Genomic DNA, 101,936 nt, shown 5'->3' with positions numbered 1-101,936 from the left:
TTGAAGCAGCTCTGCAGTTGTATAAAGTAGATTAATCGTATTAAGTTTTTAAATTTTATAGTGTTCAGCCTTAAGAGGTCACTCTCTTTTTCACTTGCACTGCCCATTATTTTCTTATGGGTGCAAGCTATACCAGTAATGAATTTACATTGACTTTTTGCTGAAAATTTTTTGCAACACTAATGAGTTAAGCCACATAAAAATATTTTACACATACGCCTTTTTTAATGAGGAGTGGTTTTTAATGCTCGGGTTGGACTTGCTAAAAAACAGAAATAAGTTTTCTATTGATTCAATAATTGAAATAATAGGCAGTATTCGAAAAGGGGACTTGCAGCTTAGAGACAGGTTTATAAGTGAAAGTATGCCTTTTATTATGAAATCACTATATAAAATTTTAAAAAGACATATTGATATTAAAAACGATGAAGAATTCAGTATAGGCTTGTCTGCTTTTAATGAAGCAATAGATCATTATGACCTGTATAGAAAAGGTAACTTTTATAGGTACTCGTATATTATGATCAATCATAGGATCATTGATTATTTAAGAAGCACAAAAAGAAACGATAAAACTATACCATTTTCAAGTATTGAGGATAAGGAATACTTTGAACAAAGATACCTTACTTCTAATACACATAATCAATACGAAATAGTGGAACTAAAAGAAGACATACTGATTTTACAGCAGAATTTAATGACGTTTGGCATAACATGGGATGATTTAATAGGCAATTCGCCCACACACAGGGATACAAGATGTCTATGCATAAGAATAGCGAAAGAGATATTGGAAAACGAGGATTTATATACAAAATTTATAAATACCAAGAGAATTCCTCGATCTCAATTGGTAGAACGGTTGAAGATTCATCGGAGAACTATAGAAAATCACAGGATATTTATTATTGCAATTTGTCTGGTTTTAAGAAGTAATCAGGATGAATTAAGAGCATTTCCCATTCACTTTGAAGAAAGGGGTGGATCATTATGAAATACATTGGGTTAATAATTGGTTTGGAAGAAAATAGAGCAGTTGTGTTGACTGCTGAAAGCAAGGTCATGGGGATTAAAAAAAGTGAAGGAATGTTTTTAGGGCAAAAAGTATTTTTTTCCCATAATGATATGCTGACTGTCAAACGCAGGAGAATAAATTTTTATATGCCAGCTATTGCTGGAGTTGCAGCTTTGCTGATGCTTGTCTTCGGCTATTTTAAATTCTTTTATAGCAGTGAAACATTGGTCTTTATTGACGTCGATATAAATCCAAGTATTGAATTTGCTGTTGATGGTAAGAGTGTTGTAAAGGACGTACATCCAATAAATAAAGATGCCGATGCATTGACACAGAATTTAGATTTGGAAAACATTCCTTTTGCAGAAGCGTTAAAAAAATATATAGATAAAGCTATTGAAGAAGGCTATTTGAATGAAAGAAAAGAAAACTCAAATTATCTTCTTGTGTCGGCAGCCCTCAATCCCAAATCCAGCGAATTTAAAAAAAGCCGGGTAAATACTGAGAAAAGACTGGATTCTGAGTTGGAAAGTTTAAAATATGATCTCCATGAAGCTTATAGCCGGAAATTCAATTTTGAGATTGTTAAAGTTCCTGAATATTATAAGGAAAAGTCTATGGAAAAAAATATTTCCTTGGGGAAATACATGGTTTATGAAAGGATAAGAGAAAAGGGGACTTCCATAACAATTGAAGAAGTAAAGTCGGGTAATTTGTATAATTTATTGCACAAAAATGGATTATACCCTTTGGACGAAAAAAGTATTAATATTTCGCAAGAAACCACACCTGTTAAAGTCCGTGACACAATTATTGATTATAGTCCCGTTATTCCGACTCCTTCAGTAGCTACAAACACACAGGTTATTATGAGCACACATGCTGTTTCCAATACGCCACAATCCAAATTTACTCCTGAAGTTACTGGAAAAGTAAAAGGTACTCCTGGCATATATAAAGCACCTGCATATTATATAACTCCTTCTTTTACATTAAAGCCGACGCACAAAATAATTCCTTCTGATATACCGAAAGAGGCTGATATAGCACAGTACAATTTTGAAAACGGTTTGCAGGATTTTAAAATTACAAATGCAATTGAGTTTTATAACAGTTCTGATAATGCATTTGCAGGAACTAAGAGTTTAAAAATCAGTATGCGATCTGGGGAAGACGAATATATAGATACTTCAAAAGTTGATCCGAGTATAAAGCATGGAACAACAATTACATTTCATGTGTGGATTCCTGATACCACCGAAATAACAGCAGTTGAGGCATTTTATCAAGATGCCAACTGGGAGTGGACTGGAAACTGGAATTTTTACTCCCAACTTACACCAAACAAATGGAATACAATTAAGTTAAAAGTACTGGATGATGAAATATTACCTATTCGAAGAATAGGAGTAAAAATTGCTGCAAAAGACAAAAGATTTTCAGGGGATATTTATATTGACAGTATTTCATGGAATTAGATAGATATTATAGGTTTGAATTACTAAGTTGTAAGACGATAACAATATAGCACTTTAAATTAGAGATATAGTTAATATAAGTTTTTGTCCAGAAAGGAGGGTAAGTTTTCGAGGATAGAAACAATTAACTAAACTATATATTATAGGAGGCTTTTATGAAAATAAAACGTTTGTTAGTTTTTTGTGTTTTTATCGCAGTAGTATGTACCACTGCAACCGGACCTATGATGGTAGTCAACGCAAGTGCTCCTGCCGGGTGGAGAAACCTTCCAGATTTTTATGTATTCAAAGATAAGGTCAGTGGGTGGTCCGGAAGTGGTGCAGGCGAATTGGAAACTGTAAATGGCAATTTGCCTGTTGACACTCAAGTTACATATCAAAATCTACCTTCTTTGAGATTTAATCTTAAAACGACGCTATCATCATATTGGATGTCGGTTATACTTTGTATGGCTGAATGGAACTGCCATGATGTATCAAGATATGTTCCGAACGGATACCTGGAATTTAATGTGAAAGGTAAAAATGGCGGGGAGAAATTTGTAATCGGTGCAGTTGATCATGTAACAGAGCGTCCATCAGGTGTTGAGAAGACAATAACAAAACCGATAACAGATTACTGCACGATTACTACTGAGTGGCAACACGTAAAGATACCCTTAAAGGATATTTTAGATCCATCACTTGGCATGGACCCATATAATGCAAAGGCTATTGTTCTGGACAAAGTGAATCTGGATCCGTTTTGTGTTTGGATAAACCAACTTAAACTAACTTCTCCTGATAAAGAAAATGCATTTCCGGCTATTAAAGTAAATCAGGTTGGATTTCTGGAGTCTTCTGAAAAATATGCCTTTGTTAGCGGATTTGAAGATGATTTTAAGGCTACTACCGGAACCCAGTTTCAGGTAAAGAGTGTTTCTGACAACTCGGTTGTTTATAGCGGACAATTGGTTCTGGTTGCGGATTATGACGCAAATGATTCTGGAGAAAGGGTTTTTAAAGCTATATTTACCGACCTCAAACAACCTGGTGAGTATTACATTACGGTTAATGTAGAAGGTATAGATAAGTCTCCCAGGTTTAAGATAGGAAATGACATTTATAAATCTTTATTGGTTGACGCGTCAAGATACCTGTTTTATCAACGTGCCAATATAGACCTTGCGGCTCCGTATTGTACCGATTATCCAAGGAAAGATAAATCACCGCAGGATTTTAATTGTGCCTTAGCCTCCAATTCATCGATTACAAAAGATGTGTCAAAAGGATGGTACGATGCCGGCGATCCTAATAAGTATGTAATTACCGGGGCACAGACAGCATCAAATCTATTGAGTGCTTATGAGATGTACCCAGAGGTATTTTATGATAAGCAGAATAATATTCCTGAAAGCGGCAACGGCGTTCCTGATATACTTGATGAGGTTAGATGGGAACTTGAGTGGATTTTGAAAATGCAAGAGGCTGCAAGCGGTGGTTTTTATTGCTGTGTCGCTTTTACAGAGAACTTTTCAAGTGGTCAAAGGGTTATAGTGGATAAAAAAGACAATGTTGGAAATATAAAATCAACAAATGATACTGCTGCTGCAGTCGGGGTTTTAGCTCAGGCTTCAATGATATATTCGAAGTATGATCCGGCCTTTGCTAAAAAGTGTTTAGATGCTTCTAAAAGCGGATGGGCGTTTCTTCTCCAGAATCCAAATAATATTAAAGCACCAGGTGGAGCTTATCCTGCAGACAACGATGAATCTTCAAGGTTCTTCGCTGCAGCATCTTTGTATAGGGCTACAGGCGATTCAAGTTGTAATGATTATGTTAAGTCAAACTATAAGAAAGTTTATTCAAGTGAATCTGGAGATGGTTCATTTGGTTGGGAAAATGGATTTTACAATTACATGAAAGCTACAAATCGTGACAGTAATGTTGAAAGCGGGTTTAAAGATAGTTTTACCAAATGGGCAAATAACAAACTAAATAGATCAAAAAACAATCCTTGGGGTAATGTAATTGAAAACGGTAATTATTACTGGGGTAGTAACAGCGTAATACTTGGTTGTCCCAGGGAAGTTTTACTTGGAACCGCTATTTTGGGGACAAATTCTGATGATATTAATATGATGGGTCGTTCTTCATTAAACTGGATTCTGGGAGCTAATCCTATGAGAAAGAGCTTGGTAACTGGATATGGCGATGATTGCATTAAAGAAATATTCGGTACATGGAGCGAGGACGGATTAGCAGGAATTCCCAAGGGAATTATGCCGGGAGGCCCTAATAAATATAATGGTGCAAACATATCGATATTTCCTGCCAAATGCTATATGGAAAGTGCCGCTGAATTTACAACAAATGAGCACACTCTTGGATGGAATTCCCTTCTTGTGTTTATGGCAGCATTTGTTAACAGTACATCAGCACCAACACATCAAAATAGTCCTGACTTGAACAAAGACGGAGTTGTTAATATGGCAGATGTTATTTTATTAGCAAAGGTATTTAATTCAGTACGCGGAGACAACCAGTATATTGCATCTTACGACTTAAACGGTGATGGTCCAATAAATATGTTAGATGTAATAATTATTGCTAAAGCATTTAATACTATCATCACCTGATGTTTATAAAATAAATTATTAATTATCACGAGAAATAAAATATTTGTTTTGGCCAGAGAAAGTATACGATAAGAATTTCTATCGTGTACTTTCTCTGGCTTGTCTCTGCAAGAACGCTGCTAGCAGCTTTTCAGTTGCTTAAAAGATGCTAAAGCATTGCTTCGCCAGCCTTTCTAAAGTGTGGGGGGAATTGGTTTTCCTAAGACTCGCTTCGTCAGTGTCTACTAAGTCAGCGTAGAGTCCATTCTTAAAACTCTATAAATCAACTGGAAAAAATCATTACAATTTCTCTGCTTTATTATGCTATTATTTTGCATCAACTTATATAGCACCGTGAATTATTGTATAAAAATCTGATATGGCAATTGTGTCATAGTTTTTCAGCATAAATTCGCCCGGCTAACTTTTTTGCAATTGGGAAATTATACAAATATTTATTTTCGTGTTAAATGGAAATCCAGTTTGACATTTTTTATCTAGCAACCAGTTATCTCTTTAAAAATTATTCCTTCATTGTCTTGTACTGATTATATTATGAAGGTTAAAGCAGTAGTTTTTAGCTGCAAATTTTTCAATCACTCTTTAGAATCTCCAGGATGCCTTTCTTGAAAATCAATCTATATATATCCATCTAATGGTTTATGATAAAATAAAGTCGTAAACATATCTTTTTGATATGAATAAGCACCTTGATATTTCTCATTTGAATCATAGCTGAATATTGATAAATCATCTTTTTTCCAAGTACTTGTAAATAGATTTTTAAATTCACTTTCCGGAACTTTAAATGTAATATAAATTGATGGATCTTTAAAAGCATTACCATCTACTCCTGAGGTGTTTTTGCCTTTATTAGAAGTAACTTTATAAACAGCGTATAATTTAGTACTTAGAGAATGTGTTAATAAATACTGGAGTCTTTTAGCTTTGTTTTTATCTCCCTTTACTACAGCCTTAGCAATTCTAGTTTGTAACCTATTAATATCTGAATGCACTTTGATCCAGTCAATAGTTTCCCATTGAGAAGTCAGTGCTTTAGTATCTTTTAGCTTCTCGGTTTTATCCGTCGTTGAATTACTAAAATTCATAAGTTTACAATCCTTTGCTGCCAAGAAATACCATGGGATAAGTCAGCACTCTTTTAAGTTGAGGCAAATTTTGAACCTCTATCATCTTTCATTGCAAAAGTTGCATTCGCTTTTTATCCTTATCTTCTGCCCTCTATGCCATTTCTTTCCCTTACGGTTAGATACCTCACATGAGAGGAGCATATAGGGTTTACCAAGTTCCGCACCATATATAATTGTGAAAGCCTTAGGAGCCATCTTTAAACCGGGAGTTCTTTATCCATTCGCATTGGCTACACAGTTCACCTTTGCTTGACTCCTTACCTTTTTGGTCGAAGCGTATCAGCCTATTTCGCTTACTCCAGCGTAACGATTCCTACGATGATTCACTTTACGTTCTCCATAGCTTTCTTACCCTAGCAGTTCTCCCAGTTTTAGGCTGCTCGGAGTTCCACATTGTCTTGTGAGCTTTCTAACCCAGACGTTACTATCCACGCTAGTCACAATAGGGTTATCCCAAATGGATGGGATAGCCTTTCAGCAATATATTATGCGACTTCTTGTCGCACCTGCGACCCTCTATCAGAATGTAATAACAATCCTTTTGATGGCTTGAATCTTGCAATAGCTTGATTAAGAGCATCAATAACAAGTTCTTTTCTCATATGATCTTCCATCGACCAGCCAACAATGGCTCTATCATATAAATCAAGTATCCCTCCCAAGTATAGAAATCCCTCATCTGTATTAATATACGTTATATCTGATACCCATTTCTCACACGGTTTATCTGCTACAAACTGTCGACTTAATACATTTTCAGCTACTGGAAGGTTGTGATTAGAATCTGTTGTTTGTGGTTTGAATTTTTTAGCAGTTTTTGATTTGAGACCATTAGCTTTCATTAGTCTATAAACCCTGCCTTTACTTACTTTCATATCACAAGGTAGTGATTCTGCTATACGTGGATATCCATAAATATGCTTTTTCTTTTCATATATTTCTTTAATCTTTTCAATTAGTATTTCATTTTCTTCCTGACGCTTACTCTTTGGCCTTTTACGCCAAGCATAATACCCGCTTCTGGAAACTTTCAAAACACTGCATATCTTCGCCACCCGAAACTCGAAGCGGTGATCTTCAATAAACTTAAATCTCTTTATTTCTGGTTCTTTGCAAAGTATGCTGCCGCCTTTTTTAGTATTTCAATTTCTTCTTTCAAATCTGCATTCTCTTTTTTCAGCTCCCTAATTTCTTCATCTTCAGGCTTTAACTTTCCACTTCCAGGAAATGCATTAACGCTATCTTTCTCGTATTCTTTTACCCATTCATTTAATGTAGAGTAATGCAGACCAAGTTCCTGAGCTAAATGGCTTTTTTTCCTACCATCTTCAATTACTAATTTCACAGCACGTTCTTTAAAATTTTTATCAAATCTCTTATGTGACATTTTTTTGACCTCCTATTGACTTTATTATATAGTCATTTTGGATGTCTATCAATTCGGGATAAGGTCAGTGTCTTACCCAAACATTACACAATATCAGCTTAGGGCATATATTAGTAGTATAGAAAATCGGAGGAAGGAAAAAATCTTAATTTTATAATTGTGAAAGGAAAATTATTATGAGTAATGGTGGAAATAGCTGTGGAAGCCCATGTAATAATTCTTGTAGTGACAGTAACTGTATTAATCCACTAGCAGCATGCTTTTTTTCATTACCGCCAAAGCAGTTCTCATTACTGTCTTCATTGCTTGGTATTCTTTTGGTAGATAATCTTGATTTGAATCAGCAGAATTCGCTAGGCAATTTTATAGTTAGTATTGGGCAGGCAATTCTAACAGCGGCTGCTCAAGGTCAGTCCCTGCAAAGTAACAATTCTCAAAACGATCATATTCGCCAGCAAATTCTAGCTCTAAAGCAGCAGCTATATACTCTTGAGAAGGAGATGGACAATCAAAATTAATGCCTTTGACAAATAAATATAGGTTCAATTCACCAAATGAATCAACCTCTGGATATGGTACAAATGGACTGTAAGTGATCTGTAATTTATTCCTAAAAGTATGCTGTGAGGTGTTTTAATGATTGTATCTGAAGAAAAAGATAAATATCTCAATCATTATTGGTTACTGCACAGGCATTCCCATTTATGGGGGTGCCTGTGTTAATTTCTAAACATGCTCTTTGACCCCACGCCTAATAGTGTAACTGAAACAACAAGAACAGCATAGTTTATATTATGTCTATCTGTTTTGTTTTATTTAAACGAATATTTATTCAATTGAAATAATAGATTTATAGGAGTGAGTTTCATGTATCACTATGATAATGCAATATGCCATAGAATAAAAACATTAGCTGCAGAATCAGAAAACTATATCAATTTAATATATGCAACACCCTGTATATACACCAGAAATATGCTTTTGTATCAACTTAGGGTTAAAATTAATGAGATAGATTTTATAAGTGGCACGATATGCTGCCAGATGAATCAGATGCAGGTAAGCCCTACAGCATTGCAACAACAGAACCAACAGAACCAGCATAGCCAAAGAGACCTTACACTTCAGGAATTATCAAAGTTTAACGGAAAAGATGGAAATCCTGCTTATGTGGCAGTAAATGGAACAGTATATGATATAACAAATAATGCTGCTTGGGCTGCAGCTTCCCACTTTGGCCTAACTGCAGGAAAAGATCTGACAAGTGAATTTGCATCATGCCATGCAGGTCAGCCAATATTAAGCAAATTAAAAGTAGTTGGGAAGTTGATATGATGAATACAGTAAAAACTTGTCCCGAGTATGCTGCACGTCTCCAGACAGCATCGGATTTATTTAATAAAGTGAAGGATGAAATCAAAAATGGCACCCTGTTTAAGAAGAATCTGGTATGGCTAGAATTAACAGGCTGTTCTGGCAATATAATTTCACTTTTGGATGGAGCGAATCCTGATTTTAAATATTTAATCTCACAGATGACAGATTTCATATATAATAACAGTTTGATGGCAGCTGAAGGTGAAACCGCTATGGGAAAATTGATGGGCATTACTGATAAAGAGTATATTCTTGCTGTTGAGGGAGCGGTGGCAACTAAAAACAATGGGCTATATAATGTTATCGGCCACTGGAAAGGTGAGCCAGTGACTGCCTTTAAGGCAGTCAAGATGCTGGGTGAAAAGGCTTCTTATGTTATAGCACTAGGAGCCTGTGCCACTCATGGCGGTGTTTCTGCAGCAAAACCTAATCCAGCTGGATGTGTAAGTGTCCAAAGTGTATTAAACAGAAAAGTTATAAAGCTTCCAGGTTGCCCTTGCCATCCCGACTGGTTTTTAGGAACACTGGCACATATTCTCCTATATGGTGAGCCAGATCTTGATAAAAGGGATAGGCCGTTATTGTTTTACAACAGCTTGATCCACGACCGCTGTCCAAGAAGGTCATTTTTTGATAAAGGGATTTTTGCAAAAAAGCTGGGAGAAAGCACCTGTATGTTTAAGTTAGGGTGCAGAGGGCCTGTTACCCGTATTGACTGCCCAATACGAAAGTGGAACCAGTATGTGAACTGGCCTATCGAGGATGACACACCGTGTATTGGCTGTGCCCAGTTCGGATTTCCAGATCAAATGGAGCCGTTCATCACCTACAATACAACAAGAGAGGTGGAGGAATGACTAAGAGACTTGTTATTAACCCAGTCACAAGAATCAGTGGCTTTATGGAGATTGATGCAACCATTGATAACAATACAGTAGTAGATGTTAAAACTGAGGGACTGCTTTTCCGTGGGTTTGAAAAGATGCTTGTGGGAAGGAATCCTCTTGATGCGGTATATTTTACGCAGCGGATCTGCGGAATATGTTCCACTGCACACTCCATGGCATCAACCCTTGCACTTGAGGCTGCGATGGGCATTGTTCCAACTGAACAAGGAAGGTATCTTCGGGATATTCTTCATGGATGTGAGTTCCTACAAAATCATATAAGGCATTTTTATCAGTACACTATACCTGATTTCGTAAGACTGCCCGATAAATATCCGCTATATGAGACTGATCATAATGATTTCAGACTACCGAAAGGCAAAAATGATGAAATAGCTGAACATTATTTTGAATCCCTCGATATTAGCAGGAGTGCTCATGAAATGCTGGCAGTACTCGGAGGCAAGGCACCACATAACCATGGGATTTTTGTGGGTGGTATTACTACTCAGGCAACTACGGATAAGATTATTAAGATCAAATCCATATTACATACCATACAGCAATTTATAATCGGCAGAATGGTAACGGATGCATACGCCATTGCCCAATATTATAGTGATTATTACAAAATCGGTGGAGGCTATGGAAACCTATTAAGCTTTGGCTGCTTTAACGGATATAAGGAGCTGGGAACTCTTTATGTGAACCCTTTGGTCTACTCTCAGGGGAAGGTAGATGTATTTAATCCGGGAGAAATAACCGAGGAAATTGATTATTCATGGTATCAGGATAAAATGGATGAATACAAGCCAATGGATACAGTGCCGGAAGCAGATATGTGTAAAAGGCAGGCGTATTCCTGGGTAAAGGCTCCCCGGTATAATGGTATACCCTATGAAGTAGGACCGTTGGCAAGACAGTGGCTCTCCGGCGAATATAGAAATGGAATATCCACTATGGATAGAACTATTGCGAGGGTTCTAGAAGCAAAGAAAATCTCAGAAATTTTAAACACACTTATAGAAAATCTAATTCCAGGAGTATCTGTACAGAAAGAATATACTATTCCGAACTCCTCATCAGGAGCTGGGCTTATTGACACAACGAGGGGTGCTCTTGGGCATTGGCTTAAGATTGAAAAGGAAAAACTTTCCTTTTATCAGATAATTACTCCTTCTGCATGGAACCTTTCAACAAGAGGGAATAACACCATGAGGGGAACTGCAGAACAAGCATTAATGGGGACAACAATACAAAATCTTCAAACTCCGGTTGAACTGGGAAGAATCATCCGTTCCTTTGATCCATGTGTATCATGTGCAACCCATGTGTATTCACAGGGTGAGTGCATTAAAGCCATACAGGTGATACCATGAAAGAGATACTTGTACTTGGAATCGGAAACCTGTTAATGATGGATGATGGAATTGGTGTGAATGTCGTAGAAACGTTGAAAAAAAGAAACACAAATCCCGGCATCCGTTACGTCATTGGAGAAACCGATATTTACTTCTGTCTGAATCATATCCAAAAGGCATCATATACAGTCATTGTGGATGCAGCTTGTCTTGATAAAGAGCCAGGAGCTATAAGAGCCATTCCTTTAGGGCAAGTCTTTAAAAATCCCATACGTCCAATATCAGCTCATGATTTTCATTTATTCAGCCAAATTGAGATGACAGATAAAATCATTGAAGGACTGTTTATTGGTGTTGAACCATATAAGATTGATTATTCCTTTGGCTTGTCGGCAATTCTTCAGGAACAGTATTTTAAAATTGTTGAGAGAATAGAAAACATAATTACTTCCTGTATTCGATAAGGACATCTATAATCCTTTCATAAGAACCTTTATTATCTGCCCTGCATAGAATATTATGTAAAGTTATAAGGAGGATTTTTTATGCAGAGTTATAGCTGTATTTCCTATATGTCGCCTTGCATGATGCGAAATCAATATATGATGCAGCAAATTGCACCGGAGATGATGGCACCTGTACAATATCAAATGACGAATAATCCCCAAAACATGGCTGGATTAGAAGAATACACTTATCCCCAAAACGTTCCCGGAGCATTAGAGCTAATCCAGGCAGCTGTTGCAGGGGAGACAGAAGACAGAATGTTTTACCAGTACCTGATTGAAAACGCACCTTCTGAAGAGGACAAAGAAATAATCATGGGGATTCGCGATGATGAAATCCGACATTTTAGCCTTTTCAGACAGGTTTATTTTCAATTGACAGGACAGATGCTGCCGCCGCCACAGGATGTAACCTTTGAGAAGCCTGCTTCCTACTGCGAAGGTATAAAAAGGGCACTTAAAGGAGAACAAAATGCTGTGAGAAAATACAGGCGAATACTCTATGCATTGCAGGACAGGGTGCAAATCAATATCCTTACTGGAATTATTACTGATGAAATAAGGCACGGAATCTTATACAGTTACTTATATTCCAAAAACGGATGCAGGGTATAAGCTAAAATTATCTTAAGTTTGGGCGATTCATTACAGCTATTTTATGAGGGAAAAAGTTATGGTCCGGCTATAGGATATACTGGATGTCAATGGGCAGCTTCAAACATAATTCCAACCATGCAAAAGGTAATTAACAGCTGCTAAGTGGTTGGTACTAGAGCCATATAGCAGCTGGGTAAATTCGTTTATAAAATTGGGTATCTCTACAATTTTCTATTTATATTTTTAATTTTGTGCTTCCGGAATGTTGCATTGGCCATAACTGTTATCTCCCCATACAGTAATGAGTCCATCTTCCTTTATAACCACTGTATGATTAATACCTATATCTATATAATTAATATCGTTTAATCCATTTGGGATTTCACATTTACCAAGAGAATTATCTCCCCATGCAACCACATTCCCATCTTCCATAACTGCTATGGTAAACCATTCGCCGGCATCAATAGCCTTCACATTACTCAGGCCTTCAGGGATTGTAAGAATATCTCTTCTTCCATTACCTCCCCATACAACTACAGTTCCATCCTCCTTTAATGCGATTGAATGCTGAGCCCCTGCTGCAATAGCCTTTACATTTTTTAACCCTGCAGGAACATCACATTGGCCTTCATAATTGTTCCCCCATGCAGCAACCGTGCCATCCTCTTTTAGTGCAAGGCTATGATATGCCCCAGCTGAAATAGCCTTAACATTATTAAGTCCTTCCGGCATAAGACGATAAAACTCTTCATTTCCTCCCCACGAAACAACTGTCCCATCCTTTTTCAATGCCACTGTATGCAACATTCCTGATGAGATGGCAGTTATATTTTTGAGTACCTCGGGCATATTCAATTGCCCAGCTGAATTATCCCCCCACAAAGCAATAGTACCATCTTCCCTAAGAGCTGCAATATGGCGTTCACCAGCAGCAACCGCCTTAATTGGACCTATTCCTTTTGGTACATTACAAAGGCCATCACCTTCATGTCCCCAGACCTTAATAGTTCCATCCTCCTGTAGAGCAACAGTTGTGCTATGACCCGCAGATACCGATTTTGCTTTAAATGAAGAATTTACTGGCGTTGACCAAATATCAGGAGTAAATTCCTGCGAGACAGTATCCAAGCCGGTTTCTACTGAAAATATATACTTGGTATTACTATTCCCCTGTTTTATAGTAATACCATATCTTACTTCAATTTTAGTTGGCACATTATCATTTATACCAGCCCATTTTATTATAGTGGGTTCAATCAAAGGCTTAAATACTATCCTCCCAGTTCCATCCTGCTGCGTAGACGCAACTGCACCTGCATAGTACAAATAATCGGGATGGATAACTCTATATCCGCTATTAGGAAAATTATACTCTACATTTACAATATATAAGCCTTCACTATGAAATTCACCAGTTGCTTTGGATACCGATATATTTATCCAGTCACTTGAAGGCTGGCACTGTATCCAATCTTCCTTAGGATCATTACAATAAGTTAACAACGGAATTTCAAAATCCGGGTCAAATCGGATTGATATTCTGTCATCCAAATTATATTTAAATGTGAAAACTTCTTCATCCAAGTTATCAATTATTGTCTCTTCAGGCAATTTATAAACCAATGTTTTCTTTGTCATTATCGTAGGATCATTACCTGTCCATCTTTCCACTTTTGGCCCTGTATCATTAGCCATATCCACTACTTTACCTGTATTGAAATCAGTATATCTAACTACATCATCATAATAAAAGACTCTATATCCGCTATCGGGGAAAGTCATATTAACAACTCCATATAATAGGCCATCCTGACCTTTCATTACAGACACATTTATCTGATCTTTCGCCAGTTGGCATGGTACCCACATATCATTAGGTGTTGGGGTCTGTGTTGGGGTAACCGAACTTGAAGTCCATGGTGTAACTGTTGGTGTGGGCATTGGGTTACGGGTTTCTGTAGGTATTGGCATATGAATTTCGGGATAGTCTGATACAGTCTTTCCAAATGATTTGGCAGTAATAACAATATCAGCCATGTTGATGATGTCATCCTTATTCAAATCACTTATTTCGTCAAATGCTGCATCTGCCTTTATTTTACCAAAGGATTTAGCCATTACTATTAGATCGCCCATATTAATAACGCCATCCTGTTTTCCGTTTATTGGCATATCACCTGCTAGCAGACTGATTGGATTGCTTAAAAAAAATATTTCAGAATAATATGAAAAGATATTTTCCAGAGTTCTTGTTAAATAACCAGGTTTACTAATTATCTGTATCAGCAGGTAATATGATTTCAAAATACCCGCTTTCATCAGTTAAATCATTATATTTACCTCCGCATATCTCAATTTTAAAGCCTGACTTTACATAAGGTGAAGCAGTTTTTGAATATGAAAAATCTGAATCTACATAACCGGAGATCTTAAATCCAGGATTTTTGGTTTCTCCAGCAAAACTAAAATTCCCAACAAGAATATTTACCAAAGCCAACGATATAACTAATGCGTAAACCTTCTTTAACATTTGCAACTCCCCTTTCCATATTTATGACAATATTTTATAATTGGTAAAACTATAAGTAAATGTTGGAGTTGGCTTTTATTAGTCAAATTCATACTGCCTGACACTATAGAATTACATTAGGTTCAAAATCCATAATACAGATAATTATTTCGTTGATTTAATCTGTTTTTTTTTGTAATACAAAATTTACATATTATCTGTGGTAGCAGAAATTGATGCAAGATAATAGAGCATCATGATAAAACATAAAAATTATTATGATTTTTTCCAGCTGAGTTATTGAGTTTTATGAATAGCTTTAACGATGCCATTGTAGGCTTGTAGGGTCGGACTAGAGAAAGTATACAATAGAAGTATTATCGCATACTTTCTCTGGCCTTGTATATGAATTCACGCTGCTTTGCAAAATTTCAGTCTTGCTATATTATTATTGTTTTGCAGAAAATTACAAGCAAATAGTGTTGAACTTAACAGCACACATAATTACATCACTCATGTTTATTACACCATCGTTATTTAAATCTAAAGTTGTTTTATAATTAGGATTTCCCCTAACTGAATTAAAAGCAATAGCTATCTGCAATACGTCAGCCATATTTACAACACCATCCATATTAATGTCTTGGACAACCCTGCTAGATGTATTAGTAGGCACATTAGTAGGTGTATTAGTAGGAGTATTAGTAGGCGTACTTGTTGAACTTGTTTTCTTTATAGCATTTTTATATGCAGATAGAGCCGATTCACTTGAGTTGATTCTCCAATCAGTTTCTTTATTGTGGCTAAACCAAACTTGTGCGAAAATTTTATCATATGATGATTTAATCGTATTAAAAGAATCGGTAATCCACTGTGCCTTGTTTCCTCCTATTTCTGTGGAAGCCCATTCAGCTATAAAAATTTGCTTATTATAGTTTTTCAAGCTGTTATATGCACTTGAAAAAATCTGATCAAAAGTTTGCCAAGTGCTTCCCCATGATTGTGTAGTTCCCCAATTATAACCATCTATGGAATTGTAATCTACATAATTATCACCAGGATAAATTCCTGTAAAAGAGGTATTTGGTCCTACATTACTACAGTTTACATTGAATATGAATTTTACATTATTTGTGCCTTCATTCCTGAAAATATCTACAATATGCCTGAATGCAGATATATATGTGCTGTTTGTATTTTTACCGCTTTTATAGCCTATAGCCCATGGATACCAATCACCATTGGCTTCATGCAAAGGTCTTAACCAAATTTCTTTTCCATACGACTTCATATCTTGAGCCATTTTTTTAATATAGTTGTCAGCGTTACCATTCATAATCTGAACTGTATCGTATTCCCAAGGTTCCCATGTAAATAATAAAATTGCATTGTTTGCAGATGCAGAATTTACATTATTTCTTATGGAATCAAAATTAGTGCTCCAGTCCACAAACATATGAACTATATCTAGATTTCTGTTTTGCAACTGATTAAATGCTTTGACTCCTTGATCAGTAGGTTGTTCACCTATCCAAGCACCAACTTTTAGGTCACTAACAGCATAGCTTCCAGCAGTCGGGAATAAAGTTACACTTGTTAACAATATTATTATTGTCAGAATAGAAAGTTTTTTTTGCTTAAACATGAAATATCCCCCTAAATTATTCTTTAAATTTTAAAATTTATACAAATTACGAAAAATCTATTAAATTCCGTTTTCGCAAGTATCCTTGAATCGTTGGCTACATGCATAACGTAATGTAAGATTTTTGTCGTAATTTATTTAGACCTCTTACAATAATTTTATATTAAGCATGCCAATAGTATCCATTAGCATTATTTTCAATTCATTATATTTTTTTTTGATAAAAATTTAAAATTTGAATATTTGAAATGTACTTTACTTTTTTTCATTTATTTTAAGGTTGGAATAATATTGTCCAGGGGACATGCCTTCGTATTTTCTAAACATACGAATAAAAGTCACAGAACCATTACATCCCACTTTTGATGCAATTTCATTGATTTTTAAGCTGCTATTTTTTTTCATTAGCTCTTTAGATGCTTTAACCCTGCATAAATTTAAATAATCCTTGAAATTCTGACCTGTATAGTATTTAAACATTGTACTAAGATATGAAGTAGACATATTGAAATATTCAGATATTTCATTAAGGGAAATATCTTTTTCATAATTTTCATTTATATAATTAATCATTTTGTTTGCCATTGTTCTATCATATTTGTTATCATCCAAAGCATATCCTATCGCATGTTCAAGGCTCATACTATGTCCTTCATTCCATGAAGTTTCAAATGCACTTGCATCCATCTTGGAGTGAAGAGCATTAAGCCTGTTATTGAATGAATTTATGTCATTAATAGCAAGCAGATTTCCTACTGTCTGGAATAACTTGTTTGCTGCTGAATAAAGACAAGCAGCTCGATTGTAATCCTCAAGCATTGCTGAAACAGTAGCAAGACCCTCAAATACCAGAAAAATATAACTAAGAGTGTTTTGCTTTATCTCAATATAAAACTTTAATCCTATTAAAAATAACTCCTCAGCTTTTAAATAATTTCCCCTTGCTAATTCCAACTCAGCCATATTACGATATACCCAAGGCACATCTCCCTTATAACCTGTTTCTTCTAGTATTGTTAAGCTTTCGTCAAATAACTTAGATGCTTTATTGATATTCCCCTTATAATGATATATTTCGCCCAAGTCTTTTTTTATAGATGCTATTATAGCTATATATCCCAGTTCATATCCAAGATTTAACCCTCTCAAATAATAACTCTCTGCTACTACATAGTCACATTGGGATCGTGCCAATTCTGCAATATTAATTAACGCAAATGCCATTTCAACTCTATCATCTATTTCTTCACAAGCTAAAAGATATCTATGAAGCATTTGCATTGCCTGCTCAAACTCACCCTTACCCCTTAAAACCAGGCCCATCCTTCCATATGTCCTTAATATACCGTATCTGTCGTTATATTCTTTGTATATATCAAGACTTTCATTTAAATACATCTCTGCTGCATCATATGATCCTTTAAAGTAATAAACCTGCCCAAGCTCTTGAAGGACCTCTGCAATACCACGCTTGTAACAAGCTTCTCGGTATACACTTAAACTTTGATTCAATAATTCCACTTCATATTTTAAATTGCCTGATATATTATACGTCAAAGCTAAATTATACCTAATTGAAGCTTCGCCTATAAGATCATTTCTTTCCATTGCTAATCTCAAACCTTGTTCGAAAATATTTACTGCTTCCTCATAATTGCCATTTAAAAAAACAAATCTGCCAAACCATTGGTATGCTTTAATATAACAATTGGCATTTAAAGAATTATCCTGTTTTTGAATTAATGATTTGAATATGCTTTGACCTTTTTTCCAATAGCCTCGTGCCTCCCAGTAATAACCCATTGCTACAGCCAGTTCTAACTCTTTTTCCAGACAATCTGTTATCCTATAATACTCCAAGGCACAAATAATGTCTAAATATGCTTGATCCACCATAATGAGACTTGTTTGATGGTTTGAATAATAAAAATTGTTTTCAGCATCAATAACATAAGAAAAAAAATAATCTGCATGGCATTCTTTTATTATTTTTTCATCACTATCTGTTGATAATAACAAAACCGCATATTCCCTGAGTATTTCAAGCATATTGAAGCATATTTTATCCCTTTCCTCAAATTCTGAATCTAGCGTCAAGATGCTTTTATTTGTTAATGACAATAGATCCTCATATAAATTTTCAATATCATTATTTTTGTTTATTACAGCTGATACAGCCTTTATATTAAACTTTCCTTTAAAAACACCAAGCCTTATGAAAATTCTTTTTTGATTAGTGCTAAGCAGATTATATCCCCATTCAATAGTGTTTTTCATGGTACGCTGACGATCGGACAAACTATTAGATTCTGATATAAGCCAGCTTAAGCGATTTTGACTTTGGTTAAGCATTGTTTGTATGGAGATTTGTGCAATATTTGCTGCTGCAAGTTCAATGGCCAGAGGTATTCCCTCAAGGAATTGGCATAGATCTGCTATCTGTGAAGCATTTTCCTGTGTAATACTAAAATCGTTTTTAATGGCTTGGGCACGTGCTAAAAATAATCTGACGGCCGGTTGTTTTTCCAGTAACTCAACAGTAACGCAACTGTGCGGATCAGGAATTTCAAGGGGCGGAACATTAAATAAATGTTCTCCATAAACTTTCAATGGTTGACGACTTGTTACCAGTAATGATAAATTAGCTGCTGTGGATAGAAGGTCTGATAATACCGGGGCAGAGTCAATAATTTGCTCAAAATTGTCAAGAATAATTAGAAGTCTTCTATTTTTCAAAGTGCTTTTAATGTAGTCTAATGTGTTATGTCCTTCTATTTCAACTATATTTAAGATTTTTGCAATGTTGGATATCAATAGTTCTGTTCTCGTGATTTGGGATAAAGAAATCCAAAAAACCCCATCTGTAAATTTGGAAAGACATAATAAAGCAACCTTAAGCGATAACCTACTTTTTCCTATGCCTCCAGGGCCAATAAGTGTTACAAGTCGGGCTTTTTCAAGCAAACTGCAAATTTCCCTGATCTCATCTTTACGCCCAACAAATTCGGTTGTCTCAGCTGGTAAATTGTTTTTTGGAAAATAATTATTTCTATTTATCTTATTTACTAAAGTTGACAAATACTCTTCATTTACACTCCAGCCATTATTATTGTCATGAAATAGTATTTCTTCTTTAATCAGAAATTCAATTTCACTCATTATATATTTAGGCATTCCTTTTGTCTTGTTATAAAGGTACTCAAGTAAAATATTAGGAGGTTTGTCCCAAACAAGTACATTATTTAGCAATTGATGGAGTCCTTTTGGTGACAACGGCTCCAAAAATATGGTCTTATAAATTGGGATATCAATATAATCAACATTTGTTGTTAGATTGGAAATTGTTGAATAAATCAGAGCTAAAACAAAATTTGTTTCACTAGATAATAGCTTATTCAGATTACTTAGAATATCTTTATCAATTTGATCAATATTATCAATTATTATGATTTGTCCATCTTTTTTACTATTAATTACTCTTTCATATAAGGGACTTTTGAAATATTGGAGATTATTTGTATTACAAGTTTTTAATTTATCTATTGTCTTATCATTATTATATTCATTTATATTGATAATTTCATAATTAAGCTTTAGAGCACTAATAGAAGCTATATTAAGAAAGCTTGTTGCCCCGGAACCATGATTTGCAACAATTCTTAATATCCCACGCTTTTCAGTATGCAACTGTTTTAGAAAATCTGAAAGGATACGAATATGTCTATCTCGCTCTATTAACTTAGAGATATTATTGAATTCAAAGTCGTTATTTTTCATACATATCATCTCAATCTATATTATATAATTCCTCCAAAAAGTTTGTTTTTTAAGAAACTTTTTTAGGAATTTTTCCTTGAAAACCTACCGCGTTGACCCAGGTTGCATGGGCGAGCAATGGAGCGTAGCGGAATGACCAACCAGCCAAGCTTTGCTGCTTGGCAGCGGTATGCAATATCAAGCTACTTTCTTTTAATCATATTATATCATACCTCTTCATTCCAAAAAACAAAAGAAAGAGAGTCCTAGATATGGTGAAAGTCTAAAACGTTTAATTAAAATTTGCTAAACCTCCAGCTATGCTGGAGTGAGTAGAAAAGGCTATACCGAAGTATAGGAGAAAGGTTATATATGGTAAATTGAGAAAAGAAATAGGTATGATACTCAGAAAGTTATGCGAATACAACGGTGTGGAAATTATAGAAGTACATAAAACCAACAGTTTCCGAAATGGAAAATGCATAATGGTATATATATAGGCCTTGTTTTTACAGGACTTTTATATATGTTGTCATGAAAATATATAAAATTCAAGGTTCTTAAATGGAGGGCTTATGAAAATAATCGCAGCTAAATTAGTTGAGAATTAGGGCCACGGTGGTGTAACGGCATTAATCAGTGGTAATGGAGAAGTAGTAAATCGGTATCAGTATGATACGTTTGGTAATACAGTTGAAGCTGTTGAGAAGGTGCAGAATAGATTCAGGCATGCAGGTGAACAGTACGATCAGGTTACAGGCCAGTATTATTTGAGAGCAAGATTCTATAATCCAGTGGTGGGAAGGTCTACACAAGAAGGCACTTATCGTGGTGATGGATTAAATCTCTACAGTTATGTTAATAACAATCCTAACAAGTATTATGACCCAAGCGGATATTGTGCTGAAAAGAGCAACCCATATAGAGATAACTTAAGTGTTTTTGATGCTAGAGGATATGATAAGTTTTTGGTTAAAAAAAAGCATGTTCCTTCTGAAGTAGATGCACGAAAGGCTTTCCAACAATTATTAGACAGAGATTTCGAAGCATATGCTAAAAACTTTGATTTTTTATCAAAACCTAATAAAGCACATTTTTGGAGTGGTGATAAAGAAATTGCACGTGAGGTTGCAAAACGCAATAAAGGTACCATAATGGAAGATACCCCAGGTGGAAAAGTTATTGATGGTTGTGATTGGTTGAATGAAAAATATCCAGCAACACCGAATTGGAGAACTGGGAATAATCTAGGGCCGCAGCCGTTATGGAAAGTAGTATCTAAAGAATATACCGGAATTCCTATACTCAAATAAAAATTAACTATAATTAACCTTTAATTATAATCCGATAATTTAATTAATACAGATACATTAATGTATATAATCTGTAAAAATTATAATAGGAGAATGATATAATGAGAAGGTATATTTACTTTGTGATTATCTTAGCACTTATTTTTGCATTTTCAGGTTGTGGAAGCAGTGAAGTTGTTAGTAGTGACGAAAAAAACAATGAGTCACTAGCTAGTCCCGTAGCAAAAGTAAATAATGAACCCCAAAGCAGTGCTGCAAATAGTGATAAGCAAAAGGAAGTTGTAAAAGGTGAAAAAGCAATTAATGAAATTGAAGTCTCCTGGTTTGATAATCCTCCGCACATTTATATGGACAAACAAACTGGCAAATTGACAGGTGCTGCTTACAAACTACTTGAAGAACAAATTGCTCCAAAAATGAATATCAAATTTGTATGGGACAAAGAATCTTCAGCAATTCCAAGACAGACTTCCAATTTTGAAGCAAATACAAAAGCTTTTGCCTCTGCCCTTTTAACAAGAAATCCTGACAGAGAGAAAATTTCAATATGTTCTAGCAAAACATATTTTCAGAGTCAAACTGCAATGGTGGTAAAAAAAGACAATCCTCTCAATGAAATAAAGAAAGTTGATGAAATTATTAATTTAAAAATTGGTTATGCTGAAAAAAGTTTTGTCAGTCCTTTTATGAAAGATAGCAGAATTAAATTTGATAATACAACTGCAAGCAACTATCATGAAACAAATCTGAAAAAACTTGTTGCCGGACGTATTGATGCTGTCTATGCTCCAGATAAAGCAGCTCTTTTGGGTGTTGTAAAACAGTTAGGTATGGAGAATGATGTGAAGATACTGAATCTTCCAGAAGAGAAAGCTCCATTTTTTGTAGTGTTTTCTAAAGCAGCCAGTGATATTGCCAATAAATACAATGAAGTTACAAACGGCATGGATCTGGAAAAAGAATATAATAGTTTGCTATCCCAATTTATTGATACTTCTAAATTGTAACCATAATTGTTATTCATTCCCCAAAGTGAATATTTTATATTCTGATAGTCCAATGATGAGATATTATTGTGATCCTTAACAATAATATCTCAGATCACTTTTATTAGTCCCGATCTAATACTTAAAGAATCATTTACTGGAGGAGGAATAACATTGAGTTTTTTTAAGCTTAAAAAGATTTCCTTAGAGTTCTCAATTCCGATTGTTATTTCAGTTATAACAGTTTTAGTATTATCAAATTTAATAAATGGATTCATAAGTTTTAACTCTCAAACTAACAACCTACAAAAAAGAACACAAGGCCTTATAAGAATAGCAGAAATGTCATTGATTGATCCGCTATGGCAATTCAATACACTTGGCATTGAAGCTTTTGGTAATGCCTTGATGGAAAATAATGAAGTAGGAAGTGCTGAGATTTTTGATAACAAAGGCAAATCTATTTTTAAAAAATCCAAGACAGGTACTCCGTATAAAGGTTCAAATCTAATGCCTGTATTGAGCAGTGATATTTCCAAGGATGGAGAAAAGATTGGGAAAATAGAATTAACTGCAACAAAATTCTATGTGATTCAGGACATAACCAATTCGATTATAGCTGCATTGGGTCAGACATTGTTCATTGTTCTTATATTGTGGATTATTATTATATTCACATCAAGAAGAATTGTTCGGTCAATTAAAAGGCTTGGCGATTTTGTTAATAAGATTTCTCAAGGAGACTTTACTTCTTCCTTGCAAATTGAATCAAAAGATGAGTTAGGCTATCTAGGAGCAAAAATACTTGAGATGTCTTCCAATTTATCACAATTAATAAATAAAATAAACGAAACAGCCAACCTATTAACAAATTCATCTGTTGAGCTTTCAGAAGCAACAAATACAAACTACAGATTGAACAAAGAAATAGTAAGTGCTATTGAACAAATTGCCCAAGGTACTTCACAGCAAGTAAAGGATGTAAGTGATGGTGCAAGTCAGGTTAGGGAGCTTGCTTCAATAATTGAGAGTGTTATAAATTCGGCAAATCTTCTTGATAAAGAGATAAAAATTACTGAAGATTTAGAGGCTAAAGGTCTAGAAACAGTTAATGATCTTAAAGTGAAGACAATACAAAATAGTAATTTTTCAGCAAAAATTAATGAGATCGTATTAGATTCTCACCTGGGGGTAGAAAAAATAAGCAAAGTTTCTGAAACAATATCTCAGATTGCAGAACAAACCAATTTGCTTGCTTTAAATGCTGCCATTGAAGCAGCAAGAGCAGGAGATATGGGAAAAGGTTTTGCCGTTGTTGCTGATGAAGTAAGAAAATTAGCAGAGCAGTCTTCATCATCAGTAAATGAAATTAATATAATTGTAAATGAAATAAAGAAAAATTCAGAAAATATTAGTAAAATGATAATTGAGATTAATGAGGTTTTGAAAGAACAAACGGTTTCTTCAACCGATGCGGATAAGATCTTTAACAACATTTCCAATGCAATGCAAAATACTAAGGCAAGGGTTGAGGAAGTGTTTCTTCATAGTAAGAATATGGAATCAAAGAAAATTAAAATTGTTGAGATGATTGATGAACTATCTGCAATAATGGAAGAAACAGCAGCAAGCAGCCAGGAAGTTGCCGCTTCAGCAGAATCCCATTCAAAAATGACAGAACATTTAAATACATCAAGTTTTCAAATGAAGGATACAGCCAATGAGCTTTCGCAATTTGTTAGTAAGTTTACAATTAAAAAATAGTTACTGCTTAGGCATTCCCAATACGGGAGTGCCTTTGTTAATATCTAGTGCAATGTTTCTCGTAATTTGTATTTTTTGATTTGAATGATAAAGTATTTCATATAGATTTGACGCAAACGCAGCAAAAAATAAGGAGTATGCAATCATGACAAGGGGAGGGTGAAAAACCATACCGATGCTTTGCAGGGAAGGATTTAGACCAAATCCATTACTGCTAGCACCAACAACCTTAAAAGGATTATTTATAAAAATCAAAACAATTAAAAACTACTTACACCAATAAAATTCGAGTCTATTTTAACCTTTGTGTCTTCGATGTAAAATATAGTAAAAAATTGACGACTTGTGTAATTGGATATAGAACTTAATGCTATAGATTATCTCTACAATGTATGCTGTGCCGGTATTTCCAGCAGTGCCTTACAATGTTGCATTTATCAAGCATTTAGTATAGAATAAGTAATAAATTATACAGGAGACAAGGGTTTATGTTATTGAAAAATGTTAATAAAAAGCTTGCACTAGCTTTATATATTATATTCGGTGCTTTCCTGCTTGCTGATTTTGTGATAATTATTAAGGAAAGGCCACTGGGAAGCTTTTTTTCACCAAATTCAAACACTGCCACAATCCAATGGGCTATCTTTATTATTTCGGTCTTTATTGGTGTTGGACTTTTAATTTACTTAACATCAAAGGTAGTAAAGAAAATCAATATATTCGGGACAAAGCTATCTGTTTTTATTCTGATGATACTGACCGTGATTCCAAGGGCTATATGGATTAGTTTGGTCAATGTATTACCTCAATCCGATTTTTTAGCATACCACAGTTTTGCCGACTTGGTCATAAAAGGAAAAGTTGCCGGGAATACATACATATCGTTATTTCCTCACTATTTAGGATATTCCAGTTTCCTATCTGTATTCTATAAAATTTTCGGTTCAGAAGTTATAGTTGCACAAATTTTAAACGTTTTAATATGCTGCGGTATTACAGTGCTAATATATATAATAGGAAAAAGAATTTTTGGAAATGAGGTAGGGATTTTTGCAGCCCTGATAATGGTATTTTGGCCGTCTCAGATTTTTTATGTAGTTTTAATATCTACAGAGGCATTATATACATTCCTGCTGCTGCTTTCTGTTTACCTGTTCATAAGAATTCTGGATTCAAAAAGCAGCATTGGTATTACAATTATAATGTTTATTATACTTGGAATGGAATGTGCCGTAACAAATTCAATAAGACCTTTTGGGATTATTATGTTAGCTGCTATGGCGATTTATTACTTAGTTTTTTACAAACAGAATTTTGTCATATTGAAATCAGCACTTTTATCAAAAGCAGCATGTTTAGCTGCCTTGTTTATAGGTTATACATTATTTAGCTCCGGAGTAACCGGACTAATAAATTCAGCTGTAAAAAAAGATATACCTAAGTTTCCGGCCGGATTTAACATATATGTTGGAGTTAATTACAAATCTGAGGGATCATGGAATATTGAAGATGCAAATACATTGATGGAGCTGATTAAAAAGCCTGGAAGTACGCCTCAAGAAACCCATAATGAATTAATAGGTATGGCAATAGATAGAGTAAAACAGTACTCAATTAAAACCGATATAAATTTGATTTACAATAAATTTAAGACCATGTGGGTGGTTGATCACGACAGTTTGGTCTATATAAAAGCAGGGCTGAACAAAAGTGAACCTTCACGTATGAGCTATGAAAAGTATGAAAGGCTATTGGTAAAGGTGTCCAATTATTATTATTATGCAATGCTTATACTAAGTGCAATCGGGGTAGCATGTTTGTTAAAGAGAAAAGAAGTTAGCAAATCTCTTTTGCTTATCCTGTTAGCTCTAGGTATAGCATCAGCACATATAATTCTTGAAGTGGCCGGCAGATATCATTACCCTGCAATATCTATCTTTTCTTTAATAGCAAGCTTTGGGCTGGTAAGCATAACACAAATTAAAAGAGCGTCGCTATGAGATTCTATTTGTCAAGCAAATATTGTTTACCGTTAATTATATCGTATTCAATCATCTTGTAATCTTTAAAATACTGATTGGTTGTATCAATATTGGTGCTTAGTGTTTGATGCAGATATAGATTTTTTTCTTCTAGGCCCTTTAGAACATTAAAATAGCTAGGGTACTTGACTCCTGAGTCTTTCAATATTTCAAAAGCTATATGTGACGGAGAAAAGGGCTTATCGAATTTTCTTGTTTCCTTTATATTAGACCATGAAGCATATGGAGCCAAATAATTTCTGAATTCTTTTTGTAATGGGTCACTTTCCGGGTTTAAACGATTGTAGATATTTTTCATGTCATTAACTGTGCCAAACCTTGGCAAATGATCTCCGAAGAAATAAACAATAGTTGGTATTCCCGAGGCTTTTATAGATTGAATCAGCTCGTCTAGAGCATTGGCACTGTCTTTTATACCTTCTGCATAAGTGCTTATGATGTGCTTTTCATCTTCATTAAGTTTATCTGATTTTGCGGTTACTGTTAACTTATTATATTTATTTACGTAAGGGTCATGATTCTGCATTGTAAGTCCGAATATAAATTTTGGTTTGCCTTCAGTAGATAAAAGTTCCAAGATTTTATCCTTGAATTTTTCATCTGATACATAGGGACCTTTGACGTCTTTTTTTATATCAAAATCTACTGAAGTTAGAAATTTGTCGAACTGCAAAAACTTGTAAACCTTGTTTCTGTTATACATTTCAGCTAAAAATGGGTGAACTGCAATTGTTTCATAGCCATTGTCCTTAAATACCGAAGCAAGCCCTGGCGTATTTCTTCTTATATACACGTTATAGGTAAGTATTCCAGGCTGAAAGAAGTAGTTTGATAAGCCTGTCAATGCTTCAAACTCAACATTTGCTGTTCCGCCTCCGATTGCAGGCGAAACAATATCCCCTTTTTTATATTTTGAAAATCCTTTCATTATATCTTCATTAAAGCTAATATTTTTAAGCCTGGTCGGGTCCCAAAAGCTTTCAGACATTATCAAAACAACATTGGGCTTTACTTGTGTATTGTTATTCTGGGGAAACTCTTCTGAAAGCCTTGTTGTAATTTCGTTGAGTTTTTCTTTTGAATACCCTTCAGGCTTGGAAAATGTATAATGTTTATAATTTTTTATATACATGTAGCTTTGAACAAGCAAGCCGTTATCTTGCATTTCCTGTTTACCTATATACCAGGATTTTGCAATACCCAGCTTTACAAGCTGCTTTGGCGAATTTATTATTAATCCGTTTACAACAAGCAATATAAGAGCAAAGGGTAAAATATTTAGAAGTAATTTTGGTTTGAAACGATTGCGAATGTTTTTTTTGAGTATTAAAAGAATAATAAATCCTACAACCAATATAAATAATATTGAAAATATTAGCGGAAGATTAACATATTCTTTGGAAATTCTTATTCCCTCGTTTATTAAATACATATCCCATGGGTAAAAAGGCTCATCAAAATATATGAATTTAATAAAGTTGGCTATAATCAGGATTGTCATTACAACAACAACCAGGATTTTTGATAAAAACTTTCCTAAAGTTCCAGTAAGAAACAGCGTGATAGTTGACAAAACTATAAAATTAAACATTATTGACGGGGTAGTAATAGCAGCTAGGGTAGCCTTTATATTTTGTCTGGTAACAAGTTCGGCAATAAATATAAAAGACCCAACAAATATAAAAAATTTTACAAACTGCAAAGTAATATTCGAAAATTTCTTGAATAATTGATGAGAATCATTTTCTTCCGGACTTTTCTTTATAAAATTTTGAAAAATATAAATATATAGAAAACCAACACTTCCTGCCAGCCAAATCAGTAACATTATATAGAAAGGCTGATATATAGCCATTTTGTATTGGCCAACAGAAAAATCAATCAGCTTTATATTTTGACTATTTAAATGTTGCTTAATTCTCAAAATAAATAGAGATACACCAAGAGTTGACGATAATATATTTAGAATTATTATTACCAATGACCTCTTTATCTCTCTCAATTGCATTCCATTTACCATATATCCTAAAAGATAAATGGGATATAATAATATTGGAAAAAGCGGTATTCGCAGATTAAATAAGGGAACTATATATGATGATAAAATTGCAACAGGAAAAGCAACGCTTAAGAGTACTTTGTATCTTACAATGTATGGTGTTATAAGATGCCACAACATGAATGACAGTATAAAAACGTTTAATAAATAGATTTGTGTATTATATGTTAATAGCAATATTATTAAGTTGTAACCTAGATTTATAAATATAGACTTAAAGCTGATTTTAATATCTAGATGACCAATTAAGAATACACTTATTGAGCACATAGCCATTGCAAGAATAGCAATTTTCTTATCTGAAGCAAATAATACATCCAATAAACAACCTAAAGCTAAAAAAACTGCTAGAATTATATATTGGCTATATTTAGTTAAAACATTTTTAAACAATTTCATTACTTCCTTTGCAAATTATTAGGGTTGTAGATTAATTATAACCTACAACCCTAATAATTATAATAATAAAAACTATATAATGCAATACATTAATACCGAAGCATATTGATGCACACCGATCCGTATTAAGCGAATAGGATTCCTTGAAATTACAGCTTATGACCATATTTTTTTGCCAGCATTTCAACTTCAACGGCTTCCACCATGTCATAACTGTAACGTGCCTTGTTATAGGCGGAAGTAAGCCATGAAGCATCCTCCTTGTAAAGCCCCTCTAAATCATAGCCCAGCTCATTTGGCGTTAGCTTGTCATTAAATTTATAACCTCTTTTTTACAAAGCTCCAAACTTTATGCTTGTATATAGACCTTACTTTATCCCTGTTTGTATTAAGATCTTTCCATGACAATTCTTTTTTGTTTATAAGATGAAATATATACTTGAAATTTGGCCAATGTCGTAAATTAGACTTTAATAATGTCTCTTTTTCATCTACATAACCGAGTGTATTTTCTTTAGTCCTATTCTTTTGAGACTTGTTTGAAAACCAATGGGCTATATTCCGTATCAGCTTAATGACAACGTATATTGTAAAAACTATAAATCCCAGGCTTATAACTACTGTTAGGGAATATAAATTTTATTTTCTGATTTGAAAAAAGCAGCCTTTAGCTGGTCAAAGCTGCAGATTGGAAGAAATACAGCTATCATTGCAAACCCCGATATATTTAGTAAACCTTTATGGCGATAAAGGTTGTCAGACGTGAGAAACAGTGCGTTGAAAATAAAATATAATGTAAAGAGTAAAGTAAAGACAGGTACAGGGGATTGTTTTATCCAATTGCTGCTGCTAATACGGATACCCCTGAAAATTGAGACTGTTATCATAATAGTATATAAGATTGAAAATGGGTTTAAAAAACCGATTATGAAATAGGTGATTAGTCCTATTATAGAACTAATACCTATATATAGAGCATTTGATTTATCTTTAAGAAAATAGCCTACAAGTATACCTGTTAAGTAGAAAACAGACAACCCTGATATAACCGGAAAAATTCCCGTAATGGGAAGTTCAATTACCGTTATAAGGAGCAGTATAGGAAATATAAATAAAATCTTGATAGCAGATTGTATAAACTTAATCGCAATATGTTTTAGAAAAGCAGTCATACAAACCATCCTTTAGCACAAGTTTAGTATTTCAACCTTACAGCCTAAATCTTTTATTCTTTGAATGCTTTTTTTCATATGATTATTAACATAAGACGTTATAGCCAAGAAATCAGCATTTTTTGCAAAGCTATCAGATAAGTCGTCTAACAGCGAGTGAAATGGTATTGTTTTCTTTAGCTCCATAACGGCTATTGATTCCAGCAGCAGGTTCACATGGCCGCAGCCGGCACCCGCCGGTATAAGAACAGGTTTTTTTATATCTTGCGATGAATAGCAGTTACAACAAAACCCCGTATCAATGCCTTGCGATATCATGTGGTTGGTGATTGAGGCACAATAAGATACTGCCTTTTCCATAAGACCCATATCGGTGTTATCGTCCCAGCTATTTTTCATTGATTGAATGTTTAACAGTATTATGATCTTAATGTTTGATGTGCAGTCTGTGTTATGAACTTTAATATTACTGGTTCGGGCAGTTGATTTCCAGTTTATTCGGTTCATTGAATCACCATACTGATAATCCCTGTTAAAGGCATCATTGCATGAAAGAACTGCGGATTTTAGGGTATAGAAGCCTCGTTTGCTGCACTTGACAGTATGTTTACGGGTAATTTTGGTAAAGGGTAAGAGGCTGAAATAACTTCTGTGGAATTGTTGGTGCCTTATATCAAGGTTTGCTTGATTTTTAAATTGGAGATAGGGAGTAATTTCCGACTCAAGTTGAAGCCATACTATTGGTATTAGCTTATGGTTGGATATTACTTCAATCATTTGAACATTTTCACCTTCGAAGACATGGGATAAACTAAATGACCTTGAGTATATAAGATTCTTCAGCCCCCAACTTTTGTAAATAAACGCCTGGATATATACAATAATCAATGTTGATATTATTAACAAACCGGCACTCATAATTATCTGGATGCTTTCAATATATTATCCTCAGATGGTACCGGAGTACCTGAAATAATTTGATTCAAAATACTTTGCATATTATCGATGCCTCTTCCCAGAATAGAGTTTTTCAGTATCAATCTATGGCCTAGAACAGGGTTCGCAAGATGTTTTATATCATCAGGAAGTACATAGCTTCGGCCCTAGAGGATTGCATATACCTGGCAAGCTTTTAATAGGGCCTGGCTGGCTCTGGGGCTTGCACCAAGAGCTATATCGGGGTGGTTTCTTGTTTTTTCTATAATTTGCAGAATGTATTTTAAAATATCATCATTTACATGAACTCTGCAATAGGACTTTTGAGCATTAAGAATCTCATCGGATGATGCAACAGGTTCAATACAATCTATTGGATTGTTTGCAATAAACCGTTTCAAAATTTCCAACCCTTCTCCACTTGAAGGATAGCCTATTGAAACTTTAAATAAGAATCTATCAAGCTGTGCTTCGGGTAAAGGGAAAGTTCCGTATGTTTCAACAGGGTTTTGGGTTGCAATGGCCATAAAAGTTTTGTCAAGAGGCCTGGTTTCACCGTCTATAGTTACCTGTCTTTCCTCCATACATTCCAAAAGGCTTGATTGAGTTCTGGGAGTAGCTCTATTGATCTCATCTGCCAGGAGAATATTTGAAAAAACAGGCAGTTTAAGGATTTGGCAAGGGTTTTAGCCAGTAAGGTTTTACCCATGCCAGGGACATCTTCTAAAAGAATATGTCCGGAAGTGATTAGTGCAATTAGTGAAAGGTCAATTATTTCATCTTTTCCTACAATTACTTTGCTAATGTTCTGTTTAATCTTTAATGCCATTTCTTTTATTTTCATAGTTTCCATATCGGCACAGCTCTTTGCAACTGGCACCATAATTGACCAAATTCCTATTTACTCAGGCACAATAAAGTGGTATAATTGTATTAGAGATATGCTGTTTGTATAAATTTTATTTTATTGGGATTATTTCACTTCAAAAACATCAAAGAGAAAATTTCCTTTGAATTACATCAAAAATAACTTTCCTTGCGTTTTCCAATGGTTATTTTTAGCTTGCTCCTAAGGGTCAATGCTGTTTGTTCTTTACTTTGCCAAATTCAAGATTTTAACATTTTTACATATCAATCGAGTTTCAACATAATTTTTAAATATATTTAATTTTTTTTATTTATTTAATTTGAATTCCTATTTTCTATTAGTCGGTTAAGCCTAAAAAAATAAGTTCTTAGGAGGAATTAATTATGTCCAAGAGAAGATTGTTTACATGGCTTATATGCTTTGTTTTCTTCTTTGTACAATTCGGAGGCTTCTTCAACATGGCTCCTTTTTTTGACAGCAAGGTTCACGCTGCCACAAATTCACTTCAGGTACAGTTTTTCAACAATAATAAATCTGGACCTTCCATAGTTGTGTATCCTCAGTTCAAAATAACCAATACCGGTACAAACTCAATAAGCTTTTCCGATATTAAATTGAGGTATTACTATACTATAGATGGTGAATTCCAACAGCAATTTTATTGTGACTGGTCAACATTGTCAATAAGTAATATTACCGGAAAATTTGTTAAAATGCCCAACCCTCAATCGGATGCCGATTATTATTTTGAACTGGGATTTAACTCTTCAGCAAGCTTTGAAGCAGGAAGCTCAATAGTTATCCAGACAAGGTTTACAAAAATGGATAATAATTCCTATAATCAAAATAATGATTATTCTTTTAATAATTATGCAACGAATTATGTTGACTGGACAAAAGTAACAGCACATATTGGAGGCAATCTGGTTTGGGGGCAAATACCGGGAGGTTCATCAAATATTGTTTCAACTCCTGTGCCTTCATATACAAAAACCCCAACTCCTACCCCAACTCCAACACCATATACATGGATAACCCAGAGGAGTGCTTTTTCGAGAATAGAAGCAGAAAACTATAATATCCTTAACTCTGGAACCATGCAGTCAATAAGTTTAGGTAATGGTCAATACAGTATGGGATATATTTTTGGCGGGGACCATATGATATACAATTCAGTGGACTTTGGAAGCACTGGGGCAATCTCGTTTAAGGTAAATGCTGCATTTAACTACCAGGCAATAGCTACAATAGACATAAGATTATATAATCTAAACGGTCCGAAATTGGGAACAGTTACAATAGGGCCTACAGGTAACTGGAATATTTACCGTGTGAGTTCCTGTAATATATCTCGAGTTACGGGAATAAACGATATTTGTTTGGTATTCTCGGGAGGTGTGGATATTGACTGGTTTACTTTTTCAACAGATGTAGCACCAACGCCAACCCCGACTCCCATTCCTACTAAAACGCCAACTCCCACTCAGACCCAAACACCTACACCAACTAACGTACCAAATGCTACTCCAACAACAGCACCAAGCTATTCACCAACTCCTACTAAAACACCAACGCCAACTCCGACCAATACACCAACTCCGACCAATACACCAACATCAACCCCGACCCCAACTCCAACTGCTACACCAACACCAACTATATCGGCAACCCAGAATAGTGCTTTTTCAAGGTTGGAGGCCGAAGACTACAGTAGTTTTAATGGTGCAAGCATTCAAAAGATAACCACTACAAATGGAGGAAGCGGTGTCGGGTATATTAATAACGGCAACTATCTTGTTTATAGAAATATCAACTTCGGAAGCGGAGCAACATCATTCAAGGCTTTTATTGCAACAGCAAATTCTATGAATATTCAGATAAGACTAAACAGTGTATCAGGTACACTTTTAGGCACCTTGAATTTAACATCAACAGGGGGCTGGAATACATATGCAGAGAAAACATGCAGCGTTACCAGTGTAGGAGGAACCTACGACCTATATCTCGTGTTCTCAGGCTCTGTAAATATTGACTGGTTTATGTTCTCAGGGGGAAGTACTACTGCTCCGACTTATACTCCAACTACATTTCCGGTAAGTACTCCAACAAAGGCGTCTACATATAGCCCAACAAATACATCTTTACATACTCCTACAAAAACGCCGACAAACACACCTACAAGTGTACCTACAAGTACTCCAACACCAACTAAAGTCTTACCAACACCAACCATGCAAAATATTGCATTGAATAAAATGGCAATATCAGATTCACAATATTATAATTACAGTACAGGAAACAATAACGGTTTCTATCCCGGATATAATCCTTATCAAGGATTTGGATACGGGTATAACCCAAATCCACCAGCAAATAGTTTCTTTGCAGGCTATGCAGTTGATGGAAATGCTTCGACAAGATGGTGTGCTGCCAATGATGACGCAGGTCACTATCTGCAAGTAGACCTGGGTGGATTTTATAATATAGCAGGTACTGAAGTTTTTTGGAAGAAGGATTTAGGAAAGATATACAGGTACAAAATAGATGTATCATCAAACAGCATTAATTGGATTATGAAGGTTGATAGATCAAATAATACAGAATCTGATGATGTTCAATCAGATTATTTCCTGGCAAATGGCGTGCGCTATGTGCGTATTACGGTAACTGGAATGCCAAATGGAGCTTGGGCAAGCATATACGAATTTAAAGTGTTTAAAAATAACAACACTATTGCAACAGTTGCACCCCCCCAGAAAGTTTCTACACCGACAAAAACTCCTACACCTGCACCAACAAATACTCCTAGTGCATCCAACAGCCATACTCCACAACCTACCGGTACATTGGCAAGTGCTCCAACAACTTCCGGTATTACTCCTACTCCCACAGCTACACGCACAACGACACCCGCAGCTACCCCCACACCTGCAGTTATAGATGATGAGCTGCCTTCTCCTGAACCACCGGATAGTGTAGTGGCTAACTTAGTACCTGCGGTTCCTGAGGATGTAAAAATTTTGGACATTTCACGCGTGATAACTACAAATGTGATTCCGTCATTGAAGCCATTTGATACTCAAAACCTTCAGTATTCACTGGGAAGTGATGTAGAAATTCAAGCCCAGGAAAAAAACAAGGAAATTATATTGGCACTGGATACCTCTGCAAGTATGGGAGCATCCAATGGCTCGGAACCATTCAATGATGACATTTTCAAATATACACTTTTTGCCGGGGAAACTGATACTTCATTAGATAAGAGAAAACAACTATACTTTGAATCTTCAGGTATAAAAGTAAAAGGCAGTGTCCATTCCAATAGCAAAATAAATATTGAAACTTCATGGGACTCATCAACTTTTGAGGGCGATATTGAAGCTGTTTCATCGTTATTTGCAACATATGGCAGTTCTAAATTTATAGGCGGAACCCTTTCAGGAAGTTCTGTTTCTGCCGAAGGTTGTGCATTGAATAACGGAGCATCTACTAAAGTCCCAGGCAATGTATCTGTAATAAAGGGTATGGCTTCTATTCCTCTTGATTCACTAAAGCAGAATGCTCAGGAACGTGGTGTGTATTATCCATCTCCCACAGTGGCACCAACTGGACAAACATTAAACTTTGACTCTCCGGTCTATGCCGAAAAATCACTGATAATCTCAGTTGACTCATATAAAGGAACTGGGTTAGTTGCAGCAAAGGAGAAGATTACCATTCAAGGAACTAATGTATCTCAAGATGCAGGCTCGTCAATGTGTATATATTCAGGTGGTGACGTAGAAATACAATGTAACAACGGAAGTATGAACGGAATCATATATGCTCCTAACGGCAATGTATATCTAAGTGGCTCAAACTTTACAATAAATGGAAAAATTATTGCAAAGTCTATCACATCCTGTACATATGGAATTAATATAATAGACCAAGGATATTCTAATATAGTTGCAGAACTTAAAGAGTACTTTGACTCTAGCCTCCTAGAGGAAAAAGAGGCAGCAAAAGCGTTCATCGATAGATTTGCCGGAACCGATACTAGAATTGGTATTATCAGTTACGCAAAAACTGCAGTTGTAGCTATGGACTCATATAATAATGCATTGTTCTCTTTATCACGACCGGCTAATGTTGCATTTCTGAAGGCATATATTGATAGGTTGAAACCTCAGAGTGAATTTTTAGAAGGAACAAGTACTCCGATGAGAAATATTGGAGATGGAATGCGAAGGGCTTATTATATACTTGACAATTCACCTGATATTAACGCATCAAAGTTTGTTGTAGTTTTTGCAGATGGAGCAGCAAATGTAAGAACAATAGATGATCCTTATACCAATAACCCATTTATTATTGACGGTGATGCACAGTATGTAGCAGTTGACCTTCCACCGCCTGCACCAATGCTGGGAACTGCAGGAGGTTATGCATCATACATTGGCGGTATGATGAGAAGTAACTATCATAAAATATACTTTGTCAGCATGTCGGGTGCAGTTACGCAATTGGAAAACATAGCTGTGGAGAGCGGATCAAGCATAACATCAGGTTCTAACCATTGCTATATTAATATAGCACCTCAAACTATATTAAGTGTTACACTTGCAGCTGCTACGAGCGTTGATAATGATGTGCAGTATTTAGAATATGCTGATGATTTGCAGTTTTCTATGGCCTCATTCAACGAAATCTTTCCTGCAGGAGTTACAGTAGTGTCAGTTGCTGCACCATATGATTATTTCACGATTACCAAGATAGATTCGGGCCCTAACAAAGGTAGGTATCAGGTCAGTGCAAATATTAACGGGCTGGTACTGCATAAGATTAGCCAAGGAAGTAATGGTTTTGCCAAATATAAGCTTATGGCTCAGAAAATAAGTATAAATGAAAACGGTAATATATCTATTTCCCTTCAACCTGTTGACAAAATCGTTATTAAAGTGAAATATTCATCAAAATCAGGACCCGTTAAAAAGGTTTCAAATAAACTATTCTACTCGGAAGTAAATTTCAACAACAACCAGGTTGAGTACACTGACTATTTCGGTAATAGCGGGTCGGCCGGTGCAGAGAATTACCAGCAAAGACTATACATATCACCGGATGTAATGTGATTATGATAAATACAAAAAGGTAATAGGTTATCTGAGAACAAAATCAAATAATCAAGTAAAACCCCGGTATTTACCGGGGTTTTACTATGTATGGAAGTAATTTTATTTCCTGTTTGCTTGATTTATAATGCAGGGTAACTTTCAGCAGTTGCACTGAAGTGTTTGGCCACTATCAAAACGTCTGCCATGTTGACAGCATTATCTTTGTTTAAATCGGCCACGGCATTGTAATTAGTGTCTTGTGATGTGCTGCCGAAATATTTGCCTATTTGGAGAACATCTGCCATATTTATTACACCATCCTGAGAGATATCTCCAGCCCAGACTTCTACAGGAGCTGCAGCACTTCCCAGTCCCGTGCCGGAAATCTTTACATTGTTGATTTCTCTGGTAAGATATCCAGGTTTACTGATTTTTACAGATACCTCAGTTGCAGTCTCAGGTATATTTGTTAATTCAAAATAACCATTATTGTCAGTTAAGGCAGATGTACCTTCAGTTTCTACTGTGAAATTTGCTTTCATATCTGGTGATGCACTTTCAAAACCTGGCTTTACGTATCCGATAAGTTTTTTTGTGGGCTTTGCCCCAACAAATGTAGTTACTGATTTTGCAGGCAAATTGCCTGTAAAACTTGATCCGCTTACTGCTATATTTGAACCTTCAGCTAAATTTTGAGTTGCAGAAGTTGTGTATGGTGTAACTGATGAAGCAGAAAAACCTTTCATATCAAATGTTACTGATTGATTTGATGAGCCGTTATTTATGGCAACTACTGCAAACTCACCGGTAGCCGGATCTTTGTATGCAGTTACATATACACCTGATACAGGATTTGCTGTAGCGGAAAATCTTTGCCACCCGGGCCTTATAAATCTTGCATACTGTCCAATGGTATAAAGTCTTTTGGCAACGGTATAAGTCTTTGAACTCATGTTCATTTGAATCAAGCCTTCCCCATTATGGGTTTTGTAGCATGCACCCCACCAGTAACTCCATGAATTTCCCTGGGTTATAGTCATAAAATCATGAACTTCTTTTGACCATTTCAAGCCATCATCGATTGTAATATCATTACCATTCATATCTGACACTTCTGTCATCCAAATACCTTTTCCCTTTGACTTTGTAGTAGGGAATGCTACATATGTAGAACCATAATTATGACAGCCAACGATATCGGTTCTTTTAGATGCAGTAGCATCATTGAGGCTGTCTATAGCAAAGGATTCGGTACATGCCATGGGTTCTCCCATAATAACTTTTGCAGTTATATTTTCTTTATCAAAAGTTGGTACCAGATAATCCTTCATAAATGTTTTAAATTGAGCTGATGACCATGTGCATGAAGAATAGTTGGTTTCCAGGTTAGGCTCATTTGAGATTCCTATATGCGTAATTTCAACTCCGAATTTAGACTTGTAGTTTTTTATATGTTCAGCTAAATAGGTTGCATAAGCTTGATATTTATCTGCTTTAATAGTTCCCCTTGATGTAGAACCGTTTGATTTCATCCAGGCTGGAGGACTCCACACTGTATAAAGCAATTTATTAACTCCATACTCATCCCGGATGGTCCTATACATAGCTATCTGGTCATCGTTTGATTCTTTCCAGTCCCATGTTGTTTCAGAAGGCTGCATTGTCTTATTGGGTCCATCTTCTGCATTTCCCCAAGTTCCGCCATCACCAAGTATTGAACGGAAGATGGAGAAACCTGCACCTTTAGTTGTTGAGAATAATAAATCGTAGATCTCTTTTTGTTTAGTAGATCCTAAAAGGGCAATATTATTTGATTGATGAAAGGCTTCAGAAACACCAAATCCGTCAATAGTCTGATTATTGACCCCCCAGTCAAGAGTAACTGTAGATGCAGCATACAGGTTAGCAGGTAGAGACATGACCAGTACAAGCACCAATATCGTTGCAATACTTGTAAAACGAATCACTTTTTTCATACAAAAATCCCCCTCAGTATTTTTTATTTATATATAGTTTTTGTTTATACGGGGTATGGATGAAGGAATTGTACATGAATATACTATAGAAAATTATTCCTTCATTACAAAATTCGCATTAAATAACTTTTTAGGTACAAAATTTCTAAGCTGTTTTGTAAACAAAAATAAACAAGGCTTCACTGTTGATTATAATAAAAATACAGCAGAAAAGAAAGGCTTTTCTATCATACCAATATAAAGCATAAAATGATCAAATTATTCAATTTATTTCTTTAATGTATTGAAGTACAATAAAAATATATGGCAAAATAAGTGTAAAAAACTGGTATGAGTATTAACGACATATCTATTCTATAGGGGGGACGAAATGAAAAGAATAATCGTATTTATCCTGCTTGCCATTTTTATGGCTGGCATTATACCGCAGCCGGTTTTGGCTGCAGAATCCAATTTCAACTATGTCGATGCATTTGCAAAATCAATTCTATTCTATGAGGCAAACTGGTGCGGACCTGATGCCGGAAACAACAGAATTAAGTGGCGGGGACCGTGTCATGTGGAAGACGGAAAAGATGTAGGACTCGATTTGACGGGAGGTTTTCACGATTGCGGAGACCATGTAAAATTCGGCCTTCCGCAGTGTGCATCTGCTTCTACACTAGCATGGGCTTACTATGAATTCAAAGATGTCTTCATTGCCAAGGGGCAAGACGAGTATATGCTTAATGTTCTAAAGCATTTTTGCGATTACTTTATAAAATGCTTCCCAAACAAGACTACTTTTTACTACCAGTGTGGTGACGGCGATGTGGATCATCAATATTGGGGGCCTCCGGAACTCCAGACAAATGACAGGCCAACTTATTATGCTGCAACACCTTCAGATCCCGGTTCCGATGTGGCGGGTGATGCGGCTGCTGCATTGGCACTAATGTATTTGAACTACAAGGACAGGGATAAGGAATATGCAGATAAATGCCTAGCTTATGCAAAAGACCTGTATACCTTCGGCATGACTTACAGGGGAAACAGTAAAGCACAAAGCTACTATCTTCCCAGGACCTATCTGGATGAACTTATGTGGGGATCAATCTGGCTTTATGTTGCTACAAATGATATCAAATACATGGAAAATGTGGACAAGCTTATGGTTGAGAAGGGAATTACAGGGGGAAACTCATTTAATGACAATTGGACCCAGTGCTGGGATTATGTTTTGACAGGAGTATTTACCAAGCTAGCTACACTTTCAACCAATCCCTTGTATAAAGAAATCGCTGAAGACCATTTGGATTACTGGCAGAATAGATTAAAGTCTTCTCCCGGAGGCATAAGATTTTTAGATAGCTGGGGTGTTTGCAAGTATCCGGCAGCAGAGAGTATGGTTCAGCTGGTTTATTATAAATATACTGGTGACAAGAGTTGCCTTGACTTTGCAAAGAGTCAGATAGACTATATCCTCGGCAAAAATCCCAATAATATGTCTTATGTGGTCGGTTTTGGGGATAATTATCCCAAATTTCCTCACCACAGAGCAGCAAGCGGAAGACTTGAAGGACCGCCTGCAGATGAAACAAAGTTATCACCTGAAAGGCATATATTATATGGTGCTCTTGTGGGAGGAGCAGATATCAATGATGAATACCATGACAATGTAGACGAGTATGTGTATTCTGAAACCGGACTGGATTATAATGCAGGTTTGGTTGGGGCATTGGCAGGTATGTCTAAATATTTTGGGCAGGATCAGATGCCTGGAGAAACTCCAGGTATTGAAGGAGAACCGCCTCAATACTATTCAGATGCCAAAATTTACGAAGAAGATTCATGCGGTGTTACAGTTGATCTTAATTTATATAATATTATAACTTCACCTCCCCAATATGAGCCTGGTTTATCCTGCAAATATTTTGTGGATTTATCCGAGTATGCCGGTGCGAATATCGATATGAAAAAATTTGTTACAAAAGTGTACTATTCTCCTGCTGATGCCCAAATATCATCACTGCAGCCGTGGGACAAGGATAGGAATATATATTATGTAGAAATAACTTTTCCCAAACCGGTATATGCCAGAACTTATGTGCAGTTTGCCGTTTACTATTATGAAAACAAACTCTGGAATTCTTCCAATGATTTTTCACATGAAGGTATAGGCAATAAATATAAAACATTGGAAAATATCCCGATATATAAAGACGGTGTCCAGGTTTCAGGGAGAGATCCGGCAGGTGGAAAACCTTCCGTTTCGCCATCTCCTACACCTAAGCCTTCGGAAACAAAAGGGTTTAAGGTTTCAGGTTATGTTTTGCCGGATTTTCTTAAGAGTTCCGAAGCTGCGGCAGCTTCAAAAGCAGGGTTTAAAGTGGAAATTTCAGGTACAGCCCTCGCAGCTTTAACTAACCAATACGGTTATTTTGAAATAGCAAATGTGCCACAAAATGCTTCGAGTTACACAGTTAAGGTAAGCAAACCGGCATACCTGTATCGTGAACTTGCAGGCATATCTGTTACAAAGAATGTAGAAATAAGTACAATGAGTTCGCCTGTAAGCATGTGGGCGGGAGATATGGTGATAAACGGCAAACAGGATGGTGTAATTAACATGTCTGATGTAATAGAGGTTGCAAAGCACTTTGGAAGCACTTCTGGAGATGGAAAATATATTGAAAGTCATGATTTAAACATTGACGGTGCCATAAACATAAATGACGTAATCATCATTGCAAGACATTTTAGTAAAACATCTGGAGATTATCAATAGAGATTATATATAAATAGATTGATTTATTTTGGGAGGTTTAAAATGAATGCACTAAAGGGACGGAAGATGAGCTTTTTAAAAAGCCGGGTCTTGATGCCAGTCATATTGATTGGGATTCTTATTGCCGGACAGACCTTCATTTCAAGTTCAGTATTTGCAGCGGCTACACCTGCACCTTCAACTGCACAGGCGAACTTTACGCCTGCTCCCGGCTGGGAGAATTATAGTCACTTTAACTTTGCAGAAGCCCTGCAAAAGTCAATTTATTTTTACGATGCTGAAAAGTGTGGTGCTGCAGCGGGAAACGGACCAATTGAGTGGAGAGGTGCTTGTCATGTGGGAGACGAGAAAATTCTACTATCCAATACATCCCTCTCAAAATCCTTCATTGAAAAGTATAAAAGCATTCTAGATCCCGATGGAGACGGGGCTGTCGATGTGCACGGAGGGTTCCATGATGCAGGGGATCATGTAAGGTTCGGCCTTCCACAGAGCTATGCGGCAGGTACTCTTGGCTGGGGCTTTCTGGAATTTAGAGATGAGTTCAAAAAACTAGGACAGGAAGAGCATATGCTGGAGATTTTAAAATACTTTACAGATACATTCTTACGCTGCTCTTTTCTTGATAAAGATGGAAAATTGATCGCATTCTGCTATATGGTAGGCGAGGGAGATTTAGACCATTCCTACTGGGGACCACCGGAACTATATCCAGCCAATATCCCAAGGCCTGCTGATTTTGCCACCGCTGAAACTCCCGGAAGTGATGTATGTGCCAGTACAGCTGCTGCTCTTTGTTCATCATATATGATTTTTAAGGATTCCAATCCGGAATATGCAAAGAAGTGCCTGGCTGTTGCAACGGCCATGTATGATTTTGCAAAGAAATACAGAGGGAAGCATAACGGTGATGGGTACTATACATCGGCTTATGATGAAGATGAGCTGGCTTGGGCTGCAGTATGGCTTTACGAATGCACAGGTGATATGAATTATGTAAGAGAAATAGACTCAATCGACGACAAAGGTTACTATACAGGATATATTAAAAGGATAATACCTGAGAATTTCAACACAAATACCTGGTACAATTCATGGACCCACTGCTGGGATGTAGTTTGGGCAGGAGTGTTTTTAAAGCTAAACGCTTTATTACCCGATGATGAGAGATGGGATTTCTTTGCACGGTGGAATATAGAATATCATTCGGCAGGCCAGGCAAAACATGTAGACCCCAACGATCACAATTATGATACAACATCACCAGCTGGATATATAATGATTAACGGCTGGGGCTCTGCCCGTTACAACACGGCTGCCCAATTATGTGCACTTGTGTACCAGAAACACCATCCCGAAAGGACGGATTTCGGCGATTGGGCTAAAGGCCAGATGGAATACATTATGGGAAGGAACCCTATGGGGTATTCGTATATTGTTGGCTACGGCTATGAGAGAGGTTTGCCCTTTGCAAAGCATGTTCACCATAGAGCGGCTCACGGATCAAAAACATTAAGTATGCTGGAACCACCGGAGCACAGGCATATTTTATGGGGAGCACTTGCCGGAGGGCCTGATAAACAGGATTATCACCAGGACGTAACAACCGACTTTGTTTATAATGAAGTTGCCGTTGACTATAACGCCGCTTTTGTGGGAGCGTGTGCAGGGCTTTATAAATATTACGGAAAAGGGCAGGAGCCGATACCCAACTTTCCTCCTAAGGAGCCCAAACAGGATGATTATTACTGCGAGTCACGTATAGAACGGGAAAATATTGAAAGTACACAGATTGTATTGAAATTGCACAACGAATCCAGCCAGCCTCCTCATTATGAAACGGGAATGATGATAAGGTATTTCTTTGATATCAGTGAGCTTTTAGAAAGCGGCCAAAGTATAGAGGATGTGGTATTTGCTGTTGAATATGACGAACAGATTTCACTTCAGGATGATCCCATTGAATATAGAGGGCCATTTAAATGGGATGATAATGGAACCTATTATTATGAATTTGATTGGAGCGGCAGAAAAATTTACGGAGATAGGGAACTGCAAATTTCCATGAGGGCAAAACAGGACTCCAATTACGCTACTCACTGGGATCCATCCAATGACTATAGCAGAAAAAATGTAACTGGCACTTATGCAATAAACAAAAATGTGCCTGTATATCTAAATGGCGTAAAGGTATACGGAGAAGAGCCACCCAAAAAGGCTGCCACACCTACTCCTACAATGGACCCTAGGGTGACTCCAGACAATAATGCTTCAATTAAAGTAATATACAAGGGCACAATAGATGGTTCCCTTAAAAATACAATAAGGGCTGCAATAAATATAAAGAATACCGGAGCTACCCCGATAAGTTTGTCTGATGTAAAGGTCCGCTATTGGTTTACAAGTGACAATAGTGATAATAACACCTTTACATGTGAGTATGCGCTTATAGGAACGGAAAAGGTGACGGGTAATTTCTTCAATATAGATAATGCTGTAGCCGACGCCGATACCTATTGCGAAATTGGATTTACAAAGGATGCCGGCAAAATTGTACCAGGCGGAAGCAGCGGAGATATACCTTTTAGAATTGAAAGTACGTCAAATTATGATCAGACAAATGACTATTCTTTTGATTCGAATATAACAAAAGAATTTAGTGATAACAAAAAAATAACTGCATATGTAAATGGCACATTAAAATATGGTGTTGAGCCTGTGACAATAATAAAGCCTACTCCTTCCGGATATAAGATATCGGGGTATATTGAGCCCAATTTTTCAATTTCTTCATCAGGTGCTGAAAAAATAAAGGAAGGCTTTAAGGTGGAGCTGCTTGATGACGGTGGATATGTGACTACGGATAAGAATGGCTACTTTGAGATAAACGGTGTTCCATCGGGTAAAAGCTATACTTTAAGGATTACTAAAGCAAGCTATTTACTGAGGGAAATAAGGAATATAGTTGCAAATGATAATATTGTCATTGGAACTTTAAGTTCTCCAGTAGTTATGTGGGCAGGTGATATGTTAAGAAACGGAATTCAGGACAATGCCATAAATATGGCGGATATAATAGAATTTGCAGCATGCTTTAATGCAACGAAAGATAGTGCCAATTATAAGATAGATATAGACCTAAATAAAGACGGTGCTATAAACATGAGCGACATAATTATAGTTGCAAAGTGCTTTAATAAAGTATCAGCTGATTACCCGGTCGTCTAGATGATCATGATTATGTGATATGTTGTTGATTTATTTTATTTATTTGTTTAATAGTTTATTAATTTTAATGATATTATATAAATTTATTCTATGGGAGGTTTAAAATGATTACAACAAATGAAAGGAAAAGAAACTATTCTAAAAGCCATAGCTGGCTATCAATCCTGTTGACTCTAATATTGATTGCAGGGCAGATCTTTACATCCGGTATTGTATTTGCGGAAGCACCACCTGCCACTTTTACGCCTGCTCCCGGGTGGGAGAATTATAACCACTTCAACTTTGCCGAAGCTTTGCAAAAGTCACTTTATTTTTATGACGCGGAAAAATGCGGTGCTGCGGCAGGTTATGACAAAGGTGGAAAGCTTGAGTGGAGAGGCTCCTGTCATGAGGGGGATGCGAAAATTCCTCTTCAATATACATCCCTTTCCAAGGAGTTTTTGGGGAAGTACAAGAGCATAATTGATCCTGATGGAGATGGTACAGTAGATGTACATGGCGGGTTTCATGATGCAGGTGACCATGTTAGGTTTGGTCTTCCTCAGAGCTATGCGGCCGGTACATTAGGATGGGGATTCAATGAATTCAGAGACTCCTTCAAGGCTATAGGAGAAGAAGAGCACATGATAGAACTTTTAAGGTACTTTACCGATACATTTTTACGCTGCTCTTTTCTCGATAAGGATGGAAGTTTGATTGCATTTTGCTACATGGTAGGCGAAGGTGATGTTGACCATTGCTACTGGGGACCGCCGGAACTATATCCTGAAGAATATTCCAGGACTAGGCCTGCGGATTTTGCAACCTATGATTCTCCGGGTAGTGATGTTTGTGCCAGTACTGCTGCGGCACTTTGCACCTCATATATGAATTTCAAGGATGAAGACCCGGCATATGCGAAAAAATGCCTTGATGTCGCAAAGGCTATGTATGATTTTGCAGTAAAATACAGAGGAAAACATAAAGGTGACGGTTACTACACCTCGGATTATGATGAGGATGAACTGGCTTGGGCTGCGGTGTGGCTCTATGAGTGTACCGGAAACATGAAATATATAAATGATATAAACGCTGTTGACCAAACTGGAAATTATACCGGATATATGAAAAGGATAATACCTGACACTTTTAAACAGAATGTCTGGTATAATTCATGGGTACATTGCTGGGATGCAGTATGGGGAGGAACATTTTTAAAACTCAACCAGTTATTTCCTGAAAATCAATTGTATGATTTTATCGCAAGCTGGAATGTGGAGCATTTGTCAGGTGGGGTAGCAAAACATAAAGACCCAAAGGATACAAATTATTACAAAACGTCACCTGCAGGATATACAATGATAAACGGCTGGGGATCAGCCCGTTATAATGCTGCCGCTCAGTTATCCGCACTTGTATACATGAAAAACCATCCCGAAAGAACGGATTTCGGCAAGTGGGCTAAAGGTGCCATGGAATACATTATGGGAAGAAATCCAATGGGTTATTCCTATATAGTTGGATATGGCTATGAGAAAGGGTTGCCTTTTGCAAAACATCCGCACCATAGAGCAGCTCATGGATCAAAAACAAATAGTATGAATGATCCGGAAGAACACAGACATATTTTATGGGGAGCACTGTCGGGAGGACCGGACTTAAATGATTATCATATAGACTCAACCACCGAGTATGCTTACAATGAAGTTGCCGTTGACTATAATGCTGCCTTTGTCGGTGCTTTGGCAGGCTTGTACAAATATTACGGCGAGGGACATGAGCCGATACCAAATTTCCCTCCTAAGGAGCCAAGAACTGACGATTACTATTGTGAGGCAAAAGTGGCGAGGGAAACGGAAGACAGCACACAAGTCGTTATAAAACTTCATAATGAATCCAGTCAGCCTCCGCATTATGAAACAGGAATGATGGCAAAATATTTCTTCAATATAAGCGAACTTATAGAAAACGATCAAACTATAGATGATGTGATTTTTTCCATTGAATATGATGAACAGATTTCCATGCAGCAGGAGCCTATTGAATTAAGAGGCCCTTTCAAATGGGATGATGCAGGAACATACTATTATGAATTTGATTGGAGCGGAAAAAAAATATATGGAGACAGGGAACTGCAAATTTCCTTCAGAGTAAAGCAGGATAAGAATTACACGACTCACTGGGATTCTTCAAATGACTACAGCAGAAAGAATCTTACAAATGAATATGTTATATATAAAAATGTGCCTGTATATCTAAATGGTGTGAAGGTATATGGAGAAGAGCCTCCAAAGTTGGTTCCGACACCTACCCCGACAAATAACCCTAATGTGACGCCTGCAAATAATGCCTTAATCAAGGTTTCGTACAAACGTGGGAAAGAGGATATGACTAAAAATACAATTAGGTCTACAATAAATATCAAGAACACAGGGACTGTACCTGTAGATCTAGCTAATGTAAAGGTTCGCTATTGGTTTACAAATGACGGCAGCGAACAAAACACTTTTGTATGTGAATATGCCGTTTGCGGAACAGCAAATGTAACCGGAACTATATTCAAAATAGATAATCCTGTAGCTGCTGCAGACTCCTATTGCGAAATTGGATTTACAAAGGAAGCAGGTAAAATTCCACCGGGAGGAAGTTCTGGAGACATACCATTTAGAATCGAAAGCAGTGCGTCAAATTATGACCAGACAAATGACTATTCCTACAACTCCAGTATGACAGAGCTTGGGGACAATAGTAAGATTACTGCCTATGTACAAGGTGCTCTGAAATTCGGGATTGAGCCTGTTGAATTAAAACCGACTCCTTCTTCTGGATACAAGGTTTCGGGATATGTAATACCGGACTTTTCATTTACGGCAGTAAACAGTGAAAAATTAAAGGAAGGTTTTAAGGTAGAACTTGCTAATGGCAAATTTGCAACTACAGACAAGAACGGCTATTTCGAAATAAGTGGTGTTTCTGCAGCTAAAAGCCATACTTTAAGAATTTCTAAAGAAAGCTATTTATTGAGGGAATTAAAAAATATTGTTGTAAACGACAATACTGTAATTGGAACGGTAAGCAGCCCATTAGTTATGTGGGCGGGTGATATGGTCAGGAACGGAGTTCAGGATAATGCTATAAACATGGCGGATATAATGGAGTTTGCAACATGCTTTAATGCTACCGCCGATAATGCTAAATACAAGGAAGGTGTAGACCTGAATAAAGACGGTGCAATAAACATGAGTGACATAATAATTGTTGCAAAGCATTTTAATAATGTATCATCAGATTATCCTGCTATTTAAATTTAAGGACATTAGGGAGGCTTTGTGATGAAAAGAATCAGCAAATTCTTTTTGGTTTTATTTGTTTTGGTATGTATTATACCGAAAACTCCGGTGTCAGCAGCAGAGACAAATTTCAACTATGTAGATGCATTTGCAAAATCCATTTTGTTTTATGAAGCAAGCTGGTGCGGACCTGATGCCGGAAACAACAGGATTAAGTGGCGTGGACCATGCCATATTGAAGATGGCAAGGATGTGGGACTCGATTTAACAGGAGGTTTCCATGACTGCGGAGACCATGTCAAATTCGGCCTGCCCCAATGTTATTCAGCTTCGGCTCTTGCATGGAATTATTATGAGTTTAAGGATGTTTTTATTGATAAGGGCCAGGATAAGTATATGTTAAATATACTCAAGCATTTTACTGATTATTTTTTGAAGTGTTTCCCGAACAAAACTACCTTCTATTACCAGTTTGGTGAGGGGAATACAGACCATGCCTATTGGGGGCCTCCTGAGCTTCAGACATATAACAGGCCAACTTATTTTGTTGCTACACCTGAAAAACCAGGGTCGGATGTAGCAGGTGATGCGGCCGCTGCTTTAGCTCTTATGTACCTAAATTACAAGGACATAGATCTAAAATATGCCGAGAAGTGCCTGGCAGCAGCAAAGGATTTATATGATTTCGGTATAACCTATAGAGGAAACAGTGAAGCACAAGGGTTCTATGTACCTTCAGGTTATTACGATGAACTCATGTGGGGTGCCACCTGGCTTTACATTATCACAAACGACAAGAGGTATATGGATGATATTTATAAGCTTATGAATGAAAAAGGTATGGGCGGAGATAATGAGTATCAGGATCACTGGACCAACTGCTGGGATTATGTGTTTTCCAGCACATTCCTGAAGCTTTCTCAAATTTCAGATGATCCTAAATTCAAGAGAATAGCTTTAGAGCATATGGATTACTGGATGAATACTGTAAAGACTACTCCAGGTGGGCTCAAATGGCTGACTGGCTGGGGCGTGTGCAAGTATCCTGCGGCAGAGAGTATGATTATGCTTGTACATTACAAGAATACGGGTGAGAAGAAGTACCTTGACTTTGCGAAAGGCCAGATTGACTATATTCTGGGTAAAAACCCCAAGAAAATGTCTTATATGGTTGGGTTTGGAGACAACTATCCCAAGTTCCCTCATCATAGAGCGGCAAGTGGAATGCTTGAGGGCTGGCCGGGAGATGAAACAAAGCAAGCACCTGAAAGGCATATTCTATATGGTGCTCTCGTAGGGGGTGCTGATGCAAATGATGAATATATTGATGATGTGGAAAAGTATGTATACACAGAGACGGGATTGGACTATAATGCAGGTCTTGTGGGGGCTCTTGCAGGATTAAGCAAATACTACGGGGATGGGCAGGTACCGGAAGAAACACCGGGTATTGAAGGAGAACCGCCTCAATATTATGCTGAAGCCAGAGTAACAAAAGAAGACAATCAGGTGTCCGAGGTTGAAATTTGGATGCATAATATTTTGACTTCACCTCCTCAATATGAAACCGGATTATCCCTTAAATACTTTATCGACTTGTCGGAATTTGGTCCTGGAAAGGTAAATTTGTCAACGTTTATGCAAAATGCATATTGGTCTCCCAATGGGGCCAAAATGTCCCCAATCAAGCCCTGGGATGAAGCTAAAAACATCTACTATGTAGATATAACCTTCCCGGATCAGAAGCTTTATGGGAAATCCTATGTCCAATTTTTCATAGCAAACTATAACGGTACTCAGTGGAATGCATCAAATGACTACTCAAGAGCTGGGTTAAACGAGAAAAGCTTTACGATTACCCAAAACATACCCGTTTATAAAAACGGTGAACAGGTATTCGGAAAGGATCCGTCAGGCGGGACTCCATCAGTACCTCCTTCTCCTACAGCTAAGCCTACAGCGACAACAGGATATAAGATATCAGGCTTTATAAAGCCTGATATGACATTAGGAGCTGATACAGCCGGTGTATTGAGATCAGGTTTTAAGGTGGAGGTTATCGGCTCTGAATTGTCCGCTGAGACTAACCAAAACGGTTATTTTGAGATTGATAATGTTCCTCAAAATGCTGTTGGCTATACATTGAAGGTGAGTAAGAAAAATTATCTTTACAGGGAAATTAAAAATGTATTAATCGCAAAGGACGTACAGATTAGCACACAAAGCGTACCGATTATCATGTGGCCCGGAGACCTGGAGGTTAACGGTGTGCAAGACAATGCAATAAATCTGTCGGATATTATTGAGATTGCAAAACACTTTAACAGCACTTCGGGTGATGGAAAATATAAAGAGAATGGTGACTTAAATAGAGATGGTGCTATAAATATGAGTGATGTTATTATTATAGCAATGCATTTTAATAAAGTACCCGAAGATTATATGTAAAATGACAGTAATCAATATTGATTTTTGAGTTTAGCACACCATATCAGACATATGATATGGTGTGCTTTCAATTTCTCGCGATAGCGATCAAGGTTGAAAAGCTTGACTATGGTTAAATTTTTTAATCCTATCCAGATTTTGACTTTAGGTACATTATATCTCTAAAGAAAGTAAGTGAGTAACTTGCAGAAGTTGATAAATTAGGGGGATAAGCAATATGAAGGCTTCAAGATACAATTTTTTCTGGACTCTCAATGACGATGTGAAAATTGCTTTTAATAGTCTTACTTGTGCACTCGCACAAATAGATGATGAGTTTATAAATATTATAGATAATATTGAAGACATAGAGCATGAGAATCTTGAAGAAGATAAAAAGAAGCTTATTGATGAGATGCTTCGTGGAAACTATATCTTAACTGATGATGTTGATGAGTTAAAGCTGGTTGAATACAGGATGAATGAAGGAAAGTATCATGACTATGGCCTGTTTCTTACAATAGCACCAACTCTTGAATGTAACTTTAAATGCCCTTACTGTTATGAGTACCCGACAGCAGGTAAAATGAGCGATGAAACTAAGAACGCAATTCTAAGCTGGATTACTGCGGTTGCTGCAAAAAAAGGAGACATACATGTAACCTGGTATGGCGGAGAGCCTCTTATTGCAAGTGAAACTATTTTTGATTTTTCCCGGAAAGCCATTAAAATATGTGAAGAAAGCAATGTTAAATACCATGCAGGAATGGTTACAAACGGTTATTTGCTAAACGATGAGATAATAGAACAATTAATATCCTCAAATGTTAACTCGGTTCAAATAACATTGGATGGACCTCCCAATATTCATAACAAGAGAAGAATACTTAAGCTAAACGGAGAAGGTACTTTCGATGTACTTCTGTCAAACATCAAAAAGCTAAAAGCAAAGAACATATTATGTAATATAAGAATGAACGTAGATAATGAAAATTCATCTTTTGTCAAAGACCTTCTTGATATACTTAAGGAGAACAATCTTCAGGATCTGCCTCTTTCCCTTGGGAAAGTTACATCTTATACCGATGCCTGTGACCATATAGCCGAATCCTGCATGCATACCAAGCAATTTTCAGAAATAAATATCAATACCTTAAAGCTGCTACTTCAAAACCGTTTCAGAGTAAATGACAGAATGTTATACCCAAATATTATAGGAAACTACTGCGGTGCAACCCAGATGTCTTCATATGTCATAGATCCTAAGGGATATATATATATAAATGTTGGAATGATGCGGGTGTAACAGATAAATCCATTGGAAACGTTAACAGCTCTGTAAAAATAGAAGACAAGGTGAAATTGAATAATGTTAATTATATGACATGGAGTCCATTGGATTTCAGTGAATGCAGGGAATGCAAATATCTGCCCATTTGTATGGGCGGCTGTCCATATATAGGAATGAAGTATAAAAAGCCTAACTGTGAAAACTGGAAATACCAATTGGAAGAATATCTTAAAATAACGTATTTGCTAAGCAATGATTAGAATATCGCTTTAGTTATTGCTTAAAAATTTACATTTATCAGGTGGTTTTGTGAATTATAAAATAAGAAAAGCCAAAAAGCGGGATATGAGTGCAATCAATGAATTATGGTGCAAGCTATCCTATGATCAAATCAGTAAAGACCCATATTTTGACCAAAATATTGAATTTAAAGAGTATGGCAATTTAAGATTTGCAATGAGCAAAAAATATTGTGCTATATTTGTTGCCGAAGTACAAAATAAAATAGTAGGTTTTATAGAGACGGTTTTGCATCATAAAGACTATTACTTTCCCGCTGATGATTATGCATATGTGTTTCACATGTACGTTGAAGAAGATTACAGGATGGGACTGACCTTAAGTACCGATCTTGTTAAAGCCACAGAAGCATGGGCAGCATCTATGGGCTGCAGCTACTTAGAAGCTGATGTTTTGAGTCATAACACCAAAATGGAAACACTTATAAAATACTACAAGTTTAAACCTTACACGGCACGGTATGTTAAAAGGTTAAGGGAGAAATAATAATATGAAGGATTTTGCTAAAAAAATATACCTGCTGATTAAACCTTTTATAAAGTGGCAAATTATCGGGCTTATACTTACAATACTAGGTTCAGTTGCTTTGTTCGCCGCCCCGTTGGTATCGAGGCATTTGATCGACGAAGTTATACCGGCCGGATCGCTTCATAATCTTACATGGGGTCTGGTATTTTTCTTTATTGTATGTGTTCACAACCATTTATAGAATACTTTAAAAACCTTGTTTTTATTAACATTACTGAAAGAATAACACTTTCAATACGGGAAAAGCTTTTTGAAAAAATTATTCATGCACCGCTGAAATTTTTTGATTCCGTTAAAAAAGGTGAAATAATTTCGAGAGTTTTGAATGATGGTGGGGCATTAAGTTCTTTTTTGAGTAAAAAGCTTGGGATATTGTCTCTTGAAGTTCAGACCAGCCTTGATGATCTATGCACTGTTATAAATCAGTCTTGTGATAAGATTCTGCCAATTAAGGCCTTATCCCTTGAAAAACTGACTGTAAAGGAATTTAAAAGTGCATCATATAATCTACATACATCCAGCTTAAAGATTTCCAAATACAGCGTTACTCTAGGAACATTTTTATCTGTAATGGTGGTATCCTCATTATCGATAATTTACGGTTATGGAGCTTATCTAGTCATGGAAGGCTCCTTAAGTATCGGACAGGTTGTAGCTATGAGCCCGGATATTCTGGTATTAAAAAATATTAACATGAATATAAGAAACAACGAATTCGCAGCTATTGTAGGTAAAAGCGGATCAGGAAAGAGTACACTTATAAACATCTTGATGGGTTTTTACAGCATTCCGGAAGGAAAGATTTATATTGGAGGAAAAGATATAAGCAAAATGGGTGTGGAAGCCCTACGGAAAAATATCGGTTTTGTTCCGCAGCGGATTGAGCTTTTAATAAAAGCATAATGGATAACATAAGACGGGGAAGACTTGATGCTAAAGATGAGGAAGTTATTGAAGCATGCAGGAAGGTGGAGCTCCATGAAAAAATTATGAGCTTGCCTCACGGCTATGAGACAGTAATAAACGAGAATTTGAATTTTTCAGGGGGTGAAAGTCAAAAGTTGGGGATAGCAAGGGCTCTTTTGAGAAAGCCTTCTTTAATTATTCTTGATGAACCCACATCTTCATTAGATCCTCACAGTGAGAAAACAATTAAAAATATAATTGGTAAAATCAAGAACCATTGTACTGTGCTGGTAATTGCACACAGACTTACCACCATACTAAATGCTGATAGAATATTTATCCTGGAGGATGGAAAAATTGCAGATGAAGGAAGTCATGATTCCCTTATACAAAGAAATAATTTGTATTTTAATTTTGTGTCAGGTTCATTTATAAAACAATCGTTATAATCATACAAATTCATATTCTTTTCAAATTTGCCATTATTCTTTTAAGATAATTTTTAATAGCCTGTAAAAACTATAATGGGTTAAAAAAATATAATTTTGTTGGGAGGTAAGAATAATGGGTATATTGGATTTTTTCAAGAAGAAAAGTAGTGTGCCTGTGATTAATGCTGATTGCAAATCATCCGGATGTAATGAATGCGGATGTGAAAGTTTTGACGTAGAGCTTGCAGATGAAATACTTTATGATAACTATTCAAAAGGTGTTACGGTTTCAACTGTAGGAGACAAAGTAAAACTGACATATAGCGGACTTCTTACGAAAAGTGGTGCTAGTGGAGTGTTTGCAGTAGTGGGCTTTGGTGACAATGATGACTGGCAGAATACTTCAACTTACCCTATGAATAGTACCAACCAACACATGTATGAATTATCAATTCCTGCAGTAGATAGCAAACAGATAAACGTAGCCTTTAAGGATGATGCAAACAATTGGGATAATAATTCAGGTGAAAATTATAGTTTTTATATCCAATAAAAAATGGGTAGCCGCATTGGCTACCCATTTTTCTAACCTAAAACACAGTCTTGGATGTTATTTGGAACTTCTGCAAAGTGACTTATTTGCATGCTGAAAGTTCCGCGGCCCTGAGTTTTGGAGCGAAGAGGTGTGGAGAACTCAAACATTTCTGATAGAGGGACATTTGCCATGATCATTTGATAGCCGGATCTTGCTTCCATTCCTTCTATTCTGCCCCTCCTCATATTGATTTCTCCAATCCCGTCACCGGTATATTCTTCCGGCACAGATACATCAACTTTCATGATGGGTTCTAAAAGTACAGGACTTGCTTTATGACATGCTTCTTTAAATGCCATTGAAGCGGCAGTTCTAAAAGCTATTTCTGAGGAATCCTCATCATGGTATGACCCGTCAATGAGGGTAACTTTTATATCGACTACACTATATCCTCCTAATACACCGTAATTCAAAGCATCTCGAACGCCAGACTCTATAGGCCCTATGAATTCCTTTGGGATAGCTCCGCCTGTAATTTTGGAAACGAACTCAAAACCGCTTCCGCGTGCTAAGGGCTCAACCTCTAACACACAGTGAGCATATTGACCGCTTCCGCCGGTTTGTTTTACCAGTTTACCTTCTGCTTTAGCTTTCTTGCGAATGGTTTCCCTGTAAGCCACCTTGGGTTTGCCAACATTGGCTGTAACGTTAAAATCAGTCTTCATGCGGTCTATAATGATCTCCAAGTGAAGTTCTCCCATTCCTTCAATTATGGTTTGACCGGTTTCTTTATCGGTATGTACCCGGAACGTAGGATCTTCTTCCGATAGTTTTTGCAATGCAATGCTCATTTTGCTTTGTTCTGCTTTTGTCTTAGGCTCAACAGCAACTGAGATCACCGGCTCGGGAAATATCATAGATTCAAGAATTACTACATTATCTTCCGAACATAGGGTGTCTCCAGTAGTTGTATCTTTTAGTCCGACTGCAGCCGCGATATCGCCTGCATAAGCCATCTCAATGTCTTCGCGGTGATTAGCATGCATTTGTAAGATCCGACCTATCCTTTCTCTTTTACCTTTTGAAGAATTATACACATAGGAACCGGCTTTTAATGTTCCAGAGTATACTCTGAAAAAGCAAAGCTTACCTATGTAAGTATCTGATATAATCTTAAATGCCAGAGCTGAGAAAGGTCCCTGATCATCGGCGGATCTTTCAATACCAGTCTCGCCATCCATTGATATACCTTTTATAGGACCAACATCTAGTGGTGATGGAAGATAATCAATCACCGCATCTAAAAGCTGCTGAATGCCTTTGTTTCTGTAAGCTGATCCGCAAAGCACCGGTGTTATGATTGCAGCAATAGTAGCTTTCCTAAGGGCCTCTTTAATCTCATCAATCGATAACATATCTCCTGAAAGATACTTTACCATAAGCTCTTCATTTTGTTCTGCAGCTGTTTCCAGTAAAACAATGCGATACTCATCTACAAGGTTCATCATATCTTCAGGTATTGAGCCTTCCTCTAAGATTTTACCCGATTCGTCCTTGTAAAAGTAGGCCTTTAATGTAATAAGGTCCACAATACCGCAGAAGGAATCTTCATTGCCAATAGGAAGCTGAAGAGGTACGGCATTTGTTTTTAACCTATTCTTCATCATGGCAACACAGTTGTAGAAATCTGCTCCTATGATATCCATTTTGTTTACAAATGCAAGCCGTGGTACGCCATAGTTGTCGGCCTGCCGCCACACGGTTTCTGATTGGGGCTCCACTCCGCCTTTAGCACAGAATAATGCAACTGAGCCATCTAAAACGCGAAGCGATCTTTCCACTTCAACTGTAAAATCTACATGACCTGGGGTATCAATGATATTAATTCTATGTCCTTTCCACTCTGCCGTAGTGGCCGCAGATGTAATTGTAATACCTCTGTCCTGCTCCTGTGGTAAATAATCCATCGCTGCACTTCCGTCATGAACCTCGCCCAAACGATGAAGCTTGCCTGAGTAGAACAAAATCCTTTCTGTTGTAGTGGTTTTACCAGCATCAATATGAGCCATAATACCAATGTTTCTAGTGTTTTCCAAACTAAATTGTCTTTTCATAATAATCTCTCCTTTGATAATAAAATTAACTTTTCCTGAACAGCAAAAAAGCGGTTAAGTCATGAACTAAATGACTTAACCGCCTATATTGCATTTTTATGTTTTATGTGTGTGTTTGATCAGCTAAAGCCGTATCTGACATTGCATAAAAGATAAGGTTTTTGTGGCAATAGGGAATTAAGCCAATGCATATCGATATTGATGCTTGGAAAAAATAATAGCTTTTTATTGTTATAAAAACATAGCATGCATGGCCTTTGCATTGGTTTAATCCTCCCTTCAAACAATCATGTTTTAAGAATAAAATAATATACTTGTTGGCTCATACTAGTATAATAGGCAACAACACGTTTTTTAACATACAAATTTTAGAATACCATATATTTTTTGATGCGTCAAGAAAAAATGTTAGGTAATGATAACTTACTTTATTTTCAAAATTAGAAATACATGATAGTATATATATGATCCTTATTAATACAGGGCTTATTTGTTGTTACAGCAGGACGGGAGGTATATATGAAAAGAATAACTAAAGTGATCATAGCAGTACTATTTATTATTCTTACATTGGCAACTGCCATAAGTGTTGTTTTATGTTATAAAACTCAGTCGATAAAAAAAGACAATATGGAAATTTATCTGGATAAACAGAAAAAAGAATTTATTGATAAATCCGGAGCCAAACTGCCTTCTGTAGAATTGGACGGAAAGACATATGTGCCTTTAGAAGCAGCAGCGGATTTAGCAAATTTTGAAGTTAAGTGGGATAAGAATCAGCAAGCAATTATGTTAGCTGATAAATCCAGTTATAAATACCGTAATGAAGCTATAAAAGGCAAGATTTCTGTGAGGCATTTCAATAGGGATGCGGCGGTAAAGATGTTGCAGCATTTCAAAGAAGCTTATCCAAACATTGAAGTTATACTTAATTATCCCAGGGATGAAATTTATGAAAATAAAACTGAGTCACTAATAACATCAGGAGAAAACGCTCCTGACGTTATCGCTGTTGAATCGTTATTTGCCAAAAGATTTATTGAAATGCCTGGTGCTTTTTTAGACATAGGAGATATAGCAAAGGCCTATAGAGGTAATATGATACCCTATACCGTACAAATCGGGACAGACCAAAATGGTGTTTTAAGGGCATTATCAGATACTGCGGCACCAGGTGCTATTGCATTCAAAAAGGGTGTTGCAAAAAAATATCTTGGAACTGATGACCATGAAAAAGTAAAAGTTATGTTTTCAACACCTGAAAACATGCTGAAAACGGCAAGGCTGCTGAAGGAAAAAAGTGGAGGAAATGTTTCTTTATTTGCTGGGTTTGAAGATTTGTTGAGAATGTATATTTTCGGGCGAAGTCAGGCATGGGTTGTTAACAATAGACTAACCATTGACAAAGTCATGCTGGAGTATATTGATGTTGCAAAAACTTTTAGAGATAATAAATACGAATCAGGTATTGATCAGTGGTCTTCAGAATGGAGTGCTGCAATCGCGGATGACGAAAAGATATTTGCATTAATATGCCCTACCTGGGGAATACCGTGGATTTTAGGCAGTAATGATAAAAAAGCTGAAGAAGGCGGAAGATGGGGACTGGTTAATCCTACATTCCCTTTCTTTTGGGGAGGCACATGGTATGGAATATACAGTAAATCTCCCAATAAGGATGCTGCATGGGAATTTGTAAAATTTTTTACTGCTCACAAGGATATGATGAAGGCTTGGGCTAACGAAAATCAGGAATTGCCTAATAATTTGGGAGTTATTAGTCAAGGGTCACCGAATGTGAATAAAATTGTGAGCACCAATGTATTTGAGTTTTTTGAACCCCTGGTAAAAGACATAAAAGGGGATACTATAACCCGATATGATGAGGCTATTTACAAGGAGTTCGTAGAAGCAATGAAATTGTACCTGGATGGTAGTATAAAAAGCAAGGAAGATATGGTCGGGGTATTTAAAAATAATGTGAAATTGAAGCTTAAAGATATAGAAGTTCAATAGTTTTGAATAAAGATACCGAACTGTAAAGTTATATATCAGCTCGGCATCTATGAAGTCCGAATTAATACGACAGGGAGATATATATGAGAAGAATAACAAAAGTGTCTTTGCTTGCTTACCTTATTTTCCTTACTGCTTTATCAATATTTAGTATTATAAGGCTTTATGGCAACATGAAAGATACAGAGGTTTTTAAATATAGTAATATTAAAATATATTTGGATAATAAGAAGGAAAATGTGATAAAAAATCCTGACGAATCGTATATGTCGCCTGTGATGATAGGGGGTGAACCCTATTTGCCCCTTGAATCTGCGGCTAGGTTAACCGGATTTGGAGTGGTATTGGATGACAATACCATAAATTTTTCATCGAAAAAGATAGGCTTTGATTTTGCACATTTTAATGAGGATGAGGCACATAGAATGCTGGATAAGTTTAAAGAAGTCTATCCTAAAGTAAATGTGAATTTAAAACTAGTGCCAAATGCAAACGGAGAGTACCAGAATTATCTTGCTGCTGCTTTAAAGTCCGGAACCCATGTTGCTGACGTATTTGCTGTGGATTCTTCATTTGCAAAACGATTTATAGAATTGCCGGATGCTTTCGCGGATTTGACAGATAAGGCAAAGGGATATACAGATAAAATGATACCTTATACCATACAAGTGGGAACGGATAAAAAGGGAATCCTTAGAGCACTATCAGATACTGCAGCACCAGGTGTGATCATCTACAAAAAAAGTATATCTCAAAAATATCTTGGAACTGATGACCCGCTGAAGATAGAAGAAATGTTTTCAACACCTGAAAAAATATTGCAAACAGCCGAAATTTTAAAACAGAAAAGCAATGGAAAGGTATGCTTATTTTCTAGCTTTGAAGAGCTCATGTTAATGTATATGGGTGAACGTCGCAAGGGCTGGGTGACAGATAATAAACTCGTTATTGATGAAAAGGTACAGGATTTTATCGGTTTTGCAAAAATGCTAAGAGCAATTAGATATGAAGCGGGCATCGAGCCGCTTTCATCAGATTGGTATTCAGCAATTTACAGCAATGATAGTGTTATGGCATGGGTATGTCCTTTTGGGCAAATTTCAAATATAGTGGGCTATACCGATATAAAGTCAGGTCAAAAATGGGGAGTAATAAGACCCGCATATCCTTTCTATGACGGGGGAACCTGGTATGGAATATACAGCAAATCTCAAAATAAAGAGATTGCATGGGAATTTATAAAATATTTCACAACCGGTAAGGTCTTAATGAGGAATTGGGCTAATGAATATAATTCTTTTCCCAATAACATGGAGATCATTTCAGAGGGTGCTAAGGAGAATGATAAGTTTTTAGGCATAAATAGATTTAAGCTCTTTGAGCCCATTGTTAAAGAGATAGACGGGAAAAATGCAACCGCATATGACCATGACATTGAAAGTGAGTTTGTTAAAGCGTTAAGGTTGTATCTAGACGGCAAGTTTGCCAGTAAAGAGGAAATGATTAGTTCGTTTAAAAAGAACGTTAAATTACGCTTTGATGACTTGGTAGTGCAATAAGAATGATATATTACAATACCAAAGTGGTGTTGTAATCCAGTTAAGGTACCCGATACCATAGGAAAACGACATAAGAAATGGTCCTTGAATTGACATGAAAAGCCTGGTATATTTATTATATAAGAAAAATCATCTCATTACAGCAACTCTTAATAAATTCCTAAATTAATATCAATTTTGTATAAAAACTTAATTTTTTAATTCTCTAATTTTAAACCTTCTAGTTTATTTTATGCCCAAAAATAAAGAGCCTTTATGAAAAAAGTTATTATGATTGTTTTAATTCTTTTAATAATTATTAATCCTGCTTATAATATTCCTGCATATGGTGTACTTGTAGAGGAGAAGCCAACAGATAAAAATTCCTTATTACAAAACACAGATGCTACTGGTCCACTAGTAAAAACCCATCTTCAAAATCAAAACAACAATGCTATTAGTATTGAATCAAATACATCTCCTCTTCAGACATTTTGGGTAAGTAACGATTGTTTTTTAAGAAAAGTTGAAGTAGAAATATACTGGAAACATGAAGCTAAAAGTACAAGTACCGGCGATTTGATTCTTGATATAGTTGAGGTCGGTTCATCCAAGTTTAAGGTGATTTCATCAAAGGTTAAAAGTAAAAATGACATTCCCAAGAATCGAAGCATGGATGGAAAATATCAAATTACTTCTTTCCAATTTGACCCAGGTGTTCCTTTTAAAGCTGATACGACTCATGGAATAAGGTTTAGAAGTCCCGATTGTGAACCAATCGATCCAATGGAAACCGGTTATGAGTGGAGTTTTTTTGGATATAGCTCGCCTTTAGGAGATAAGTACGAAAATGGTGAACTTTTATCAAATTTTGACGGAGAGAACTATGAGGAAGTGCATGGTGATGGGGTTTTTTCCATTTACGTGAGTAAAGGTATAAGTGTTTTAAATACAGGTAAACCTTATATGACAGTTAATGGGGTAAAGAAAGATATAGAGAATGGTAAGCATGTATCACCTGTTATTAAAGATGGAAGAACATTAATTCCAATTAAAGCACTTATTGAGCAACTAGGTGGAAGTGTTACATGGAGCGGTTCGGAAAAGAAAATATCAATCAATTTAAACTCAAAGCTTATCGAGCTATGGATAAATAGTAATACTGTAAGCATTAATGGGGTTAAGAAAAAAAGTGATTCTTCACCCAGTATAATAAATAGCAGAACTTTTGTACCTCTAAGACTGATAGCTGAAAGCCTTGGATGCAAAGTTAACTGGAATCCTAAAGAAAAAAATATTACGTTGGAATATGGAAACTTGGATGATATAACTATAAATCCTGTTCCTGCTCCAACACCTACGATAAATAGTAAAAAAGTTAATGTCAATTTTAACGATTTATATAACACGAATGATTTCAGACTAAACTGGTATGAAGAAGACCGACCTGTTCCGGCTGAAGTAGGTTATAATATTGACTGGCTTAAATCAAGGGGATTACGACTTACATGCTATCCTAATGTTAGTACAAGGATGACATATTTAGCAGTACCTATGGAATGACATGGAATATTGTAGGTTTTGGTGATTCTGGTATTTCCGGTGAAAAGATGTGGTCATTTAATTTTATAGAATCATCAGTAAAGTCTGCAGAGATAGTCATATTTTTTTATTCAGACAATTTCCGGTACTTAACGTAAGTTGAACTGTAAAGAATTAAACTTATGGAAAAAGGGAGGATATATGAAGAAAACTATAATAATTTTAACTTTAATAACAGTATTCACTGTTGTGTTGGTAGGATGTGGGGCTGGTGTAGGCTTTGGCGGTGAGGTTCAGAGGATAGAAAAGGCAGGCGAGGAATCAATGGAGCTGGCGGTGCCTTCTTCCCTAGACAGTTTAAATGTAACAAATGTTACAGGAAACATTAGTATATATAAAACCAACGTGCAGAAAATAAAGGTAAAGTTGCTGAAAAAAGCAGCAGGATTTGAAGTAAATGATGTTGAAAGGGTTTTAAAGCAGGCTAAAATCGGTTCGCAGGTCAGTAATGGAAAGATTGACATAAGTGTTGTTACTGATGCTGGTAAGGGAGATTTTTGGGATTGGAAATCCAATAATTATAGCAGAATAACAGCTAGTATGGAACTTTTAATTGAGATACCAAGGGATTTAAAAAAATACACTGTAAATAACGTTACCGGAGATGTTTATTTAGAAGGCTTAAGCGGGTCGATACAAGTGGAAGAAACCACAGGGAATATCTCGTTGGCAAATTCCACCCTTATGGCGGATAACTCTATAAGGCTTATAACAGGCGATATTGATATTGATGCCCAACTAGACAATATGGAAAGCTTGAATGTTGAAAATACAACAGGTAATGTATCTATGAAAATACCTTCAAACTCTAAAATAAGTTTGGACGCTAGAGTAACTACTGGTATTATCGGAGGAAATTTTGACGGCATGGATCCTGAAAAACAGGGGACTGGTGGAGTGAGCGTATCAAAAGAATTAAATGGGGGAGGAAAAAAAGTTTCTATGCATACAGTTACGGGGTGCGTCTATTTGAACAAAAAGTAGCCTGATATATTATTTGTCTATTTGAATAAAACAGAAGTTTATGTAGATACTTAGAAAGGAAATATATTATAAAATAGACAATACCACTGTACAATGAAGAGAAACATGGAGAGATTCTGTAAAATTATTATCTGCTGTACGATACACAGATATATTGGGGAAATTTAAACAATATTAAACCAAAATAGCCCCAATTCAGATAAATTGGAAATAACTTTTTTATTAAATTAGTTATATAATTATCTAATAATGTTTAGTTTTGCTAAACTACGCAAGTAAGGCTTTACTCGTGTAGTTGTTTTTATTTAGACTTATTCTTCGAGGAGAACTATTTTATGTTTAAAGGTTTAAAAAGAGTATTAATAGGTCGACCACTTAAAAACGAAGCACTTCATGGTGAGAAATTCGGTATTTTATGGGGACTTCCAATTCTCTCAAGCGATGCAATTTCATCAGTTGCATATGCCGGTCAGGAAATTCTGATTGTCTTACTTCCGGCGATTGGTATGCTTGCGTTTAAGCAATTAACATTTATTTCAGCAGCAATTATTATGCTTTTAGGGATTCTGACACTATCATACCGCCAGACAATTGACAGCTATCCTAACGGCGGAGGAGCGTTTATTGTAGCTAAAGAAAACATTGGTGAAACTGCTGGTATTATAGCGGGATCTGCTCTTAGTATCGGTTACATCCTTACTGTTGCTGTTAGTATAGCCTCAGGAGTTGATCAGGTCGTTTCAGCTTTTAAAGTATTAGAGCCATATAGAGTATATTTATGTTTACTGATCATATTGCTTATGACCATAGGAAACTTGCGGGGAATAAAAGAATCTGCAGCTATGTTCAGTCTGCCAACGTATTTCTTTATTCTTTCTATACTTATTATGTTATGTGTAGGTGTCTTTAAGATAATGAACGGCTATAAGCCTAATCCTATACATATAACCAAAGATACTTTGCAGCCACTTACTTTGTTTTTGATACTGACAGCATTTACAAACGGTTGTGCTGCCCTTACCGGTGTAGAAGCAGTAAGTAATGCGGTTCCCAATTTTAAAGAGCCGTCTGCAAAAAATGCCAAAACCGTATTGGTACTTCTCTCAACCCTTGTTTTAATAGTGTTTGGAGGAACCTCTATAATAGCAAACTTTTATCCTACAGATCCTAAAAATGGTGCCATGCTCGTACAAATCGCAGGCATGGTTTTTGGAGTAAATACGCCTTTTTATTTTATCATTACGGCTTTATCTTTTGTAATCCTTGTACTGGCAGCCAATACAGCCTACTTTGGGTTCCCTAATCTTATCTCTGTAATGGCAAAAGAAGGTTATGTACCAAGGCAGCTTAGCATGAGGGGTGACCGCCTCAGCTATTCAAACGGGATACTCGTTCTTTCTGCTATATCGGCTTTATTGATTGCTGTATTTAAGGCGAATGTTACGTCACTTATAGGCCTATATGCTATTGGTGTATTTATATCCTTTACCCTATCTCAGAGTGGCATGTTTTTAAAATGGGTGAAGGGAAAAAGTCAAAGCTGGATGGTAAAAGCAACAATAAATGGCTTTGGGGCATTTGTAACACTTACAATAGTTGTTGTTATAGCGATAACAAAATTTAAGCAAGGTACATGGATTGTTGTAATTGTTATACCAATTCTCATTTTCCTGATGAATAAAGTTAAAAAACATTATGTTGCAGTATCAAAGCAGCTCAGAATCAAGCCGGAAGAGCTGCCCGAAATTGGTATAGAAAGTGATGTTTATAAAAACCGTGTTATTGTGCCTATTGAAAGTATAAACAAGACAAGTATAAGAGCTCTAAGATATGCTAAGACCATTTCAGATGATGTAATTGCTTTTAGCGTGCAAATAGACGAAGAAAGTGCAGAGAAGCTAAGGCAGAGATTTGGCATGCTTAATACCCAAATACCTCTTATTATAAAGTACTCGCCTTTTAGAAAGGTGGTAGAGCCTTTGCTAAGATTTATTGAATCCACTGAGTATGACTATCATAGAGGAGACATGATTACTGTAATATTGCCCCAGTTTTCTGTTAAATCGTGGTGGCATAATGTACTTCATAATCAGACGAGATTGTTTCTTGAAAGAGAGCTTTTAAAGCATAAGCATATTGTTATATCCGTTATGCCTCTTCAGCTTAAAGATGATGATTATGTTTTGTCACAGCCAAAGTATAAAGACAGATAGAAATGATCAAAGTGTGCATGGGTCAAAATAAATTGAATATTGTATAAACTAAATGAAAAGTGCACAAACTTTTGCAGTGAAGGATTTACGGAGGTGAGATATTGAAAATAGGTGTAATATCTGATACTCATATTCCAAGGGCAGCAAAGGCAATACCTCAAGAGGTGTTTGAAGTATTTTCAGGTGCACAGCTGATAATACATGCAGGGGATATTGTGGAGGAAGCTGCAATCAAGCAGCTTGAAGATATTGCACCTGTGATTGCAGTGCATGGAAATCGGGACCCGGAATCTTTGAAGCGTTCATTGCCTGGGAGCAGGATATTAGAATTAAAAGGATTCAGAATTGGAGTTTTGCATGGAGATGGGGAAAAGGGTACTACTCTTTCGAGATTACCTGATTTTTTTAAAGACCAAAACCTTGATTGTATAATATTCGGTCACAGCCATATTCCGTTTAACCAAACAATAAACAACACTTTATATTTTAATCCAGGCTCCCCGACTTCGAAAAAAAGACAGAAATACCCCTCTGTGGGTATAATCATATTAAACGAAGTGATTCATGCAAGCATTGAGTATTTACAGAATAGAAAACTATCCACGATATTTTAAAAGAAGCTCTCCATTGTTTTGATAAGGTTGAATATCATCTTGTTGTAGGGAACTTCTACAGAAAGCTTAGCTCCCAAACTTACTATGCTCCCCGTAAGGGTATCTATCTCAGTCTTGCTTTTTCTCTCAATATCCTGCAGTGTAGATGATCTGTGGTTATATGTCGGTGGAATGAGCTGTTTATAAAAAACCTCTTTATACTCCTTAGAATCATTCCAATAAGTTTGATATCCACCTGCTTTTATGACACTAAAGATCTCGTCAATTATCGTATTCATAATATCGACGCAAGATTCACTTTCGGTTAAACGTCCGTAGTTTACCCCAAGTATGGCACCTAGTGGATTCAAAGTACAGTTGTACAGCATTTTTGCCCACAATGCTTTTTCAATTTCATTCGTTACAGAACATGGAATTCCACCCTCATTAATTGCCTCAGCTAGTACTGCGACTGCATCTGAGGGCTGATTGTGAAGGTTTCCAATAAGTACGGGGGATGCATGGACCGTTACTTCACTTGTATGCCTCTCGGGCCGGGTAAATCCGGTAATAACCCTGGCATTAAAAACCTTATCAGTACCGAAATACTTAAGAAAAGGCTCATCATTGCCCCAACCGTTCTGAAAAATGACAATCTTTCCGCTATCACTTAAAATACTCCTGTTGTTGTAAATATCTGTTGCTATAATTTCATTGAACATGGCCTTTGTACAAACAAGTATATAATCATAGCTGTCTATTTGGATATCATCCAAATTTTCAAAAACGTTAAACTTTTCAGGTGATATGGAAATTTCCTTGAATAAGCCCGTTCTTTTTATTCCGTTTTGGCTTATTGCAGATTTTGTATCTCCAGATGCTTTTATGTCTACCTTTCAACCTGTATCAATTAGGGCTGCTCCAATTCCTATTCCAACAGCACCGCTTCCATATATTAAGGCTCTCATTATTAACATCTCTCCTATTGGACTCTAACCAAGTCTTACTATCATTAAGTAGAAATTTATCACCATACACATTAAAAGTCAACCACTGTTGGATTTAATAATTTGCATTTCATAGTTAGTAAAACATAATTTACAAAAAAACAAAGTGCTTGATATGATTTACGCAAGTGGTATTTTATTATTATAACTTATTATTGGAGATTATTGAGGGAGGTTGGATTATGAGAATTATTATTAGAAGGTTTATGAGTGTGCTGTTAATGCTTTGTTTTATTAGTTCTCCTGTTGCAACATTTGCACTGGAAAGTGCTGATGCTAATGTTCTGCCTGAGGTCAAAATTGTTTCACCAAATCGTGGATCTACTATTTCGGTAGGATACGAAATGGGAATTAACAATCCGTATGGTACAAACAGTGGTGCACCTATAGATATAAAGGTGGAATTGCAATATCCCAAAATTTCGGTGCTTCAGTGCAAACAATCCAGAAGGGCTAGTAACTAATTTGTTGAAGGGTGAGCAGTGCTGCTTGACTTGATTGACTAAAATAATGATTATAATTAAAACGCTTTGCGGCTCTGTCCTGCATGTTTTTACCTGTACAGATTTGAAATATCATTATATAATGAAAATAATAGACAATTGTTCTTTATTAATTTATATAGATATATTAAATTTTAAGGAGGATTATGTGATCATGAAGAAAGGAAAATGGAAAGTACCTGGTAAAAAACTTTCCCGTGCCATCATTACAATACTTGTGACTTCTTTGCTTTTACCTTCAGCTGTTGTTAGCCCAAAAACCCATGCAGCTTCTACACCGCGTACGGGTGGGGCATATTACAACTATGGGGAAGCTATGCAAAAAGCTATTCTTTTCTACAAAGCCAACCGTCTTGGCGATTTACCGGATGACTATATTTTGCCATATCGTACAGATGCGGCAATGACAGACGGGAAAGATGTAGGGCTTGATCTTACGGGAGGTTGGGCAGATGCCGGCGACGGGATCAAATTCACTCATACCATATCCTATGCTGCGGGACAGCTGGGATGGAATGTATATGAGTACCGCAAGGCATTTGAAAAGTCTGGCCAATTGGATGATATTCTTGACGAAATAAAATGGGGCACTGATTTTCTATTAAAAGCACATCCAAAGCCCGATGAATTGTACTATATGTGTGGTTATAACGATTCCGACCACGGTTGTTGGGTTCCTCACGAGCTGCTTGACGTAATGACCAAAAGAACCTCATTTGTGCTTAATCCTTCAACACCGGGTTCTGATATAGCAGGTATAACTGCGGGTGCTTTAGCTATTGCATCACTTATATTTGAGGAAACAGACCCTGAATATGCAGCAAAATGTTTGAAGCACGCTAAAGAAATATTTGCTTTCGGTGATAAATATAGAGGCAAAAATCCCCTCAATGTTTTGTATCCATCAGGAGGATATTTGGATGATCTTGCATGGGGGGCAATATGGCTGAACATTAAGACCGGGGATGCTTCTTACCTTGAAAAGGCAAAGGCGTTTCTTCCGACCACCTCATTAGGCGGTGGGCATACGCATTGCTGGGATGATGTCAGCTACGGTGCGGCAATGAAGATAGCTCAGGTTACCAATGATGCGGAGTATGTTAAGGCGGTTGAGAAAAACCTTGACTGGTGGATGCCTGGCGGAGGCCTTACATATTCACCGGGTGGATTGGCTTGGTTGTCGCCATGGGGCTCATTACGTTATGCTACTACAGCAGCATTTTTAGCATTTGTGTGGGCAGACAATAAAACTGTTGGAACAGCTTCCAAAAAAGAGACTTACCGTAAATTTGGAGAAAGCCAAATCAACTATGCCCTTGGAGATAATCCACGTAAGGGAAGCTATGAAGTTGGGTTTGGTGAAAACGCTCCTGTCCATCCCCATCACAGGACTGCTCATGGTTCCTGGGCAAGTATGCTTGATGTGCCTGGATTCCATCGCCATATCCTTTATGGTGCGTTGGTAGGAGGGCCTAACTCAGATGACAGTTGGAAAGATGATATTACCGACTACAGGTTAAATGAAGTAGCCATTGATTACAACGCAGGTTTTGTGGGTGCATTGGCCAAAATGTATGATATGTATGGTGGCGAACCGCTTGAAAATTGGCCGCAGCCTGAAGACTTCAGAGCTAAGGAAGATAATCTGACTGAATACTTCTGTAGGGGCTGGATAATTTACGAAGGCTTCGGATCGATGAATGTCATGTTCCAGGTAAACAATCGTTCAGCATGGCCTCCTACAATTAAGGATAAGCTGTCTGTTCGTTATTATATGGATCTTTCAGAGTTATTTGAGGCCGGTAAAGGCCTGGATGATGTGCAGATAACCCTTGGGCAAAGCCAGGGAGCTAAGCTTATAGGTCTTAAGCAGTATAAGGACAACATTTACTATTTTACCGTTGATTTTTCCGGAACGATGATAATGCCCGCTGAATGGGAGATGTGTGAAAAAGATGCAACTGTAACAATCAAATATAAAGATATGAACATTGGCTCAAACAAAAACGACTGGTCATATCAGAACCTCAGCGGTCCGCCGGACTATGATGCGGTGTCTTTTAAGGGTATGACACCATACATACCGGTTTATGATGACGGCAAACTTCTTTGGGGCGAAGAGCCAGGCGGCGTAAAACCTTCTCCGACTCCTACAAAGGGGCCTTCCGGTACACCTACGCCAACAAAGACATCCAATACCACAATTGTTGAAGATGTTAATGGGGACAGGGCGGTAAATATGGCAGATGTAATCCTTTTAGCAAAAAGCTTTAATTCAACATTAGGGGATACCAAGTACGATGCAAAATGTGATATCAATAAAGATAATGCGATAAATATGAGCGACGTTATAAAGATTGCTGTGAGATTTAATTATACATATTAAACATTGAATCATAACAACTCCAAAATAAAGGGGTGCCGTAACGGCACTCCTTTATTCATGTCTAGGAAATCATTCCATGGGTTTTTATATCAGATCGTTGACATTATGTTTATCTACTACGTCGGTTCTTGTCCAAATTATTTCGCTTTCAGGCTTAATGCCGGCAACAAGGTAATTGTAGAGATAGATTACGGGATCATGTCCCTGACCAAATGGATCTTGGCCAATAGCAGCATATATTATATCTTCCTTAATGTATTCAAAGACCTCTTGGTTAAAATCGAAGCATACAATTCTTGTTTTCCCAATCAGATTTAGTTCCTTTATAGCTTTTGCTGCACCTGATATTCCGCCTCCGGTTGTGAAAATTCCATCTACGTTTTGGTTTTGCTCTAAATAGTTTTTAACTGCTTTATACATCACTTCGTAATTGTCTGAAGCTTCAATTTCGGCAACCAGTTTGATTTGTTTTTTACTTTTTAGACGTTCCTTTATCTTCTCGGTTCGTGATTTATGTACCGATACAGAAAGAGCACCTCTGAAGATAGCCACATTTCCCTTTCCACTAAGAGCCTTAATCATAAAGTCTGCAGCCAAGATTCCTGCTTCATTTATATTTGGTCCGAAATACGCTGTTTTTTTGGAAGGCACAGATAGATCACAGTTAAAAATCATTACCGGTATATTTTTTTGGGATGCTTTATCTATTAGGGGAACAAGATCTTCAGAGAAACCGGGTGCAACAATTCCATCGCAGTCCTTATCTAAGTACTCGGCAAAAGCCTTTACTATTTTTTCCGGTGAATTCTGAGTGAATCCGGTGTATTCTATGATTGTATTTTTTAAGAGCAATTCTTTTTCTGCATACATCACGCCCTGCTTTACACCAACCCAGAATTCATGGTCCAATGGACTAATAAAAGCAATTTTAAGGGGCTTTGTGCTTACTGCGTCTACTGGAGTAACAGCAGTCTGAAAACGCTTAACAAGCTTTTCAATCCCAAATAGCATATTCTTTAATGTTGAGATATTTTCATTGATTATTTCCGTTCCTGCTAATTCTTCCTGAGTTACTGCTGCAACTTCCTGAGTTTCTGAAGAAATCTTATTGGATGAATTGAAAAGGTCCTGCCCCTTTTCTCTGACCTCATGTGTGCTATTGGATATAACACTTGCTTCGGAATAAACTTTTTTTGTATCAGTACTCAAAATATCAGCATTATTTTTGATTTTATAAAAGGATTCCTTGATGGAGGAAAACAATTCCTTGCTTACATCATAGCTTTCAATACAACTTGCGATACTGCTTCTTACATTGTTGCTGCTGTCTGAAACATTATTTAAGAGGGTATTGATTTTGGTAATACTTTTTTTAGTTTCATCCGACAACTTATTCATTTGGTCAGCAACAACGGAAAAGCCTTTACCGCTTGCACCCGCTCTTGCAGATTCAATGGATGCATTAAATGCAAGCATTTTCAACTGATCGGTTATGTTTATTATTAATGCTCCAAGCTGATAAATTTCTTTTAATTCCTGGTTCAAATGATCGATAAAACCTGATGTGCTGCTGAGATTGTCTGTGATAACATTCATTTGCTGATTGTAATCATCCAGGTTCTTATTTCCAACATTGGTGGAGTCTACGACAGAATTAACAAAATTCTCTATACTGGCTATACTGGATTCAATTGAGTGCACTCTTTCATCCACATTATAAATACTATCTAAAGTATCCTTTACAGTTTTCAGCTGTTCATGAGCCTTTGCCGCTACATTACCCATGCTTGAAGCGATTTGCTCATTGCCTTTATAGCTTGCTTCAATACTTTTAGATACCTTGTCGATTGCATCAGAAATTGTTACGATATTGGTTTTGGTTAATTCTGTAAAACTTAACAGATTAGCCTTCATATCATTAAATGCTATGCATAATGTTTCAAGGCCCTTTGCTTTATTCAATAGAATATCACTGGTATTCAGTTGCCCTTTGGATAATAGATGAGCTTTATCGTTTATCAAATCAATTCCTTTAAAGAACTTTAACAGAAAAACCAGTAGAGATGCTCCTATGGTTAATGCTAGCAGACCGGAAGCCATCTGAATTTTTTTATATATTCCCTGATCAGAAATCCATAAACCGGATGTTAAAAAAAACAGCAAAATGAGAACCATTGAAATTGCCAAAGTAATAATTATAGTCCTAGTTGGATTTTTAGTCTTAATTTTTGATTCTGACATTAGTACATGCACCCCTTTTTTTATTATGTACATTACCCCTATGCTCCACTTTCTTTTGCCCAGTATATAAAAGTGGCTTATAAAAACACAAAATTATAGTTTAATATTATCTAATATATATTTTCGGTAATAGTATAAGAAAAGCTTATATCAATTTTAAAAATAACTCTTAAAATATGTTTTTGGGTAAAAAAGTTTATTAAGAGCATTCCTATAAGCAAGAAACATGATCTTTCAAAAAATAGAAACCCTGCCGTACAACATGAAATGTGCTAAATCAGCCCGATAATGCACAAATCAAAAATACGGAGGATAACTAATATGAATTTAACACAAAACAAAAAACTAATTCAAATAACGCCTGGAACGATGGTAGTGGGTGTAGATGTCGGTAGAAAGGTTCATTACGCTAGAGCTTTTGATTTCAGAGGATTTGAGTTTTTAAAGAAAGCATTAGCGTTTTCAAATACAAAAGAAGATTAATCATTACTTTTCCTAATAATAACATATTCTATAATCGCTGCTGTATCCTCCCAAGTGTTTATGGAATTAGTTTTGAAAAATAATTGACATTAGCAACAGAACTTAGTAAAATTTCTCTTGCCTCCGAATACTCCGGGTCAAACTCAATATACTCTATTTGTTTGAGCCTCTTATAGTAACCTATTCTGATCTGTTTTCGTATGTGTAACTTAAGCTCGTCACCATAGCTGGCTGGCATTGCAATATTGAGTTCCTTACTAAACGTACTTACTTTAATATAAAAATCATGGTTATTGTTGTTACTAGATACCTTACCATGATCTTTATAATACTCAAGAATACATAGTTCTTCCTGTATACCTGTTAGCATGTCTCCTATTACTCTTGCCTGTGCTAAATACCCTGCAAATAGAAAAAATCCAGATATAATAAACCCGATTATAATCTTTGGCACTCGATACTTAGTTCCTATTGTAGATACATTCCATAGAGCGAATGTTCCACAGAATGATAATATTATTGCTGAAATAGTCACTCCAAGTATACTACCTTTTGGACTGTTATTTGATGTACCTAGCCATAAGATTACATTAAAAGGTATTAATAATATAGCTACCCATAAGGATATTTTTAATACAGTTCTTATCCAGTTATTCTGAGGATTGGGTTTAGTATTCCTATCAGGGTTAGAATTTAATGGATAGGGAGTAAATTTCATTACCATCTTTATCACCTACTTATTAGTAATCTATCGCTCATTAAATGCTTCAAATTTCTGATTAACACTTGATATAAATTTAGACAGAGGAATTATATCGTCTATATTTGGTGTTATTTCTAGTTCTTGTGTAATAAACTGCATATGGTGTGGTTTAACTACAGTTTCCATATTAAACATACTATTGCCATGTAATACGTGAACAGTAGCTGCCTGTACAACATTGTTTTGGCCCAATCTTGCGAAATTTCTTAGTAGGTAAAAACCAGAAAACAAGAGGGGCTTTATTATCTGAGAAACTTACTATATACATGAAAATTATCTCTACTCATTAATTCAATGTGTATCAATATTATATCATAGTAAAGAAGATTAATCATTACTTTTCCTAATAACATATTTTATAATCGCTGCCGTACCCATGTGTTTATATAACTAGTATAGCCCATCGGGTTTTTTCTTTAAAAAATCCGTCTGCCTGTCCCATTTTGATTTTTTCAGGTTTTAGGCATCAATAAAAAGTCCTGGAGGTGTTAAGCTATGAATTACTTTAGTGATGCTGTATATTCTGCAATTAATGAATTATTGGATAATGGCTATATAGAAGGGATAGAGATACGTAAGAAGGGGAATTTTACTGGAGTTGAGTATAAGGTAAGTGAGTCTAAAATATCGTATATGGAAAATAAGGAAACGGATAAGATAAAAAGAAGTCACTCTGTCAGTCAAGCTTCTATGGATCTGGAGAACAAAGAATATTTCGAGACAGAGAGATATTCTAAAGGCCTTATTATTAAGTATGGTCAGATGATAGTAGTGTATAATGGAGGAAAAAAGTATGAAAATGAAAAAAGATGATATGGGAAAACTTTGGGGGGATTCAATTGGAAGAAATTAAGTTCTATAAAAGACCCGATTGCTTAGAGAAATGCAAGCCTAATTAATAGCCTTTAAAAACTCTAAAACTTCTTTGGTACTTCCTCTAAACATGATTTTATTGCCTGTTGTTTCTATCTGATACCTGTACATAGGATCATAATATTCCTTTAGTAAAATCTCTATCCAGTTGCTGTGTAATGAACAGTCACATGTCAACTGCTGCTTATTAAGTGCCAAATCAAAAGAAACAGTTACTCTTTTGAACAGGTCGCCTCCGAGCCTCTTTTTTATTCTGTTTATACCATCCTCAATATATTCCGCCCATTTCAGTAGACCTTGTTCTTGTCCAAATACTTTAACATATTCAGCTTGGGATAAAAAAACATATTCATCTACTGTATTAAGTAAACGTTCCTCAAAGGGTAGATCAATTAATATCAGGTTTCCGGTTTTGAAATACAGAAAAAGCTGCTTTGGAATGATACACCTGCCAATGTTAACGCCTTCATCCTCCACAATCAGGTGATTATGGCCCTTGTGCCTATGTCTTATGAGATCATATGCAAGATTATTCTCAAAGTCTATCTGGGTAGGCTGAGGATTAATATACCTTCCGAATGAGGAGCCGCGGTGCTTTGCAAGGCCTTCAAGATCGATTGAATTTCTCAGATTTTTAAGCATATGGGTTTTACCTGAACCGGTAAAACCACCGAGTAGAACAGGTATGGTATGTTGTGAAGGGATAAGTGCATTAATAAGGTAGTTTCTAAAAGCCTTATAGCCGCCATTAAGCCTAAGTATTTCTTTTCCTGTTTCCTCAATGATCCACTGTTGACTTATTGTTGATCTCAGGCCTCCCCTGAAGCAATAAACCAAGCTATCAGGATATTTTTCAAGATGAGACGCCCAAGCTTCAATTCTTTCCAGCCGGGTTTTGCCCGATACAAGCTTATGCCCCAATCTAATTGCTTCATCACTGCCTTTTTCCTTATAGCATATCCCTACAAGACGCCTCTCTTCATCATTCATAAGGGGCAAATTGACAGCATTCAAGAAGGCACCTTTTATAAATTCTATAGGAGCACGTACGTCTATAAGGGGTGTTTTATTAAGTACAATTTTCTCATAATCATTGTATGTGTGTGTCATCATATTTAAAATAATTATATAACCTTTATCAGTTTTTCTCCTGCTTCAACAGTCTTTCCTATAGACTTAAGGGATAAACCGTGAGCCTTGGTTATTTCCAGAAAGACTTGAACACTTTCTTTCTTAACAACAGCAAGGAGACCACCGGATGTTTGTGGATCACATAAAATATGTTTCTGTTCTTTAGTGATATCTCCTACATTATGTCCATAACTTTTGTAGTTATTTATAGTTCCACCCGGAACACAATCCAGTTCCAGATATTTTTTTGTGTTTGGAAGTAGTGGGATCTCATTATAATAAACTTCAGCAGAAATGCCGCTGCCTTCACACACTTCGCCCAAATGTCCCAAAAGCCCAAAGCCTGTGACGTCGGTGAGTGCTGCAACACCTTCTAGCCCCGATATCTCAGCACCTATCTTGTTGAGGGTGCACATTGCTTCAACTGCCGGTTCTATATGCCCAGGCTCAATTCTTTTCCTTTTTTGTGCAGTTGTCAGAATACCGATGCCAAGAGGCTTGGTTAAAAATAATTCACAACCGGGAACAGCCTTATTATTCTGCTTTAACCGATTATTATCAACAATACCTGTAACAGCAAGTCCAAAAATAGGCTCCGGTGAATCAATAGAATGCCCTCCTGCAAGGGGAATGCCAGCATTATCACATACAGCACGTCCACCTGCTATGACTTGTCTTGCTATATCTGCTGAGAGGACTTTCACTGGCCATCCTAATATGGAAATTGCCATAAGGGGCTTGCCACCCATTGCATAAATGTCGCTTATTGCGTTTGTTGCAGCAATCCTCCCAAATGTGTAGGGATCATCAACTATCGGCATAAAGAAATCTGTGGTGCTTAAAACCGATGCTCCATTACCAAGGTCATATGCAGCAGCGTCATCTTTGCTACTGTTGCCGACCAGTAGGTTAGGGTATGAAATTGTATTATCCGTAGCTTTCAATATTGAATCCAGTACAGCCGGAGAAATTTTGCACCCACAACCAGCTCCATGGCTGTATTCAGTTAATTTAATATTTTCCATAATGTTAACCTCTATCAAATAATTGTCAATAAATATTATAGCACAATAGGGCAGAAAAAGCATAAAGGGTATTTTTTAAACAGTAATAACCTTATCGTAATTCATCATTATTGAAACGATTTCGTTCATGTCGGATCTTCTCCCAACTTCTATACTGTTTCCAAGGTCATAGTGGTCTATACAGGTGCCGCAGGCGATGATATCAACACCTCTTTCACATAAGCCATGAAGGGCATCTAAAACTGCAGAACCCTTACAAATAACTTTCACGCCGGAATTATAGCACATAATGAAATCAGGTAATTTCTCCGAGGCCCAAAGCTTTCTTAAAAATGCTCCCAAAAGCTTTTTGCCCAATTCATCATCACCCATGCCAAAAGACTCATTATTTATAATAATTGCTGTTTTCATTCATATCCTCCTAAAGATGTCATTATTATCCCATCATTTATTAAAAGTGAGATTGTCTCACATTTACCTGTTGCATTCTTAATATACAATAATGTATTATAATATTCAATGTTGATGAACATGACTTATAATATTATTACAATTTTGGTATAATTTATTAAATAAGTCGATAAATAAAAAAGGTTATTGCCAAATATAATAGGAGATATCGGAGAATGAGGAAGGAAGTATTTAAGTCAGCGGCAGCCTTAGCATTGATAATTTCGGCTATATGCATGCCTGCTAAAGCTGCAGTTGATACAAAGGATAAGTTTAAAGATATACGATCAGACAACTGGTTTTATTCCCAGGTTTTAAGGCTTAACTCCATAAAAGCAATTTCGGGCTTTCCAGACGGGACATTTAGGCCTTATAATAATATTACAAGGGCTGAATTTGTTAAAGTTTTGATGGATGCTTTTAAGATACCTGTTGAAGATGGATATTATTATTCCGACACAAAAGAGCATTGGGCTTACAGCTATATATCCACCGCATCGGCAAAAGGCATTATTCCTGAAGGCATGGCAAAAGACAAATTTTTGCCTGACAGGTTAATCAGCCGGATTGATATGGCAGCTATTGTACTGTCTATGCTAAATATTCAAAATATTAAGGGTGATAGTCCCTTTGATGATATTTCCCATGATATAGCTACTACGGCTTTTAAAGAGCGTTTGATTACAGGAAATATTAAAAATGGCAAGAGGTTGTTTCAGCCTGATTCCAAAGTCACAAGAGCTGAGGCAAGTGCAGTTGTAGTGAGGGCTTTGGATTATTTTGAAAATCCTGAAGTATACATAAAAAAGTCAGAAATTCAGATAGTACAGCAGGAGAAAGAGATTAAAAAACAGAAAGAAGAAATAAAAAAGCAGCAGCTATATAACAGCCTGGTTAAGTCATCAGCGGTAGTAGCACAAATCACAGAAAATTCAAAGCTATATTCGTCATATTACTCCCCATATAATATTATTGGAACTTTAAATGCAGGCACTAAGGTAGAAATTATTTACGGCATGTATACCGAATGGTTTTATGTTGCTGCAGGTAAAATAAAGGGATGGGTACCGAGAAAGGCATTATTTATACCTGCTGATCCGCCTACAAATACCAAAAAGATGACAAAGGATCAGATTGAAGGTTTTGTTAATTATAAAGGTTTTAAGAGCAATTCGCCTTATTTAGTCTGGATAGATATAGATAGACAGTTAACCTATGTACTTTCCGGTTCTCAAGGGAATTGGAAGTTGAATAGGACAATCCTATGTGCGACGGGTAGGAACGATGCCCCGACAATAAGAGGGACATATACCATATCCCGAAGGGGAAATTGGTTTTACTATCCTAGATATAAAAGCGGAGCCAAGTATTGGGTAGAGTTTAACGGAGATTACCTTTTCCATTCCGTTACTTTTGACGCAAGCGGTAACATAAAGGATGATACATTGGGTAAAAGGGCATCTTCAGGCTGTGTGAGAATGTCAGTTGAAGACAGCAGTTGGTTTTATAATTATATTCCAAAGGATACTACTGTTTGGGTTAATTAATAAACTATTTTAATCATCACATATTTTAGATTTATAAAACATGTTTGGGTGAGTTTTTATGAAACTGGTGAGAAGAATTTCTATTGTGATCGCTTTTGTTATAATATTTGTCTCGGCAAATATGGGCAGCTTGGATACTGTAGAGGCATACCTTGATAAACCCTTTATCCACTCAATGTTTGCAGATCATATGGTGCTTCAGAGGGATGTAGAAAACCCTGTTTGGGGTTGGACTGCACCTGGTGAAACGGTTACAGTTGAAATTGGGGGCAGAATTTCTACATGTACAGCCGGCTCAGATGGGAAGTGGATGGTTAAAATCGGACCTTTCTCAAAAGGCGGGCCTTATGAGATGAAAGTGACTGCATCAAAGACAGCTTCAATAAAGGATATTCTCTTTGGTGAAGTATGGTTTTGCACAGGTTAATCCAATATAGTGCTTCAGCTTCGTGATGCTCTAAACCCAACCACTGAAATTCAGAATGCAAATTACCCCAACATACGCTTCTTCAATGTTCCATATGGATATGCAGGTACTCCTCAGGATAAATTCAGCTATCCCGATCAATGCAAGTGGCTGGCTTGCTCACCTGCAACAGCACAAAATCAGACAGCTGTAGGCTATTTCTTCGCACGTAAGTTAAGTACAGAGCTGTATGTTCCGGTAGGGATAATCCTTTCAGCAGTCGGTGGTACAAAAATAGAGTATTGGATGAGCAGGGACATTCTCGGAACCTTTCCGGATTATACTCAGGAACTCAATAACCTTCAGGTTAATTCTAATTCACTGACTGGGCTTTAAAACGGAATGATAGCACCTGTTTTACCTTATAGAATAAAGGGAGCCATATGGTATCAGGGAGAAGGCAGCACTGAAAACGATTTTAAGTATAGTAAGCTTTTACCCTCGATAATTAAGGATTGGAGGAACACTGAAAGGATTTGCCATGGATAGGGGATATAAGCGGACTTGATAATGCTTACAGCTCCTCTGTCAAGCTGACAATGTCGATAACTTGCACATGTATTAGAGCAAACTATATTGATGCAAATGCTACGATCGTACCGCCTACGCCAACGAAGTTTGCTACTCCCACACCAACCGAAGCAAAGACATATACTGTTTCAGGCTATGTAAAACATGATTTCAATTTTGCACAAAGTTCAGGGGAATTGATTAACTCGGGCTTTAGCATTGAATTGGAAGACACCGGACTTAAAGCAATGACTGATACAAAGGGCTATTTTGAAATTAAAAACGTCCCATTAAATACCAACGGTTATACTGTCAAGATCAGCAAAATCAACTATTTATCCCGGGAAATAAGGAATGTTTCGGTAAGAGGGAATATTGAGCTGTTTTCTTCCATAAATCCGATTGCTTTATGGGCAGGTGATATTTCAAAAGGCGGCGTACAGGATGGTGCGATAAATATCAGTGATGTTATTATAATTGCCACGCATTTTAATGCAACGGTTTCAAGCTATCCCGATGTAGGTATGTAATAATCTACCTTTTTGGAATACACCAAAGCTTGCCAGATATAAATATAGCTCAAAACCTTTTAATGAAAGAGGTTTTGAGCTTTTGTCAATGTCCTAAAAGCTATGGTGTAAATTTATTTAAATAGGGATTTTGCTTCTTTATATCTTTCCATCAACTTGTTTCCAATTTCGGGATTGAATTCAATTACCCTTACTATATAAGATAGAGAATTACCTTCGTACTTGCCCATGTTTTTTCCAAGCAGAGCTGTTTCAATACATACTCTAATAACGTTTATTACACAGTCCCTTTCATGATCTATATCGCACTGTCTGCATTGCAATAAAATTTCGGTTATTGCATCTACCAAATCCTCCGGTCTGTATGATTTAAAATCCTCTTTCGGTACTTTTTCCATGGCATGAGGTAATACTGTATTTTGACTCTCAAAATAGTAATCCATAACTATTTTGCTGAAGCCCACCAGACATTTGTTTTTTGAACAAATAGGGCAGCCTGCCGATGTTTTACAGCAGTTTATAACCTCTTTTTTTATCTTATCAAAGTCAATATCCATTTTTTTAGCCTCCAAACGAAAAATTTAGTACCCATTATAAATTTCGGTAAAAACTTAAGTTTATCTTAGCAGATATTATAGATAAGGGACTGTAATGTCATACATCAGAATACTAATGAAAATATTTATTGCAAAACTTATACAAAATACTTATTATAATAACAGGAAAACAAAAGGGGGATGAAAATGAATACTGGTACTAGAAGAGTAATTGCAGTTTTGTCAATAGTTTTTGTCATATTTGGAGTATCTTTCAATTATGCATATTCGTTGGATGCGGAAATTTCAGAGCTTCTTCAAAAGATGAGCATTTTAAGCCAAGAAGGTAAATTTGAAGAGAGCATAAGCGTGACAGATCAGCTATTTGCAAAAGATAAAACTCATATGGCAGCCTATGAATTTAAATCAATGGCATATTTTCGACTTGGAAAAATTGACAAAGCATATGATGTATTAGTAGAGCAGCTTAAGCTTAATCCTAGAAATAAAATAGCCATTTATAATGCAGCATGTGCATGTGCTAAGCTTGGAAAAAAAGACAATGCCATAGAGTACGTGAAGCAGCTTTTAACTCTGGAAATTACAGAGAAGAATGCTTTGCTAAAGGATAAGGATCTGGATTCAATAAAGCAAGCGGAAGAATTCAAAAAGCTTACAGGAATAAGTGTGCGTGTAGATGGAGAACTCCTATACCCTGATGTGCTTCCCATCAATAAAGATGGCAGGATAATGCTGCCTATGCGTTCAATTTTTGAAGCACTTGGAGCTAATATATCATGGGATGATAAAAGCAAAACCGTAACAGCAGTCAAAGGAAATACAACAGTAAAGATTAGCATAAACAAAAAAATAGCGAATATTAATGGAGAAGATATAGAGATTGATGTTCCGCCTGCTTTAAATCAAGGCAGAACCATGGTACCTGTCAGATTTGTATCGGAGTCACTCGGACAAACTGTTAGTTGGGATCCCGAAAACCAGCATGTTGATATAATTTCTGAAGCACCAAAAGGCAATGCAGATGGCTATGAAGAAGTAAAGAGTCAGTTAAACGGTATGACTAAAGTATCGGTTATAGACGGTATGTGGCCGGATCCTTACCACCTCGGTTCTGAGGAAGGAATGATAATGGTAATTGCTACAGATAAAAAGGCACTAGATTTGATGAATTCTTTAGATGATGCAAAAAGAAAAGAGTATATGTATAATATAGTCCAAGATAATTATGGATTTGTAGTTGGCTGCGATACTGTGTTTATGAAATTTATTTATGAAGGAAAGGTTTATTATTCAGGCACAATGAGCTATGATAAAGGCATTGACAGTGTTAATCTTACATATTATGAAAAAGGGTTACCTTCAAATGTTGTAAAGCAGTATAAAAATACATTAAACTATAAAGACTTTTATCTGCTGCCAAAAGAAGAGCAAACATCTACAAGTTTAAAAGAGTTATCATAAACCATAGTATTTTCTAAAGCTATAATCCATAAAAAGGAGATGCAAAACGAATTTTTAGTTTTGCATCTCCCTAATAAAATAACAACTGAGTTTTATAATTGTTTCCATACCTGGGTATTGCTAAAAGTTTACAGTCCATATACGGCCAAAATTGCTTGGGATGACTAAATTCCAATCGGCTCCCGAAAGGACATTTTTCAAATTGAGAGCATCATCTGAATCTCCATACAATTCTTCCCTATAAGTTCCATTATAAGGGAAACAAAAGGGGATGGTTTGGTCACTATCACTGAAATTCAGTGCAATAAGGCTGAACTTATTCTCATATTCACGCGAGAACATCAATACTCCCTTAATCTGATAATTGTCATAATGGTTATAGAAATAGTGCTTGCCCTGTCTGAATTGAGAATTTTTTGCCCTTATCGTCGTTAATCTTCTCACGAGCCCGATTATTTCCTTACCTATATCATCATAGAAATAGTCCCAACGTACAGGCCTGTAGAGCATAACCCTCCCCCAGCCGCTGTTTGGCACGTAGTAATTTTCTCCGAACTCTTCTCCCTGCCAAAGAAGAGGGATTCCCTTCGATGTAAATAAACCCATTAAATAGGGCTGTATCTTATACCAGACATCTCTGCTTCCCTCGCTAAGCAGCTCATTGTCCTTTTTGATCATTTTAAAATTACATATAAATCTTTTATGGTCATGGTTTTCAATATACTGTAACGCAGTCTTCTTGAGCCTGTCATTGTTAGTATTGGTTTCTTCGGGATAGCTTAATAGTCCGAATCTATAACCCAGGCTTGTTATGTGGTCAAAGTCTCCGCCGGCTACTGCTTGTGCAGCACCAAGGGTTTCGTTTTGCCATGTACAGTTGCTGTACGTTTTCTCAATAATTTCTTCGGGACCTTCAAGCTGCTCGGCACATTGTATAAGGTTTATATAGTCTCCATTTTTGAACCTCTTCCAATGATTGTCTGAATTGGCATTGCTTTTAACCAATTGATATGTGCTGTAGGTCAGGTTTGCATATCCGTTTCCGGTTGGACCATCCCAAAAATTAGGTACACAGTCATATCGGAAGCCGTCAACATGATAACAATCTAGCCAGTGGTTATTGACTGTAAAGAAAAAGTTTCGGGTAAACTCTCTGTTGTAATCAGTACTTTCTCCGAAGTAGTCCTTGGAAAATGGGCCCATAAAGGGATTTTCACTAAATTTTAGTTTTTTATAAACATATGAGTAGGTAAAGATATCACTGGTATGACCGTAAACCGAATCGAGAATAACTGCTATGCCACGCTGATGGGCAGCATCAACCAAACGCTGCATATCTCTCCTTTTGCCGAATCTCTCATCAACACCGAAATATCCTACGGGAAGATAGCCCCAATCGATGGTGCTTAGTACATTGGATACCGGCATCAGCTCTAAACAGTTAACACCCAGATCTTTAAGATAGTCCAGCTTTTCTATGGTGCCATCAATCCCTCCGCCGAATTCACCAAGCATTAATTCGTACATTATCAGGTCATTTATTGCAGGAACACACCAGCTTTCCTCATTCTCACTCCAAGTGTGAGGCTCATAGGATAATGTAATAGCTGACATCTTACCTGTAGAAAACTCCCGGGCAAACGGACAAACTATCCAGTCTATCATCTCATGTGTTTGTGAGTCCCTGAGCATATATCTGTAAACGTACTTGCCTGTAGTGCCCCAGGAAGATTTGGGATGAGTTCCTGAAGAATTGTATATATTAACCTTGCAGGACCAGTAGTCTCCCAATTCCTGGTCATATGAGTAAGTCATCTCAAAATCACAAGGATTAATTTCCTGTAAGAATTGATCCTTTTCATGGATTACCCTAACCCACATTTTATAACCGTTCTTTGCAGAAACCCAGGGCAGCGGCATGCCAAATTCCACTACTCCGGGCGATACTTCTCGTGCCCCAAGCTTTTCCAGCGGCAGAAGTTTCATCTTGTTTCCTCCTATCCATATATTACATTATAATACAAATATGCTCTAGCAAGACAATTATTATACATGATTAACATAGGCTTTCCCTCAAAAGAATTTATGATTATATTGATTTTAATATATAAGATTTTATAAAATTGACGCAATTTTACCCATAATCAATGTTATAATAGATGAAATATGATTTAGCTAGATATTAAGCGATTTATCAAAATTAGAGGTGGCAGATGAAAAGAGAATTTACTTATTCACTATTACAGACTTTGGTTAAAGACCGTGACTTTATGCCATTGCAGGATGCAGACGGCAGGTATAGGATATATGATCAGATAAACATTCTTACAAAAGACGCTTACGGGTCCTTGGTAATCGTGGAATTGTTGGATGGGGATATGTTTACTGCTCAAGACATAAAAGAAAGACTTAAAGGCAACCAGAATACCATTCAGCAAACGGAAGTCGGGGTAGCACAATATCTTTATGAAGTATTTATTTTCAGTTCGTATCCTGACAGAGATAAGCTTGATGCCATAAGATCCGCACAGCTGTTAAAGCCCATAGGTAAAAAATATGTAAAATGCTTAAGTGTAAACTTAGAAAGCAAATCGGTTGAAAAGCATTTCAAGCTCCCATTAACAGACATGGGGATTAGTAAAACAATAAAGTCTACTCTGAAGGAAGGCATTTATAAGGAAACTGAAAACAATGATATTGAGGATGTTATCATTCAAAAGAAGAAGGAGTTTCAAATAAAACTTGAAGCCAAGGCACCAATACTGACATATTTATTTATTGCTTTGAACATAATTATTTTTGCAGCAATAAAATTATATTCGATTAAATCGGGAGAAGGTTTTGACATTCTATTGCTCAAATTTGGTGCAAAAGAAAATGGACAAATATTAGCAGGTGAATATTGGAGGTTTATTACTCCGATATTCTTGCATCTTGATGAGATGCATATTTTTCTGAATTGTTATTCACTATATGCACTAAGTATCGTCGAAAGGTTATTCGGGCATGTAAAATTTTTGGCCATTTATTTGATCGCAGGTATTGCAGGAAACATAGCAAGCTTTTTATTCTCCATGAGTTGGGGGGCTGGAGCTTCCGGTGCTATATTTGGACTGCTTGGCTCACTGCTTTATTTAGGTTTGCAGAGGCCGGCCCTTTTCAGAGCGTATTTTGGTGCGAATGTGCTTATTACTATAGTTATTAACCTTGCATACGGGTTTTCCAGATCGGGAATAGATAATTTTGCACATATCGGTGGTCTCATAGGCGGATTTTTAGCTACAGGTGCGGTATCAACTTCTAATATAGCAAAATGGTACTTAAACAGATTTATCTATATTGCAATTATTGTTGTAATGCTTGCATCAAGCTTGTTTTATGGTTTTAATAGTACAAAAAGCACTTTAACATTAAAGATAAATGCCATGGAGGAGCTCTACGTAAGCCAGAAGTGGAGCGAAGTTAAAAAGGTCGGCAAGGAGATAATAGAATTGGAAAAAGCGGATGACGTCAGTAAATCTGCTGCATATTGGTACTTGGCCTGGACTGAATATGTTACGGGGAATAAGGAAGAAGCATTAAACCATTCAAAAAAGTTGACGGAGTTTGACCCTTTGAGAGGGCGGTATTTTTCTGCATTTCTTTACTATGAGATGGGTCAGTATCAAAATTCCAGGAATGAGGTAAATGAAGCGAAAAAATTGAAGAATAGTAATGATGCAATTTATAAGGCTATATCGGAAATCGACGGATACTTGAAAAAGTTAGGATACTGATTTAATTTCATAAGATAAAATATTTATGCAAAGAGGCAGGTAAGGTCATAAATCTTACCTGTCTTTGTTTATTGGAGAAAGCCTTGACAAAACGGGGGTTACAGTTGTAAACTGGTATTAGGTTACGAATGTAACCTAAAGGGAGGAAATTATATGGATTCATTAGCAGCAAAGATAACAGATTCTGAAGTTGAGGTTATGCGTGTTTTGTGGGAGGCGGGGTGCGAGCTTCCTATTACCGATATAAGAAAACCACTTGAACAAAAAAGCAGTTGGGAAACTTCCACCATAAAAACGTTGCTTCGCAGGTTGTGCGAAAAAGGGGTAGTTTTAGCGACTAAAAGGGATGTGTTCTATTACAAGCCTTTAGTTAGTGAGGCGGAATATAACGAGTACTCCACCCAGAACCTGATTGACCGGTTGTTTGCCGGCAGTGCTAAAAAGCTTGTGGCATCTTTATTGGGAAGCAAGAAACTAAATAAGTCGGATATTGAAGAACTTCAGAATATGTTTAAAGTAGGTGACAAGGATGAATGATGTCATAAAGCTGGTTTTGTCCCTTTCATTGTCAGGCAGTATTCTTGCCTTAATAATACTTGCCGTAAAGCCGCTAATAAGGCATAAAGTATCAAAAACCATGCAGTATCTACTTTGGATTGTAGTAATTTTTAGGTTTCTGGTTCCTTTTTCTTTTGAGAGCAGCATTGTTAATGAACTGTTTTATAAGAGTAATGCTACAAATAATGGTGCAAGCTCTATGCGTACTATAATCGAAAAAACAAACATCGAAAAGATAAATCCGGATTTACACCATTCAAATAATTTTCCCAAAGCATATGATTTATCTGATATATCTATCTCATCTAGTCAGCCCAATTCCAATGAAAAGTCGGCCGCGGGTACTGCAGATAGTAAATTTAATTTCATAGATATGCTAAAGGATATTTTTTATAAATATTCTATGCTGATTTGGATATTGGGCATTATGTTTTTTCTTAGTTACAATCTTACGGGATACCTAAGATTTTTAAAGCAAATAAGAAAAGCAAACAGACCTGCTTCGGATGAACAAAGTCAAACTTTAAATAATTTATTAAGGGGGTACAGGTTGAAACTTTTTCGCAACCGATATGTGAAAGCCCCAATGCTTATTGGCATTGCAAGGCCCTGTGTTATAATTCCCGACACAGACTTTTCCGAGAAACAAATAAAGTTTATTCTGCTTCATGAGATTAATCATATGAAGCGGTTTGACATAGCTATAAAGTGGCTGACAATGATAGCTCAAGCTATTCACTGGTTTAATCCGCTGATGTACCTTATAAGAAAAGAAATCGGTCATGCCTGCGAATTGGCTTGTGACGAAGCAGTTATAAAGAATCTTAGTGTTAAAGAAAAGCAGGACTATGGGGATACGCTTATAGATGTGGCAGCTGGCGGCAAATATAACTCGGTACAATTACAGGCAACTATGTATGAAGAGAAGCAGAGCCTCAAAGATCGGCTTACGGCTATCATGAACCATGGAAAAAAGTCGAAAGCTATGGTGCTGTTATCTGCAGCTTTGTTTATAGCCGTTATAGTAGGAGCTCTATATTTAGGAGCTGGTGTTGGAATTGGTGCCAGCTCTCCGCCGAATATTTATATAAGTGCTGAATATGAAAAGACAAAGAAGGCGGTGGTTGGGACTTATTCATGGAATTCTGTCAATGCTGATTCAGTAAATCCGCTAGAGATGAAATACAATCCTGACAATATAGTTAACATAAGTTCAAGACAGCAGATGTCAATAAGTACACAAAAGATAAAAATTGACAGGAAACATGATTTTACCTTGATAGGACTTACAGTTTACAAGGAAGGCAGAAGGGCGCAGTTTGAATCCCCTGAACCAAGCATAATCAATGGGGTTTTATATTTTCAGGCACCTGTTGATGGCGGGGAGTATATATATGGAGTTAAGCTGGGGTTTAAAGATAAAGGACAGGTGGAATACTCCTTTGTTGTTAGAGTTGATATGATGAACTTTGACTTAGATCGGATTTCAAAGCTCAGAACACCTTATAAAGGTGAGGCTTGGAAGGTTTCGGATTTGGCACAAAATTTGCCGGTACCTGAAAAAAGCTTTATTCAAAGCTATATATCATTGGAAACAGATAAGCGGCCTTATGGACTGACGGTATTTTATGGACTTCAATATGATGGTACATATGTTAGTGAATGGCCTCTTATAAGAAGCGATAAAGCAAGCTATTCCAATCTGCAGAAGAATGCACTTGTTTTATTTTGCATGATTGATAATTTGGATAAAGTTACGTTTGCATTTCGGAATTCACCGTCTGGTGAAAGACTTGATGAACCAAAGTATGACTCAAGGTTCACTTTTTTTCGCACGGATTTTCAAGATAGGTATGGCTGTTAAAGCAAATACTGACTGGAATATGATTCTCGTCCGTAAGGATAAAAATTCGCCTTGGCTAATTGATGATCAAGGGTATTAAATAACAAATTACCAATTCGCTATATATTTACATGCATACCAACACTTCATGGGGGAAGAATAAGGACGAGGTGATGACATATGAAAAATATAGGTGTAGAAAAAGGTCTGACTAATGTAGCTGACTATTTGAAGAATCAGGGATATACAGTGCAGATTCTAAGTGAAAACATTGAAAATAATATTGCCAAATATGATAATCTAGATGTAATTATTGCTGCAGACTACAACACCAATATGATGGGTTTTGCAGATACATCTACCAAGATTCCAGTAATTAGTGCCAGCGGACTTACTGCAGAAGAAGTGAAGAACATGATAGATCAGAAGACATCTAAATAAAATCAATTAACTGACAATTAATCAGCAGCCCTCCTATCTGCATATGCCAGACATAGGAGGGTTTACTTACTTATACATACCAAAATATCAGGAGCTAAGGCTATGAAGCAAATAATGCTTGAATCTATACCATACTCTGGTATAGGCTATTTTATAGCCACAAAGCCTTCTAATTTAAATATTCCAACAAAATTAAAGGCTATGGTGTATCAGATATTAAGGAGGTATTTTATGCAGGCTTGGACTCCTCAGGCAACCTATATGTAAAAAAAAGCAGGATGGTACTGAGAGGCATGGCCAGCATGGTATAGAGTAGTGGAATAAAAGTCGAAGCATTGCGGAATGCAAACCCTGGTATTAATCCCAGTGCTTTATACCGCCAAGGTAGACTAATCAAATCTTATCCTGTTGCCACAGGCAAGCCATCAACCCCTACACCAACAGGGAACTTTACAATAGTAAATAAGCACGCAGATGTTGAAGACCTTTTTTCCTTTGTCGGTGTTTGTACACCTATAAGAATTTTTTAGCGAGATGTATTCTAAAAATGATGCTGTAACTTTTCACCATAAATTTCCGTTATAATTAGTGTAATGGATAAAGGGGTGAGCATGTGGAGGGCTTTAAAAAGATATACAGGGAAAACTATAAAAAGGTTGATAATTACTTAAGAAATATTTGCAAAAATACTGAGCTTGCAGAAGATTTGACCCAGGAAACCTTTTATAAAGCTCTCCTGATGTTTTATAGCGATAAATCGTCTTATATATGCATTAAATGGTTGATACGTGTTGCTCACAACAACTTTATAGACTATGTAAGAAAAAATAAAATCAATATATTAAATTTCGAACCCTATGAAGAGGATTTTAAAGCAACAGCAAAAAATGATACTGATATACTACATTTAGCTGAAGCATTAGGGAGGCTGCCGCTGCATTTTAAAACAGCAATACTGCTTAAGGACCACTATGGTTTTTCATATAAGGAAATAGCAGAAATAATAAATTCTACCGAATCTTCGGTTAAGGTTACTTTGCACAGGGCAAGGAAAAAGTTTAGGGAGGTTTACAATAGCCATGAATGAAGAATTGGGACCACAATGTGAGGTGGTAAAAAAATTACTGCCTGACTTTTTGAAAGAAAGGTTATCAGATAGCGAGAAGAAAAGCGTCGAAAATCATCTTAAGGAATGTGATGAATGCTTCAGTATATTCGAAGGTATAAAAGCTGATTCCATGATGGAATTAAAGGATGAACACCTGGAAATCAAGCAAAGAAAGCTGGAGAATATCTTCTTTAAGAGAGTACTGGGAAGAATAGTAATAGCATGTGCGTTGGTAATTGCTATTTGCTATATAGTTCTGACATTTATTTTTCAAACGATAATGGCAAAGCCTCTGATGAAGAAGAATGAGATGGTGAGGGGGGCACTAAATGACATTGTTCACTTCAATATTCCTGGGGGAAGGGCTAAGGGTGGCTGGTTAGGCCGACTTGGACCTCTTGAATCCATAAATATATTTGAGTTCGAGCAGCCTCTTTTATTTGGAAATTCTCGAAGCGGAAAGTTTGATTTGGCTGTTCCTAATTATATAGGAGAAATAGACTGGAAAACTACATATTTAGATAATGGTGCTGTTTTTCCAGTTGGCTGGGGCCATCAGGTTAACAGAAATGATGATTCTTTGAAAAAAGTCAAATCCAAGCTTGAAGCGGTTAAAGATTGGAGCCTTAGTTCATTGACTGTCTATTTTGAGAAGCCGGTAACACTTGAAAACCTTGATGTCCTGGTTACAAAAATTGATAATGGTGGTTACAGGGAGTGGTGGTTTTCAATAGATACAAGCGGTATTTCAATAAATAAATGGGGTTACAAAAACATGGGCTTTCTTCGTGCAAACTGGGGATTTCCATTAAATATAGAAATGGTGGGCCATCTGGCACCCGATGTAACCGACTTCCCCAAAAACGAAGCAGCTTCAAATGATGGGGTGGAAGACGGTTCTAATATAGATGATTTGTGGGCTCTTGATGCCAAACAACCTGTAGCACAAAGCTTTAAGTATTTCAAGAACGAAATGAAAAGATTTATAGAGTACTCCAAATATCTTAAAGATGATGAGTTTGCATCCGACCTCATAAAGGTCAATGATCTTATAGGGTCAAAAAACCTCAGGTTTAATGGTGTACTTTTAAAAGTGCCTACGGTGTCGGCACTGAAGCTATTTGATGATAAAAACATAGCAGATGTTCGTATTGTAGAGGTTGAATTTAATTATGACAGATAAATACTATAAACACTTAATGCTTAAATTAAAACTTTCTTAGGAGTGGTGAAATTGAGTTCAAAAATAGGTCCTGGTACTATTTCAGGCCCAATATTTTTTCTTGGCATTCTTGTTTCAATCAAGATTGGGAGAACCTTCTGCCTTGGTACGATATTTTTAAATGCGATAGGTATCAGCAAAAAATCAGTGCTGTACAATACATTATTTATATCTCTGGCTTTATTTATAGCAGGTTTTATACTGGGATTGATTTTTGAGAAAAACGAGGGTGCCAGCTTTGGCAAAAATATGTGTATAATTTTGGGGGCTGCAGTTATAATTTTTCTAGTTGCTGCATATGGGTTTCACGTAGACTTGCTATACCCTTTTAGAAAGTCTCCCATTTAAAATTCTACGTAATTTATATTAAGGAATAGGAGAGTCTAAACCAGATTACTTCGAAATTTGCTGAAATGTTTGGATAAATGAAGCATAAAACCATCTAGGGACAATTAATCGGCAAAGATATCGAAATATTCAACTAAAACACTTAAAAAATGTCGAAACATGAAATGACAAATTATAATTATTCAGCTATAATAGTAAATGGTCATAAGAATGTTAAAAAAATAACTTACTATTATATATTAAAAATGTAATCTTGCATTCGGCAGAGCAAAGCAAAGATGTTTTGGCAAAGCAGTGAAGCTTCGGCAGTCTATTGCCTTACATAAGTATACAAATCTAATTATACACTTATATTTATGGCAAGTAATTCTTTTTATCATTCCTTAATTATGGCTGATCCATTGATATATAAATATAGTTATATTCAAGCGGTGAAGTATAATCCTTCCAAAATTTTGTTTTGTTTAAGAAATTAATGCATATTCTATACAATAATTTCTCATGGCAACATTAATATTGGAAAATCACTTGATAACTTTTTGCAAATGGGATTTTGAAAGAATTATACATATACCAATGGACACGTTTTACAGTATCTTTTACTGCAAAACTTTTATTATAAATTTTTTCAAATACATATTATAAGAGGAAAAGGTTATGAAAACATTAACAAATCACAAACGCATCAAGGTAACCGTCAATGGACGGGAAATCGAGGTCTATGACAATCTTACCATCCTTCAGGCATTACTTCAGGAGGATATACATATACCTCATCTTTGCTATGATATCAGACTTGAAAGGTCAAACGGAAACTGTGGATTATGTGTAGTTGAATTGGGAGACAGAGACGTGAAAGCATGTCAGACTCCTGTTAAAGAGGGTATGGTTATTTGCACCAATAGCCCTAAGCTTGAAAACTATAGGAAGGTACGCTTAGAGCAGCTTCTTTCTGATCACAATGCAGATTGCGTTGCTCCCTGTGTTACCACTTGTCCGGCTAACATAGACATTCAATCCTATCTTCGCCACGTCGGTAACGGTAATTATGAAGCTGCAATACGCGTTATCAAAGACAACAATCCTTTCCCTATTGTGTGCGGCCGTGTATGTCCACACACATGTGAATCGGCATGCCGCCGCAATTTGGTTGATTCACCTGTTGCAATAAACTATGTAAAAAGGTTTGCTGCTGATTGGGATATGTCAAGGGGTCCCTGGATTCCTGATTTAAAACCTTCCACAGGAAAGAAAATTGCTATTGTAGGTGCAGGACCGTCAGGTCTTTCAGCTGCATACTACAGTGCGATAAACGGTCATGATGTAACTGTATTTGAACGTCAGCCCCATGCAGGCGGAATGATGCGTTACGGAATTCCGGAATATCGTTTACCAAAGGCTACCCTGGATAAAGAAATCGATATAATGAAAAAGATGGGTATCAAGATAATGACAGGTAAAGCGTTGGGAACGCATATACGTCTTGAGGATCTTAATAATGATTTTGACTCGGTTTATCTTGCAATAGGATCATGGCGTGCAACCCCTATGCATCTTGAGGGAGAAAATCTTGAAGGTGTATGGCTTGGAATACAATACCTTGAGCAGGTAACAAAGGGTATGGATATTAAGCTTGGTGACAATGTGGTTGTCATTGGTGGAGGTAACACTGCCATAGACTGTGCTCGTACAGCACTTCGTAAAGGTGCTAAATCAGTTAAGTTGATTTATCGTCGTACCCGTGAAGAAATGCCGGCTGAGCCCTATGAAGTTGAAGAAGCTTTGCATGAAGGGGTAGAAATGCTCTTTTTAATGGCACCAAATAAAATTGTTATGAACGGCGGAAAGAAAACACTTCACTGTATGGAAATGCAGCTTGGTGAACCGGACCGTTCAGGTCGTCGTCGTCCTGTACCCGTTGAAGGCAGTGATGTTTTGATAGATGCAGACACAATTATTGGTGCAATCGGTCAGAGCACAAATACTCAGTTCCTATATAACGATATGCCCGTTAAGCTTAATAAGTGGGGCGATATAGAAATCAATGGCAATACTATGCAAACATCTGAAGTAAAGATATTTGCAGGTGGTGACTGTGTTACAGGTCCTGCAACAGTTATTCAGGCAGTAGCAGCAGGCCGTCATGCCGCAGATGCTATGAATAGTTTCCTGACGAAAGGATATGTTCAGGAGGCCAACGCAGACTATAGCTGCAGCCGCGGGTCGATGGAAGACCTACCTAAGTGGGAGTTCGAAGAAATGCCTAAGGTTTTCCGTGCAAAAATGCCAGAACTTTCAATAAGTCAACGCAAAAATAACTTTAATGAGGTTGAGCTTGGATATAGTGACGAGTCTGCCAGAGAGGAAGCACGCCGCTGCCTTAAATGCGGTTGTAAGGAACGCTTCAGCTGTGACCTCAGAAAAGAAGCACAAGCTCACAAAATAGAATATGTAAATCCTATTCATGAACGCCCATACATTCCAATTGTGGATGATCATCCGTTTATCATCCGCGACCACAATAAATGTATTTCATGCGGACGCTGTATTGCAGCGTGTGCAGAGATTGAAGGGCCGGATGTCCTTACATATTATACAAAACATGGGAGACAGCTTGTTGGAACAAAAAGCGGTCTGCCCCTTCAGGAAACAGACTGTGTCAGCTGCGGTCAGTGCGTGAATGCCTGTCCTTGTGGTGCACTTGATTTCAGACGTGAAAAAGGAAAGGTATTCAGGGCAATCAATGACTCCGGTAAGACAGTTGTAGGTTTTGTTGCTCCTGCAGTTCGCAGTATTGTTTCATCTTATTTTGGTATTCCATATGATGAAGCATCACCTTTTATGGCTGGAATATTAAGAAAAATGGGATTTGATAAGATATTCGACTTCTCATTTGCTGCCGATCTCACCATTGTGGAAGAGACAACAGAGTTTCTCACTCGTGTTGAGAAGAAAGGTGTTATGCCTCAGTTTACATCATGCTGTCCAGGATGGGTCAATCTGGTTGAAAAGCGTTATCCAGAGATCATACCGCACCTTTCAACCTGTAAATCACCTCAGCAGATGATGGGAGCAACGGTTAAGAATCATTATGCAAAATTAGCCGGAATAAAGAAGGAAGACCTTTTTGTAGTTTCTATAGTGCCATGTCTTGCTAAAAAGCATGAAGCAGCCCGCTCTGAATTTGCTCCTGAGGGAATAAGGGATGTAGATGCAGTCCTCACTTCAAGTGAAATGCTTGAAATGGTTGAACTGCTCCGTATCAAAACCGCCGATATAGTACCACAAGAGTTTGATGATCCATATAAGAGGGTAACTGGTGCAGGGGTTCTCTTTGGTGCTTCCGGAGGTGTTGCTGAAGCTGCTCTTCGAATGGCTGTTGAGAAGCTTACAGGAAATGTTCTTGTAGATCGTCTTGACTTTGAAGAAATTCGTGGGTTTGAAGGTCTCAAGGAAGCTACAGTTGACGCAAACGGCACAAATGTACGTGTTGCTGTTATAAGCGGTCTACATAATGCTGAACCAATCGTGGAAAAGATAATCCAAGGCGTTGATGTTGGTTATGACCTTATAGAAGTAATGGCGTGCCCTGGTGGATGTATTTGTGGTGCAGGACATCCGGTACCGGAAAAGATAGATGCAATGGAAAAACGCCAGCAGGTTCTCGTGAATATAGATAAAACCGCCCAGTATCGTAAATCCCAGGAAAACCCTGATATACTAAGGCTGTACAATGAGTTTTATGGTGAGGCAAACTCTCATCTGGCACATGAACTGCTGCACACAACCTATACGCCAAAGGTTGGGGATAATGCCTGCAACACTGTAAAGAAGAAAGCAAACTCAGCCTTTGTGACGCAGGAATTTACCATCTGCATGTGTGAATCATGTTCTGGTAAGGGATCAAAGGAGCTTTATAATTCAATGTCCGATGCTGTAAAGAAGCTCAAAATGGATTCCTTTATCAACGTAAGAACAATACGTTTAAAGGATACTCACTCAGGCAGTGGCATTTACATAACTCTTAACGGTCAGCAGATTGAAGAAGGAGCACTTGGAAGTATGCTCAAGGGCTCGAAATAAACCACTGAAGACTGTATAAAATTAAAGAACTAAATTAATTAAGCTAATAGCTGAAATGCTAACATAAAGAGCTGCTGCAAAATGTAGTATACAAGACACATTTTGCAGCAGCTCTGTTTTCAATATTAATCAAGGTTGCAAAATCATATTATTAGAAAGCGTAAACTGTACCTGGTTCTATCGATTCATTATAACCGAAACGCATTGCTATAACCATTACATCATGCATATTTATTACTCCATCATTATTAACATCGCACTTATTGTTATAATTTGGATCTTGATATGTTGAATTGAAAGATATTGCTAATAGTACAAGGTCTCCCATGTTGACCTTTCCATCTTCATTTATATCTCCGGGAATAGGTTTCTTTGGAGTGGGAATTAGACCTTTGGCTTCCTCAAAGGATGCCAGCCATGCAAGTGAAGCGTTAAGATCCACATTTACTTCATTTGTAAAGTAGTTATAGTAATCATCTTCATAGCTTTTCTGAGCCGGTAAGTAACGAGGATCATCAGCGTTCACAAACCTCATTGCATTTAGTGATGAAGTAGCTCCACTAACTAAAAATCCTCCGGGAGCTTTTGGGAAACTTTTGTCATCCTGATAGGCAAAGAAAGCGTGATAGGGGTTTTTAACAGGATTTTTCCCATAGCCGGTGATATAACTTTTTACTATTGGGTTTCTGCCTAAAAGGTAATCCATGAACTCGCCAACGCCATTTAAATACTTTTTGTCTCCTGTCAAGGAATATGCATATGCCATAATTATTCCGTTATTGGCCCCAAGGAGGTTTGATTCATTTGGATATCCGTCTAATATACCGGATGTGCTGCCAATCTTGTATGGAAAACTGTTTTCAGCTAAAGGCATTCCATAGCCTTGTTCTCTTTGAATAGAAAGGTACAGATCAGCGGCATTAGTAATATTTTTTACTGCTGCAGGAAATTCGGAAGCCTTGTTAAGTGCCAGGGATAAAGTCCCAAGCCCTGCTGTGGTATTTCTGTCTATGCTTCCCTGAAATCCATCATTAAAATATGCTGTCAATTTCACAGGCATTTGACAAAAATATTTTGAGGTCTTTATGTAATCAAGATATAAATTTTTACCGGTTGTTAAATACAATTCGCATGCTGCCCAATAGAATTCGTCCTCAAAATAGTCATTTGGATATGAAGAAGGTGCTTGACCACTTGGGTGTGGCTGATAGATAGCCGGATTTTTCATTGCAGCAGCCCATGCTGTTTCGGCAGCTGCCACACACTTGTCTGAAAAAACGGTATCTATTGATTTCCAAAGTCTTGCGGCTTGTGCTGCACATGATGCAAGATTGAGGGTTGCATCAGTTGTAGGCGGATAGTATACTCTGCTTATCAAGGGTCCAGTACCTGCCACGTCTAGGCCAATAACGGCTTCATTTATTTGATAAGGTGCCATTCCTGCTCGGTCAAAGCCTTGAGGGATCTGAAGCTTCAGCATGCCTTCCATGCCCCAGCGTGCTTCGTCAAGGATATCTGGAATTCCATTTCCGCTTTCAGGAATATTCATTGTGTTATCTTTAAAAGCATCGGATTTTCCTGTAATCTTGGCATTTTCATACTGGTTTTGTATTTTCCATAATGCCATTGCATTATAGGAGGTATACTTTGTATAAAATCCTCCATCATACCATCCGCCTGTTACATCAAGAGTTGAAGGGCCGGTGTAATTTATGCCGGGTACCAGTCTGGCTTTATCCGGATTATCTCTTGCTGCTCTTGCCCATTGTGATTCAACACAGTAAGGTATTTTAATTTCTATACCACTTCTGGCGTGATAGAAATATTTCAATGCATCGTATTGGAGTTGTGAGTAAATATTATTTCCTATATCAAAGGAATGGCTTGAAGCATTCCCTGCGAACAGCTTGTAGCCAGTGCCTGGAGTAGTATAACTGGAAAAGTCAATTATCTGGACATTTTCTCCTGACGCATGATTCTGGCCGAAAGCTTGTGTCTTACCTGAAGCAACCACAACGCCTAAACTGTTCTTAAGTTCCCAATCCAAAGTAGATGTGGAGTCAGTCTTTATTGTGGCTTTTTTGATTGAATCAGAGTAATATCCCAACTGGTTTACCCTTATATCCATTGAGGGAGTAATAACAGGTGTTGGTGTTGGAGTTGACTTAGGGTCGGCTGAGTCATCATTTAGTGATATCGAAATAAATTTAACATCATATGGTAGTGACCCGGCTAATTCTCCACCTAGATGAAAAGCAAGCTGTGCATCTTTGTAATCCTTAGTTGCAGTAAAGGTGTCGTTGATCTCAAGAACCTTATCTGCAGTGAGGGCGTAAGGGCTCCAATTATTATTCCATGCCTCACCATAGGGTTCACCCCTATCACCTATTTTGGCGTAAATCTTGCAATTCTTTGAAGCTGTGACTTTGAATTTTACGGTATATTTATGGCCGTTGTAAATAGTAAAATCATTATGCTCCACTGCTACATCCCATTTGTTTGTGCCCTTTTGGTCCATATGGACAACAAGGCGTTCATCCTTTACATATGAATATGCATTGTTTTGATTGCTTAGATTTAACTTCCAAGGCGAACTCAATCCGTCAGTAAAATCTGTCCGTTGAAGCACTTCAACACTGAAAGCAAAGGTTATGCTGCTTACCAATGTTAGGACAGAAGCCGAAATGGCTGCCAATACGGTTTTTTTAAACATTTTAATTCCCCCTTAGTTTTATATTTTAATATTTGAAGCACAATTTTAAGATAAAAAATATTGTCTTATGTCGGATAATGAAAATATATCTGGGGAGATAGTTCGAATATATGGTAGGAGTATGAAAGTTCGTTTTATGTTATTTAATGTATGTAATTTTTAAGGACAATAAGAGCAATATATTCATGGGATAAAACATAATATTACTTTTCCAGCTATGTTAATCCAGTAACTATACTAATTTTATCATAGGATATATAAAGGTGTAAAGCAAGATATACGTTATCTTCAAAATTAATTGGCATATATTCTTTTCTCTTAAATACAAAATATAAATTATCCATCATTAGGCTATCTCAAAAGTTCCTATTTTTTATTAGATCAGAAAGGTTTTGTATTCAGTAGTATAGTTCTTCAGTTTATACTAGAAGTATATACCGGAATGTAAATCTTCCAAATGAAACTTATACACTTAAAGCTTCACCGTTAATGCTGGATATACCGGAGACGCTTAGGGGCTTTTATACTTATAGCTGCAAATTTAATACCATAGTAAGAAAGATTTAATACTATGGTAAGCATTTCACTAAAATTTTTAACAAATATCAAAAAAAAGTCCATTTATAGAAAAAATTCATTTTATATAATAAATATATGAATTTTATATTTGCATTGTTCTGTATGCATTGCATTACGGTAATGGAGGAGAGATTATGATTAAGAACGTAAAAAAGTCTATTAGTGTATTATTGGTATGTTTAATGGCTTTATCACAAATCATTGTCATGCCGACCCCAGCTGAAGTCACAGCCGCAAGTGCGGAACAGCTCCAGGAATTTGATATGGAACAGGTTAAGATAATCGATCCGTATTATGTGAACGCCTTTAATAAAGAAGTTGCATATTTGAAAATGCTTAATGCTGATCGTCTGGTAGCTGGATTCAGAGAGGTATCGGGATTGCCCAAAAAAGCAGACAGATATGGCGGTTGGGAAAATACCATGATTCAGGGCCATACATTGGGACATTACCTGTCGGCTATTGCCAAGGCATATAAAAACACAAAAGGTGATGCAGCATTAAGTACCGAATTAAAAAACAAAACCGATTATATCATCAACGAACTGGAAGCCTGTCAGAATAAATTTAGTAGAGGCTACTTGTTTGCAACCCCTGAAACACATTTTGATGTTATTGAAGGCAGATCGACAGGTAATAGCTGGGTGCCATGGTATACAATGCATAAGATTTTGTCCGGTCTTATCGATGTTTATATATACGAAGGCAATCCAAAAGCATTAAACATAGCCCAAAAATTGGGAGACTGGGTCTATAACAGGGCATCAAAATGGGATAGTGGGACACGCTCAAGGGTGTTGGGGGTGGAATACGGCGGAATGAATGATTGTCTTTATGATTTGTACAAAATTTCAAAAAGCAGCAACCATTTGACAGCAGCCCATCTATTTGATGAAACTAATTTATTTAATACCATTGCTGCAGGAACCAACAATTTACCAGGCAGACATGCCAATACTACCATTCCTAAGTTTGTCGGTGCTTTGAACCGCTATCGTACACTGGGAAGTGCTGAAAGCTCCTATTTGACTGCTGCACAGCAGTTTTTCACCATTGTATTGAGGGATCATACCTATGTAACAGGGGGGAACAGTGATAACGAGCATTTCGGGCAACCTGGTAAACTGTTTGCTACTGCAACAAATGTTAACAATGAAACATGCAATACATATAACATGCTGAAGCTTTCCAGAGAACTGTTCAAGGTGACGGGAGATGTAAAATATGCCGATTACTATGAAAAAACGTATTTAAATGCAATTATGGCATCACAAAATCCTGAAACCGGAATGTCAATGTACTTTCAGCCAATGGCTACAGGGTACTTCAAGGTTTTTGGTTCAGAAACAAATCACTTCTGGTGTTGTACCGGAACTGGAATGGAAAACTTCACTAAGCTCAATGACAGCCTGTATTATCAAAACAGTACAGACTTGTATGTAAACATGTATTTAAGCTCAACACTGAACTGGAGTGAAAAAGGGCTTTCGTTGATTCAGTCAGCCGATTTGCCTAGTTCCAGCAGGGTGATATTTACCATTAACTCAGCACCTTCCACTGCAGTCAATATAAAATTCAGGTCCCCGGCATGGGTCGCAGCAGGGCAGAATATAACCGTTTCAGTTAATGGTGCTGCAGTCAATGCATCAAAAGTAAACGGTTACGTCAGTGTCAACAGAGTATGGCAGGCCGAAGACAAGGTGGAGTTAAATTTACCTATGGAAGTGCAGGTATCAGGGCTTACCGATAAACCAGATTGTGTTGCATTTACATATGGTCCTTATGTTTTAAGTGCAGGCCTTGGAACCGCCAGCATGACTACAGCTCCCCATGGTGTACAGGTATTGAAAGCAACCAAAAATGTGACAATTAAGGACTACATTCTTATAACGGACAGTGTTAATACCTGGATCGGCAATATTAAAAACAACATGGTAAAGACACCTGGTAAAGTAGAGTTTACTTTACGAAATACAGATGAAGATAATAATTTGAAATTCACTCCCCACTATCAAAGATATAAGGACAGGTATGGTATTTACTTTACTCTCATGAAGATGGATGCTGCGGCATTGGAAGCTTATCTTAGGGAACTACGTGAGAGGGAAGCCAGGGCAGCATTGACAATAGATGAGGTGCCGATTACAAATGATCAGTATGAACTGCTCCATAATCTGCAGGGGAACTCGACGGGAGGAAGCTTCAACGGCCTTATGTACCGTCATGCAAATGTAAATCCTGCAACAAATGGTGCAGCAAGCTCGGTTACAGGAGCAGGATGGTTCAGCTATGATATGTCTGTGATTCCTTCCATAACAAATTACCTCGTAGCCAAATATTACAGCGGTGATGCCGGAAGAGCCTTTAACGTCCATATAGATGGCCAGTTGTTAAAGGAGGAAACTATTCAGGCAAAAAATCCTACCGGCTTTTATGAAGTACAGTACAAGATTCCCATGGCATGGCTGACTGGAAAATCAAAGGTAACAGTTAAATTTGCCAATAGGGGGGCAAGCATTGTTGGGGGCGTATTTGGGATCCTTTATATTTTAAAGGATCCCAACGAGGTAATACCTACGCCTACACCTACCATTCCTCCTGCCACCCCAACACCGACAACTCATCCTTTCCTTGTTGCGGAGGATTTAAACCACGACGGGGTCATAAACATGGCAGATGTCATACTTGTGGCAATCAGCTTCAATTCCGTCCGTGGAGACTTAAGATATGCTCAGGCATATGACTTGAATAGTGATGGAGCTATCAACATGAGCGACATTATACTTATAGCTGCAAAGTTTAATACCATAGTAAACAGAATTTAGTACGATAATAGCCAGTAAATATAAGGGTAAGTAATTTTTTAATCATACCTTAATAAAATTAAATTTTGGGGGTAAAATTATGTCAAGAGGTGATTCTGTAAAAACGATTTGATGAGTGTAATAGATTTTTGGTTTTAGCAAATGGAGAGTAAATTATAATTGATAGTAGAGCATTACTTCTAAATCAAGAATTGCTAAGACTTTTTGGTAATAAGAATTTTATATAAACCCAAAAGAATATAAATGAAATGCAAGCAAAGTACCACTTATAAAACATAATTGTAGACGCGGGAATTATAATGAATAAAGAAAAATATACCCAGTTTTTAAGGTTGCTTATGAATCTCTTTTCAAAGAGTATTTCCATAAAAAGCAAAGCAAAGAAAAAATAAAAAAGAGAATTTATAAAAGTTAAAACAACACATAATTTTTCCAGATTATCAGATATTGAGAACTGATAAACAGATATTAATATATAAAAAGCAACAAATAAGACGCCGGTAAAAAATATAAAGGGCTGAATGAATGAGCTGGCTTTTATACTGTGAAGGAAGTAACGTATTGAGCTTATTGAGTCATCAGATCTGTAGCTGACAACATCTTTTTGAATACGTTTAACTCGAAGTATCTCTTTCCCCAGCTCTTCTAAAATTTCATATAGATTATCTTCATTCTTCCATAACTTCCAATTCATAAACCTTATTAGCAGGTTCTTGGGAAGATATGGATAAGCCTTTATCAGGCTGCTATCCAATAAAGTATCAGATGACCAGTTGTCAATATATTTACGTAATTCAATCAGAAGCTGTGCATAAACCTCTAATGCTTTATTGGCACGGTCAAAATTATTTCTTTCTGCTTCGATATAAGTATTTCTGATTT

At 36.7% G+C, this 101,936-nt stretch carries 75 protein-coding genes and 2 pseudogenes (1 of these 77 only partly in view); 55 read left to right on the top strand and 22 right to left on the bottom strand.

The features are described from left to right. Positions 1-244 precede the first annotated feature (244 nt). The 3 genes from VIO64_RS20500 (at position 245) to VIO64_RS20490 (ending at position 5,114) form a co-directional block, all read left to right on the top strand. A complete protein-coding gene (locus VIO64_RS20500; protein ID WP_331921602.1) occupies positions 245-997 on the top strand; it encodes an RNA polymerase subunit sigma in 753 nt (250 codons plus the stop codon). Further along, positions 994-2,496 (top strand): anti-sigma factor domain-containing protein, encoded by a 1,503-nt coding sequence (locus VIO64_RS20495; RefSeq protein ID WP_331921601.1) that lies wholly within the window; start codon positions 994-996, stop codon positions 2,494-2,496. The genes VIO64_RS20500 and VIO64_RS20495 overlap by 4 nt, the downstream gene beginning before the upstream one ends. 155 nt (positions 2,497-2,651) lie before the next feature. Then, positions 2,652-5,114, top strand: coding sequence for a glycoside hydrolase family 9 protein (locus VIO64_RS20490; protein WP_331921600.1), 2,463 nt, complete (start codon positions 2,652-2,654; stop codon positions 5,112-5,114). Between the two features lie 617 nt (positions 5,115-5,731). Here VIO64_RS20490 and VIO64_RS20485 read toward each other — a convergent pair. The 3 genes from VIO64_RS20485 to VIO64_RS20475 all read right to left on the bottom strand — a co-directional run bounded on the left by VIO64_RS20485 (position 5,732) and on the right by VIO64_RS20475 (position 7,631). Beyond that, the gene (locus VIO64_RS20485) at positions 5,732-6,202 is read right to left on the bottom strand and encodes a reverse transcriptase N-terminal domain-containing protein (protein WP_331921599.1); all 471 of its coding nucleotides are present in this window, start codon (positions 6,200-6,202) and stop codon (positions 5,732-5,734) included. A gap of 527 nt (positions 6,203-6,729) precedes the next feature. Beyond that, positions 6,730-7,326, bottom strand: a complete 597-nt coding sequence (locus VIO64_RS20480) for an IS3 family transposase (RefSeq protein WP_331921610.1) — start codon at positions 7,324-7,326, stop codon at positions 6,730-6,732. A 14-nt stretch (positions 7,327-7,340) separates the two neighbouring features. After that, the gene (locus VIO64_RS20475) at positions 7,341-7,631 is read right to left on the bottom strand and encodes a transposase (protein ID WP_331921598.1); all 291 of its coding nucleotides are present in this window, start codon (positions 7,629-7,631) and stop codon (positions 7,341-7,343) included. A 176-nt stretch (positions 7,632-7,807) separates the two neighbouring features. Between VIO64_RS20475 and VIO64_RS20470 the strand changes: the two genes are divergently transcribed. The 6 genes from VIO64_RS20470 to VIO64_RS20445 all read left to right on the top strand — a co-directional run bounded on the left by VIO64_RS20470 (position 7,808) and on the right by VIO64_RS20445 (position 12,377). Further along, positions 7,808-8,149 (top strand): hypothetical protein, encoded by a 342-nt coding sequence (locus VIO64_RS20470; protein ID WP_331921597.1) that lies wholly within the window; start codon positions 7,808-7,810, stop codon positions 8,147-8,149. A 349-nt stretch (positions 8,150-8,498) separates the two neighbouring features. Next, positions 8,499-8,966: a cytochrome b5 domain-containing protein gene (locus tag VIO64_RS20465; protein ID WP_331921596.1), complete on the top strand. Its 468-nt coding sequence runs from the start codon at positions 8,499-8,501 to the stop codon at positions 8,964-8,966. Next, positions 8,966-9,865, top strand: coding sequence for a hydrogenase small subunit (locus tag VIO64_RS20460; protein WP_331921609.1), 900 nt, complete (start codon positions 8,966-8,968; stop codon positions 9,863-9,865). The genes VIO64_RS20465 and VIO64_RS20460 overlap by 1 nt, the downstream gene beginning before the upstream one ends. Further along, positions 9,862-11,274, top strand: coding sequence for a nickel-dependent hydrogenase large subunit (locus VIO64_RS20455; RefSeq protein WP_331921595.1), 1,413 nt, complete (start codon positions 9,862-9,864; stop codon positions 11,272-11,274). Before VIO64_RS20460 ends, VIO64_RS20455 begins: the two co-directional genes overlap by 4 nt. Further along, a complete protein-coding gene (locus VIO64_RS20450; protein WP_331921594.1) occupies positions 11,271-11,720 on the top strand; it encodes a hydrogenase maturation protease in 450 nt (149 codons plus the stop codon). The genes VIO64_RS20455 and VIO64_RS20450 overlap by 4 nt, the downstream gene beginning before the upstream one ends. An 81-nt stretch (positions 11,721-11,801) precedes the next feature. Further along, on the top strand, positions 11,802-12,377 hold the full coding sequence (locus tag VIO64_RS20445; protein ID WP_331921593.1) for a ferritin-like domain-containing protein: 576 nt from the start codon (positions 11,802-11,804) through the stop codon (positions 12,375-12,377). Positions 12,378-12,602: 225 nt separating this feature from the next. On the opposite strand, the gene VIO64_RS20440 is transcribed toward VIO64_RS20445, so the two are convergent. From VIO64_RS20440 to VIO64_RS20425, 4 genes are all read right to left on the bottom strand, one after another. After that, positions 12,603-14,534, bottom strand: a complete 1,932-nt coding sequence (locus VIO64_RS20440) for a hypothetical protein (RefSeq protein ID WP_331921592.1) — start codon at positions 14,532-14,534, stop codon at positions 12,603-12,605. A gap of 97 nt (positions 14,535-14,631) precedes the next feature. Continuing rightward, positions 14,632-14,892 carry a hypothetical protein gene (locus VIO64_RS20435; protein WP_331921591.1) on the bottom strand — a complete coding sequence of 87 codons (261 nt, stop codon included), beginning with the start codon at positions 14,890-14,892 and terminating at the stop codon, positions 14,632-14,634. A gap of 445 nt (positions 14,893-15,337) precedes the next feature. Then, entirely contained in the window at positions 15,338-16,516 is a 1,179-nt protein-coding gene (locus VIO64_RS20430; protein ID WP_331921590.1) for a glycosyl hydrolase, read from the bottom strand. A gap of 255 nt (positions 16,517-16,771) precedes the next feature. Continuing rightward, a complete protein-coding gene (locus VIO64_RS20425; RefSeq protein ID WP_331921589.1) occupies positions 16,772-20,293 on the bottom strand; it encodes a tetratricopeptide repeat protein in 3,522 nt (1,173 codons plus the stop codon). Positions 20,294-20,616: 323 nt separating this feature from the next. Here VIO64_RS20425 and VIO64_RS20420 point away from each other — a divergent pair. The 5 genes and pseudogenes from VIO64_RS20420 to VIO64_RS20400 form a co-directional block, all read left to right on the top strand. Next, a pseudogene (locus tag VIO64_RS20420) lies at positions 20,617-20,718 on the top strand (transposase); the annotation flags it as partial. A gap of 189 nt (positions 20,719-20,907) precedes the next feature. Continuing rightward, a complete protein-coding gene (locus VIO64_RS20415; RefSeq protein ID WP_331921608.1) occupies positions 20,908-21,585 on the top strand; it encodes an RHS repeat-associated core domain-containing protein in 678 nt (225 codons plus the stop codon). Positions 21,586-21,686: 101 nt separating this feature from the next. Then, complete coding sequence (locus VIO64_RS20410) at positions 21,687-22,592, top strand: substrate-binding periplasmic protein (RefSeq protein ID WP_331921588.1); 906 nt, start codon at positions 21,687-21,689, stop codon at positions 22,590-22,592. 153 nt (positions 22,593-22,745) lie between these two features. Then, positions 22,746-24,335, top strand: coding sequence for a methyl-accepting chemotaxis protein (locus VIO64_RS20405; RefSeq protein WP_331921587.1), 1,590 nt, complete (start codon positions 22,746-22,748; stop codon positions 24,333-24,335). Positions 24,336-24,823: 488 nt separating this feature from the next. After that, positions 24,824-26,335 (top strand): ArnT family glycosyltransferase, encoded by a 1,512-nt coding sequence (locus VIO64_RS20400; RefSeq protein ID WP_331921586.1) that lies wholly within the window; start codon positions 24,824-24,826, stop codon positions 26,333-26,335. Between the two features lie 4 nt (positions 26,336-26,339). Here the strand turns inward: VIO64_RS20400 and VIO64_RS20395 are convergent, their stop codons facing one another. Then, on the bottom strand, positions 26,340-28,379 hold the full coding sequence (locus VIO64_RS20395) for an LTA synthase family protein (protein WP_331921585.1): 2,040 nt from the start codon (positions 28,377-28,379) through the stop codon (positions 26,340-26,342). Positions 28,380-28,413: 34 nt separating this feature from the next. Here VIO64_RS20395 and VIO64_RS20390 point away from each other — a divergent pair, with 34 nt between their 5' ends. Then, complete coding sequence (locus tag VIO64_RS20390) at positions 28,414-28,587, top strand: hypothetical protein (RefSeq protein WP_331921584.1); 174 nt, start codon at positions 28,414-28,416, stop codon at positions 28,585-28,587. A gap of 1,432 nt (positions 28,588-30,019) precedes the next feature. On the opposite strand, the gene VIO64_RS20385 is transcribed toward VIO64_RS20390, so the two are convergent. Then, positions 30,020-30,784, bottom strand: a complete 765-nt coding sequence (locus VIO64_RS20385; protein ID WP_331921583.1) for a DUF58 domain-containing protein — start codon at positions 30,782-30,784, stop codon at positions 30,020-30,022. A gap of 143 nt (positions 30,785-30,927) precedes the next feature. Beyond that, a pseudogene (locus VIO64_RS20380) lies at positions 30,928-31,796 on the bottom strand (AAA family ATPase). Between the two features lie 398 nt (positions 31,797-32,194). Between VIO64_RS20380 and VIO64_RS20375 the strand changes: the two are divergent. Beyond that, positions 32,195-36,925: a carbohydrate-binding protein gene (locus VIO64_RS20375; protein WP_331921582.1), complete on the top strand. Its 4,731-nt coding sequence runs from the start codon at positions 32,195-32,197 to the stop codon at positions 36,923-36,925. A gap of 122 nt (positions 36,926-37,047) precedes the next feature. Here the strand turns inward: VIO64_RS20375 and VIO64_RS20370 are convergent, their stop codons facing one another. Next, complete coding sequence (locus VIO64_RS20370) at positions 37,048-38,883, bottom strand: glycoside hydrolase (RefSeq protein ID WP_331921581.1); 1,836 nt, start codon at positions 38,881-38,883, stop codon at positions 37,048-37,050. 55 nt (positions 38,884-38,938) lie between these two features. Here VIO64_RS20370 and VIO64_RS20365 point away from each other — a divergent pair, with 55 nt between their 5' ends. From VIO64_RS20365 to VIO64_RS20310, 12 genes are all read left to right on the top strand, one after another. Beyond that, the gene (locus tag VIO64_RS20365) at positions 38,939-39,124 is read left to right on the top strand and encodes a hypothetical protein (RefSeq protein WP_331921580.1); all 186 of its coding nucleotides are present in this window, start codon (positions 38,939-38,941) and stop codon (positions 39,122-39,124) included. 129 nt (positions 39,125-39,253) lie between these two features. Next, a complete protein-coding gene (locus VIO64_RS20360) occupies positions 39,254-41,650 on the top strand; it encodes a glycoside hydrolase family 9 protein (RefSeq protein WP_331921579.1) in 2,397 nt (798 codons plus the stop codon). A 66-nt stretch (positions 41,651-41,716) separates the two neighbouring features. After that, positions 41,717-44,878 carry a glycoside hydrolase family 9 protein gene (locus VIO64_RS20355; protein WP_414705325.1) on the top strand — a complete coding sequence of 1,054 codons (3,162 nt, stop codon included), beginning with the start codon at positions 41,717-41,719 and terminating at the stop codon, positions 44,876-44,878. A gap of 104 nt (positions 44,879-44,982) precedes the next feature. Further along, positions 44,983-48,162: a glycoside hydrolase family 9 protein gene (locus VIO64_RS20350; RefSeq protein WP_331921577.1), complete on the top strand. Its 3,180-nt coding sequence runs from the start codon at positions 44,983-44,985 to the stop codon at positions 48,160-48,162. Between the two features lie 27 nt (positions 48,163-48,189). Continuing rightward, positions 48,190-50,595: a glycoside hydrolase family 9 protein gene (locus VIO64_RS20345; RefSeq protein WP_331921576.1), complete on the top strand. Its 2,406-nt coding sequence runs from the start codon at positions 48,190-48,192 to the stop codon at positions 50,593-50,595. 217 nt (positions 50,596-50,812) lie between these two features. Further along, entirely contained in the window at positions 50,813-51,880 is a 1,068-nt protein-coding gene (locus VIO64_RS20340) for a radical SAM protein (RefSeq protein WP_331921575.1), read from the top strand. Next, positions 51,844-52,125, top strand: coding sequence for an SPASM domain-containing protein (locus tag VIO64_RS20335; RefSeq protein ID WP_331921607.1), 282 nt, complete (start codon positions 51,844-51,846; stop codon positions 52,123-52,125). The genes VIO64_RS20340 and VIO64_RS20335 overlap by 37 nt, the downstream gene beginning before the upstream one ends. Positions 52,126-52,174: 49 nt before the next feature. Continuing rightward, positions 52,175-52,651: a GNAT family N-acetyltransferase gene (locus VIO64_RS20330; protein ID WP_331921574.1), complete on the top strand. Its 477-nt coding sequence runs from the start codon at positions 52,175-52,177 to the stop codon at positions 52,649-52,651. A 4-nt stretch (positions 52,652-52,655) separates the two neighbouring features. Further along, positions 52,656-52,874, top strand: a complete 219-nt coding sequence (locus VIO64_RS20325; RefSeq protein WP_331921573.1) for a hypothetical protein — start codon at positions 52,656-52,658, stop codon at positions 52,872-52,874. Beyond that, on the top strand, positions 52,853-53,596 hold the full coding sequence (locus VIO64_RS20320; RefSeq protein ID WP_331921572.1) for an ABC transporter ATP-binding protein: 744 nt from the start codon (positions 52,853-52,855) through the stop codon (positions 53,594-53,596). The genes VIO64_RS20325 and VIO64_RS20320 overlap by 22 nt, the downstream gene beginning before the upstream one ends. After that, positions 53,596-54,048 carry an ATP-binding cassette domain-containing protein gene (locus tag VIO64_RS20315; RefSeq protein ID WP_331921571.1) on the top strand — a complete coding sequence of 151 codons (453 nt, stop codon included), beginning with the start codon at positions 53,596-53,598 and terminating at the stop codon, positions 54,046-54,048. Before VIO64_RS20320 ends, VIO64_RS20315 begins: the two co-directional genes overlap by 1 nt. 115 nt (positions 54,049-54,163) lie before the next feature. Further along, complete coding sequence (locus VIO64_RS20310) at positions 54,164-54,583, top strand: carbohydrate-binding family 25 protein (protein ID WP_331921570.1); 420 nt, start codon at positions 54,164-54,166, stop codon at positions 54,581-54,583. Between the two features lie 32 nt (positions 54,584-54,615). Here the strand turns inward: VIO64_RS20310 and fusA are convergent, their stop codons facing one another. Beyond that, complete coding sequence (fusA, locus tag VIO64_RS20305) at positions 54,616-56,679, bottom strand: elongation factor G (protein WP_331921569.1); 2,064 nt, start codon at positions 56,677-56,679, stop codon at positions 54,616-54,618. A gap of 519 nt (positions 56,680-57,198) precedes the next feature. Here fusA and VIO64_RS20300 point away from each other — a divergent pair. The 6 genes from VIO64_RS20300 (at position 57,199) to VIO64_RS20275 (ending at position 65,646) form a co-directional block, all read left to right on the top strand. Continuing rightward, positions 57,199-58,695 (top strand): extracellular solute-binding protein, encoded by a 1,497-nt coding sequence (locus VIO64_RS20300; RefSeq protein ID WP_331921568.1) that lies wholly within the window; start codon positions 57,199-57,201, stop codon positions 58,693-58,695. A gap of 83 nt (positions 58,696-58,778) precedes the next feature. Beyond that, entirely contained in the window at positions 58,779-60,254 is a 1,476-nt protein-coding gene (locus tag VIO64_RS20295) for an ABC transporter substrate-binding protein (protein WP_331921567.1), read from the top strand. Positions 60,255-60,509: 255 nt separating this feature from the next. After that, on the top strand, positions 60,510-61,796 hold the full coding sequence (locus VIO64_RS20290; protein WP_331921566.1) for a copper amine oxidase N-terminal domain-containing protein: 1,287 nt from the start codon (positions 60,510-60,512) through the stop codon (positions 61,794-61,796). A 180-nt stretch (positions 61,797-61,976) separates the two neighbouring features. Continuing rightward, positions 61,977-62,819, top strand: coding sequence for a DUF4097 family beta strand repeat-containing protein (locus VIO64_RS20285; RefSeq protein ID WP_331921565.1), 843 nt, complete (start codon positions 61,977-61,979; stop codon positions 62,817-62,819). A gap of 335 nt (positions 62,820-63,154) precedes the next feature. Further along, positions 63,155-65,032: an APC family permease gene (locus tag VIO64_RS20280; protein WP_331921564.1), complete on the top strand. Its 1,878-nt coding sequence runs from the start codon at positions 63,155-63,157 to the stop codon at positions 65,030-65,032. A gap of 101 nt (positions 65,033-65,133) precedes the next feature. Then, positions 65,134-65,646: a metallophosphoesterase family protein gene (locus VIO64_RS20275; protein WP_331921563.1), complete on the top strand. Its 513-nt coding sequence runs from the start codon at positions 65,134-65,136 to the stop codon at positions 65,644-65,646. On the opposite strand, the gene VIO64_RS20270 is transcribed toward VIO64_RS20275, so the two are convergent. Further along, on the bottom strand, positions 65,643-66,482 hold the full coding sequence (locus VIO64_RS20270) for a 2-dehydropantoate 2-reductase (RefSeq protein ID WP_331921606.1): 840 nt from the start codon (positions 66,480-66,482) through the stop codon (positions 65,643-65,645). The two genes, VIO64_RS20275 and VIO64_RS20270, sit on opposite strands and share 4 nt — an antisense overlap. A gap of 332 nt (positions 66,483-66,814) precedes the next feature. Between VIO64_RS20270 and VIO64_RS20265 the strand changes: the two genes are divergently transcribed. Continuing rightward, entirely contained in the window at positions 66,815-67,096 is a 282-nt protein-coding gene (locus tag VIO64_RS20265) for a hypothetical protein (protein WP_331921562.1), read from the top strand. A gap of 193 nt (positions 67,097-67,289) precedes the next feature. Then, positions 67,290-69,521 (top strand): glycoside hydrolase family 9 protein, encoded by a 2,232-nt coding sequence (locus tag VIO64_RS20260; protein ID WP_331921561.1) that lies wholly within the window; start codon positions 67,290-67,292, stop codon positions 69,519-69,521. Between the two features lie 84 nt (positions 69,522-69,605). Here the strand turns inward: VIO64_RS20260 and VIO64_RS20255 are convergent, their stop codons facing one another. Continuing rightward, the gene (locus VIO64_RS20255; protein ID WP_331921560.1) at positions 69,606-71,762 is read right to left on the bottom strand and encodes a substrate-binding domain-containing protein; all 2,157 of its coding nucleotides are present in this window, start codon (positions 71,760-71,762) and stop codon (positions 69,606-69,608) included. 321 nt (positions 71,763-72,083) lie between these two features. On the opposite strand from VIO64_RS20255, the gene VIO64_RS20250 reads away from it, so the two are divergent. Further along, positions 72,084-72,245, top strand: a complete 162-nt coding sequence (locus VIO64_RS20250; RefSeq protein ID WP_331921559.1) for a hypothetical protein — start codon at positions 72,084-72,086, stop codon at positions 72,243-72,245. Between the two features lie 58 nt (positions 72,246-72,303). On the opposite strand, the gene VIO64_RS20245 is transcribed toward VIO64_RS20250, so the two are convergent. Further along, positions 72,304-72,969 (bottom strand): hypothetical protein, encoded by a 666-nt coding sequence (locus VIO64_RS20245; protein WP_331921558.1) that lies wholly within the window; start codon positions 72,967-72,969, stop codon positions 72,304-72,306. A gap of 534 nt (positions 72,970-73,503) precedes the next feature. Here VIO64_RS20245 and VIO64_RS20240 point away from each other — a divergent pair. Next, positions 73,504-73,821 carry a hypothetical protein gene (locus VIO64_RS20240; protein WP_331921557.1) on the top strand — a complete coding sequence of 106 codons (318 nt, stop codon included), beginning with the start codon at positions 73,504-73,506 and terminating at the stop codon, positions 73,819-73,821. Between the two features lie 78 nt (positions 73,822-73,899). On the opposite strand, the gene mnmH is transcribed toward VIO64_RS20240, so the two are convergent. The 3 genes from mnmH to yedF all read right to left on the bottom strand — a co-directional run bounded on the left by mnmH (position 73,900) and on the right by yedF (position 76,448). Further along, positions 73,900-74,994, bottom strand: a complete 1,095-nt coding sequence (gene mnmH / locus VIO64_RS20235) for a tRNA 2-selenouridine(34) synthase MnmH (protein ID WP_331921556.1) — start codon at positions 74,992-74,994, stop codon at positions 73,900-73,902. An 11-nt stretch (positions 74,995-75,005) separates the two neighbouring features. Beyond that, positions 75,006-76,040, bottom strand: coding sequence for a selenide, water dikinase SelD (selD, locus tag VIO64_RS20230; RefSeq protein WP_331921605.1), 1,035 nt, complete (start codon positions 76,038-76,040; stop codon positions 75,006-75,008). Positions 76,041-76,112: 72 nt separating this feature from the next. Further along, the gene (gene yedF / locus VIO64_RS20225; protein WP_331921555.1) at positions 76,113-76,448 is read right to left on the bottom strand and encodes a sulfurtransferase-like selenium metabolism protein YedF; all 336 of its coding nucleotides are present in this window, start codon (positions 76,446-76,448) and stop codon (positions 76,113-76,115) included. 215 nt (positions 76,449-76,663) lie between these two features. Here yedF and VIO64_RS20220 point away from each other — a divergent pair, with 215 nt between their 5' ends. The 4 genes from VIO64_RS20220 (at position 76,664) to VIO64_RS20205 (ending at position 79,540) form a co-directional block, all read left to right on the top strand. After that, positions 76,664-78,034, top strand: coding sequence for an S-layer homology domain-containing protein (locus VIO64_RS20220; protein WP_331921554.1), 1,371 nt, complete (start codon positions 76,664-76,666; stop codon positions 78,032-78,034). A 58-nt stretch (positions 78,035-78,092) separates the two neighbouring features. Then, complete coding sequence (locus VIO64_RS20215; protein WP_331921553.1) at positions 78,093-78,461, top strand: hypothetical protein; 369 nt, start codon at positions 78,093-78,095, stop codon at positions 78,459-78,461. A 9-nt stretch (positions 78,462-78,470) separates the two neighbouring features. Beyond that, entirely contained in the window at positions 78,471-78,836 is a 366-nt protein-coding gene (locus VIO64_RS20210) for a sialate O-acetylesterase (protein WP_331921552.1), read from the top strand. Between the two features lie 140 nt (positions 78,837-78,976). Continuing rightward, a complete protein-coding gene (locus tag VIO64_RS20205) occupies positions 78,977-79,540 on the top strand; it encodes a hypothetical protein (protein WP_331921551.1) in 564 nt (187 codons plus the stop codon). Positions 79,541-79,653: 113 nt separating this feature from the next. Here VIO64_RS20205 and VIO64_RS20200 read toward each other — a convergent pair whose 3' ends face one another. After that, positions 79,654-80,097, bottom strand: coding sequence for a hypothetical protein (locus tag VIO64_RS20200; RefSeq protein WP_331921550.1), 444 nt, complete (start codon positions 80,095-80,097; stop codon positions 79,654-79,656). A gap of 186 nt (positions 80,098-80,283) precedes the next feature. On the opposite strand from VIO64_RS20200, the gene VIO64_RS20195 reads away from it, so the two are divergent. After that, positions 80,284-81,558: a stalk domain-containing protein gene (locus VIO64_RS20195; protein ID WP_331921549.1), complete on the top strand. Its 1,275-nt coding sequence runs from the start codon at positions 80,284-80,286 to the stop codon at positions 81,556-81,558. A 120-nt stretch (positions 81,559-81,678) separates the two neighbouring features. Here VIO64_RS20195 and VIO64_RS20190 read toward each other — a convergent pair whose 3' ends face one another. After that, positions 81,679-83,544, bottom strand: coding sequence for an alpha-amylase family glycosyl hydrolase (locus tag VIO64_RS20190; RefSeq protein WP_331921548.1), 1,866 nt, complete (start codon positions 83,542-83,544; stop codon positions 81,679-81,681). A 227-nt stretch (positions 83,545-83,771) separates the two neighbouring features. Here VIO64_RS20190 and VIO64_RS20185 point away from each other — a divergent pair, with 227 nt between their 5' ends. The 11 genes from VIO64_RS20185 to VIO64_RS20140 all read left to right on the top strand — a co-directional run bounded on the left by VIO64_RS20185 (position 83,772) and on the right by VIO64_RS20140 (position 94,937). Then, positions 83,772-85,334, top strand: a complete 1,563-nt coding sequence (locus tag VIO64_RS20185) for a rhomboid family intramembrane serine protease (RefSeq protein WP_331921547.1) — start codon at positions 83,772-83,774, stop codon at positions 85,332-85,334. A 153-nt stretch (positions 85,335-85,487) separates the two neighbouring features. Then, positions 85,488-85,871, top strand: a complete 384-nt coding sequence (locus VIO64_RS20180; protein ID WP_331921546.1) for a BlaI/MecI/CopY family transcriptional regulator — start codon at positions 85,488-85,490, stop codon at positions 85,869-85,871. Further along, a complete protein-coding gene (locus VIO64_RS20175; protein ID WP_331921545.1) occupies positions 85,864-87,756 on the top strand; it encodes a M56 family metallopeptidase in 1,893 nt (630 codons plus the stop codon). The genes VIO64_RS20180 and VIO64_RS20175 overlap by 8 nt, the downstream gene beginning before the upstream one ends. Continuing rightward, a complete protein-coding gene (locus VIO64_RS23175; RefSeq protein WP_414705321.1) occupies positions 87,689-87,835 on the top strand; it encodes a DUF4829 domain-containing protein in 147 nt (48 codons plus the stop codon). The genes VIO64_RS20175 and VIO64_RS23175 overlap by 68 nt, the downstream gene beginning before the upstream one ends. Before the next feature lie 80 nt (positions 87,836-87,915). Next, on the top strand, positions 87,916-88,176 hold the full coding sequence (locus tag VIO64_RS20170; RefSeq protein WP_331921544.1) for a YkuS family protein: 261 nt from the start codon (positions 87,916-87,918) through the stop codon (positions 88,174-88,176). Positions 88,177-88,278: 102 nt separating this feature from the next. Further along, the gene (locus tag VIO64_RS20165; protein ID WP_331921543.1) at positions 88,279-88,443 is read left to right on the top strand and encodes a hypothetical protein; all 165 of its coding nucleotides are present in this window, start codon (positions 88,279-88,281) and stop codon (positions 88,441-88,443) included. Between the two features lie 68 nt (positions 88,444-88,511). Continuing rightward, complete coding sequence (locus VIO64_RS20160; protein ID WP_331921542.1) at positions 88,512-88,706, top strand: L,D-transpeptidase; 195 nt, start codon at positions 88,512-88,514, stop codon at positions 88,704-88,706. Between the two features lie 83 nt (positions 88,707-88,789). Then, positions 88,790-89,263, top strand: coding sequence for an RNA polymerase sigma factor (locus tag VIO64_RS20155; RefSeq protein WP_331921541.1), 474 nt, complete (start codon positions 88,790-88,792; stop codon positions 89,261-89,263). Continuing rightward, positions 89,256-90,467, top strand: coding sequence for a zf-HC2 domain-containing protein (locus VIO64_RS20150; RefSeq protein ID WP_331921540.1), 1,212 nt, complete (start codon positions 89,256-89,258; stop codon positions 90,465-90,467). The genes VIO64_RS20155 and VIO64_RS20150 overlap by 8 nt, the downstream gene beginning before the upstream one ends. Positions 90,468-90,518: 51 nt before the next feature. Next, complete coding sequence (locus VIO64_RS20145; RefSeq protein WP_331921539.1) at positions 90,519-90,854, top strand: hypothetical protein; 336 nt, start codon at positions 90,519-90,521, stop codon at positions 90,852-90,854. Positions 90,855-91,511: 657 nt separating this feature from the next. Beyond that, entirely contained in the window at positions 91,512-94,937 is a 3,426-nt protein-coding gene (locus tag VIO64_RS20140) for an NAD(P)-binding protein (RefSeq protein WP_331921538.1), read from the top strand. A 151-nt stretch (positions 94,938-95,088) separates the two neighbouring features. On the opposite strand, the gene VIO64_RS20135 is transcribed toward VIO64_RS20140, so the two are convergent. Then, positions 95,089-97,650: a glycoside hydrolase family 9 protein gene (locus tag VIO64_RS20135; protein WP_331921537.1), complete on the bottom strand. Its 2,562-nt coding sequence runs from the start codon at positions 97,648-97,650 to the stop codon at positions 95,089-95,091. Positions 97,651-98,363: 713 nt separating this feature from the next. Between VIO64_RS20135 and VIO64_RS20130 the strand changes: the two genes are divergently transcribed. Then, complete coding sequence (locus tag VIO64_RS20130; protein WP_331921536.1) at positions 98,364-101,054, top strand: beta-L-arabinofuranosidase domain-containing protein; 2,691 nt, start codon at positions 98,364-98,366, stop codon at positions 101,052-101,054. A gap of 184 nt (positions 101,055-101,238) precedes the next feature. On the opposite strand, the gene VIO64_RS20125 is transcribed toward VIO64_RS20130, so the two are convergent. Then, positions 101,239-101,936 carry the 3' portion of a hypothetical protein gene (locus VIO64_RS20125; protein ID WP_331921535.1) on the bottom strand. It continues 94 nt past the right edge of the window, so 698 of the gene's 792 nt are visible here — the last part of the coding sequence; its start codon lies beyond the right edge, outside the window — the gene reads right to left on this strand; the stop codon is at positions 101,239-101,241.

Origin of the sequence: Pseudobacteroides sp. (assembly GCF_036567765.1) — a bacterium.
Classification (GTDB): domain Bacteria; phylum Bacillota; class Clostridia; order Acetivibrionales; family DSM-2933; genus Pseudobacteroides.
This window is presented reverse-complemented; position numbering and strand designations above follow the sequence as displayed.

What these genes read in the sequence shown, in the direction of transcription:
- VIO64_RS20500 (WP_331921602.1), top strand. Translation starts at nt 245, where the DNA reads ATGCTCGGGTTGGACTTGCTAAAAAACAGAAATAAGTTTTCTATTGAT.
- VIO64_RS20495 (WP_331921601.1), top strand. Translation starts at nt 994, where the DNA reads ATGAAATACATTGGGTTAATAATTGGTTTGGAAGAAAATAGAGCAGTT.
- VIO64_RS20490 (WP_331921600.1), top strand. Translation starts at nt 2,652, where the DNA reads ATGAAAATAAAACGTTTGTTAGTTTTTTGTGTTTTTATCGCAGTAGTA.
- VIO64_RS20485 (WP_331921599.1), bottom strand. Translation starts at nt 6,202, where the DNA reads ATGAATTTTAGTAATTCAACGACGGATAAAACCGAGAAGCTAAAAGAT.
- VIO64_RS20475 (WP_331921598.1), bottom strand. Translation starts at nt 7,631, where the DNA reads ATGTCACATAAGAGATTTGATAAAAATTTTAAAGAACGTGCTGTGAAA.
- VIO64_RS20470 (WP_331921597.1), top strand. Translation starts at nt 7,808, where the DNA reads ATGAGTAATGGTGGAAATAGCTGTGGAAGCCCATGTAATAATTCTTGT.
- VIO64_RS20465 (WP_331921596.1), top strand. Translation starts at nt 8,499, where the DNA reads ATGTATCACTATGATAATGCAATATGCCATAGAATAAAAACATTAGCT.
- VIO64_RS20460 (WP_331921609.1), top strand. Translation starts at nt 8,966, where the DNA reads ATGAATACAGTAAAAACTTGTCCCGAGTATGCTGCACGTCTCCAGACA.
- VIO64_RS20455 (WP_331921595.1), top strand. Translation starts at nt 9,862, where the DNA reads ATGACTAAGAGACTTGTTATTAACCCAGTCACAAGAATCAGTGGCTTT.
- VIO64_RS20450 (WP_331921594.1), top strand. Translation starts at nt 11,271, where the DNA reads ATGAAAGAGATACTTGTACTTGGAATCGGAAACCTGTTAATGATGGAT.
- VIO64_RS20445 (WP_331921593.1), top strand. Translation starts at nt 11,802, where the DNA reads ATGCAGAGTTATAGCTGTATTTCCTATATGTCGCCTTGCATGATGCGA.
- VIO64_RS20440 (WP_331921592.1), bottom strand. Translation starts at nt 14,534, where the DNA reads ATGCCAATAAACGGAAAACAGGATGGCGTTATTAATATGGGCGATCTA.
- VIO64_RS20435 (WP_331921591.1), bottom strand. Translation starts at nt 14,892, where the DNA reads ATGTTAAAGAAGGTTTACGCATTAGTTATATCGTTGGCTTTGGTAAAT.
- VIO64_RS20430 (WP_331921590.1), bottom strand. Translation starts at nt 16,516, where the DNA reads ATGTTTAAGCAAAAAAAACTTTCTATTCTGACAATAATAATATTGTTA.
- VIO64_RS20425 (WP_331921589.1), bottom strand. Translation starts at nt 20,293, where the DNA reads ATGAAAAATAACGACTTTGAATTCAATAATATCTCTAAGTTAATAGAG.
- VIO64_RS20410 (WP_331921588.1), top strand. Translation starts at nt 21,687, where the DNA reads ATGAGAAGGTATATTTACTTTGTGATTATCTTAGCACTTATTTTTGCA.
- VIO64_RS20400 (WP_331921586.1), top strand. Translation starts at nt 24,824, where the DNA reads ATGTTATTGAAAAATGTTAATAAAAAGCTTGCACTAGCTTTATATATT.
- VIO64_RS20390 (WP_331921584.1), top strand. Translation starts at nt 28,414, where the DNA reads ATGGGATATAATAATATTGGAAAAAGCGGTATTCGCAGATTAAATAAG.
- VIO64_RS20385 (WP_331921583.1), bottom strand. Translation starts at nt 30,784, where the DNA reads ATGATTGAAGTAATATCCAACCATAAGCTAATACCAATAGTATGGCTT.
- VIO64_RS20375 (WP_331921582.1), top strand. Translation starts at nt 32,195, where the DNA reads ATGTCCAAGAGAAGATTGTTTACATGGCTTATATGCTTTGTTTTCTTC.
- VIO64_RS20370 (WP_331921581.1), bottom strand. Translation starts at nt 38,883, where the DNA reads ATGAAAAAAGTGATTCGTTTTACAAGTATTGCAACGATATTGGTGCTT.
- VIO64_RS20365 (WP_331921580.1), top strand. Translation starts at nt 38,939, where the DNA reads ATGGATGAAGGAATTGTACATGAATATACTATAGAAAATTATTCCTTC.
- VIO64_RS20360 (WP_331921579.1), top strand. Translation starts at nt 39,254, where the DNA reads ATGAAAAGAATAATCGTATTTATCCTGCTTGCCATTTTTATGGCTGGC.
- VIO64_RS20355 (WP_414705325.1), top strand. Translation starts at nt 41,717, where the DNA reads ATGAGCTTTTTAAAAAGCCGGGTCTTGATGCCAGTCATATTGATTGGG.
- VIO64_RS20350 (WP_331921577.1), top strand. Translation starts at nt 44,983, where the DNA reads ATGATTACAACAAATGAAAGGAAAAGAAACTATTCTAAAAGCCATAGC.
- VIO64_RS20345 (WP_331921576.1), top strand. Translation starts at nt 48,190, where the DNA reads ATGAAAAGAATCAGCAAATTCTTTTTGGTTTTATTTGTTTTGGTATGT.
- VIO64_RS20340 (WP_331921575.1), top strand. Translation starts at nt 50,813, where the DNA reads ATGAAGGCTTCAAGATACAATTTTTTCTGGACTCTCAATGACGATGTG.
- VIO64_RS20325 (WP_331921573.1), top strand. Translation starts at nt 52,656, where the DNA reads ATGAAGGATTTTGCTAAAAAAATATACCTGCTGATTAAACCTTTTATA.
- VIO64_RS20320 (WP_331921572.1), top strand. Translation starts at nt 52,853, where the DNA reads ATGTGTTCACAACCATTTATAGAATACTTTAAAAACCTTGTTTTTATT.
- VIO64_RS20315 (WP_331921571.1), top strand. Translation starts at nt 53,596, where the DNA reads ATGGATAACATAAGACGGGGAAGACTTGATGCTAAAGATGAGGAAGTT.
- VIO64_RS20310 (WP_331921570.1), top strand. Translation starts at nt 54,164, where the DNA reads ATGGGTATATTGGATTTTTTCAAGAAGAAAAGTAGTGTGCCTGTGATT.
- fusA (WP_331921569.1), bottom strand. Translation starts at nt 56,679, where the DNA reads ATGAAAAGACAATTTAGTTTGGAAAACACTAGAAACATTGGTATTATG.
- VIO64_RS20300 (WP_331921568.1), top strand. Translation starts at nt 57,199, where the DNA reads ATGAAAAGAATAACTAAAGTGATCATAGCAGTACTATTTATTATTCTT.
- VIO64_RS20295 (WP_331921567.1), top strand. Translation starts at nt 58,779, where the DNA reads ATGAGAAGAATAACAAAAGTGTCTTTGCTTGCTTACCTTATTTTCCTT.
- VIO64_RS20290 (WP_331921566.1), top strand. Translation starts at nt 60,510, where the DNA reads ATGAAAAAAGTTATTATGATTGTTTTAATTCTTTTAATAATTATTAAT.
- VIO64_RS20285 (WP_331921565.1), top strand. Translation starts at nt 61,977, where the DNA reads ATGAAGAAAACTATAATAATTTTAACTTTAATAACAGTATTCACTGTT.
- VIO64_RS20280 (WP_331921564.1), top strand. Translation starts at nt 63,155, where the DNA reads ATGTTTAAAGGTTTAAAAAGAGTATTAATAGGTCGACCACTTAAAAAC.
- VIO64_RS20265 (WP_331921562.1), top strand. Translation starts at nt 66,815, where the DNA reads ATGAGAATTATTATTAGAAGGTTTATGAGTGTGCTGTTAATGCTTTGT.
- VIO64_RS20260 (WP_331921561.1), top strand. Translation starts at nt 67,290, where the DNA reads ATGAAGAAAGGAAAATGGAAAGTACCTGGTAAAAAACTTTCCCGTGCC.
- VIO64_RS20255 (WP_331921560.1), bottom strand. Translation starts at nt 71,762, where the DNA reads ATGTCAGAATCAAAAATTAAGACTAAAAATCCAACTAGGACTATAATT.
- VIO64_RS20250 (WP_331921559.1), top strand. Translation starts at nt 72,084, where the DNA reads ATGAATTTAACACAAAACAAAAAACTAATTCAAATAACGCCTGGAACG.
- VIO64_RS20245 (WP_331921558.1), bottom strand. Translation starts at nt 72,969, where the DNA reads ATGGTAATGAAATTTACTCCCTATCCATTAAATTCTAACCCTGATAGG.
- VIO64_RS20240 (WP_331921557.1), top strand. Translation starts at nt 73,504, where the DNA reads ATGAATTACTTTAGTGATGCTGTATATTCTGCAATTAATGAATTATTG.
- mnmH (WP_331921556.1), bottom strand. Translation starts at nt 74,994, where the DNA reads ATGATGACACACACATACAATGATTATGAGAAAATTGTACTTAATAAA.
- yedF (WP_331921555.1), bottom strand. Translation starts at nt 76,448, where the DNA reads ATGAAAACAGCAATTATTATAAATAATGAGTCTTTTGGCATGGGTGAT.
- VIO64_RS20220 (WP_331921554.1), top strand. Translation starts at nt 76,664, where the DNA reads ATGAGGAAGGAAGTATTTAAGTCAGCGGCAGCCTTAGCATTGATAATT.
- VIO64_RS20215 (WP_331921553.1), top strand. Translation starts at nt 78,093, where the DNA reads ATGAAACTGGTGAGAAGAATTTCTATTGTGATCGCTTTTGTTATAATA.
- VIO64_RS20200 (WP_331921550.1), bottom strand. Translation starts at nt 80,097, where the DNA reads ATGGATATTGACTTTGATAAGATAAAAAAAGAGGTTATAAACTGCTGT.
- VIO64_RS20195 (WP_331921549.1), top strand. Translation starts at nt 80,284, where the DNA reads ATGAATACTGGTACTAGAAGAGTAATTGCAGTTTTGTCAATAGTTTTT.
- VIO64_RS20190 (WP_331921548.1), bottom strand. Translation starts at nt 83,544, where the DNA reads ATGAAACTTCTGCCGCTGGAAAAGCTTGGGGCACGAGAAGTATCGCCC.
- VIO64_RS20185 (WP_331921547.1), top strand. Translation starts at nt 83,772, where the DNA reads ATGAAAAGAGAATTTACTTATTCACTATTACAGACTTTGGTTAAAGAC.
- VIO64_RS20180 (WP_331921546.1), top strand. Translation starts at nt 85,488, where the DNA reads ATGGATTCATTAGCAGCAAAGATAACAGATTCTGAAGTTGAGGTTATG.
- VIO64_RS20175 (WP_331921545.1), top strand. Translation starts at nt 85,864, where the DNA reads ATGAATGATGTCATAAAGCTGGTTTTGTCCCTTTCATTGTCAGGCAGT.
- VIO64_RS23175 (WP_414705321.1), top strand. Translation starts at nt 87,689, where the DNA reads ATGAACCAAAGTATGACTCAAGGTTCACTTTTTTTCGCACGGATTTTC.
- VIO64_RS20170 (WP_331921544.1), top strand. Translation starts at nt 87,916, where the DNA reads ATGAAAAATATAGGTGTAGAAAAAGGTCTGACTAATGTAGCTGACTAT.
- VIO64_RS20165 (WP_331921543.1), top strand. Translation starts at nt 88,279, where the DNA reads ATGAAGCAAATAATGCTTGAATCTATACCATACTCTGGTATAGGCTAT.
- VIO64_RS20150 (WP_331921540.1), top strand. Translation starts at nt 89,256, where the DNA reads ATGAATGAAGAATTGGGACCACAATGTGAGGTGGTAAAAAAATTACTG.
- VIO64_RS20140 (WP_331921538.1), top strand. Translation starts at nt 91,512, where the DNA reads ATGAAAACATTAACAAATCACAAACGCATCAAGGTAACCGTCAATGGA.
- VIO64_RS20135 (WP_331921537.1), bottom strand. Translation starts at nt 97,650, where the DNA reads ATGTTTAAAAAAACCGTATTGGCAGCCATTTCGGCTTCTGTCCTAACA.
- VIO64_RS20130 (WP_331921536.1), top strand. Translation starts at nt 98,364, where the DNA reads ATGATTAAGAACGTAAAAAAGTCTATTAGTGTATTATTGGTATGTTTA.